The organism is Bacillus sp. T-10(2022) (assembly GCF_056502895.1).
Map to the genome: position 1 here is coordinate 1,277,216 of NZ_CP113518.1, position 115,343 is coordinate 1,392,558.

Genomic DNA, 115,343 nt, shown 5'->3' on the forward strand with positions numbered 1-115,343 from the left:
CAGTTACATATTTGGTTACTTATGGAGTTATCTGTTATTCGGCGGAGGTAACCTGGTCGAACGAAAACTAAGGTCCGGATTTATGGGCCATTTGCTGAAAATGACGCCGAGCTTTTATGAAAAAAACCGTACAGGGGATTTAATGGCAAGGGCAACCAATGATTTAAAGGCAATATCCCTCACGGCTGGTTTCGGGATATTGACCCTCGTTGACGCAGTGCTGTTCACCATAACGGTAGTAGTCATGATGGGGGCCACGATCAGCTGGCAGTTGACGATTGCGGCGGTGCTGCCGCTTCCGATCATGGCAGTGATGATGCAAATTTACGTGAAGAAAATTTACAAACGTTTTACGGATGCACAAGCAGCCTTTGGTACTTTAAATGACAAGGTCCTGGAATCCATTTCAGGTGTCCGTGTTATCCGGGCCTATGTCCAGGAACGGGAAGATGAAAAGCGGTTTGATGAAATGACCGAGGATGTATATCGCAAAAATCTAGCCGTGGCAAGAATCGATGCCCTCTTTGATCCGACGATAAGCATTATCATCGGCATCAGTTATTTAATCGGGTTGGGCTATGGCGCTTATCTTGTGTTTCAACAGGCCATAACGCTTGGCGGACTTGTTTCGTTCAATGTGTACCTAGGCATGTTAATCTGGCCGATGATCGCGGTGGGTGAACTGATCAATGTCATGCAAAGGGGAAATGCTTCACTAGATCGTGTTCAGGATACCCTTTCACATGAAGCGGATGTGAAGAATTCAGTTGGGCTGGGGAGTATTGCGAATCCGGGAAATATCCAATTCGATTCAGTGTATTTTACATACCCTTCCTCAACGGTTGTGAATCTATCCAATATTTCCGTTCAGCTTGAGCGCGGTCAAACATTGGGGATAGTGGGGAAAACAGGTAGTGGAAAAACGACATTCGTGAAGCAATTGCTGCGGGAATACCCTTTAGGAAAAGGTGAAATCGCTTTTTCAGGCATGCCGCTGGAGCAACTGACCCTTGAAGATATTCGTAAATGGATCGGCTACGTTCCACAGGACCATTTTTTATTCTCGAAGTCTGTTAGGGATAACATCTTATTCGGTAAAATGGATGCAACGGAAGATGAACTGGCTAAAGCTATCCGGCTTGCGGATTTTGAGAAGGACTTAATGATGCTGCCAAACCGTCTTGAGACACTAGTGGGTGAGAAGGGTGTCGCACTATCCGGAGGGCAAAAGCAGAGGATTTCGATTGCCAGGGCACTGATCAAAAATCCAGAAATCCTTATATTGGATGATTCCTTATCTGCTGTAGATGCAAAAACGGAGACGACGATCATCGAAAATATCCAAAATGAACGAGCAGGGAAAACGACCATCATCACAACCCATCGCTTATCAGCCGTTCAGCACGCGGACAGGATTATTGTGTTGGACAGCGGAGAGATCATCGAAGAGGGGACTCATGAGGATTTGCTGCTTAAAGATGGCTGGTATAAGGAGCAATATGAGCGACAGCAGGTTGACGAAGGGAAGGAGGTGAAGGCATGAAGGTCGTAAAGAAACTTTTTAATTATGCTGCACTTTATAAAAAATTGATCATTGGCGCACTGATCATGCTGGCACTTTCGGTAGCCGCCGATTTAACGGGTCCTTTCGTTGCCAAGAAAATCATCGATTCACATATACTTGGCATTGAATCTTCCTGGTATGAGACGGATAAAGGAAAAGATGCTGTCAAGTACGATGGAAATTGGTATAAACGGGCTGATTACTTTGCAAAAGGTGAGAAGAAAGGCAGGGAAGTCCATGTTCTGCAGGTTGGCAATCAATTTGTCTTCGTAAATGAAGCTGTCCCTATTGATGGGCGCAGAACCTTGGAGGACCAATCATTGATCATCAGGAAAGACGGGAAAGAGCAACGTTCACAAGCAGTGAAATTGACAAGTCAGGAAGTGATGGGATTTTACCAACCGGAAATCCCTCGGATCATTAAGCTTGTGGCTTTTTATTTTAGCCTTGTCATCCTTTCCTCCATTTTTCAATATGGACAGAGCTTTTATTTACAGAAAGCGGCGAACCGAATCATACAGAAGATGCGAAATGATATTTTTAAGCACATTTCCCGTCTGCCGATACGTTATTTCGATAATATGCCGGCGGGTAAAGTTGTGGCAAGGGTCACTAATGATACGGAAGCGATCCGGGAATTATATGTAACCGTGCTCGCCAACTTTTTCTCGAGTACAATTAATATCTTCGGCGTTCTAATTGCTTTGTATATTCTGGATCCACGAGTCGGTACCATTGGCACTTTACTTATTCCGATCATCGTCATCTGGACGATGGTATACCGTAAATTCGCCTCGAAATATAATCACATCATTCGGGAACGGGTCAGCGATATTAATGGGATGATCAATGAATCCATTTCTGGAATGAGCATCATCCAGGCATTTGGACGTGAAAAGGAGACGAAGCAATCTTTTGAAAACCTGAACCGGGAGCATTATTCCTATCAAAATAAAATGCTCCATTTAAATTCGTTGACGGGTGGAAACTTGATTGGCGTCATTAAGGTTTTGGCGCTAATGGCATTCGTCTGGTATTTCGGCGGGATTTCCCTTACAGCGAGTTCGGCCATTTCCTTAGGGATGATGTATGCAATTGTTGATTTGATCAGCCGCCTGCTTCATCCGCTTCATGGAATCGTCAATCAGTTCGCTAACCTTGAACAGGCGCTTGTTGCAGGGGAGCGGGCATTCAGTTTATTGGATGAGCAGGGATTGGCAGTCAGTGATGAAAACATATCCAGATACAAAGGAAACGTTCAATTCGAAAATGTTTCTTTTGGTTATAAGGATAATGAATATGTGCTAAGGGACATTTCCTTTTCCGCTAAACAAGGCGAAACGGTCGCTTTAGTTGGCCACACCGGGTCAGGAAAAAGTTCCATAATGAATTTATTGTTCCGCTTTTATGACAGCAGTGAAGGCCAAATTAAAATCGATGGCAGAAATATATTGGATATCCCCCATCAAACGCTTAGGGAGCATATGGGAATCGTCCTTCAGGATCCCTATTTATTCACTGGCACCATCGCCTCCAATATCAGTCTGAATCATAAAGGCATCACAAGGGAAATGGTTGAAAAAGCATTAAGAGATGTCGGGGGGGACAAAGTGCTGAAGCATCTTCCTTTAGGGCTTGACGAACCCGTAATCGAAAAAGGCGGAACGCTGTCTTCCGGACAGCGGCAGCTAATCTCTTTTGCACGTGCTCTTGCATTCAATCCGGCCATATTGATTTTGGATGAAGCGACAGCAAGCATCGACACCGAAACCGAGGCAATTATCCAGGAGGGAATGGAAGTGCTGAAAAAAGGGAGAACGACCTTCATCATTGCACATAGACTTTCCACGATAAAAAATGCCGACCAAATTCTTGTACTGGATAAAGGGCGGATTGCAGAACTTGGTACACATGAGGAATTAATGGAACTAAAAGGGAAGTACTATCAAATGTATGAACTGCAGGCTGGTCCGCATAAAGGCATGGCTGGCTGACACAATTGAATAAGGGTGGTTCATCAAGATTAAACTATAAATAGGGTGCCGACTATTGGTACCCCCAAGCATAATGATTGATAATAGTAATCATTACGTTTAAGATATACCTATACTGACGATGAGGTGATAAAAGTGAAACAAGAAATTCATCCCGATTATCAACAAGTGGTATTCATGGATACCAACAGTGGGTATAAATTTTTGACAGGTTCCACTAAGACTTCCAATGAAACGATCGTTTGGGAAGACGGGCAAACGTATCCATTATTAAAAGTGGAAATCAGCTCGGATACGCACCCTTTTTTTACTGGAAAGCAGAAGTTTGCTGAAAAAGGCGGACGGGTGGATCGCTTCCTGGATAAATATAATATGAAGAAATGAGAGTCAGGCCATCGGGAAATCGATGGCCTTTTTTTATGACTGGGTAGAAAAAGAGTTAATGATGAAAGGAAAAAGGGTGCCCATAAAATATGAGGCACCCATCTTTTAATCATTTTGCAGCAATTGCTTCCCCTTTGGCAATATTGACGAGGGCCGCATCGAAGTCCTTGATTATATCGTCCGGATTTTCAAGTCCGACAGAGAGGCGGAGCAAGCTGTTCGTGATGCCTCGCTTTTCCCTTTCATCAGCAGGCATGGCAGCATGGGACATTTTGGCCGGGTAGGATAATATGGATTCGACCGCTCCCAGGCTTACCGCAAAAACAGGGAGCTCGACAGTGTTCACGAAGGAACGGAAGATTTCCTCACTTTCCAATTCAAATGACAGGACCGCACCTGCTCCAAGTGACTGGCCTTTCTGGATGGCGTGCTGTGGATGATCGGCTAGGCCGGGATAATACACTTTTTTCACCAAGGGCTGCTCCTTTAAATAGGCTGCAATCTTTTCTGCCCCTTTTTGTGAATGTTCCATTCTAACTGACAAGGTTTTCAAACCTCTCATTACAAGCCAGGCATCCTGTACACCAAGGACCGCTCCAAAGGAGTTTTGGAGCGAACCGAGTCTTGCCGCCAATTCCGGATCTTTCACGACCGCAAGCCCAGCTACCACATCACTATGTCCGGATAAAAACTTCGTCGCGCTATGAAGGACAACATCAGCGCCCAGATTCAGCGGTTTTTGCAATGCCGGCGTCAAGAATGTGTTATCAACAAAACTTAAGGCACCGGCTTTTTTTGCGATATCACATACAGCTTGAATATCGGTCACTTTAAGTAACGGATTTGAAGGCGTTTCGATGTATATGGCCTTGGTATTTGGCTGAACGGCCGCTTTGACGCTTTCAAGGTCCGTCATGTCAACGAAGGTATGCTCAATATTGAAACGGGTCAATACGCTAGTGACCATCCTGAACGTTCCGCCATACACATCTTCGGAAATGACGATATGGTCTCCGGCAGACAATAGCAGGAAGGCTGTTGAAATGGCAGCCATACCTGATGAAAAGGCAAAGCCGTGAGTGCCTTCCTCAAGATCGGCAATGATATCTTCAAGTGCTTCGCGAGTTGGGTTCCCGCTTCTGCTGTAGTCATATTTGCCGAATTGATTGATATCGGATTGATGGAAAGTCGATGCATGCTGAATGGGGACGCTCACACCGCCAGTTGCCGGATCGAATTTATGTTGATTATGAAGTAATTTCGTTTCAAAGCTAAAATCATGACCTGTCATCGTAGTGCCTCCCTTTTTACATGTGCGAATGCTTGCTGCAGGTCACCAATCAAATCATCGCTATCCTCGATGCCAACGGAGAAGCGGAGCAGGCGATTACAAACCCCATTTGCCGTTCTGACCTCAAGCGGTATATCGGCATGTGTTTGTGTGGCAGGATAGGTGATGAAGCTTTCAACCCCTCCAAGGCTTTCTGCAAAGGAAATTAATGAGAGCGATTGTAAAAATGGGTTAACAGCCGCTTCATCAATGATGCGGAAAGAAATCATGCCGCCTCTGCCGGGATACAATACATCCGTGACACAATCATGCTCCGATAAGTAATCTACAAGTATTTTGGCATTCTTTTCATGACGCTCCATCCGCAATGCCAGGGTTTTCATTCCGCGCATCAACAGCCAAGAATCAAATGGGCTCAAGACAGCTCCAGTACCATTATGATGGAAGGCAAGTGCATCACATAATTCAGCGCCGCTAGCCACGATCAGTCCGGCGAGCACATCATTATGACCACCGAGATACTTGGTTGCACTGTGAATCACAATATCCGCTCCAAGCAGGATGGGTTGTTGAATAAGAGGCGTGTAAAAAGTGTTATCAACGATTAACAATAAATTATATCGTTTGGCCAATGCGGCAACGGCGCTAATGTCCGTTTGCTGCATAAGGGGGTTAGTGGGAGTTTCGATGAAGATGGCTTTCGTGTGAGGAGTGATGGCTTTTTCGATATCCTCCAAACAACAAGTGTTTACATAGTCACACTGCAATCCCCATTTTTTAAAACCTTGTTCTAACAGACGATATGTACCGCCATAAAGATCTTCGCTGACAATCCATGCATCCCCGGATTTAAAAAGGGCGAGAATGGTTGAGATGGCGGCCATTCCTGAACTGCAGGCATAACCTTGGTCTCCTTTTTCCAGATCGGCGATGGATCGCTCCAATAGCTGGCGTGTAGGGTTACCTGTCCTTGTGTAGTCGAATCCCGTCGATTGGCCAATTCCTTCGTGACGAAAGGCTGTTGAAAAGTATACCGGCGGATTGACTGTTCCTGTCGCCGTTTCGCTGCGATTTCCTAATTGAGCAAGATATGTTTCAGTTTTATACATGGTTTTCACTGCTCCTTTGAGTTATATAAAATAAAAAAAAGTCTTCTTTAAGAAGAAGACTTTGATTAAGTAAGGATGAGTCATTCTTCTTATCTTCCAAGTTCACAAACTTGTGGAATTAGCACCTTTTCATTGGTTTGAAACAAATGAAGGTTGCTGAGGTGTCATCGGGCCATTCCCTCTACCTCTCTCGATAAGAGTTTAGATTATTCAATTTCTTTTGAATTTACTATATATACAAAATACTGTCAAGGACATTTTGGTAGTGATGATGCTTTGATGTTCATGGCCAGGTCAATCGAAGCCTAGCGGTGCCTACACTTTATGTATTAAAAAAGAATATCCGAATTTTCATATAAACATGAAGGGAACATGGATTTTTCAGAAAAAATGGAAAGGGTCAGCGGGATATTTTTGCTTTAAAATAATAAAGTTTGTACAATGTATGGAGAGAAAGAATAATCCGACATTATTCATTTCATATGCAAAAGGTCTTCAATGAATAGTGCAAACATAGGAGGAGAACACATGGAATACAGAATCGAACGAGATACGATGGGTGAAGTGAAAGTTCCTGCTGATAAATATTGGGGAGCACAAACTGAGAGAAGCCGTAACAATTTCAAAATCGGTAACGAAAAAATGCCGATTGAATTAGTTCGTGCATTTGCATACGTTAAACAAGCTGCGGCAAAGGTGAACCATGATCTTGGTGATCTTTCCGAAGTTAAAAAGAATGCCATCGTCAAGATTTGCGGCGAAATCCTTGAAGGTACACTTGAAGAACATTTCCCTCTTGTAGTTTGGCAAACTGGAAGCGGCACGCAAAGTAATATGAACGTGAATGAAGTGGTCGCTAACAAAGGGAATGAATGGTTAAAAGAAAATGGTGAATCGGAAACCCTTCACCCGAATGATGATGTAAACAAGGCTCAAAGCTCAAATGATACGTTCCCGACCGCCATGCATATTGCAGCCTTTATGGAAGTCGCTGAAAAATTGGTTCCTGCCATCAAAGCCCTTCGTGATACATTCGATACAAAAGAAAAAGAATTTTGGGATGTCGTGAAAATCGGCCGGACACATCTTCAAGATGCTACACCATTAACATTAGGACAAGAAATTTCCGGTTGGAAAGCGATGCTCGATAAAGATTTGGCAATGATTGAGGAAAGCAGCCAAAAATTATTGAACCTTGCTCTAGGCGGAACGGCTGTAGGAACCGGAATCAATACAAAGAAAGAATTCCCGGGACTTTCTGCCAAACAAATTGCCGCGGATACAGGATATCCTTTTGTCACATCTGATAATAAGTTCCATGCATTGACTAGCCATAACGAAATCGTCTACGCACACGGTGCTTTGAAAGCATTGGCGGCGGATTTAATGAAAATTGCGAACGATGTCAGATGGCTGGCAAGTGGTCCAAGAAGCGGAATCGGCGAAATAGCCATTCCGGAAAACGAGCCGGGCAGCTCCATCATGCCTGGTAAAGTCAATCCAACACAAAGTGAAGCGCTTACCATGATTGCAACACAAATCGTGGGTAACGATGCTACAATTGGCTTTGCAGCAAGCCAAGGCAACTTTGAATTGAATGTATTCAAACCAGTCATCATCTATAACTTCCTGCAAACGGTCAAGTTATTGACGGAAGGCATTCATTCATTCAACGACAATTGTGCGGTGGGCATCACTGCAAATGGAGATAAAATCAAAGAAAATGTAGAACGTTCCCTTATGTTGGTAACAGCATTGAACCCGCATATCGGTTATGAAAAAGCAGCCAAGATCGCCAAAACGGCATTCAAGGACAACTCTACTTTAAAAGAAGCGGCGTTGAAATTGGAGTTCCTGACGGAAGATGAATTCAAAGCATGGGTCGATCCTGCTAACATGGTTAATAAATAATTGCATAGAAGTGCCCTCCCACTGGTATTAGGGAGGGTGTTTCCATGTGTTAAAATAATGGAATCGACAAATACTGAAATCATAAGTATTGGGAACAGGAGGAAAAACAATGTCTATATGCCCGCTTTGCAACGGTTTGAGAAAAATTCATGTGAAATGCCCGGAATGCGGCAGTGATCTTGAGGATAAAGGGAAATTCATGGACTACGCTGATGATTATAGTGCTTATATGGATATCGACATACTTAAAGAAAACGACGGATACCCTCAATCCCTTCAAAAAGGCCAATGCCCGCATCTCATGAAATGCCCTGAATGCGGACATGATGAAGTGGTATTGGTTCAGGAATGATTCTATCGTTTTATTTGAATAAACGTAAAAAGACCCAATATGAATGGGTCTTTTTATGTTTAATTGGCAGATAACTTCATGCTTTCCTGCATCTGTTCATCTTCTTCAACTAAAATGCGATGTTCAGTTCCTTTATCAAAAAAGTGTGCTTTATTCATGTCGAGGGCAAGTTCGATCTTTTCCCCTGCCTGAATAATATTCTTGGCATCGACCCGTGCTACGAAGTCCTGCCCCTCTAATGAGGAGTAGAGCATGATCTCCGCGCCCATGAGTTCGGCTACATCAATTTGGGTCGTGAATGTTGTGTTAGGGGACTTCGTGAAGTAAGCTCCTTCATTATGGAAATCCTCAGGACGGATGCCAAGGATTACATCTTTTCCGACATATCCTTGATCACGCAGCATTTTCATTTTAAATTCAGGTATTTCAAGCGTTTGTTCGCCTATTTTAATTGTGCCTTCTTTTAATGTTCCGGTAAAGAAGTTCATGGCAGGCGATCCGATAAAGCCGCCGACGAAAACATTTATAGGTTTCTCATAAACGTCCTTTGGGGCACCGACCTGTTGGATGATACCATCTTTCATTACAACAAGACGTGTCGCCATGGTCATTGCCTCTGTTTGGTCATGCGTGACATATATCGTTGTGGTGTCGAGCCGTTTATGCAGTTTAGCGATTTCCGCACGCATTTGAACCCGCAGCTTTGCGTCGAGATTGGATAATGGCTCATCCATCAAGAAAACTTTTGCGTCCCTTACAATTGCGCGACCGAGAGCCACACGCTGGCGCTGACCACCTGAAAGCGCTTTAGGTTTCCTGTTAAGCAGCTCTTCAAGTCCGAGAATCCTTGCCGCTTCATTGACCCTTTGCTTGATTTCCGCTTTTGGCGTTTTCCTCAGCTTTAATCCGAATGCCATATTGTCAAAGACGGTCATATGAGGATATAAGGCATAGTTCTGGAAAACCATCGCAATATCACGATCTTTAGGAGGGACATCATTGACTCGCTTGCCGTCTATGTATAAATCCCCTTGGGAAATGTCCTCCAGTCCGGCAATCATCCTTAATGTCGTTGATTTGCCGCAACCGGAAGGTCCCACAAAAACGATGAATTCCTTATCGGCAACACGAAGGTTGAAGTCTTTAACAGCCGTCACCTTTTTATCATAAATCTTGAATATATGATCTAACACTAACTCTGCCATAAAAAATCCCCCTTTTAAACTCCTGATTACTTGTACCAATTAGCTATAGTCTAAGCTATCGGTTTAGAAAAAAGTATGGGCACATTGCACAAAAAAAGGATGATATTACCTCTTTGTAATGGAAATTAATCATTCAGCAGAAATATCAAGTACGCAGTAAGGGCATGACGGAAGTTTCTAATATCGAGACCAGTTCTTTCAGAGAATTTATCGATACGGTATTGTAAGCTGTTCCGATGTATATAAAGCTGTTTGGCGGCATAGGTGGCATTGGAATTACATTCGATATACGTTTTAACTGTTTTGATAAGCTCAGTATCCTGCTTGGTCTTGCCAAGAATTTCATTGATATACCACTGTGCATTCTTAAAGGATGGATCATTTATTAATGAATGAGGGATGATGTCTGCCAAATCAGTCACCTTTAGATCCGGCAGATGCACCTGTGCCAAATCAAAACTCCTTTTCTCCTGGACCCAGTGATGGTGTAGGTCTTGATTTACAGGGTGAAAGCGTCCCGTGAACATACGGGTCTTTACATAAAAATCACTTTCAAGCGTGGAAGAAATGGCGATTAGTTCTTTATTTGATAATGGTTCATCCTTGTCGGTTTCAATTAAGACTCCTGCCGTTTCATTTTCCCAGATAATAGCTGCGTCAGATGGGACGAAAGCGAGGAAGGCCTCTTCAAAATCGGAGTTGGAAAAATCAGCATGAGTCAGCTTGAAATGAAGGAATCGAACATTCTCCCAGCTCGTTAAAGGCAATGGTGCATTCGGTTCGGATAGAAAATTTTTCCATGATGAGTCTGGATGTGCATTGAGGTTATTTGGGTTTATGGAAGGAGCAAAAAGCAGTTCCAATAAACGGATTTCCTCGGCTGTGATTTCTGAACGGGGAATGCCAAGTATACTTCTGGAGTCTTCGAACCAAACATATTCAGAAATATCATCAGTATCCTTTTTATTGGTAAGAGCGTTCGGGAATTTTTGTTTAAGAATTTCAAGCATCGGTTCCACCTTCTTTCTCCCTTTCCATATCATTATAGCGAAAAAGAATAAAGTTCAAAAGATTAGGATATTGCTAGTTTTTCCGAAAGGGAAATAAAAGAAAAGTTGCAAGTATTATTAATGTTAGGAAAGGGTATTGCGTATGCTTTATGGAATATCGTTAAAAGGAGGAGATCTTATGAACATTTTAATATTGGGCGGTACACGCTTTTTAGGCAGGTATTTAGCAAAAGCTGCAATAGGGAAAGGGCATGATGTTACACTTTTTAACCGTGGAAGCGATCCTTATGTCTTTCCCGAAATAGAACAGTTAAAAGGGGACCGCGACGGGAATTTGGAAATATTGAAAGGAAGACAGTGGGATGCAGTCATTGACACATCAGGATTTATCCCTCGAACTGTATCGAAATCCTGTAGATTGCTTAATCAAGTTAAACATTATACATATATTTCAAGCATCTCAGTTTACAGTGATCCGACCGAGCCAGGAATTGATGAAAATGGAGAAGTTCATACACTAAATGAAGATAAAGCAGAAGAGATCACCCGTGGAACTGCTGGACCGATATACGGTGAATATTATGGACCGTTAAAATCATTAAGCGAAAAAGCAGCTGAAAAACAACTGCCGGGGAAAGTCCTGTCAATTCGCGCCGGGCAAATAGTGGGTCCATATGATTACACTGACAGATTGCCGTACTGGCTTAAAAGGATAGCGGAAGGGGGAGAAATTTTATCTCCTGGACGCCCTGGACGTCCAATCCAAGTTATCGATGCAAGGGACTTGGCCCAATGGATCATCCAAATGATAGAAAAAAGCATGACAGGTACGTATAATGCCGTTGGCCCAGATTACACACTGACTATGGGGCAATTACTTGAAGGCTGCAAAAAGGTAACAGGAAGTAACGCTGATTTTACATGGGTATCTGAAAAATTTTTAAATGACAATAAAGTAGAGCCGTGGGGAGAAATGCCTTTATGGATACCAGAAGAATTTCCTTTACCTGGAGGAAAGGAACCTTTGAATGGGTTCTTGGCTGTCGATAACGGTAAAGCCATCAATAATGGACTAACATTCCGTCCCTTATCAGAAACTCTCGAAGATATATGGAATTGGGAAAAGTGCCGTCCGGAATCTGCCGATAGAAAAGCAGGCATTCACAGACAACATGAAAGTGATCTCCTTGGATTATGGAAACAGACAGTAGGTTGAAACCTTCTTTTATTATTTTTAAATAAACAATGTGAAGTAAATTAAAAAACGATGGGGTAAAAACCCCATCGTTTTTTAGTCTATGGATCTGCTTGCATGTTTTGCGAGGATTTCAAGGTTTTCCATGGCGGCTGCCACTTTTTCCTTGTTGATATCAGGGAAAAGAAGATGGATGTCTTCACCTTCTTTGACAGAGTGGGCTGCAATTTGTTGAAGTTCCGCCTTATGTTCAAACGTCAGGCCAATATCAAGCAATGTCATCGGCAGTTTAAGCACCTGGTAGATTGGCAGCAATTGTTTGATTTCCGAGAATTTCCCTTCTAACACAAGCTGGACTAAAATGCCATATGCCACTTTTTCCCCGTGAAGTAAATGATGCGCTTCCGTGATGGTAGTCATGCCATTATGAATGGAGTGGGCACCGGCAACGCGCAGGTACTGGCCGCCAAAGCCGCCAACTAGACCGCTGGTGATGATATTCGTTTCAATTACACGCTGCAGCGCATCTGTCCATTTACCCTTTTCCAAATCAGCTAGGGCTTCCTCGCCATATGTCAATAAAACTTCCTGGCATTGCCTTGCGGCTATATGGGCCATTTCAATACAAACGGACTTCGTGGCAAGCTTTTCGACGAGTGCATTGCCCTCGTACCATTTCGCCAATGTATCGCCGATTCCCGCACGTAAATAGTTAATCGGCGAATTAAGGAGAATTCCCGGTTCAATAAATAACATCCAAGCGCTTTTTTCATGAATATCATAGCGAACATATGAACCATTATCATCATAAATGACACTCAACGGTGTCCAGGCAGCGCAGGTGGAAGCCAAGGTTGGAATGAGGATGATTTCCTTTTGAAGCAAGTTTCCGGCCGATTTGACGAGGTCGAGCAACTTACCGCCGCCAATGCCGATTAATGCATCCGCACCATGTTCTAGAGCAGCCTTCTTGACGCGTTCAATTTCCGGGTCACTGCATTCCCCGCCGTATGTGAAAAAGATCTTCTCAATATTTTCTAAGGAAGGAAAAAAGGGTTCAGCAACTTTCCATGATTTTCTTCCATGAATAACGAGCACTTTACGAATGTTGCCATTACTCAGTTTTGCTTCCAGGTTTTCAAGGACATTAGCTTTACAGGCATAATAAGCGGGGCCGCTGCGGACCTCCAGTAAGGTATTCATATTCGTTCTCCTTAATGAAAGGCCTGTTCCCGGTAAAGGGGAAGCAGGCCTCGATTATTTGATCAATTCATCCAGTCTGGTTTTCCGAAACCGGCAAATTTGTCATCGATCACTTTTTCAAACTGGTCGGATTCCACTACTGATTTAATATCCTTGGCAAATTGAGCGTCTACATCTTTTGTATTCACTGCAACAACGTTTCGATACATATCCGGCATTTTTTCTAAAACAAGGGCATCCTGGAGCTCCATTTTCGCTGCAAGAGCGAAGTTTCCAGGGACCGCCGATAGGTCAACACTGTCTGTTGCACGGGGCAACTGAGCGGATTCCAATGGTTTTAGTTGGATGTTTTTTGGATTTTTCGTTACATCCTTTTCAGATATTTTTAAAGGATCGACATCTGGATCGACTTCAAGCAACCCTTCATCCACAAGCACTTTTAGTGCACGTGCGAGGTTAACCGGATCATTGGGCACTGCAAGGGATGTACCGTCTTTTATTTCTTTCAATGATTTATACTTGTTCGAATATATGCCCATAGGTGCTGTTGGAACTATGATAAGGTCGGAAAGCTTTAAATCATTTTCTTTAGCGAAGTTATCCATGTACACTTTATGCTGGAAAAGGTTGGCGTCGATCGAGTTGTTGCCGAGCGACTTATTGGGCTGGATATAGTCGGTGAATTCGACGATCTCTATTTTGTATCCGAGATCTTCCAGACCTGGTTTGATGGCCTCCTTAACCATATCGGCGTACGGCCCGGTAGTAGCCCCGATCTTCAATTCTTTTTTGTCTTCAGTACTTGGGGATGCATCATCGCTCCCGCAAGCTGCCAAGCCAAGTGCAAGTGCACAGACTGATAATAACGAAGCTATTTTCTTCATTTGAAATTCCTCCTGAGTAATGAAATGTATTGAATCATTGAAAAAATGACTGATCCTATCGTTTATTAACCATGTATGAGACTTTGTCACCAACCATTTGAATGAGTTGCACAAGGCAGATCAGCACGACGATCGTCGTGATCATGACTGTGTTGTCATAACGGTAATATCCGTACCGGATGGCCAGGTCGCCAATTCCGCCTCCGCCGATTGTGCCTGCCATTGCTGAGTAACCGATAAGCGAAATGGTCGTTAATGTCAGTCCTTGAATGATTCCCGGTTTTGCCTCTGGAAGAAGTACATCCTTAATGATCATCCATGGAGTGGCACCTACGGCTATTGCAGCTTCAATCACTCCTCTGTCTATTTCACGTAATGCCGTTTCAACAATCCTTGCAAAAAAAGGTATTGCGGATACGGAAAGGGAAACAGAAGCCGCTCTTGGCCCTATCGTCGATCCCGTAAGCAGGTCCGTTAAAGGAAGGAGGGCGACCAAGAGAATGATGAACGGGATTGAACGGACAATATTGACAGCGAAACCGAGAGATCGATTCACGATGCTATTTTCAAAAAATAAATTCCTGGTTGTCGTAAACAGCAATACTCCAAGCGGTAAACCGATCAGCAGGGCTACTGCAAGAGAGACGCCGACCATATAAATCGTTTCAAGAAAGGCTTTATTAAGATCAGGTAAAATATTCACGATGGGATTAAGCAGTGACATGTTTTAACACCTCCACAGAACTGGATCGATTTTTTATATATTCCAATGCCGAATGAATTTGGGCGGCATCGCCAATTAGCTCGATGATTAAAATGCCTAAAGGAACATCCTGGATATACTCAATTTTACCGTGTAAAATATTACCCTTTACTGCATGGGATTGGAGAGTATCCGAAAGAATCGACTCACCGGCGGTTTGCCCTTCGAATTGAATTTTAATAATGGTACCTTCACTTTCTTCAATCAAGTGCGAAGGGAGTTCGAAATCCAGTACACTGCTAATGAATTGCTTCGTTAACTCCTGCTTAGGCTGTGAAAATATTTCATAAACGGGTCCTTCTTCAATTACCCGGCCATCCTGCATGACAGCGACTCGGTGGCATAGTTCTTTGACCACTTCCATTTCATGTGTAATCAACACGATGGTGATACCAAGCTCACTGCTTATCTTTTTCAATAACTGTAAAATCGCTTTTGTTGTTGTTGGATCAAGGGCTGAAGTCGCTTCATCACATAATAGTACAGTGGGGTCATTTGCTAAGGCTCGAGCTATGCCGACCCGTTGCTTCTGTCCACCGCTAAGCTGTGCCGGATAGACATCTTTCTTATCGCTGAGCCCTACGATTTCCAACAATTCCAATACACGTAACCTGATTGCGTCCTTCGATCGATGCGCCGCCTTTAAGGCGAAAGCGACATTTTCATAAACGGTTTTTGAACTGACCAGGGAAAAATGCTGGAATATCATTCCGATTTTTTGGCGTTGCTTACGAAGCTCTTTACTTGATAAAGAGGTTAAATCAATGCCGTCGATGATGATATTCCCACCTGTCGGTCGTTCAAGCAAATTCAAGCAGCGGAGTAATGAGCTTTTTCCAGCTCCGCTGTAGCCGACAATTCCATATACTTCGCCAGTTTGGATGGTCAAAGATACGTTATCCACTCCGATAACTCGGTTTTTCTTCGAGACGTATTCCTTTCGGACTGAACGGATTTCAATCATGAGCTTTCCCCCTTAAACATTAAAAAAGCTGCCTCTATCATTCAGAAAGAGGCAGCGAAATCATATCTCGTCTTATCTTTCAGAATTCAATCATTCTGCAGGAATTGGCACCGTTCCCTAAGGGCGGTTGCCGGACATCACAGGGCCTGATCCCTCCGTCACTCTTGATAAGTAATTTATTATTTTAGAATATTTCAAGTTTTATAATATAATCTATATTATTTGTAAAATCCGACAATGTCAATCGTTTCTTTGATTTTTTTTGTCGTTAAATTTGGTACAGTCCTTTAAAACGATTCATGGAAAAAGGGCTATTATGCAATAATCCAGCATTTACATCCAGGCTATTTATTCCAATATTTCCTTGTCAAAAAGGTAAAGTGGTACTACATTTATTATAGTAAAGTTAAAAAAAGGAAGGTAAAACTATTTTTGTACAATGATGGGAGGCAATTGAATGATAGAAATTAAGTCGATAAATGATGTGGTTTGTGTGCACGGGACTCCTGGCGGGAACAAGTCGGGGATGAGTGTTAATGTTTTTTTAACGGATGGACTATTGATAGATACTGGCGCACAGATTTTATTGGAAGAGCTTATTCCGTTCTATGAGTCCGCAGACTTCGACTCAGTGGCCCTGACTCACTATCATGAAGACCATACGGGGGGCGCTGCCTGGATACAGGAACATAAAAAGGTGCCGCTTTTCATTCACCCGATGTCGGTTGAGGTTTGTGCAAGGGATGCTGTATATCCTGAATATCGCAAAATTTTCTGGGGGAAGAGAGACGCCTTTAAAGCTGAGCCGCTAGGGGAGGCCATTCATTCACGCACCCAAACGTGGGAGCCGATTTTTACCCCCGGCCATGCGAAGGACCATATGGTGTATTTGAATCACAGTAATGGCATGCTCTTTTCAGGAGACCTTTTCGTAACACCAAAGACAAAGCTTGTCTTACGGGAAGAGTCTGTCCCGGTCATCATCGATTCCATAAAAAGATTACTTCAATATGACTTCGGGGAAGTGTTTTGCTGCCATGCTGGGCATGTCCCTGATGGGAAGGAAATGTTCGGGAAAAAGCTGGATTATTTGGAGAACCTCCAAGGTGAAATTTTACGCTTGCATTCTCAAGGGCTGACCGTACATGAAATCCAGCAGGTCGTTTTACCGAATCGCTATCCCCTTATCGAGATATCTGGGCATGAATGGGATTCAGAGCATATCATTACATCGATATTAAACGAAAATATTTTGAGTGCAAGGGAGAATCGAACTATTTGAATGTTAACGGTCTGACTGATATAAAGGAGAGCTCTCCATAAGAGAGCCCACATAATTCATTTATTGATATTGGGATCTGTTTCATCATAAAAATCATGTGCTTCTTCGATGTTCTGAAGGTCAGCGACTTCATACACATTTCCGCCCGCCATTCCTTCATTGATGATACGGTCGATATCAAGGTAAACGGAGTCCTTGCCATCATATTCGGTATCCTTCAAAAATGTCATTTTTTCTTTATCCAAAATAAATCCCTCCTAGCCTTTTCTTTAGTTTAGGCAAAGGAGTTTTTTTTATTCTGTTTAGGGATTTCATGAATGTAAAGGCGGTTCATTCATATACATGGAAGATCATTAAATCATGTATCATGCTTTTGAGTTTGGCTTCATCTGTTTCGGAAGGCGGATTGGCTGTCCACTCGATGGATCCATCTTTATGATACAAGGCTTGGATTGCCTGCTTGTTGAAATAAAAGGAAATTTTCCATCCTGGCAGATTCTTATGCAGTGGTGCCCATTGAAAATGAGTAATCATATGTATTACCTCCATATATACAGTTTCTCCTTTAATTATAATGGAAAACGGCAGCTGGAGGTGTTATTTAATTGTCAGGCTGGGGAAAGTTAATTCAATAAAAAGATTTTTTAAATGCAAAAGCCTGTTTGTTTCAATTTCCTCCTCATCGAATTGCATGGGCTTTGAGTTCACTTCGTATATGAAGAGCGAGCCTGATTCGTCTTCCCCTATATCCATGGAAAACTCTCCGAGAAATCCGATTTTTTTTGATAGTATCTCTCCGCTTTTTTGGGCGATTTTCGCTAATTTTCGATTCAGGCTTCTTGATTGCAGGTCTTGATAAGGAAAAATCTTACCCCCTTGGGGAGTGTGGGTGGTGATTTCCTGGGTTTGTGACATCCTTACCGCTTTGCCGGTCACTTTATAAAAACCTTTTTCATAATGGACCAGAATCCGGTAATCATAACGATGTCCAAAAAGTTTTTTTGGTATGATCGCCTGTTGAGCAAGGTAGCTCCTTTTTAATAGCTCCCTTTTTTTTGTTTCCCAGAATGACGTGAAATCGGGGAAGGACTCACTATGCTTTAAGCTATTGAACAATAGTGTATCATCATCATTTTTGATTATGGTATAAATGCCTTTACCTTGGCTTCCTTTGCAGGGTTTAAGGTATATATGCCTGTAGGTCTCCAGGAAAGTATCAAGGCAGCCGCTGTTTCGCAAGACCATGGTGGGCGGGAGGTGATTGGTGAGGGATCCTTCTTCCAACAATGCTTCGAACATCACATATTTATCTATGAAACAGGGGTTGAAAAGATTCATTGGGTATTCTTTAAAATATTTGATGAGTTGTTGGAATTCCCCTGACGCCTCATAGCTCCTCGAGGGGATTCGGTTATAGACGATGTCAGGGAAGGGCACTTTACATTCGATCCACTTGTTTGAAATGGAGGAAAAAACATACCCTCTCATCGATTCGGAATGAAGGGCATTTCCTGTGAATACATACGCCAATATTCCATGTTTCAATAAATATAGTGATAGGTCCCGAAAAAGGGTCAGGTTTCCACCCAAACCTGATTCCTTTTTGGGATTGGAAACAGTCAGTATGCCGACAGCAAGCATCCGGTTACCTGGAAATATGGTGATTGGAAATAGGGGTTGATTCGTATGTTCCTTATTATAGCTGATTACCTCTTCGGCAGAGCCGGCGAAAAGTTCCGCATTCTCTTGATTGTGGTACCAATTTTCAGTGGGGATATCGTAAAAAATGTTCATCGCGGCACACTGATTGATTTCGTAATCGTCTGTTCCGTAAGATAAATGGCGTAATCAAGGCTAAGCTTTCTGGTCAGCAATTCGAAATCCTTGAGTTTTGGATGGGAGAAGATGGAACGTCCCGGTTTGGAATTGGCTTCAAACATCCAAACCTGCCCTTTTTTATCCAATCCAAAATCAAATCCTATTTCTGCAACGATTCCGTCCAAGTTCTTTTCTATACTGTCACTTAAAATCAGTGCGGCTTCCGATAGCTTACGTTCGACTTCTTTCGCCTCATCGTCATCTCCAAACAGTTCGGCAACCGTTTTGATCACACCCCCGCTTTTAATATGGGTCGTGACGCTGCCGGCACCGGCGATTTTTGCGGCGATAGCGGTTACCTGCCATTTTCCATTACTGTCCTTGTTCGTATGGACCCGGAAATCCACTGGACGTTTTTCAGATCGAATTAATGGGATGCCCTGCTGCACGATAAGATTCTCAAGCGGCCGGTCGTGAAAAATATGTTTAACGATGGATTCCAGTGTGGAAAACTTTTGCAGTTTATTTTCTTTTGCTTCATTTGTATAGCGGCAATAGTAAACATTCTCATGCTTATCATAAAGAATTTGGTGAATCCCTAGGCCGAGGCTGCCGTGAATGGGCTTTATATAAACTTGCCGGTAATGGGAAAGAAGGGTTTCCACCACGGACATGGATTGAAATGGATACGTTTCCGGCAAATATGGCAGTGCCCGCTCATCTGCGCATAACCTTTCATTTACCTCCCATTTATTGAAAAAACCAGGATTATACCATGGAATGGTATATTCTTTTTGAAATTTCTGCTTCACTTCTTTAGGTCCATCGCGGTTTTCCGTCAACCGATTTGGGAGACGGTCATAGATGACATTAGGAAAAGGAAATTCATTAATGTGCCAGTCATCGTTATCAAACACATAACCTTTGATCGTCTCCTGATCCCAATTGATTACATTCTCCCCAAAAACAAAGGGGATACAGCCTGTGGTCCTGCTAAGCGAAAGGAGCTTTGCGAAAAATTCCGATCTCTCGCCTAATGGTTTGTTTGAAATGCCGGTGAAGCCTGATGAAAAGATTCCGACCAGCGGTCCGATATGAATGCTCTTGCCGTATATGAATAAATGAAGGGGAATATCGGTATGATCGAATATTAGAGATTCCGCTAGACTTTCCGAAAGGACGATTGATTGATTGACGGCCGGGTTTTGTTTGACGATGGCAGGACATGAATGTCGTCCGAAGTAAATTAATTCAATCTCTGCCAAATCCCCAAGATCGGAAGGGTAGTAGAGAACATTGCCGGGAATAGAGGCAATTTCGGCAGGATAAGTCTTTCTCACTTTCTATTCACCTGCTTTCTGAAGATGTTCGGCTAAATACTGGCTATATTGAAACGGTGCGCGATGAATATCATTCATGGTCTCCGGCTGTAGTGCCTGAATGATTTTCCTTCCGGGCTTCGAGTTAATGTCCATTATCCAGATTTGGCCTTTTTTATCGATGCCTATATCGATCCCCAACTCGAATAACCTTTCAAAGACAGCTTCGGCTTCTGCGGGTAGGGTGCGAAGGATATGCTGAATCTTTTGTTCGACGGCAATCGAAATCGTTTCCGGGTTTCTTTTGATGAAATTATCCAATGAAATGGCTTCCCCGCCTGTGGCAAGATTTGAGGTGATTCCGTCCTTTTGTCCCGTACGAATTCCGCGGCCACGTTCCATCCATTGATTCTTCTCGTTTTTTTGAAGTAAAATCCGTAAATCGAAAGGCTCGTTATTTTGGTTGCAAAGTTCCAAATATGGCTGGCAGAGGTAACGGTATCGATTTAATAAATGCTGCAGCCATTTGTTAAGCTGAGATTTGGAGGAGAATTGGCGGTCATATTTGGTGCCCTTTTTCGTCATGGATACCAAGGTGCCGTCTTCGTTTTTTGAAAGAAGATAGATCCCTGTACCGCCTGCACCGAATTCAGGTTTGATGATGATTTTATCCAGGCGTTCCAAATGACCGGTAATATCTTCCGGTGTCGTCACTTGTACGGTCTCTGGAAAAAATGCCTGTAGGTGTGGATGGTTTTTTAGGATTTGATACACCTCCCACTTACCAGGAAGGCCCAGCCCCAAGAAATTCGAGTTATCTTTTAACCAATCGATTTTGTGCCGCGTTTCCGTTGACTCACGGACTAATCCGTGAAAACAGCGATCATAAACAAAATCAGGTATATCAAAAGATGCGGCGATCCAAGTTTCGTTCTCGTCATCAAAACGCTCGCCGCGGACTTTTTTCAGATCCATATCAATATTTTCCGGTGAGAATTTACAAACTTTCATATTAAATGATTTTGCGGTTTTGGCTATTTCGGTGAAGTAGTTGTTTTCATGTGTATCCGACGCGGCCATTAATCCTATTAACACGTGCTAGCAACTCCTTTTATGGATGGTTTTCGCGGTTAAGGGCAAGCATGAAATCTATGATGGATTTTACTGATGGACGAAAGGTTTCATAGTTGCCTTGAAATTTTTTCGAAGGTTTTGAATTCACTTCGATGATCCATGGATGGGTATCGGTATCCAGTGCTAAATCGATCCCTAGCTCACCGAATGAATCATCATGGTTTTCGACCAAGGCCTGGGCAGTGTTTTTAGCCAGCCGTACGAGCTTTTGATATATGCGGCTGGCGTCCTGAAGGTCGAATGCTTCCTTTAGAAAATCCGGCCCATTTTTCATCAAGCCGCCTTGTGCAAGATTGGAAACGATAGTGCCAGGGTCCCCAATCCGGGCAACCATTGATGAAACTTTCCATTCAAGCAGATCGTTCCGGTGAAGAAGTATGCGGAAATCAACTTTTCTCTGCTCTGTTTCGAATAGGGAAATCCCTTTTTGAAGAATGAAGGATTGTTTTCTGGAAAACCTTTTTAAGGTTTCGTACAACTTTTCATCCGTATCAGCAAAATGCACTTCCTGGAGATTTCCGGATTGCTCGATTTTCCATTTTCCAGCTACTTGCGTTAATCTGCAAATATTCCTGCCTTGGCTGCCTGATGCGGGTTTAAAGTAGATTACCGAATGCTTTTCTATAAACCTCAAGAAAGATTCCTTTTCGTTAAAAAGTATCGTCTCCGGCAAATTTGGCAACAGCTCATCTTCTAAGATTAGCAGCTCATGTACATCATGTTTGGAGAGGAACCTTCCATTGAACATCGGTATCGACCGTTCCTCCAGTTCAGTTTTAAACAGCTTGAAAGAATGAGATTCCTCAAGTTTGCGCGAATGTATCCGGTTATAAAATACATCAGGAATGGGGAGGGACAAGGTTTGCCAGCCATCTTGCCCAGGCAGGTAGCCTTCCACAACTCCTTCTTGAAGAGACTGCAATTTTACTAAATAGAAGGGGATGCCCTGCTGATTACAATATGATTTCATTTCCTGGTAAAATTTTTCCATCTCGCCGAATGTCCCGTCTTGCAAGGGAGTCTGGTTCATGAGTGAAGCGAAGAACGGACCTATTTTAATTGACCTTCCTTCCGCATGGTATGAGACGGAGATTGGATCGGAAAAAACGGGTAAGGTTAAAGTTTGGTTCATATCATATGAAAGTTTCAATGTAGGCTGGGATGACGGGAATGGCTGGACAAGTACCGGGACCGAACGGCATCCAGCCATGATCGTTACGGGTTCTCCAAATTGAAGGCCCCATTCCTCAAATAGTTTTTCTTCGATAAACAGTAGCGCCTTCTTTCGCGTCTCTGCGGGATTTACCGTAATGAAAACTTTCTGATGGTTAAGGTTCATAATAATTCCCCGTTTGCACTAAGTTTAATATCCTTTAATAATTAAATGATGGGCAAATGTGGATAACACATTCTATGTTCTTTTAATTAGAAGGTGTCATCAAGCCTCTATTTAAAGCAATAAAAAGAGAAATTTCATGGAGTTTTGGTTAAGGGTAATGTATGTTCGTTTTGGTTGCTGTAATAGGTGGCTTCACTAAATTATTAGCTATCACAATGCTGTTCAGACTTTATAAACCAATCTATATTTTCGGGAAACAGCTGCCGTTGACACCAGGTTGATTCCGAAGCGGCAGGATGAGTTAGCCAAATTGGTGTTGATCATTTAATCACGCCAGAGAGCATTCAAAGTAAAGTCATCAGATGCCTCTATACAGAATATGAAAATTTTCGTGAAGGCAGAAGTAAAGAAAGCATTGTCCACGGAAAAAAGTACTGCTCAAATGCTTGATCAACTGGGAATGAAGAATTCTTCATTTACGTTAGAACAAAGATTACAAACATGCTTTATTGGTAAATATGAAACATGGTCGGAAGAGATACGATTAACAATTGATTAACGAAAAACGTCTGAAATGATGCCTGTCGCTTCGTTCATGAATAAGCCTGTTCTAGAATGGACTGCCAATTTCTCGGACACCATTTCCCGGCTTGAGGAAATGGTCGCTTCCATCACTAAGAAGGAATTGTCGATGATCACCTACCTTGGGGCTTTGCTTGGTGGAATCATCGGTTTATTTCAAGGTTTTGTAACTGTTTTAATAGGATGACGTGTAATTCGCAATCGGATTTGTTATAGTGGAAAAGGTGTAGGAATACAATGATTACCGGGAGGGGAAATAAATGAGTAACGTATATGATGCAGCGTATGAAATGGAAAAGGCAATTAGGGCAAGTAATGAATATGCCGATTTGCAACGCTTATATGATCTTGTCAATTCTGATGAAGCAACAAAAGGAATGTTTGAAAACTTCCGTAATCTGCAGATGTCATTGCAGCAAAAGCAAATGATGGGACAGGAGATTGCACCGGAAGAGGTTGAGCAAGCACAAAAGACGGTACAGCTTGTCCAACAAAACCCAACCATTTCACAATTGATGGAAGCTGAACAACGGATGAGCATGGTCATCGCGGACCTCAATAAAATTATCATGAAGCCGCTTGAAGATTTATATGGCTTGCCTGAACAACAGCAATAAGCAGTTAAAGACTCCCTTCCATAATGGTTGGGGGTTTTTTGTTTCCTGAAAGCACCATGCATGGGTCGTCAACCACAATTTGTTCTATTCCCGAAATTTTAGTCATAAATTTGGAAAGAGGATACTACAGATGGGGGAGATCAGCATGGTATATCGACTACTTGCGGTCAATATCGACGGGACATTGCTCCAGTCGAATGGCCGTTTAAATAAATCGACTAAAGAAGCAATAGATTATGTTCACCAAAAAGGTGTCCATGTTGCACTTGTGACGTCAAGAAATTATCACTCAGCAAAAAAAGTGGCCAAAGCCCTAAAAATAAATCCGATGATCGTCGCTCAGCAAGGAGCCTTTGTCGGAGCTTCCATAGAAAAGCCGATAATGGTAAAAAGAATATCAGAAGAACTGACTGCAGAGCTCGTGCAAATGCTTGAAAAGACCACGTGCCAAATATTGCTCATTCATGAGAAATACTCGCTGGGCAATCGGGTGAACCTCCCGGAGAATTTGCTTGGTAAATCGGTTATGTATTTGAATGATCAAAATATTTATGCTCAAAATTATGTGGATGATATCAGTGAAGAGCTCATTGATCAGCCGATAGCCCCGACGAAGATGGACATTATATTTCCAGAAAAAAGTGCTAGAAATGATATGTTGAAATTGATAAAGGAAATGTTCCCTGAGGTGGATGCAATCTTACATCCAGGACATAAGCTGACAATCGTTCCGAAGGGTGTTTCTAAATGGAGCGGTGTATTGTATTTAGCTGACCATTTAGAAGTGAAAAGAACGGAAATCGTCTCGATTGGAGATGGATTGGATGATATTGAGATGATTGCCGGTTCTGGTCTGGGAGTTGCCATGGGCAATGCGGATGAGGAAGTAAGGAAAGTGGCAAAATGGGTGACGCGCTCCAATGATCAAGATGGTGTTGCCTATATGCTGAGGGAATTCTTCCGGAAACAGCATCCAATCGATTTTTTACAAAAGATGAATATGCTTAAATGAATGGTGGGGCTCCTTTTTATAGAAGGGGCCCCATTCAGATAATGCCGCTTTTTAGGCCTGTTATATTTCATAAATAATTATAAGCTTCTTTCCATAAGCTAAAGGAAAATCAGTAATGGAAAGGAAGAATTCAATGGGTGTAATCAATGCAAAAGAAGTGCAAGTCGGTGACGAAGTGTTTGTGATTTATAATAATCCCCACGTTCCTACCGTTTCGAATATAAGGGCGGCGGAAATCGTTCCGCATCCAAAAGATCCCAATGCAGTTGCCTTGTTCCTGAACGATACATTTCATACGATTGAGGACGATGATGCTTTGTTCACTTCGGAAGCCGCAGCGGAAAAAGCATACAGTGATTATATGGATAACCAAATGACTTAAAGAGACGTTCACTTCGCATGAACAGATGAAAGCCTTCGCTTATAGAGCGGGGGCTCTTTTTGTTTAAATTCACGAGTATTTGCTGCAAACTCACGAGTAAAAGCGCCAAACTCACGAGTAAATGCTGCAAACTCACGAGTAAAAGCGCCAAACTCACGAGTATTTGCTCCGAACTCACGAGTAAAAGCGCCAAACTCACAAGTAAATGCACCAAACTCACGAGTAAAAGCGCCAAACTCACGAGTAAATGCACCAAACTCACGAGTAAAAGCGCCAAACTCACGAGTATTTGCTCCGAACTCACGAGTAAAAGCGCCAAACTCACAAGTAATAGCTCCGAATTCACGAGTGGATGCTCGAACTCACGATAAAAGCTCAAAGTTCACGAGTATTTGCTCCCAAATCACGAATAAACGCTGCAAACTCACGAGTAAACGCACCCATACTCACATGTCAGAAGCCATTAGTGATTAAAACAGCCTATTTGACTGTGAAAAATAAAAAAATGCCACTCCTATTTCAAGAAATACAGAGTGACAGTTATTTATGATCTAATCTCAGTTATTGGATTGGATTAATAGTTTCATTGCGTGAATTTGTCCAATATGATTGGCTTCATGGAGCACTACAAAATTAATGAATTCCCCCACTGTTTCCATTCCGTTGAAAGGCTGTGCTGTTTTTTCAGTCAATCGTTCCTCCGGAATTTCAAGAAGTCGATCAAGTTGTTCATGCAGTTGTTGCTTTAATACTTCAACGGTAGGTACGTCCCCAGTCCAGTCCGCTGGTTTTGAACCATATCCGAATAGTTGGCTGTAATTCGCTGGCAATTCACTATTGGAATTCAATAAAAATTTTTCGGCTGCAGTAAGGACATGTCCAAGGTGCCAATGGATTGTATTATTAAAACCTTCAGGCTGTACATCCATAAACTCTGGTTTGATTCCATCGATTTCTTTTAAAAGATTGCCGCGCATGACCGTTAGCTGATTTTTTACATAATTCATTTTACATTCCCCTTTCAATCTTGTTTTTTTCTAAACGCTATCCCATGAAATTATAGCAAGGATAATTCAATATTATCAAATTTTAGCTAAGCCATTTCACAAAGGAAAGGATTATCAATTTAAAAGGGTTTATACTGTCGGCTTATAATCGGATTAAATGCAATATAAGCGAGTATAAGCTTTTGATGAAATGGAAGGCTGCATCAACTATTTTCTGTATGGTTTGGTTGACAAGCCCAAGGGATTCAAGGGGTCAAGAACTCTTAAGCCAAAAGCTATAGTTTTTTTGTTAAGAAATCAATAAACATTCCTATTACTCTTTTGCGTGGAGAAGTATAATGAAATATATTGGATAATTAATCCAATGGGGTATGAGGAGATGACAGTAATGAAAAGGACACAGCTGCTTGTTGCACTTAGCCTATTATCAATAACGTTAGCTTCAGGCTGTACAACAAAGCAAGAACATATTTCCGTTCAAAAATATGAAGGTAAACACTACAAATTCGAAGCATATAAAGAAAAGATAGAAATGGGGAAAACAGAAAAAACAAAAGAAATAGTAAAGAATGCAGATTGGGAAGAATTCGCGTTGGCGGAAGATCATCCTGAGGCGGACTTCATCTTTTATTTTAATGATGAGAAAAACGAAGGTAGACTAACCGTATATTATGTTTGGGTCAATCCTGATGAAAATATTGTAGAAATGACGAAGGATGAACATAGTCAGTATGTACAGTTAAATAGAAAAGATTCAAAAATCATATTAAGACTGCTGCATAAATGAAATGCCTCCAGACAGAGTTATTTAAAAAGTGTAATGGTTGGAATCGAGGCATTAAAAAAAAGAACTAAACCCTTAATCTCTTCCTGTTTTATACAAATATCTATACATGTTTGACAAAAAGGCGAAAGAATCCGGACTTCCAAACAAGTCCGGGTTCTTTCATTCTGCTCAGGCTGAATCAGTCTTCTTATTCGTTGTCCTCAATAGTGGCATGGTGCAGCAACGAAAGGAGCCGCCGGACTTGATGATTTCGCTTATATCGACTTCGATGACTTCGTATCCGCGTTCACGAAGCTGACTATTTACCTGTTTATTACATGGTAGACTGAATAATTTTTTATTCCCAATCGAAAGCACGTTGGTTCCTAATGTGAATTGTTCTTCTTTAGTCACTTCGATCATGTCATAACGTGAAGCTAATAGATCCATCTCTTTTTTTGTAAAGGACTCTGGAAAAATAAGCGCCTCTGTCGGTGATATGATATTGAAAACACAATCTAAATGAAGGAATGTTTCAATGAAAGGAACCGCGATGACATCGTATTCCGGTAATAAGGTTTGAAGATGCTTGACGGATGTTTCATCCGTTCTTTCACTGATTCCAATATAGATGGTCTTCCCGTCAATAAGGACATCCCCGCCCTCAATATGATTTTTGAGGAGGTTGAAATATGAGATGCCATTCGTTTCGAGCCAGGATTTCAATATTTGTTCTTCACCCTGCCTGATACCTGTTGCCAACTCAGCCACATAAACGGTATTGCCAAGAGTGAAACCGATATCCCTCGTGAAAACTTGTTCTGGATATGTAAATTGAGGCGTAAGTTTTATGACTTCAATTCCTTCATGTTCAAGAGCCTTTGTAAATTGGGCGTGCTGCTTCAAGGCTAGTGCTTGATCGATATTTTCCTCTTGAAACTCTTTTTGTGTTTCGTTGATGATCTCCCGGATTTCCATATAACGAGGTTCGCAGACGATAACCCGTGATAGCTTTGAATATTCACTCGCGCAATAAGCTTCTAGTTCTTCGTTTATTTTGTTTACCATAAATGAGCTCCCTCTAAATATAATTGTATCTTTACTATTTCCTCTTTTTTCTAGAAAGAAACATAAAAAATATGTCATGGAACTCATCACTAAATTTAGATGGTTTAAAAAACCTTTCAGATTCCGCTCTTAATAAATGATTCCGTTATATACCGGTTAGATCTTTTTCTATTTGAGCGAGTTGGCCCTACAGTTTTTTTATGTTTGCGCTTGATTTCAGAAATCCGCTTCCTTTCCGCCGACTGCCTGCCAAGCCTTATCAAAGCAAGCGTCTGTGGGGTCTCGGCCAGCCAGTAATTCGGCAGGATTGTCGCAAATTTCTTCAATCCAATAAGGGTTTCATTAAACAATAAATAACGATAAATAGCGAGATTGCCTGCATGTTTTTATTTATAAAAATTTCAGTTGATTTCAGAAATCCGCTCCCTTTCCGAATCCCGTTTTTGTCGTCAAACTGATAGGATCTGGTTTAGCCTTTTTTTTTGAAATATCATCAGGCTAAACCCAAATTCAAAATAATCGTAAAAGGCACCTAGGGATAAAGGATTATTTTTTTTCTGGTCGAATATATAATGAGGATGCTTTTAATATAAGGGGGAGATTGTAATGATGGATACTCCATTGATCATGACTCAAATCATTGAGAGAGCTGAAAAATATTTTCCGAAGAAAGAGGTAGTTTCGCGTACGGATTGTGGAATTCACACATTTACATATGCAGAGATTGCTGAACGTACAAGAAGGCTGACCAGTAATCTTGAAAAATTCGGCATTCAAACAGGTGACCGTATTGGAACACTTGCCTGGAACCATCATCGGCATTTAGAAGCATATTTTGCGATTCCTTGTCATGGTGCTGTCCTTCATACAATCAATATGCGTCTGTCTCCTCAACATGTTTCTTATATCGTCAATAGTGCGGAGGATCGATTACTATTGATAGACCCGGATGTCATTCCCCTCTTGGAAGCAATTAAAGATGAGTTAACGACAGTGGAAGGGTATATCATTATGACGGATAAAGAGGAGCTGCCTGATACGACCCTTTCACCCATTTATCATTATGAAAGATTATTAGCCGAAGGGAATCCGAAACAGCCATTCATTCAAACCTTGGATGAAAATGCGCCTGCCGGCATATGTTATACTTCCGCCACGACCGGGAATCCGAAAGGTGTGGTTTATTCACATCGCGGAATTTTGCTGCATGCGATTGCACTGGGGCTTGCCGATTCCACAGCAATAAGCGAACGTGATGTGGCCCTTCCTGTCGTGCCCATGTTTCATGTAAACGCTTGGGGCATGCCTTTTGCCAGTGTTTGGTTTGGAACGAAGATGGTTTTGCCGGGACCCTATTTCACCCCGAAGATTTTGGCTGAGCTTATAGAAACGGAGAAGGTTACAATCGCAGCAGGGGTGCCGACGATATGGCTGGGCTTATTGAAGGAGCTGGAAGAAGGCAGCCATGATACGAGCAGCATTCGTGCTGTTCTATGCGGAGGGTCGGCTGCTCCGAAAAGCATGATTAAAACCTTTGAACAAAAGTATGGGATACCATTCCTGCATGCCTATGGAATGACTGAAACGAGCCCGCTTGTTTTTGTTTCGAAACCAAAAAGCTATCAGGAAGACCTCCCTGAAGAAGAACTTTATGAGTTGAAGGCCAAGCAGGGCCTTGTTTCGCCAATGATAGAAATTAAAGTGATCGGTCAGGACGGCGAAGTGAAACCAGATGGAAAGGAAATGGGCGAATTGCTGATCAGGGGTCCTTGGATAGCGAATGAGTATTTTAAGGATGAGCGGTCAGAGGATACGTTTAAAGATGGCTGGCTGTATACGGGGGATGTTGTCACGATTGATGAAGAAGGGTTCGTCAAAATCGTTGACCGGACGAAAGATTTGATAAAAAGCGGCGGTGAGTGGATTTCTTCCGTAGATATAGAGAATGCATTAATGGCCCATGAAGGAATCTTCGAGGCGGCGGTAATTGCAGTGCCTCACGAAAAATGGCAGGAACGGCCGATCGCCTGTGTTGTCTTGAAGGAGGCATACAAGGGGCAAGTGTCCCAGGAAGACATCATCGAATTTTTAATGCCGCAGTTTGCAAAATGGTGGCTGCCGGATGAAGTGGTCTTTTTGGATGAAATCCCGAAAACGGGTGTTGGGAAGTTCTTGAAAAGGGCATTGCGTGATCAGCTTCAGGATAAATATATCAATAAATAATGCTGGATTTGTATAATTGTAACTTTTCCCCCTATTCTGATAATGGGGAGGGATATATAATAGAGTCATAGAACGAAAGAGGAGGAAATAAATTGAGTATTGAATCGACATCACCTGCAGGCACTGTTTTAGTCACATATTCGGACAGGACGGCCACTGTTGCAATGAACCGTCCAGAGGCCATGAATGCTTTAAATCCGAAAATGCTGCATGACTTTATTCATGCCTTGAAGGAAGTAAGTGAGAATGATGATGTGGATGTCGTCATTTTAAAAGGGAATGGGAAAGCATTTTCCGCAGGTGGTGACATTAAGATGATGCTCTCGCCTGGAAAAGAAAACGCTTTCGATGAACTGATGGATGGAATCAGTGAATTGGTGACCACTCTATACTTCATGCCTAAATTGACCATCAGTGCCATTCATGGTGCAGCTGCAGGGCTTGGGTTAAGTATAGCTCTTGCAACCGATCATCTTATTGCCGATTCAGAAAGTAAGGTTGCGATGAATTTTATCGGGATTGGATTAATCCCCGATGGCGGCGGACACTTCTTCCTTGAACGTCGTCTTGGTGAAGTGGGTGCAAAAGAACTAATCTGGGAAGGTAAAGTGCTTACTGCGCTTGAAGCAAAAGAAAAGGGCCTCATTCATGAAGTGGCTGACGGAACCTTGGAACATGCGGTAGAGAAGAAAGTGCAATCATGGCTGCAAAGCCCGGTTCAGGCCATGATTAAAACGAAAAAAATCCTTAGTGAAAAAAATCGCCCGCTATTGATTAAGATCCTTGAGATTGAAAAAGCTGCCCAGATGAAAATGCGCGAAACAGCGGACCACCAAGAGGGAATTAAAGCATTCGTGGAAAAAAGGAAACCGAACTTCATCGGAAAATGAATGAAAAAGGCCGTCACGTTATCGTGACGGCCCTTTTTATATAAGGAAACTAGATCATATTTTTAGTGTTTGCGCTTCCATTTTCAATCAGCGATGAAAAAGCAATAAAGCGCCTGAAGGTGATGTGCAGCGATGTGTTTGATCTTGATAGTTTTTTTCCTTCAATAGATTTTGTCCCAATTCTTTAGCTTGTTCATCATTCTCGGCTGTAAATGATTCATCCAATAGTTTTTCCCCTGACGGTTCAAAAACGGTTAATTTGTATATTCTGCTCATTTTCAAAAACTCCCTTATCAAAAATGTTATTGTCTTAGGAACTGTTATAAAAATTTTATCATTATCTGTCAATTTTGACTATTATTATGTGAGGGAAATGTATTAAGACAGGGAATATTGATAAGTAGCTGAATATCTTGAAAAACGATGGAAAATAACTATACCGAACTAACTTCAAAACAAAACCTATTTATACTAGAGGAATTCTTTCTTTAAAATGAAAAATCATAAATGATATAATAAACCTGAGTAATAGTGCATCTAGGAAGTGTATGGATCGAAGGGGGATTTTTTGAATGACGGTAAAAATCGTTAATAATATCACTGAATTGATAGGAGATACACCTGTTGTAAGGATTAATCATTTAACGGCGGAGGGTGACGCTGAAGTATTTGTGAAACTTGAATATTTCAATCCGAGCCGCAGTGTAAAGGATCGGGCTGCATTCAACTTAATTAGGCAGGCTGAACTGGACGGCATCATTCAATCCGGGGCCACGATCATAGAACCAACATCAGGTAATACAGGTATTGGGCTTGCTATGAATGCCGCTGCAAAGGGGTATCGGGCGATTATGGTCATGCCGGATAATATGTCGAAAGAAAGAATCAACATCTTAAAGGCATACGGAGCGGAAGTTGTCCTCACCCCTGCATCAGAGCGGATGCCGGGAGCCATTCGTAAAGCTGAGGAACTAGCCGCAGAAATTCCTAATAGCTTTATTCCGCAGCAATTCGAAAACCAAGCAAATCCTGATATTCACAGAGTGACGACAGCAGTCGAGATTTTAGATCAGATGGATGGCAACCTGGATGTGTTTGTCGCTACTGCCGGAACGGGAGGAACGATAACCGGTACAGGTGAAGCTTTAAAAGAACATCTGCCGGATTTAAGGGTTGTAGTTGTCGAGCCTAAGGGTTCCCCAGTTCTTTCCGGCGGAAAGCCTGGTCCTCATAAGTTAGTGGGTACGAGCCCTGGATTTATCCCCACCATCTTAAATACAGAGGTATTTGATGAAATCGTTCAAGCGGCTGATGAAGATGCAATATCCACCATGAAGGATCTGGCTTCGAAGGAAGGGATATTGATTGGACCTTCAGGAGGTGCCTCTGTCTGGACTGCCCTGCAGGAAGCCCGTCGTCTTGGAAGTGGAAAACGAGTATTATGCATTGCACCGGATAATGGTGAACGCTATTTAAGTATGGATATTTTTGAATGATGAAAAAGACCGAATGCCGTGCATGAAACAATGTTCACGCCATTCGGTCTTTTTCCTGTTGAATTTGCCCATACTGCATGATGACGTATTAAAATAATAATGTATGGGAAAGTATGTTCTGTTCATGTTAAAATTAAATGTGAAAGTTGATAGAAATCGAGGTGACACTTATGAGCGGTGTGAGGTTCATTCATGCGGCGGATCTCCATCTGGATAGTCCCTTTTCGGGGTTGAAGGATATGCCGTCAACTATATTAAAGGAATTAAGGGAAGCTCCTTTTAAAGCTTTTCAAACTATCATTAATGAAGCAATTTCCCTTCAGGTTGACTTTATCGTGTTATCGGGGGATCTATTTGACGGGGAGAATCGGAGTCTCAGGACACAGGTCCGCTTTCGGACAGAAATGGAAAAACTCCAGCAGCATCAGATCCCTGCCTATATCATTCATGGTAACCATGATCATCTCAGCGGCTCATGGATTACTGTGGAGCTGCCGGATAATGTCCACGTATTCTCAGGGCAAACCGAAGTGAAACGGTTTGAAAAAATCGATGGGACGACTGTCCACCTTTATGGGTTCAGTTATCCGCGCCGTCACGTAAGGGAGAGAATGATCGAAACCTACATAAAAGCTGAAGGGGCCGATTATCATATAGGTCTGCTTCATGGGAATTTGGAAGGCAATTCCGAACATAGCCCATACGCCCCTTTTTCATTGAAGGAACTAGCTGCCAAAGATTTCGATTACTGGGCATTAGGCCATATTCATAAGCATCAGGTGGTTTCAGAAGATCCGCTAGTGATATACCCAGGAAATATTCAAGGCAGGAACAGAAAGGAGTCTGGCATTAAAGGGTGCCTGCTCGTCGAATTCGACGGGGACATGAAGCGTCATTCCTTTATTGAAACTTCTGAAGTGATATGGGAAAGCGATACAATTGAAATAACCGCGGATGGTGGATTTGATGCCCTGTTCAAGCAATGCAGGGAAGTAATTGAACGGAAGGGCATCGATGGGAGAAGCTTTCTTTTGGAATTGAAGCTGGATGCAGGAGATGCAGCAGGCCCTTCCGGGGAATATCTTGAAGAATTGACCCGGATCTTGCAGGAAGAGGACCAAGGGGAATCGTTTGTCTGGGTGTATAAAATCAAAGTCATCCAGTCGATGCCGATGATTAGGTCAAATGAAACATTATTGCCATTTATGGCTGAGGTATCAATGCTTGCATCTGAATTTGATGATACGGATGCTGCTCTGGCCCCGCTTTATATTCATCCGGGTGCAAGAAGGTTTCTTGATACAATAGAGCCAAAAGAGCAGAGGGAACTTGTGGATGAAGCGGAAAGATGGCTTTTGCACGTTTTTGATGCGAATAAATGAGTGTAGGGAGGAGGAACGGGTTTGATTATTAAAGACCTCCATGTTTATGGTTACGGTAAACTGGAAAATCAGCGTTTTCCTGAATTGGGACAGCTGCAGATTTTCTTTGGGGAAAATGAATCGGGCAAGTCAACCATCATGTCCTTCATTCATAGTATGCTATTTGGTTTTCCGACAAAGGTTCAAAACGAACCGCGTTACGAGCCCAAAATGCATGCCAAATATGGGGGAAGGCTCAGTCTCATAACAAAAAAAGATGGGGAAATCGTTATTGAACGTGTGAAGGGAAAAGCTACTGGCGATGTAAAATTGACCTTCGAGGATGGAAGGGTCGGCGGCGAGGAAGAATTGAATGAGATTCTCCATGGCGTTGATAAAAACTATTACCAAGCCATTTTTTCTTTCGACCTTCAAGGGCTGCAGGGATTACATACACTAAGTGAAGGTACCATGAGTAAATATCTGCTTTCAGCTGGGCTGATCGGGAATGATAAACTTCTTGAAGCCGAAACGAAATTGCAAAAAGAGCTCGATTCAAGGTTCAAGCCATCAGGCCAAAAACCTTTACTGAATGTGAGATTGAAAGAACTTAAGGAATTGCAGAAAAAGGTGAAAGCATCAGAAGAAGAACAGCAGTCGTATACGGCATTACTTCAGGAAGAAGCAAAACTTAAGGAGGAGCTCTACAAAGTCACGGAAGATATTCAAGAGATTGAAGAAAACCTTGTTGACGTGAGCACTTTTTTGCGAATTAAACCCTTGGTTGAAGAACAGGGGGAACTTGAGGCCGAAATAAGTGAAATTCCGGAAGTGAGTTTTCCTGTTGATGGCTTAAAAAGACTTGAACAGCTACAGTCAGTTGGAATGCCCATGAAAGCTCAACTTGCGGCATTGATCGAGAAAAAGGACAAACTTGAGGAAAGACTCAGGGAAATCGAAATCAATCCGTTCATCAAGGAGCATAAAGAGCAAATTGAACATGCAATCGATCAAGGAACTATGCTTGAGAAGCTCGAGCTGGATATGAGAAAAGCGGAACACGAAAGGCAGTTGGAAGAAAAGAATATCGAAAAGGTGAAGCAGGAATTATTCTTGGATGTTTCTGATGATGAAATAAGAAAACTGGATATCAGTACATTCATGAAGGAAAAGGTGAAAAGGGCCGAGAGGGAAAAGCATCAACTCCAAAATGATAAGAAGCAGCTTGATGAGAAATATGAACTGCAAAAGGGAAGTCTGGAAACGACAGAAGCCCGCTTGAAGGAGATACAGGCCCAGTTAATGCCAGATGAAAAAAGAATCGAGCTGGAGTCCTTATACAACAAGCAGAATAACATCGAATTTGAAGCAGCACAATCGCTTATTCTTGATGAACAAATACTTGAACTTGAAAAGCAATTGGCATTACAGAGGAAGAAGGAAGCGGATAATCGCAAACGTTCACATATCCTGAATGGCAGTTTATTAGTACTTCTTTGTTTAGGTGCGATCGGAAGTTATTTCAGTGAACAGATGTTGTTGGGGATGATACTTCTAGCCGTGGCTGTTCTGTTTGCGGTATCCAGGTATCTTTTTAAAGGTGATGATATATTGTCCGGGTATATCAGGCAATTGGATGAGATGAAAAGGAAAAGGGCCGCAATTGGGACTGAGACCAATAGGGGGAGTGAAGGAGAGTCGATGGGTCGGCTGCTTGAACTGGACCAACGTCTCCAAAGGCGTTTTGAAAGTGAAAGTTTCAAATATGAAGAAAGGGAGGAAGCGTTTGAATCGACCATTCAGGAATATGCCGATTGGGAAGCTAGAAGGGACCGGTTGGATAAAGAATTGAGGAGCATCTTAAGCGATTGGGGTCTGTCTTATCCCGGAATGGAAATCAATCTTGAATCTGTATTTGAACATCTAGAGAAATGGAAGGAAGCCGTTGATAGGAAATATGAAACAATCAAGAGGCATAATTTTCTGCAGGCAGAATTTGAGGGTAAATCAAAGGCTTTATTTCATTTTGCACACAGCCTTGATTTTGAACCATCCACATGGCGGGAAGCGATTGGCCTATTGAAGCGGGAATTGAATAAAGCGGTTGAATTCTCCGTTCAACTAACGCAATGGATGCAGGAACGAAGTCGTTTGACGAACGAAATTGAGCAGCTGACGATGGAAAATGGCTATCTTGATGCAGAAATGGAAATTCTTTTTAAGTTAGCGAAGGTCAAGGACGAGGAAGAATTCAGGCATGCCGCTGCATTGTTCGAAAAGAAAATCACTTTACAAAAACAGCTTGATTTGATTACCATTCAAATTGGGCAATCCAGAATGCTGCCTGATCAAATCCAAACTTACTTAAAACAGGGGATCAATACTTATACATTTGAAAATATAGAACGGAAACGGAAGGATTCTATAAAGGCGAAATCCCTTTTATTAGAGAAGCGGGCGGATGCGAAGCATAAGATAAAACAGCTTGAAGTTTCAGGGATTTATGATGATTTACTTCATCGTTTTTATGAAGAAAAAGCTGCTTTTAACGAAGAGGCGAAGGAATGGGCGAAATTGGCAATAGCCAAAAGCTTATTGAATAAAACATTGGACCGATATAAAAGGGAACGCCTACCGAAGGTGATCGCTGATGCCGAGCGGCACTTTTCCTTTTTAACGAATGGGAGCTATCGTAAAATCATCCTTGATCAGTCGGGAGAAGGAATTTGGGTACAGCGCAATGATGGTTTGAGTTTCAGGGTTGAAGAGGTCAGCCGCGGGACAGCAGAGCAAATTTATGTTTCCCTAAGGCTCGCGCTTGCTGATCATACTTTTGAAAATGATTCATTCCCTCTCATCATTGATGATAGTTTCGTCAATTTTGATGCGGAAAGGACAAAACGGATGCTCGAGTTATTGAAAAAAGTTTCGGAAAAGCGGCAAATTTTATTTTTTACTTGTCACCGATATATAATGGAGTACTTTAGCGAAAATCAAGTGATTCGTCTATCCAGCCCCTTATTGCGCCAGGATATGAATGATTTGATCATCCCTGAAATATAATGGGTTTTAAACTATAGATAAAGAGAGTGAAGTCATTGAATATGAATGAGTTTGTAAGCCACCATGATTCTTCTTTGAAGTTAATCATCGAAAAGGAGTTTCCCGGTAAACGATGTGTTGGGGGAAAATATTCTGCCAAAGGACATAGCATCACTTTATATGAGAGAGATATCGAAATTCAGTGTGAACGCTCCCTAGGCTCGCTTGCAAGGCTTGAGGAATATACATGGGTGATCCTCACGCATGAGATGGGCCACGCATCAGACCCCGATCTTGCTGTGCTTAGTGAGGAGCTACACAGTACAGGAAAATCAGAAATCCTTTATCAAATAGAGGTCAATGCATGGAATATTGCAGAAGGATTAATTCCTTTTATCGATCAGGATTTATTTACCTTCATTAGGGATGAATCCTTGGCACATTGTACAAATCGACTGCTGGTCGGTTAAAAAGCTCTCCATATGGAGGGCTTTTTTATTTTCCGCTAAATGGAGATTCCGGAGATGAAGCACGGACTGATGAATCGGGGAGCTAGGAAAATGGTATTAATGTTTCCAAAGGAAGCTTCATATCTTTAAAGGAGCGTTCACTTTAATGAATCATAACAGGAATGGGACATGAAGTTTTTGGTTTATATTCTTTTTTAAGATTGACAGTGAGAATCATTTTCATTAAACTGGTATTATTAGACTAAAAGGGGAGTATTTTAATGCGACCAGCTATTAACACACAGTCTTTATCGCTCGGTTATGGTGATAAATTAATTATAAATGATATGAATATAGAAATACCCAAAGGGGAGATCACCGTTTTCATCGGTGCTAATGGATGTGGAAAATCAACACTTCTAAGGTCTGTTGCCCGATTGTTAAAACCTCAATCCGGCTCTGTTTTGCTCGAAGGCAAAGCGATCTCGACCATGTCATCGAAGGATGTAGCAAGAAAGATGGCGATTCTTCCACAATCCCCGGTTGCTCCTGAAGGGCTTACAGTATATCAGCTTGTTAAACAAGGAAGATATCCTTATCAAAGTTGGTTGAAACAGTGGAGTTCCGTGGATGAAGAAAAAGTTCAAAAGGCGATTGAAGCAACGAACCTGACCGATTTAAAGGATCAGGCAGTCGATGAATTATCGGGAGGCCAGAAGCAACGGGCATGGATAGCCATGACGCTGGCTCAGGATACGGACATCATTTTATTGGATGAACCAACTACATATCTTGATATGACCCATCAAATCGAGATTTTGGACTTATTGTTCGACTTGAATGAGTTTGAGAACAGAACGATCGTGATGGTGCTTCATGATTTGAATTTAGCTTGCCGTTATGCGGATAATCTGGTGGCACTTAAAGATGGGTCGATACATGCTCAAGGCCGGCCAGAGGATATCATCACTCCTGAATTGGTACAGCATGTATTCAGCATGGACTGCCAAATATCCTTTGATCCAATTTTCGGCAGTCCCATGTGCGTCCCGTTTGGTAAAGGCCGCTACGCCCAAAGTCAGGTAAAAGCGCTGGCCAATGCATAACCTCACACCATCCATGGAAAAAGAGCTGCAAGGATATCGCATATCCTTCCGAGACGAAGCCAAAGTTTCCAAGACCTTCAATCATGCTGATGAACTTATTCAGTATGCACAAGCTCGGACTGGGGCGGAAACGTCAGGGATAGCCATTTCAATGTGGTTCAGACGCTATGCTTTTTTTGTCACGGCACAATTTTACATGTTAAGCAAACATCGGCTTATCTGGGAAGGCACACTTCAGGACATTGGTGTTTTGGATGACCCGAAAGATGAACATTGGCTCCCGAATTTTTTGCTGAAAACTAACAGTTGGAGCAATGTCTCGGAAAAGGAAAGCCCTTCTGCCCTTCATTCCATATTGAGCAGATTTGGTGCTGTTGCCATTCGCTCCTTTTCCGGAACTGCTAAAATATCGAAACTAGTACTCTGGGAAAATATTTGGAGCTATACGGTATGGATGTATAGTGAGTTATTGAAGCAGACTGATATAAAGACGCGAGTTGAAAAGGACATTGAAAAGCTGCTTGAAGATGAAGTATGGCTGAATATTGAAACGCGTTCCCCCTTTAAACGATTCATAGGGGAAAAAAGTGTTCCGGCGTCCATGAATCCTTATAAACGGGTGACATGCTGTTTATATTACCGAATTGAGGGCAAGGAAAAGTGCGCGTATTGTCCGAACAAAAACTGTTGAAATAGATTTGATTGGAGAGCCAGGCTTGGGGTCAAGCCTGGTTTTCTTATGGAGTGATAAGAGAGACGGTCAGCCTAGGCTTTTCCTGTCCATTGTCCATCACTTATTAACGAAAACTAAACGCATTAACGAGATTGGTATGTTATAATGTTGATATTTAATTGAACGGAGGCAGTCGCATGGGAAATGGGATCATACACTACGGAATTGGTGAAGTAGTAGATATATATATGTACATTAAAACGAGTACAAAAGCGGTGGCAAGTAATGGAAAGCCGTTTTTAACATTGATTTTGTGCGATAAAACCGGGGAGATCGAGGCAAAGCTATGGGATGTTTCCGAGGCTGATGAGAAAACATACAGTGCGGAAGCTACGGTGAAAGTTCAAGGGGAAGTCCAGAATTATCGAGGACGCAGCCAATTGAAAATCCGTAACATTAGAATTACTTCAGATACTGATGGGGTCACGAAAGCCGATTTAATTCAAACGGCGCCTTTAAGTCAGGAAGAAATGATGGAAACCATCACTCAATTCATTTTTGAAATGAGGAATCCGAATATCCAAAGGGTGACTAGGCACCTCATTAAAAAATATCAGAATGAATTCCTGACGTTTCCTGCTGCCACCAAGAACCATCATGAGTATATGTCGGGACTGGCCTATCACGTTGTATCGATGCTAGGGCTGGCTAAGGCCATTTCAACCCTATATCCTTCGCTCAATAAGGATCTTTTGTATGCAGGAGTCATTCTGCATGACCTTGGAAAGGTACATGAGCTATCCGGACCTGTTTCGACTGTATATACAGTGGAAGGGAACTTGTTGGGGCATATCACCATCATGGTGAATGAAGTCGGTAAAGCTGCAGAGGAATTGGGCATTGAAGCGGAAGAAATCATGATTCTCAAGCACCTGATACTAAGTCACCATGGTAAAGCTGAGTGGGGCAGTCCCAAGCCGCCAATGGTTAGGGAAGCTGAAGTGCTGCATTATATTGATAATATGGATGCCAAGATAAATATGATGGACCGGGCCTTGGAAAAAGTGAAACCGGGTGAATTTACGGAAAGAGTTTTCGCGCTCGATAATCGTTCATTCTATAAACCAACATTTTAATGAAATATGCTTCTTTCTCGATGGAGAAAGAAGCATATTTTTTTTGTTCGCGCATATTCTCTAGTAAATGAATAGTAGATTTTTTGGGAGGGAATGGACATGCCAATTTGGATCTGGTTCGTGTTTATTGGGATAATTGTCAGTGCAGTCATGTCAATTTGGACAGCTAGGCAGGAACGCCTCATAGATGATGCTTGGATTGAGAAGGAAGGTCAGAAGTACATTGAACGCATGGAAGAAGAGCGCGAGAGGCGTAAAAAGGATATAAATCAGGGAGCATAGCTCGAACCATAAAAAAAAGCGACAGGAAAAGTCCTGTCGCTTTTTACTATTCAATTATTTTTCAGCATTGGCTGCGTCACCGGAAGTGATGGCATCTTTTAGATCTTCGTCTTTAATCTTCACGTCCGCTTTTTTGACTTCTGAATTCAAAATGTCCTGAACTTTAGTTTGGTCAATTTGAGCGACTTTCAAATCATATTCAAGATCTTTTTTCATATCTTCGTATGATTCTTTTTCTTTTGTATCAAGAAGTTGGATGATGTGGTAGCCATAATCGGATTTAATCGGCTTGCTGATTTCATCTTTCTTCATTTTATAAGCTTGCTCTTCAAATGCAGGAACCATTTCACCTTGTCCGAACCAGCCTAGCTCCCCGCCTTTTTCAGCTGTGCCTGTGTCTGTTGAATATTCTTTTGCAAGTTTAGCGAAGTCTTCGCCTTTGTCCAATTTAGCTTTAACTTCGTTTGCTGTTTTTTGGTCTTCCACTAGAATATGTCTCGCTTTGATTTGTGGTTTATAGTCTTCATAAGCTTTTTTCACATCAGCTTCTTTAACTTTTATATCGGCAACGGCTGCTTTTTCTTGAAGCATGCCGATTTTAAGTGCACGTTTAAGATCATCTTCGCTCTTATATCCGGAAGAGGCAAGGGCCGTTTCGAAATTTTCACCCATTTGCTCTTTAAGTTCGTCCGTTTTAGCTTTAACTTCTTTATCCGTTACTGTATATTTTTCAGAAAGAACTTTTTCATAAACAAGTTCTTGAAGAACGGTTTCACCATAACGGTCTTTCATTACATTGTAAAATTCTTCTTTGGTGATATCCCCCGCTTTAGTTTCCACGACTGCTTCCTTGTCGCTGTTGCATGCTGTAAGTCCGATCAGCCCTGCAGTAACAGCAATCGATAATGCCCACTTCTTCATAAAAACAACTCCTAGTTATAAGTTTCTTGTTTGCTATTTTTTCGTATTTCCACAAAATTAACTATAACATATTCTGGTTACTTTACAAAAAATAATATATTGGTGCATGAATAAGAATTTTTTTAAAAATGGGTGTATGCCTAACCGGATATTAATCCATTACATATGATAAACCGAGGACAACAAAAGGGGGTAGCATAATGGGTAATGGATTTAACGGAGGCTTCGCTTTGTTAGTGGTGTTATTCATTTTATTAATAATTGTAGGAGCAGCCTATTGCTAATCGGCTGTAAAATTAATAATGGAAAGAGCCCACTCCTTTTGCCATGGAGTTGAATAGGATAGGGTAGCCGCTCAACAAAAAAGATTGAAGTGATTCTCAAGCTAAGAAAGGAATGGATTCCTTTTGGCGGATATAAGAGTGTGCATGAAGATACTATTACTTAAGAATGGAAAGGAGGAAGATCAATGTCTGGAGGAATAGGTGGAGGCTTTGCTCTAATTGTCGTTCTTTTCATCCTGTTAATCATCATTGGAGCTTCTTGGTTATAAACCCATAAACAAAAGGCGAAGCTGTTGCTTCGCCCTTTTTCTTTATGTGGATAATGCTCCGGGTATCACCAATGTATGTAACAAATGATGGTCATCATTTGTTGCTCATCTCTACGTATACAAAATTTCAATATAGGAGGATAATAACATAATAGTAATTAATACATTAATGGTCCTGAATACTTTAGGCTGCCGGTCTTCAGCAATTTCCTTTTGAATGCATAAAGAGTTTGTCATTCTATTAATATTATAAAGGATCAAAATAGCAAAAATAATAAACCAGAACGAGATCAAAACCTAAAATCCCTCCTTGCAAAACATCATGTATAAATACGATACCAAATTATAATGAAAAAAGATACCTAAAAATCTTATCGGGTATCTTTATGGATAAATAAGAAATCACTTTTGAATAAGTATATCGTATCCTTCGAGATGTTCCTCGATAAAAGAATGCCTTGGGGAACCAACCAGATTTTTTATATAAATAAAATCCGATACGCATAATCCGGTGTGCAGGGATAATAAAATAGTGAAATAATGGATGTAATGCGGAAATCTAAGGGCACAACCAATCAATATGACAGACATAATGAAGAAAGGCAACACAAGGGTCAAGAGATAAAGGTGCTTTCGAATCGGATCATGCACATTGACTCTGCATGTAAGCACAACGTTCCACTTCAAGGACCAAGAAGTTTTTACTTTTTTACATAATAATCGTAAAGGTAAATAGTGTAATAGTTTGTGAACAGGATATAATAAGAGCAATAGGCTAAAAAATACCATTGTTTGATCGCCATACAAAATAACATGGGTTGAAAAGACACTTAATAATGTATAGATCAGAACAAAAGACATCAATATAGTAAAAACTGAAAAAAAGAGCAGACGGCAATTCCCATATTGTTTTGCCACGTCAATTGTTTTCCACGAATTCATTTCGAAATCAGCCCTCCAAAGCTGTTGAATTTACTTACATACATTACGATGAATGGGTGGAAAAAGCAATGGAATTCTTGGATTAAATTTAAGATAAAATCACTTTAGTGTGTAAGTAGGGCTAAGGGCGATTAATGCCAGGTTTTGAACCAGGGATAAGAAGGATTACTGAGTGTGAAAAATCAAAAATTGGTTATAAGTCTTTTATGTTAAATTGAATGATCGATTGGGGATTAGTGATGTATGAAAAATATAAATGAAGAAATAGAAATTCTCCGTTTTCATCAACGGCTTTTATTAAACCTTATACGCAATCCGGAGGCCAAGTTGGACTATCTATTTGTGGAAAAAAATTTCACGAAGAAGGAAGCGGAAGAATTATTGGAAACATGTGATATCTTGAGCAAACGCTATGAAATAGAAAAAGCGGAAGGGTATATGAACTTTCGACCGCTTTTTAATCAATTTGAAAGAAAGGTTAATCCAAAAATAACCACAAAGGAATGCATTGATGCATGCCTCGCACAGGGGTTATATGTATCATTCATGAAGGAAATGGATAGAGTATGAGATTAAACTGGCTCAGTTTCTTTCTCTATCTTTTTTTTTGTGATTTTACCCTCCACATCAGTAAACTCCTGATCGATGTTATCGAAGGATCGTTCAAAGATTTGCATGAAGTCTTCACCGTATATATTTCGGATGATGGCCATCATTTCAATCATATCCGGAAACTTGCCATAAAGCTCACGCAGTGGAAGTGCACCCGAGAAAGCAGAGTTCTTACTTGGGTCATATGTCTCCATTAAATCAAGTAGGATTTTTTCACCTTCAGCAGTGATCTCTATATAGGTATTCCTTTTGTCATTTTCTTTTTTTGAAAATGTTAAGTACCCGCGTTCCTCTAATTTTTTTGAAAAGTTAAATGCCGTAGAAACATGCATGACCCCAAATTTTGCAACATCTGAAATGGAAGAGCCATTAAGATGGTAGGCAATCCAAAGGATATGGTGCTCATTGATATTTAAATCATAGGGCTTGATCCATTGCTGCCAATCTTTTTCAATCGATTTCCATAATGCTTTGCTTAATTGTGCAATTCGTTGACTAAAAATCATTGCTTCTTTCATAGAATAATTTTTATTCTGCATATTATGGGCTCACCTACTTATAAGATTCTATATATTTATTATGACAATAAAATAAAAATTAATAAAGATAAATATTTGCAAAATTTTTAGAAAATTTTAGTTTTTTTAATGAATTCTCCATTCTTCTCCAATAAATCATGTAATTTATTGGGAAAAATGGAGAATCAAGCTTGTGTGACGATGCCAGCTATTAATTTTTAGAAGTAGGTGCGGCCGCTTCCAATTCCTTCAATGAATTTTCGATTTCCTGAACGTTCTTCAATAATTCATTCTTATTGGGTTCGATTTCCCGCTTCCAGTTCTCGATGACGACCTGAACATCCGAAATGAACGTTTTTACCGTTTCTTTGCTGATTTGTGAAGCTTCCATCGTGTCATCTTTAATATTCAGCATTTTTACCTTTAACTCATCAATTGTATTCTTAATTTCGTCGGTATTCGTTTTGATGCGGGTCCGTAGATCTTTACCTGAACTTGGTGTTGAAAGTAAGGTTGCCGCACCAGCTACTACTGTTCCGGTCAAAAAGCCAATTAGTAATGATTTTGCTTTCATTAGGATCACCTCATTTTATAATATGTTTTCGCTTTCCATGGTCTGAATCCCTGCTGCATCAATTGGAAATTATGATAAATAGGGAGAGAAATACTATTGATATCAAAATACCATAATTTTCATTCTTATGGAAGAGAATCGACCATTTTATCTTTATATCACAAAAATATTTTTTTAAACTTAGAGAGTAAATATATAATATTTAAAAATAACTTGAAGCTTTATTAATAATGCTACATATAAAGGGAAGAGCAGCATATAGATAATAAAAACAAGCTGTCGGAACATGGATGGCACTGGTGGGTTAATAATGAAAATCATTTTTTTATTAGGCCTGGTATGCCTGTGCGGAATGGGGTATTTTCTAAGGCAAGCAAAAACTCCTGGCATCTATCCGCCCAAGAGGGTGCTCCAGGCTAGAGCCTTCGCTATGGGTCTCCCTGGGGTTTTACTACTTTTCATTTGGTTTATGTGGATATTGATTCATTGATCATTGGAGGATGATTGTGACTAGAATTCCAGATTCATAAGATTGGAAAAAAAGCACCGGACATTCCGGTGCTTTTTTAGGTATGATGATCCTGCTGCTTAAGCATTAATAGGTATATTTGATTTTCTTACGATGCCGTTCACAATTGGATAAATGATGACCATCGCAACTGTATTTAACAGTACGGCAGGAAGTACAACTGCGCCGAAAAGTGCAACGAAAGGCCCTGGAAGGGAAACGATATAATAAGCCGAACCAAGGAAGACAGCGCCGGAAATCATTGTTCCTACGGCAGTCAAGATACTAACGGTGACAACGGATGTTGAAAACTTCTTAAGACTGATGAATAAAAGGTAAAACAGAAAGGCTGTTGCCAATTTGTCTATGATATTTGGAATCTGTCCTCCAGGAAATGTAGTTGTCATGGCAGAGATGGCTCCAGCTGCCAGGGCGACAATGAATACATTCTTCTTCGCGGGAAACAGGGTAATCGCCAAAAACATCATCAACAGCATCATATCCGGTTTCATTCCAAGGAAGAATCCAGGTACGATAAAATGCAGGGCAGCCCCAATCCCGATTAATAGGGACAGTGACACAAGGGTTTTCGTTTTCATTTACTCATCTCTCCTATTCTCATCTCAACTAACATCTTTTCTTCAACAATGCACTATTGCCTGTTGCAAGAAGTTTAAAATAGTATATCATAAGACCTATTTTTTTAGAAGTTATATTTGTTTGAATTAAAGGGTTTGAGCTTCTTTCGCTTTATACGATTCCTGGAATTTCTTCATGAAATCAGCAAGGTCCTGGCAATGGGATAGAGGGACCGCATTATAGATGGAAGCTCTGCAGCCGCCAATGGAACGGTGACCGTTCAGTCCTACGAATCCGGCTTGCTTCACTTCTTTAAGGAATTGTACTTCAGCTTCTTCAGACGGAAGCGTGAACGTTACATTCATTAATGAACGGCTGTCCGGTAGGGCATGGCCTTTATAAAAACCATCACTGCCGTCGATGGCATCGTAAATGACTTTTGCTTTTTCTTCATTGATCTCAGCAATCTTTTCCACGCCGCCCTGTTCTTTTGCCCAATCCAACACAAGGGACAATAAGTAAATGGCCAATGTCGGAGGAGTGTTGTATAAAGATTTATTTTTTGAATGGATAGAATAGTTCATCATGGATGGGATTTTGTCATTATCCGTTATTAAATCTTTACGGATGATAACCACTGTGATTCCAGACGGACCTAGATTCTTTTGTGCACCTGCATAGATGATGCCGAATTTACTAATATCAATCTTTTTGCTGAGAATATCACTTGACATATCGGCTACTAAAGGAATGTTGCCTGTTTCCGGGAAATCCTTCCACTGTGTTCCGTAAATCGTATTATTGCTTGTGATATGAAGATATGCAGCATCATCATTCAATTTGATATCTTCAACTTTAGGGATGAACGTATATTTTTCATCTTTGGATGAAGCGACTACGGACGTTTCACCAACCTTTTTGGCTTCTTTTAATGCTTTTTCCGACCAAGAACCAGTGAGGACATAATCTGCCCTTTTTCCATCATTCAAAATGTTCATGGGAATCATGGAGAATTGCAGACTTGCTCCTCCTTGCAGCAGGAGAACTTCATAATTTTCAGGAATTTCCATAAGGTCTTTTAATGATTGGATGGCATGGTTATGAATTTTTTCGAATTCCGAACTTCTATGGCTTAATTCCATGACGGACATACCGGAATCCTCAATATTCAACCATTCGTTTTGGGCTCTTTGTAAAACTTCTAAGGGAAGGGCGGCTGGCCCAGCGTTAAAATTGCGTGCACGTTTCAATTTTTTTCCTCCTATGCGACTATGTGATAAAGTATTTGAGACTATTCATATATCCTACCAGAAAACTAAATTCAATAGGAGGAAAATTTAGAATTTTAAGTGACAATCCATTTTAATGATAGGCCAAAGTAAAAAAGGTCCTGCACTTTAAAGTGAGGACCAAATTAGGATCATTGTTTTTTCATGCAACAAGCGTGCTTAAGTTCAATTCTTTTAAAAAGATATTAAGAAAGGAGAAAGAAACCAACATGTGCCAGCGGTTCATTTTAAATGCTGTGCAATGGAGTCAGCGATTTGTTTCAGGTCATCTGGTGTATAGTCGCTGGTATTCGTTTTCCAAACTGCCCCAAACCCGTCACCTTCTCCATGCCGTGGAATTAAATGCATGTGAAAATGGAAAACGGACTGTCCTGCAGCTTCCCCGTTATTATTTAAAAGGTTCAGGCCTACAGGTTGGAACTCCTGTTTCATGGCGCGGGCAATTTCCGGTACCACTTCAATAAGATTCTTGGCAATCTCAGGTGTCAACTCATAAAGATTTTCCTTATGTACTTTAGGTATTACCAGCGTATGGCCTTTTGTTACTTGACTGATATCGAGAAAGGCCAATACATGTTCATTTTCGAAAACTTTGCTGCTTGGAATTTCCCCGTCGATTATTTTGCAAAAAATGCAATCACTCATTAAAAACGCTCCTTTAAAAGTTAATGTATTTGGTTAATCGTACCATAGCTTGAATCCTTGGGAAAAGGAAAAATCATAAAAACAGGATGCAACATTAAGTTGCACCCTGCCTGTCGAAAAAGGGGGTTTTGCTTCAAAATCGCATTAGCATAAATTCTCTGCGACAAACACCTCATCTACATTTTAGTAAAATACGGTCATTATCTGATTAGAGATTTTCCATTCAAAGCAACCATCTCCTATATCTTTAAAGTTTCATCAACTTTCAAAGCATAATTGATAATTATTGAATGATTTTTCTGCTTTTACGTGCAAGCGAACCATCTCCTTGCTCGAAACGATTTTTTTATGAAGCTTCTGGTTTAATTCAGTTATACGTCTTTAACTGACACCTCATTTACAATATGATGTGAATCATTTGTAATAAACTTATGGGTATTTCAGTGTAATACGTCTTTAACTGACACCTCATTTACAATATGATGTGAATCACACGTAATGACTAACCCCTTCTTCCTTAATTATGATGACCACCAAGGAGGGAAAATATAATTAGTTATTTATGGAAATTTAGTTCGGGGAACACTCGACTATATAAAAGCAGGAGAATTTGATAAAATGGAAATAAGAACCTCTATATAGAAAGGATCGTTTATATGTCCTTATTGGAAATAAAGCAATTAGTGGGCGGATACACGAAAACGCCCGTTTTAAAAGGAATAAGTTTTGACATTCAGCCAAATGAGCTAGTAGGGTTAATTGGGCTCAACGGGGCTGGGAAAAGTACGACAATTAAACATATCATCGGACTCATGGAGCCGAAAGGCGGAAGTGTCTCGATTCATGGTAAAACACTTGCCCAGGACCCGGATTCATATCGTAAACAATTCACTTATGTTCCAGAAACGCCAATCTTGTATGATGAGCTTACACTTGAGGAGCATTTAAAGCTTACGGCCATGGCACATGGTTTGGCGGAAGCCACATATAAAGAGAGGATGGACGTTCTGTTAAAGGAATTCCATATGGAGAAAAGGCTTAAATGGTTCCCGGCACATTTTTCAAAGGGAATGAAGCAAAAGGTCATGATCATGTGCGCCTTTTTAGTGCAGCCGTCTTTATATATCGTCGACGAACCATTCGTGGGTCTTGATCCATTAGGCATTCAGTCCCTGCTTGACTTGATGAGGAAGATGAAAGAGAGCGGTGCGGGAATTTTAATGTCTACACATATACTAGCGACAGCCGAGAGGTATTGTGATTCTTTCATCATATTGCATAATGGAGAGATTCGGGCAAAAGGCAATCTTGAGCAGCTTCGTGAACAATTTTCCATGCCAGGGGCAACCCTTGACGATTTATATATCCAATTGACGAAAGAAGAAATCGGCCATGAATAGTCAAAATCTCTGGAAGGAAAGATATTTAGGCTATATAAATGAAACGCAAAAATATCTTCGCTATATTTTTAATGGCCATCTTGTTTTTGTCATGGTATTGGTTCTTGGTGGTTTAGCTTATTATTACAGTGATTGGGTGAAGACGTTAAACAGTGATTTCCCTGCTGAATTGATCATGGCCTTAGTTTTATCGATCATTGTAACCAGAAGCCCGATAAATACTTTCTTGAAAGAACCCGATACGGTATTCCTGCTTCCGCTTGAAACGAAGTTGAGAAGCTATTTCAAGAATTCACTGATATTAAGTTGGGTCATGCAAGGCTTTATTCTTCTGGTTGTCCTGATTGCATCGATACCGATGTATTCGAAGGTTACGGGTGCAGGAGGTAAGGACCTTGGAATCATCCTGGTCGTTTTGCTTATTTTGAAGTTTTTGAATTTAACCATGCGCTGGCTGGTATTGAAATATCAGGATACATCAGTGAGCCATTGGGACTCTCTCATCCGCTTTTTACTTAATGGAGTGATTCTTTATTTCATCTGTTTAAGGGCAAATATACTGTTTGCACTTATAACCTTCTTATTGTTGTTAGGACTTTACATGTATTACCGGAGCGCAACTAAAGGTTTTGTGCTGAAGTGGGAACGGCTGGTGGAACTGGAAAACAAACGGATGAATTCTTTCTATCGAATAGCGAACATGTTTACTGATGTTCCTCATTTGAAAGGGAAGGTAGCGAGAAGGAAATGGATGGACTGGCTATTATCACTCATTCCGTATGGTGATAAATCAACTTATACCTATCTTTACGCCCGTACTCTTCTGCGATCCAATGATTATGTGGGCCTTTGTTTTCGTTTAACTATCATTGGATCCGTGATTTTAAGTGTATTCACTAACATATGGGCACATTTGATTGTAACGTTCATGTTCCTATTCATGACAGCCCTGCAACTGCTGCCGGTATGGAAGGCACATGAATGGAAAGTATGGGTCTCACTATATCCATTGCCAGCAAAAATGAGAGAATCTGCAGTCATAAAGCTAATTTCCTATTTCCTATTATTTGAGGACCTTGTCTTCAGTTTGGTCCTGCTAGTGAAAGGGGAATGGATGTCCGCTTTAGCCGCCTTGGCAATGGGGCTTGTTTTCATATTCGGTTTTAAAATTTATGCAGCAAAGAAAATAAAAAACTTTTAAGCAGAAGCTGATTTTCAAAAAATCAGCTTTTTCTTTATTAATGTTTCAGTTGATTTCAGAAATCCGCTCCCTTTCCGCCGACTGTCTACCAAGCCGCATCAAAGCAAGTGCCTGTGGGGTCTCGGCTAGCCAGTTATTCGGCAGGAGTCTCGCAAATTTCTTCAATCCAATAAGGATTACAGTAAAAAAACATCAAGGATAACCTAGTCTAAAACTTGGTTCGGAATAAACCAGCCTGCAGTTTTTATTTTAAAAAACGTTCCAGTTGATTGGAACGTAAGGTACGAGACTCCTGCGGGAAAAGCGTGGCCAAGGGAGACCCCACAGGGGCAAAGAGCGCCGAGGAGGCTCCCGGACCGCCCGCGGAAAGCGAGTGCCTGGAGTGGAAAACAACGTTTCAGTTGATTTTATGAAAAATCAGCTTTTTCTTTTAAGAAATGAAAATAGAAAATAAAAGCCTCGTAGGGGGTATATACATATTTAACGGAGGTGTTAAATGATGGATGAATATGAACAAAAAGCATTTTCGGAACTAATATCATGGAAAAAGAAAGTAGCCAAAAAATCCGGCAGGCTTGAGCGGATGTCTAAAAAGGCGCAAATCAAATTGAATAGTTATATTCCAGACCGAGTGCACAAAATGATTACTGATAGTATTAAAGGGATGATTGAGGCCGTATTATCAGGTTCTAAATATATGTCTAAAGAAAAAAATGCAGTGCTACTATCCTTGCAGCAAAAAGAAGAGTGGGTTGCGGAAACCGTAACGGCATATCGGAAAACGGCCGTTATAGAAGGTGTGGGAACCGGAGCGGCAGGGCTTTTAATTGGATTGGCTGATTTCCCATTACTGCTTAGCATCAAGATGAAATTATTATTCGAACTATCCCGTATATACGGTTTCGATCCAAATAAATATGAGGAACGATTATTCATTCTCCATATCTTCCAGATTGCATTTTCAAGCGAGGAGAAGAAATTGGAAACATTACAGGTAATAGAGGAATGGGATTCAGGGAAATGGCCGGAAATAGACTGGCAAGAGTTTCAGCAGGAATATCGCGATCACATCGATGTCATCAAAATGTTCCAGCTCGTTCCAGGTATTGGGGCAGCTGTCGGTGGATATGCCAACCATCATTTGTTGGAACATCTTGGGGAAACGGCTGTCAATTGTTACCGAATCAGACTTCTTAAAGAGTAAGGGACGGGGATAGCCCGTCCCTTTACCATTACCGCAATAAAGATTCATTCACCATTTGGGATGATTGTTTCTTATTGTGATAGGTTACCGCTGCAGTGCCTAATATTTTGGCTGCAATGAGCATCGCATTTTCATCAATGTCAAACAAAGGATGATGATGCGGAAATGTATGTTCATTTTTTGGCCTGGCTCCCGTAAAGAAGAATGTACCTTTTACATTTTGTAAATAATAAGAAAAATCTTCACCTGTCATATCCGGGTCAATTTCCTCTGTAATCAAAACTTCCTTGACTGACTCAGTGCTTTCGATGAGGAATTTAGTTTCCTCAACATGTGGAATAACAGGTGGATAACCTTGAAAGTATTGATATTCGTAGGTGCAGTCCGCAGCTAGGCAGGTTCCTTTAACAATCCGCTCCATTTCTTCGCTAATGAATGAACGGACATCTTCCTTGAATGTACGGACTGTCCCGATTATTTTAGCCTTATCTGCTATGACGTTAAAGGCATTATCTGCTACAAAGGAACCGACAGTAATGACTGCAGAATCTATTGGGTTTAGGCGGCGGCTCACTATTTGCTGCAGGGCCATGACGAGCTGAGAGCCGACTACGATTGCATCACGGGTTTTATGCGGCTGGGCTCCATGCCCGCCCTGCCCTTGAATGGTGATTTCAAAACGGTCAGCAGCGGCCATAAGGGGTCCATAAGCGTATTGGACTGTTCCGGTTGGGGCCGTTGCCCATAAATGGGTGCCGAAAATTACATCCACTCCATCAAGGCAGCCAGCCTCAATCATCGGTTTGGCACCCCCTGGAGCATATTCTTCAGCATGCTGGTGGATAAATATATATTCACCTTCGAGCTCATCCTTCAGTTCATTCAGATTTTTTGCAAGGACAAGGAGTGTCGCTGTATGGCCATCGTGTCCACACGCATGCATTACCCCGGGTACGGAAGATTTATAGGGAACTTCTTTTTCATCTTGAATGGGTAAGGCGTCGAAATCGGCGCGCAATGCTACGGTTTTACCAGGCTTACTGCCTGTGACCTTGGCAATAACCCCATTACCGCCTACATTCGTCCGGTGTTCGATTCCAAGTTTTTCATAATATCCAGCGATGAAGGCCGCAGTTTGGGTTTCTCGAAAAGAAAGCTCGGGGTGTTGATGAAGATAACGCCGGATGGAAACCATTTCTTCATATGAACCATCTAGAAGATCGTGTAATTGCTGTATCATTTTGCACCTCCCAATGATTGGATTAATTGTAAATAGTATATCATATTCTGAATAATCCAAAGTGTATTAAATACCTCGAGGAGAGATATATAATGATTAAATATTTCTGGATTGCTTTGGTTTTGCTTTGCATATTGCTATTCTTTTTTTTGATGCATGAAGTCCAAAGTGAGGAGGCTTTAGCGTTCGATACATATATTGCGGAACTTTTTTCCGTAGGTGAAAATACTTTTTCGTTCACTTTCTTCAAGACCATTACTTATCTTGGGAAATCCAAGTTCATTGGTTTTGGAAGCTTATTATGTGTTATATATTTGTGGATAATAAAGAAGGATTATTGGACCATGGCCGTCTTCTCTATCGGAATTGCTGGGGGTGATGTGTTAAACGGGTGGATAAAAAATCATGTTAAAAGAGTGCGCCCTGAAAATCATATGATGGAGACCGCTGGCTTCAGTTTTCCAAGTGGACACGCAATGGTGGGCCTTATTTTCTTCAGTATGGTTGCTTATTTAATCATGAAAGAAATTAAAGGAAACTCATTGAAATGGGCAGTGGGAGTCGGTTTCGTTTGTCTCATTCTGCTAATCGGTGTCAGCAGGATCGCTATGAAAGTTCATTTTCCAACTGATATCTTTGCAGGTTTTGCATTAGGAGCGGCATATAGTTTAACCTTGTTTAAATTGTATAAATTCCTGGGTCCTAGAGTACTTTGAAAAAAGGATTCAGATAAAATATATGTAAATATCCGTTGCATTTCCCCGGAAATAAAGAAGGAATTTGTCGGATTGTTATAGGGTTTTTATGATTTTTTAGCGTCCAAATAACGATTTGCATTACTATGAAGAGGCCCATCCTTAAGGGGATGGGCCTTTTATTGAACAAGAATGGATTATTCTTCGGAATCCTTCACCAATGTATATTGAGTGACATAAGCTTCACCGGAAAACATCTTCTGGCTGGAATTCGTAACGGGAGCTTTGGAGTCGCTGTTATGCGCCATCTTAAAGGAACCGGAATTCTTCCAGTTCAGGAAATCAGCTTGTTTCTCCCAAATCGTTAGAATTACATAAGTTTCAGAGTTGATTGGCCGCAGTACACGAAGTGCGACGAAACCTGGTTCATTTTCAATGAATCCGGCCCTGTTTTTAAAACGATGTTCGAATACCGGCCTTCCTTCTTCACTTACAGGGATATTGTTCATGACTACATACCCATGATCCTGAAGGTTTCCTTTCCCATCAACTACTTCATACTTACGTGGAGAGCTGAAGATCGTTTTACCTGTTGTTTCATGTAAAAGTACTGCAGTGTCAGGATTTTGCATAAGTAATATTTTTTCATTTGGGTGCTTATCTTTTTTGATTTTTAAAAAATCGTAAGTGCCTGATGTGATGAATACATTCATAAATTCCCCTCCAATTTCTATATAGTACCTGTATACCCATTTTACCCAATGAATAGTGCTTTTACCATTTCCAAACTAACCATTAGGCTTGTAAACCGGTAGGATACTTATAAAAACGTCGATTTTCTGACAAATATATAGGTTGGCTATACTTCTATTATAGAAAAAGCTATAGTTTAAGGAGATTCGATTTGAAATTCAACATCCTTCTGATATTCTATGTAGGTAATGAATAAAAATAGAAACGTGATTGCTTGAAAGGTGGATATTAATGTCTAAGGAAATTACGAATGATACATTCTTAAAAGCTGCGAGAGGAGAGAAAACGGATCATGTGCCTGTTTGGTATATGCGTCAGGCCGGCCGTTCACAGCCGGAATACCGTAAATTGAAAGAGAAGTACTCACTTTTTGAAATTACTCATCAGCCGGAATTATGTGCTTATGTAACTAGATTGCCAGTCGAGCAATATGATGTAGACGCTGCGATTTTATATAAAGATATAATGACACCGCTACCAGCCATTGGTGTCGATGTTGAGATTAAGTCCGGAATCGGTCCAGTCATATCCAATCCGATCCAATCGGTGTCAGATGTTGAAAAATTAGGTGAATTGAACCCAGAGAAAGACATCCCATATGTGTTGGACACAATTAAATTATTGACCACGGAGCAATTGTCCGTTCCTTTGATCGGTTTCTCCGGGGCACCGTTCACCATTGCTTCATACATGATTGAAGGCGGCCCCTCCAAAAACTACAATAAGACGAAAGCTTTCATGTATACAGAGCCAAAGGCCTGGTTTGCATTAATGGATAAGCTAGCGGATATGATCATCATCTATGTCAAGTCGCAAATCAAAGCCGGCGTCAAAGCCATCCAAATCTTTGATTCCTGGGTGGGTGCTTTGAATGTTGAAGATTACCGCGTATTCATCAAGCCGATCATGACTCGTATCTTTTCATCATTGCGTGAAGAAAATGTACCGCTAATCATGTTCGGGGTCGGCGCAAGTCACTTGGCACTTGAGTGGAATGATCTTCCTATTGATGTAGTAGGGCTCGATTGGAGACTGCCAATTACAGAAGCGAGACAAATGGGGATCCAGAAAACGGTACAAGGTAATCTTGATCCTGCCCTGCTATTATCATCATGGGATGTTATAGAAGAACGGACGAAAAGGATCCTGGATCAGGGCATGGAACAGGACGGCTACATCTTTAATCTTGGACATGGGGTTTTCCCTTCCGTAAACCCGGAAACACTGAAGAGACTGACCGCTTTCATTCATGAATATTCTTCAAAAATGAAATAAGTTGAGCGAACCATTTGCTAAAAATACTTAAATGGATGCACAATAAAAGAACGAAATCTTTAAAAGAGGTGTAACTTCATGGCAAGAAAAAAAATGGGCCTTTTAGTCATGGCTTATGGTACTCCGTACACTGAAGAGGATATTGAAAGATATTATACACATATTCGTCATGGGAGACGGCCAAGCGACGAATTGATTGCCGACCTAAAAGGCAGATATGAAGCGATCGGTGGATTATCCCCGCTTGCAAAAATAACCGCAGGGCAAGCCGAAGCGCTTGAAAAGAAATTGAATTCCGTTCAGGAGGAAGTTGAATTCAAGGCATATCTTGGATTGAAACATATTGAACCTTTTGTTGAAGACGCAGTGAAACAAATGCATGAAGATGGAATCAAAGAAGCGGTCAGTATAGTATTGGCACCGCATTTTTCAACATTCAGCGTGAAGTCTTATAATGGACGTGCCCAGGATGAAGCCGCTAAATTGGGGGACCTGACCATCACTTCCGTTGAAAGCTGGTATGATGAGCCCAAATTCATCCAATATTGGGTAGACCAAGTAAAAGAAGTAATCGGGAAAATGACCTCGGAAGAACGCGATAATTTCGCTTTGATTGTGTCGGCACATAGCCTCCCTGAAAAAATCCTGCAATCGGGAGATCCGTATCCAAATCAACTGAAAGAAACGGCAGACATGATTGCAAAAGGCGCAGGGGTCAGCAATTATGCAGTAGGCTGGCAAAGCGCTGGACAAACTCCTGAACCATGGTTGGGACCTGATGTACAGGATTTAACCAGAGATCTTCATCAAGCAAAAGGTTATAACGCTTTCATTTATATTCCTGTCGGCTTTGTTGCCGAGCACCTTGAAGTGCTTTATGATAACGATTATGAATGTAAGGTTGTGACGGAAGAGATTGGTGCAGGCTACTATAGGCCGGATATGCCCAATGTTAAACCTGAATTCATCGATGCTTTGGCCACAATCATTTTAAACAGATTACAGGAAAAGTGATCAGTCAATAGGAAAAAGTGGTTTAACCATGCTTGCAATGTGCTCTACATATTTTCATGTGAAGTTGAAAGATGTTGTAAACTGAGAAAAGCGATGCTTTCTTTTTACTTGACCTTGGTGATTTAAATGAATACTCGAAAAAGTGGCTGTCCAGTAATGAGGATGGCCATTGTTTCTATAAGAAAATGAAAATATAATTGAAAAGACTGAAAATTTTTGGTATGATATCGTTGAACATAATGACTGTTTTGTCCGTTTGGTCAGGATTGAGGTGGGAAATGTCTGTTGATCGTAAAAAATTAATTTTAGAAGCTGCGACCAAGTCGTTTTCACTTTTTGGATATAAGGCGACGACGATGGATCAAGTCGCTAAAATTGCCAATGTGGGAAAAGGGACCATTTATACCTTTTACAAAAATAAAGAAGAGCTGTTTAAAGAAATCGTTCAGCGGTTGATAGAGGAAATGAAATATGAGGCGGAACAATCTTTGGATGACCAACTCTCCTTTTTTGAAAACCTGCATCGAGCCGTTTATCGAATTCTGGAGTTCAGGCAGGAACATCAATTATCTTTGAAACTTCTTCAGGAAGAGCGCGAAATTGGTACGCCGGCCGTTCAGGATATGGTTAATGAAATGGAAGAAGCCATTGTATCCTACATTAAGGAAAAACTAAAAATAGCGATTGATAAGGGCTATATACAGCCTTGCGATCCAGAGATAACAGCTTTCCTGATGCTAAAGATGTACCTTGCCCTGATTTTTGATTGGGAAAGGAACCATGCCCCATTAGAGAAAGAGGAAATTGCTGAACTATTTAAAATATATTTATTTAAAGGATTATCCGTTACGTGATAATTCTATTTTTTTGCTCAAATGCAATGAATCCCAAATAAAAAGAAGAGATACCGTTCGGTACCTCTTCTTTTTATTTGGGGTTTTCAACTGCGAAACCGAACCATATATGAATTCATCCTGCTATTTGGGAAGCGGATGGTGAAACACAGGACAACTACTCTCCAGAAAGGCAATGATCACAGTGGTTTCCATAACATTCGTGCTGTTCTTCAATTTTTTTTCCGCATTCCGTGCATTGTTTCGGTGGCAGGTTTTTAAAGAACTCAATGCTACTTTGAATCATGAACATCATCTCCTGAATTTTTTTATTATTCGCTTTTCTATGGTTTTATTGTATTATAACAGTTTTAGAATGTCAATTAATGTTTTATAACATAAGTAAAAAAGGTGAAATAAGGGCAAGAATAGTTTATATTAATGGGGAAGTCATTGAGAGAAAAAAAGGAGTGCCTAAGCATGAAAATCACCGTAATTGGCTGCTGGGGCGGTTATCCAGCTAAAAATGAGGCAAGTTCCGGTTATTTGCTTGAATACGAAGATTTTCGCATTCTGCTTGATTGTGGCAGCGGCGTTCTATCACAGCTGCAAAACCATATGAAGCCGGAGGATCTTGGTGCAGTTGTATTATCCCACTATCATCCAGATCATGTAGCGGATATTGGTGTCCTGCAGCACGCTGCGTTCATACAGCAGATATTGGGCAGCGAAAAAAGGACCATTCCTATATATGGTCATGATTTAGACGAAGTCGAATTTGGTAAGTTAACTTATAAAGACGTGACAAAGGGGATAGCCTTCTCTGCTGATCAATCCTTCACCATTGGACCGTGTAAATTTACGTTCATGAAAACAAAACATCCAGTCCCTTGTTTTGCAATGAGGATTGAAGCTGAAAATCATTCGATAGTTTACACAGGTGACAGTTCATATATGGATGAGCTTGCAGATTTCGCTAAAGACGCAAATGTTTTATTATGTGAAAGTAACTTTTACAGTGATATGGATGGTTCAAAGGCGGGGCATATGACGGCAAGGGAAGCGGGCATGCTGGCAGCAAAGGCTGACGTCCAGCTTTTGCTGTTAACTCACCTCCCGCATTATGGGAATCTTGATCAACTGAAAAAAGAAGCATCCGAGGTATTCAAAAGGGAAATAGCTGTAGCCAGAACCAATCTTGAATTCCAACTATAAATGAAACATCGGGGATATAAAGTCTACAAGGAGGAACAACTGTGCTTTTTATTGATAATAAGGGAATTACAGATCCAAGAATTAACCTGGCCATCGAAGAATATGCGCTTAAACATTTAAATATAGATGAAACCTATCTTCTATTTTACATTAATCGTCCTTCAATCATCATAGGAAGGAATCAAAATACGATTGAAGAAATCAATTCCGATTATGTAGATGGAAATGGCATTACAGTTGTTCGCCGCCTTTCCGGGGGTGGAGCGGTTTATCATGACCTAGGGAATCTCAATTTCAGTTTCATCACGAGAGATGATGGGGATAGTTTCCATAACTTCAAGAAATTCACCCAGCCTGTCGTGGAAACGCTCGAGAAACTAGGAATACATGCTGAATTGAGCGGTCGCAACGATATTCTGGCTGAAGGAAAGAAAATCTCGGGAAACGCGATGTTCTCAACGAAGGGCAGAATGTTCAGTCATGGGACATTGCTGTTTAAATCAGAAATGGATCACATTGTATCCGCTTTAAAAGTGAAAAAAGATAAAATCGAGTCCAAAGGGATTAAATCGATAAGAAGCCGTGTCGGTAATATTGCCGATTTCCTAAAAGAACCGATGTCTGTTGACGAATTCCGTTCATTCCTTCTGCAAAATATTTTCAAAGATAGCGGAAAGGTTACAGAGTATGTTTTAACCGAGACGGATTGGGAGAAAATTCACGAAATCTCGGAAGAGCGATATCAAAACTGGGAGTGGAATTACGGAAAATCACCTAAATTCAACTTGCAGAACTCACATAGATTCCCTGTGGGATCTGTTGATATCCGCCTTGAAGTAAACAGGGGAATCATAGAAAATTGTAAAATCTACGGCGATTTCTTCGGAGTCGGAGAGGTTGCGGATATTGAACAAAAGCTTACTGGAATACGCTATGAAAAGGAAGCAATCAGCAGGGTTCTAGATGAGATTGATGTTCGTCATTATTTTGGCAATGTAACGAAGGAAGAAATATTGGCTTTAATATATTAAGCTGAAAAGCCGTCCCGATTTAATAGGACGGCTTTTGTGCCTAATAATGACAGTAATTGCTTGAATATGGATAAAATTGTTGCTGTGATCGCATTCTTTTAATATAATAAAAATGTATTTAGTTCACCATAAAAATGAATGACTATTCATTCATGCTATTTGCAGGGGAGGGAGAAAGATGAATTTATCTGAACAGCTTCATCAAATGGCTTTAAAAAAGGCGGATAAGCCAGCATATTACTTTATGGATCAATCCACTTCATATGGGGAATTGGATAAAGCCGTTACGAAATTCGCAGACGAATTACATAGGCTTGGTGTTTCAAAAGGTGATAACATTGCGCTGTTATTAGGCAACTCTCCGCATTTCATCATTTCGTTGTATGGAGCTATGCGAGCAGGGGCGACCGTAATTCCCGTCAATCCAATTTACACACCTGACGAAATTGGTTATATCCTGAATAATGGCGATGTAAAGGTTGTTGTGGCATTAGATAAGCTTTTACCCTTACTAGAGAAAATGAACCCGATCCTCTCAAGCGTAGAACAATATGTGATTTGTGAAACGGAGCCTGATAATGGGGATATTAGCAAATTTAACATCTACCCAAAAATGAAATCGTTTACAAAAATGATCGAATCGGGGGATGACGGCTTTAAAGGTCCAGAACTGGATCCTGAAGATACGGCAATCATACTCTATACTTCGGGAACAACAGGGAAACCAAAGGGGGCCATGCTCACACATACCAATATCTACTCCAATGCACATGATATTGGTGAATATTTAAGAATCACGGAAAGTGACCGTGTCATTACGACATTGCCAATGTTCCATGTTTTCAGTTTAACGGTAGTTGTGAATGCCCCATTGATAAGCGGAGGTACGCTTTTAATTGTCCCGCAATTCAGTCCAAAGGAAATATTCAGGCAAATCAAAAAATATGATGCAACCGTTTTTGCTGGAGTGCCTACGATGTATAACTTTCTTTTCCAATATCCAGATGCGAAAGAAGATGCTTTAAAGTCGTTACGCATATGCATATCGGGCGGTTCCGCCATGCCAGTGTCCCTGCTTGAATCATTCGAGCGGAAATTTAATGTCAGGGTTTCAGAAGGATATGGCTTATCCGAAGCTTCTCCTGTTACCTGCTTCAATCCTTTGGATCGTCCAAGGAAGGCGGGATCCATCGGAACCTCCATCCTTAGGGTGGAAAACAAAGTGGTCAATGAGCTTGGAGAAGAAGTGCCGATCAATGGGGTAGGAGAATTGATTGTCAGAGGTCCGAATGTAATGAAGGGGTATTATAAAATGCCTGAAGAATCAGCCGCTGTCTTGAAAGATGGCTGGTTATATACAGGCGATTTAGCCAGGATGGATGATGAAGGCTATTTTTTCATTGTAGATCGTAAAAAGGAGCTTATTATCGTCGGTGGCTATAATGTCTATCCACGTGAAGTGGAGGAGGTTCTGTATGCCCATCCTGAAGTAGTTGAGGCGGCAGCCATAGGCGTTCCCGATCCCAATCAGGGGGAAGTGGTTAAATGCTTTGTGGTAAAGAAAAACAATGCATTGACCGAGGAAGAACTGCTTTCCTATTGCATGGAACACTTGGCCAAATATAAGGTACCGGCAAAAATTGAGTTTTTGGATGAACTTCCAAAAAACGCGACAGGTAAAATTTTACGACGCTCCTTGAAAAACCATGTACTGCAAAACTGAATTTCATTGATCATAAGGGATCATTGCCTATAACCGGCAATGGTCTTTTTTTGTACAACCAAAGTGTATCAGGCTGCATAAAATATATCGGGGAATCTTAAAACCTTGATTCTTGTTTCGAAAAGAGTTATGATAGTCATTAAAAATTTCCACATAATTGTAAGGAGGGGTTTGATGAGAGATGTAAAGCTTTTGGATATTTTTGCACATCCCATTGCTCAAAAATACTTGAACCGTTCAGGTCTGGCACATGCGATTGCGGTAGCATACCATGCGTTTCACTTAGCAAACGAATATAATGTCGACCCTGATATTGCTGCTAAAGCCGGACTTTTGCATGATATGGGTCATTTCACCTGGTATCGCAATGGAAAATGGGATTATGATCTGTATAAACAAAATGATATTCACCCCATCAAAGGTGCAGAACGGGCACATAAACTGTTAATCCGCTTGGGAGAAAACCCGATAAAGGCAAAGACCATTTCCCTCGCCATTTTATTTCACACCGATTCGTTCTTACCTTCAAATGATATTATTCGTACACCGCTTCAGCAAGTCGTCAAATGGGCCGACGAAAAAGATGAAGAAGAAGGTGGAAAACACCATTATCGCAAAATTGATTTCCCCCGGGCAAAGGAGAGCATCATGAAACTTGATACGCTCATAGATGAGGAACAAAGAAAAAGGCTATCATCCTGAAGGCAAACGGGTTGATAGCCTTTTTACTGTCAGGAGGAACACATTTATTTAAAGTATTTTTACAGTTTAAATTTGTTATCAGGCGAATTAATGATGTAAAATACAGACCATTAGAACTATTCCGCTTCGGGAAATTATAAAAATATCGGATTAATAACAAATAATGAAAAAGAACAGGTGAAGTTATGAAGTCGATTAAGCTAATGATATATGGTGGTCAGGGAGGACTTGAGGGAATCATTGAAAAAGAAGCTGATATTAAGGTCATAGGGATCACTGGAAACGAAGTGGACCTTCTTGATTCTGATCATAGACCATCAGTCATGCCAGATGCCATTCTTATTGATGCCCGGTCATCAGGGAAGTATGGACAGGAAGTCATGCCAATTCTAAAGGAAAAACACCCATTTACTCCTTTCGTCATTTTTACTGCCTATTCAGAAGATCATTATCTTATCGAAGCGATATGCCATGGTGCAGCAGGTTATGTGTTACAGGGTGGGGGAATGAAACAAGTGCTGTCGGCAATCCGTCAATGTGCCAATGGTCAAATAGTCTATCCTGCCTCAATAAAATCAATATTAATGAAGAAGCTGCAGCAGGATGTTGAAAGATTACCAGTAACTTTGGATAAGGCAATCGAAAAATTAGGAGCCTTTTCCAAGCGTGAGTATGAACTGCTTATCCTGCTAACCCAAGGGGAAACGAATCAGCAAATTTCAAAAAAGCTTTTTCTATCCATCGGCACGGTAAAAAACTATATAAGCCGGATTTACAGAAAACTGAATGTTAATAATCGACCGGAGCTTATGGCGCTTTTGTATAGCTTTCAAAATAGCGGGATGAAGGGATAACTACTCATGCCCGTCCCCCCGTTAATCGCTTACACGGATTCTTTATCGGATTCACATTCCAAAGCAATTAGGTAGCGGCAGAGAGACAAAATCGTTTAACCCTCCCAACCCTCAAGCTTTTTAAAAATGCCTCTGCATATGCAACATTCCGCTTCCTCGTATGTCCATGATCCTTTCATCGGCGTAAAGGTGTGTTCTAAAAAAGAATAAAGAATCAAGAAAATGATGGAGATTGAAAGGAATAAATAATATAGAAGGGAAATGCGGTTCTAACCTGTCCATTTTGGATTAAACTATTAAGAGGGAGATTCGTTTAAGGAGGGGCATCATGGTCAGAAAATGGGCTGGCAGAGCGATTCTATTATATATCCTTTATGCAGCAGCGATGTATTGGTATATTTTTTATGGAGCTGATACCTCCATTCCCGAAGCTTTGCGTGGAACTGCAGCAGATCCTGCAACATTCCTGAATGCAAGGGAACTAAAGCTTAGCGAAGAATATTCAGGACTGCGGAATTTCATTTTTTTCGTATCCACGCCATATGAATGGCTGCTGTATTTCTTCATTTTACTATTTGGTTTATCAAAAGCATTTGAAAAGTCGTCAATGGCAGTCTCGAGGTGGAAAGCGATCAGAACGGGCATTTACTTATTCTGGCTTTCCGTTATTTCTTACCTGGCACTGTTTCCAATCAGTTTCATTGGATATCGGATGAGCAAAAGTTACCATATAAGTACACAAAGTTTCACCTCGTGGATGAAGGATGGAGTCATCGAATTCTGGGTGAATTTTGGGATGATGTTCATCATCGTTTCCGTTTTATATTGGTTAATGAAGAAAAGTGTGAAGAAGTGGTGGCTCTATGCCTGGATGTTGTCCATTCCATTTACCTTGTTCCTGATGTTTGTTCAGCCTGTAGTGATTGATCCGCTGTACAATGAATTCTATCCGCTCAAAAATAAAGAGCTGGAAACGGAAATATTGGCACTTGCCTCACAGGCTGAAATTCCAGCTGAACACGTGTATGAAGTAAATATGGCGGAAAAGACAAATGCCTTGAATGCATACGTGACCGGCATAGGTTCCAACTCAAGAATAGTTCTTTGGGATACGACCCTGAACAAACTGAAGGAAGATGAAATCCTTTTTATCATGGCACATGAAATGGCTCATTATGTGGAAAAGCACATTTATATAGGGATTGCCGGTTATTTAGGACTGACTTTAATCGGTTTGTGGCTGACATCGAAAATCATGAATTTTATCATTAGACGCTGGGGCCATCTGTTAAAGGTTCGTTCGGTTGACAGCATATCATCCCTTCCATTATTTCTCTTGATAACGTCTGTGCTGCTCTTTGCTTCGAGTCCGCTGTCCAATTATGTTTCCAGATATCAAGAAACAAGGGCTGACCGTTACGCCATTGAAATGACCGGGGATAAAGAATCAGCAATCACGACGTTCCAGGAACTCACGAGGTCGGGTTTGAGTCAGGTCAACCCGCCATTCCTGGTTAAATGGCTGCGGTATTCCCATCCGACCATGCTCGAACGGATTTCAACGGTTGAAAATGCAGATACAAAGGGTGATTGAAAGCCAGCTGAAAACCAGCTGGCTTTTTTTCTTCGGAAAGTAAGTTTGTAGTTGTTTTCAGAAAAAACTATTATTTTTAAAAATCTTAGGTTCTCTACTATAATAAATTAAATTCCCAGTTCGTTTTAAGGAGATCGGATATGTATAATGTACTTTTCATCACTATAGGCTCAGTGCTTGTGGCAGTGGCCTACAACTTATTTTTGATACCACATTTAATTTTAAGCAGCGGACTTAGTGGACTTGCGATCATGTTCGGAATCATCACCCCAGTCAACACAGGGATATTGAATTTTCTGATGAACCTGCCATTGCTGATTCTTGGATACCTGAAATTAGGGAGACGTTTTATCACATATACGATATTATCAGTTGTCGTGATTTCCGTCAGTTTATATCTCATTCCAGTTCACGGAATATCCACTGAACCGATTTTGTCTTCTTTATTTGGCGGAATCATATCGGGATTCGGCATAGGCATCATCTTTCGTGCTTCGGGGTCTTCGGGCGGCTTTGATATCATTGCCATGCTGTTGGCTAAGAAGAGCGACTTTCCACTTGGTACATTGCTTTCGGTGATGAATGGAGTTGTGGTGGTTATCTCAGGCTTCATCTTCGGTTGGGATGCCGCATTATATACGCTGATTTCCATTTATGCAGCAGGAAAGGTGATCGATACGATCCATTCCAATCACATTAAATTAACATTGATGATCGTGACCAAAAAGAGTGACGAAATGAAAACGAAGCTCCTGACCAACCTATATCGTGGTATTACAGTCATGGATGGTGAAGGTGCATATTCAGGAGAAAAGAGTAAAGTAATGATGACAGTCATTACACGTTATCAGTTAACCGATGTAAAAACGATGATAAAAGAAGTTGATCCGAATGCTTTTGTCAATATTACCGAAACATCCGAGGTCATGGGGATGTTTCATAAAGAGTGATGATAATCAGAAAAGCCTCCCAACATTATGGGAGGCTTTTTTGATCAATAGGCTGTTTATAAATCATGCATTTTAATTTCCAAACTGTTTTAGTAAAACGTTCATTTCAGAACTTAGTTTTAAGAATAAAGGTTTGTTTTTCTTATCCAAGGCTTCATCGATCTGTTTTGCAAGGATATTCATTTTGGTAGTAAGGACGGCTTCCTGAATAATCATATCAATTAACATTTCCTGAACCACGGCATCGTTTTTCATTTCGCTCATTGATAAGGACTTCACTGACTCTGAATAAGATTTTTCATTTTTCAAAGTTACCACCCCTGACCCTTTTTATTATTATATGGATTTGAGCGGATAAAATCAACTGAAAATTTAAAAAATTTAAATATTAATGGAGAATGTGTCGTTTAGATGAAGAAAAAGCCACTATATAAAAGAATTTTTAATTTTTTGTGAACTTACTTTTTATGTTCAAGGGTTGTGCTATTATAGTCAGTAATTTAACATACATTTATTATCTCCATTCACTTTTCTTCGGCAATGGGGATTGGAAGGGTACAAGCAATTAAGGGTATAAGCTTTGGTAAAGTAAAAGCGGTGTTTAGCAATGAGGAAGAGGTGGATTAAAAATGAAGGAAAACAATCAGGGAATCATCGAGGAATATGAAATCACGCCACATACATTAATGGTTTCGCCAATCAATTACGGCAGTAAAATATATGCCCGTATCGTTGAAATGGAGGACGAGTTCATATCCCCGTTTAAACCTTTGGAAATAATAAAGAAAAGCTGTGAGTTCTTCGGGTCAAGTTATGAAGGACTAAGAGTTATGAAAGTACCAAACAAGAGCTGAAACTTAGTAAAAGTCTAAGCCCTCAATAACAACCTCGCGTTCTTTATTGTTTATATAAATTCTTTTTATAAATATGTCAACCAACTGTTTCTTTTCTAAATCGTTTAAATGACCCCAGTTTTTTCTTACACTCTTCAAAGCCTGTATAGTTTCACTATAATCAATTTCAACAATTTTAACCTCGGCTTGTTCTAACTTCACTTTACAATCTTGTTCAAGAATTCTTTCTTCATCCATTCGTTTTCTAAAATCCTCATCAGAAATCATGTCATTACTCCAAGCATATTGCCATTTCTTTTTCCTGTTATCAATTTTTTCTAGATCCTTCTTTACTAAATCAATATCTATTCGTTGTTCTGATTGCGTTATAAGCTCAAAATTATTTGATACTTTTTCATAAGCTTTAGAGAAATCATAGTGATCGATGGTATCAATAAATGCTTTTTCAAGTTTGATTTCAGATATGTTGGGTATCCCTTTACACGCGCCCGTCTTTTTACGTAAGCAGCGATAATTCTTGTATGTCTCTTTAACCCCTGAGGCTAATGTACTGTAGACTTTGTATCCTACCAATGGATGACCACAGTTAGGGCATTTTATTTTACCAGAAAAATAATAATCATTTGCAATAACATTTCCTGGAGTTGTTCTTCTCTTCTCGATAGTCTTTTGTACTTTGTCCCATGTTGTCTCGTCAATTATAGGAGGTACAGAATTTTTTATTAATAATTCGGCCCAACGTATTGTACCCATATAAATAGGGTTTTTTAACAGCTGCATAAGTGGTGTATCACTCCAAGCGTTATTATCACGTGTGGTAATCCCTCGCTCATTCAAATATTTACATATTCGATTAGCACCAAATCCCTTATTTAAGTACAGATCTATAATCAGCCTTACAATCTTAGCTTCATCATCACGTATAGATAATTCGCTTGTTTTTAAATTTAAATTGTAACCAAATGGTCGTCGATTGTGAGCGTATTTTCCTTGTCTGACTTTTTCATAAATCCCCATGCGAACTCGTTCTCCTAAATTTTCTCTTTCCCATTGAGCCAGAGCAGCAACTATTGTAATAAACATACGTCCCATTGCTGTGGTTGTGTCATATACCTCTGTGGCGCTTTTGAATTTACAATTATGTTTCTCGAAAATTTCAAGCATTTTATACAAATCAAGTACGGATCTAGTGAAACGATCTAGTCGATAAACAAGTACACATTCTATTTTTCCGTCTTTTACATCTTGAATCATTTGCTGTAGCTGTGGTCGATTCATATCTTTCGCTGAAATACCTTCGTCCACATATGTGCCAGCAATATTCCAATCTTGAGCGATGCAGAACGCTTTTAGCCTCTGTTTTTGAGCAGATATTGAATAACCTTCTTTTGCTTGCTCTTCAGTTGAAACACGGATATATATAGCGGTTTTCACTAATATCACTCCTTAAAGGAAAAGGTGAGCCGTCGCCCACCATGATAATTAAACACCTAGCTAGAAATTTAATACTCGATAAAGTTTGTTTTTAGTTTTCCAATAATCCTAATATTCGAATCTGCTTTCAAAATCATCGGTTGATATTTGGGGTTTTCCGATTGTAAGAATAAAGAACCGTTGGTTCTATATATTCTTTTTAAGTAAGCTTCATCATCTACTAGGACCGCCATGATTTCACCATTCTCGAATGTTTCTTGCTTCTTAATAAGAAGTAAGTCTCCATCTTCAATACGCGCATTAATCATGCTATCTCCCTTTGCTCTTAAGAAGAAATGTTCCTCACTGGTAATCCAACTCTCGGGTACTTCCTTATACCCTTCAATGTCTTCATAGGCAAGAATTCCTGCACCGCAACTAATGCTACCTACTATAGGTAGTTTAATTAATTCGGAAAAGTTATATCTCGCCTGGGGCTCTGCTATTAAGAAAGATTTATCGGAATTCTTTTGTGTGGCCATATCATCTAAAACATCTGTAGAAATCCCTAGGCCTTTGCAAACTTTAATTACATTATCAACTGAAGCTTTACCGATACCTCTAGATAGCATTGATTGTAAAGTTGTAGGAGGAATACCTATCTTTTCAGCAAAAGCCCTTTTGCTGTATCCAGCTTCTTCTATTAGTTTAGTAATGATTTTAGCTTTTTCCACTTTCAATTCACCTCATTTCATTTCATTTCATTTCATATCTTAATAATATATACGTTATTCCGTATATGTAATTCCATTCTACAAGACTCAACTGCGTATGTAAATAGCTAAAAATACGCAATTTAGTCGAAAAATGTATAATTTTCGTTGACAGTGAACGTAATTGCGTTTATATTGTAAATAAGTTGAATGCAGTTGCGTTCACAGTAAAGGGGGTGAATATAATGTATATGAATCTGCGTGCAGAGATGGTCAGGTCGAATATTGATATGTTTGATATTGCAAAACATCTTTGCGTTCGTTACGCAACAGTTTGCGACAAAATGAACGGGAAATATCGTTTTTACTATGACGAAGCATTAGCTATTAAAAACATGTTTTTTCCTGATCATAGCCTAGAGTACTTATTTGAAAGTCAGGAAAATAAGACAGCAAATGAAAGAGGTGCCATTTTTGAAGGAGCCATCAGAAGAAGCAAAAGTGAAAGTATATGAATTCTTCTTAAAAACATCAGTCCCCCGCATTCTTGCTGAGGACCGTTTGAAGGGAGGTGGAAAAGTTGAAAATCAAATCCAAAGATTGGTTATCCATGACTAATGTAGACCGTTACATGAAAATTTATCGGGCTTATGTAAGAAGTCAATATAAGGGAGGTGGAGCAATTGGAAAGAAGGATTAAGTCTTTTGAGGTGACTGCTGAAGCAACCCATCCTTTTATTTATAACATTGAAGTTGGTAAGGAATTCGGTGGACAAACTGTGGATGACATTATTGAACACAATGGAGTTTTCAAATTATTTAATCAGAAGGACGAGCTTATCACAGAAATTAATTTACCTGTTGTTGGTGTGAAGTATGAATATCCTTCATACTCAATCAATTAAAATAGACCCCTGTTTGCAGACAGGAGTCCTGAAAATTGTACAACGCTTATAAGTATTCTATACATTTTTAAACTAAGTATGCAACAGGAGGATTAATAAATGTATTTCGAAACGAAGAAAAATACTGTTTTTAGTCCTACTAATCCTAAATTAGAAATTCTCTATAAAATCCTGGAGAAACATGAACCTGCTTTAGGTGGAAGCCACTTTTATGATGACCTAATTGAAATATATGTATCTCTTGAAAACGAATTGAAGGAGGAAAAACAATGAATTCATTACAGCAAATTGAGCTCATGGAAGTTGAAGAAATCCATTCACAGGAAACTAATTTTGAGATTACGGACATCAACAGCCTAAATTGGGCATTCCGTAAACTTACTGCTCTTAAGTCAAAGGAGAAGGAAATCAAGCAGCTGGCTAATTTGGAACGTGACCGTATTGCTGAATGGGAAAAAAGTGAACTTTCATCGATAACCAATAGCACCAGTTTTTTCGAATCACTTGTTACTTTGTATCATGCTAAACAATTGGCTGAGGATCCAAAGGCTAAAACTATCAGCACACCTTATGGCAAATCGAAAACTCGTAAGTCTAAGGAGACCCCTGATAAGGCAAATGAGGAAGTGATCCTTCAATATGTTATTAAAAACGAAATGGATGAATTCATTAAGAACAGTGTGAAGTGGGCGGATTTGAAGAAATCATTAAAGATAGTGGAAATTAGTGGTGAAAAGGTAGTTGTGGATGAGAACGGCCAGATTGTACCTGGAGTTATTGTTAAACCTGAGTCAACTTCTTATTTTGTTGAAGTATGACTCAGAATTAAAAGTTTCAAAGGGCTAGAGGAAAGGGTCAATAGTTAAAGGTTATTTAGATTGCAATAAAGACATAAAAATTAACTTGTCAAGCCTTTGGCTATATTGAATGGTTTCCCAATGAGTAAGACCTTTGTTTAGACCACAATGTACAAGTTTTTTTCTTAGAAACTTTATTTTTAAATCTATTAATTCCGTTTGGGATTTGAAATTACAGATAGTAGTGGCTCCTTTTAAATTCTTATGTGAATAACTAAGTCTATAGTATTACGAAATATGAATATTTGAAATAGTTTTGTCAAAAAAAGTGATATCTCGACAATTATTGTAATTTGTTAGTCCTTATTCACTATTAATTAATCTGAATCAACTAGATGTAACTATAAGAAATAAGTGTAAAGAAGGTGATTACGTGTTCCAAGTTACAGAAGCTGAACGTGAAAAGGAAAAGGCAGTCGTTGGCTTCATCGGCTGCAGTGGTTCTGGTAAGACAGTAAGTGCCCTGGTTGTTGCTTACGGAATGATGAAAGAAGCATATCCGAATGCCAGTGAATCTGAAATATGGCTAAAAGTTGGTGTAGTTGATACCGAACACAGGAGATCAAAATTATATGCCAACTTGCAAATAGGTGACATTCATATCGGTAAATTCAGACACATCGATTTTACACCGCCATTCACAACTGAACGATATCAAATGGCCGTTCAAACAATAAAGGCTGCAGGTGCAGAGGTAGTTATAGTAGATTCCATTTCTCACAATTGGATGGGTGAGGGCGGCATAGTAGAAACCCATGGGCAAATGTCCGGTAACTCATTTCAAAACTGGGGAAAGCTTGCACCTGAAACAACTAAGTTAATCAAAACACTTACGCAAAATGATGTTCATATCTTGGCTACTTTTCGGACCAAAACAGAGTATGTTGTGGAACCGAACAGTGAAGGGAAAATGGCACCAAGAAAAGTCGGTACCAAGCCTGTTCAAAAAGAAGAAATGGAATATGAGTTCATGCTCAACTTTGTAATTGATATTGATCATGTTGCTGATATATCCAAGGATAATACACAAATGTTTGAAGGTAAGCCACAGAAAATAACAGTTGATGTTGGCCGCAAGCTTTTCCGATGGCTCGAGCTGGGGATAGACGTAAAAGCCGAGGAAGAAGGGCGAAGAATTGACCTTATTGAACAGGTGAAGGCCATTGCATCCAGTAATGCTGAGGCTCAAAAGAAAGTAGAAGAATTTGAATTTAAAGCGAATATTAAACTCGCTGATTTTTCTATCAAACTAGCAAGTACAGCGCTTGAAAGATTAACAGAATTTAAATAATAGGAGGAATTATAAATGTTTAAAGTAGACCATACAAAAGGTGAATCAACATTCGAACAAATCAAGCCAGGTGAGTATGAAGCAATCGTTATTAATTACGAACAAAAGGTTGCTTCCACTGGGAAAAACATGCTTGTTGTAGATTATGAAATTCGTTCTGATGTAGAGCAACCGTGCCAAGGGCAAAAAATCCTTTTTGATAACTTCATTGTTTCTGACACCACTATGTGGAGATTCCAACAGGCTTCGGTAGCTGCACAGTTCCCTAATGGTATGGAGTTCGCGAACTACAAAGAATGGGCTGATACTTTCTTGAATAAACCTGTCCGTTTAGTTGTCGGTGAAAGAGAATATAACGGTAAAAAATTCGCAGAAGTTAAGGCACTTAAAGTTTCTGAAGTAAGCGCACCAAATACAACAATTACGATTTCTGACGATGATGTTCCATTTTAATCAACAAATTAATAGATTCAATGAATAGAGGGGAGCTTGATAGGCTCCCTTTTCAAAAGGGAGTAATCAAATGACACATCAATTTCACAATATACCTGTAGAGCTTAAAAACACTCCTCATTGGATCCTATGGCGAAAAGAAGAACGTGGGGGAAAAAGCACCAAGGTTCCATATCAAATAAATGGGGAGGTGGCTCAATCAAATAATAAACGCAGCTGGTCAACCTTCCCTTCAGCTATCAAGTTTTATGAAAAGGGTGGATATGACGGGATTGGCTTTATGTTTTCTAAGGATGATCCGTTTGTAGGGATAGATATAGATCATTGTGTGAATGAAGGGGCCCTTAATGAACTGGCTGAAGATGTTATTGAAACGGTCCAGAGCTATACGGAATATTCTCCGAGTGGAGAAGGCATTCATATTATTGCGAAAGGCAAGCTCCCGTTAAAGGGCCCGGGTACTGGCCGGAAAAACCCGGGGATTGGCTTAGAGGTGTATCGTCACGGTCGTTACTTCACCTTCACAGGGAATAGCCTGGGAGAAGTCCCAATTGTGGATCGTTCGGATGAATTAAAGGTTCTCTTTGATAAGTACCTGAAGGAAAAAGAGATGCCGGCTCCAAAAGCGAGGATAGAGCAGAGGGAAAGGGAAGACTTCAGAAGCCTTTCTAATGCCGATCTGTGGGAAAGAATGTTCAACAGTAAGAGTGGCGGCAACATTAAGGATTTGTTTCAAGGCCTCCTGATCAACGGGGACCACTCTTCCACAGATATGGCTTTGTGCAATCACTTGGCCTTCTGGACGGATAAGGACGCATCGAAAATGGACTCCATGTTTCGGGAATCAAGTCTTCTTCGTGAAAAATGGGATAAGCAGCATTCAGGAGATGGCCGTACATATGGACAAATGACAATTGAAACGGCCATTCTTGCTACTCCCTCGACCATATCTGATTTTGAACCGCCAGAAGAAAAGAAATATGAAATATACATTTCTGATGAACAAAGTGAAATTGAAGATACTGAAGAGATCATTGATAAGGCACCAAATTTTCATTTAACGGAATTAGGGAATGCTGAACGGATTGTTTATTACCATGGCGACAATATCCGGTACTGTAACGAACTGGAATGGCTCATATGGAACGGAAAGCAGTGGCAGGAGGATAGCAAAAGGAACATCGAAGCTCTTGCTGCTAAAACGCTTAGAGGGCTCTACCAGGAGTCAAAAACTGAGGAAGATCGATATCGTGCAAAGCAGCTTAATGATTGGGCAAAGAAGTGTGAAAAGCGTGCCATTCGAATAAATAGCATTTTGGATGTAAGGCCAATGGTCTCAATCAAAAAGAAAGACCTGGATGCTCATAAATTTCTTTTTAATTGTGATAACGGAGTCATTGACCTGAAAACTGGAGAATTGAGCCCTCATGATAGGGACCTGCTCTTTACTAAGATTTCTCCAATCGAATATAAGATAGATGCAAAATGTCCGAACTGGATTGGATTCTTAGAAAGTATTTTTTTAACTCCTGAAGGAAAGCCGGATCATGAGCTTATTGAATTTTTACAGAAGGCCATTGGATATTCATTTACTGGCGTTACAAAAGAGCAAATCATGTTTTTTCTTTTCGGTAATGGCCGGAATGGTAAATCAACATTTATAAATACAATCCAGGATCTACTTGGGGATTACGGTCGGCAGACAAACAGTGATACTTTCTTAAAAAAGAAAAATGACAGTGGAATCAATAATGATGTGGCCAGGCTGGACGGGGCCCGGTTTGTATCAGCCGTAGAGAGTGAGGAAGGGCAGCAACTGTCCGAATCATTGGTTAAGCAAATCACCGGTGGAGAGAAGATGTCCGCCCGTTTCCTTAGACAAGAATACTTTGAATTTACACCTGAGTTTAAAGTTTTCTTCACGACAAATCATAAGCCAATTATCAAAGGATCGGATGAAGGTATATGGAGAAGGATTAAATTAATTCCTTTCACTGTAACGATACCTAAAGACAAAATCGACTTCGATCTTCCGGATAAGTTAGCAAGGGAAATGCCCGGCATACTTCGTTGGGCTGTGGAAGGCTGCTTAAAATGGCAGGCTGATGGATTGGGTGAGCCTGATGCCGTGAGGGATGCAACAGAGGAATACAGACAAGACATGGATATCTTAGGACCCTTCATTGATGAAAATTGTTCAATTAAAGTAAATGCAAAAATTGAAGCTAAATCCTTATATGAGAATTACACAAAGTGGTGTTACCAGAATAACGAAATGGAATTAAAAAATCGTGTTTTTTATAGGCAGTTAGAAATTCGAGGATTTAAAAAGGAAAAAGGTGCAAAGAACAAAAACTTCATTCATGGAATCACCTTGAATCAATATGCAGGTGCTGGATTTTTACCAGATGATGAAGAAAGGGTTACTAAGGGGGTTACTAAACAGACACAGAAAAGTAACCCAAACAAGGTCACTCATATTACTAGAAAGAAGCTTTAAACCGTTGGTGTATAAGGGTTTAAGAGAATACTAGATTTTGGTTTTTATTGTTTGGTTACTTAGGGTTACTTATTTTCCCTGTTCACTCCCATGAAAAAATAAATAAAAAAATAATATATATATATAGGGATCTTTTACGAAAATGGGTAACACTTAGTAACCCTAGGGCTTAATCCCTTGTGGCTCTAAGGCTGAAGCGTGTTTAACTTTGTAACCCTTTTGTAACCCATGAAAAAGAGGTGTTTTATGCATCCAAAACAAATAATTGATGATTTCAAATCGTTAGGATCTCCCTTTGTTCTGGAAAATGACGAATTGTACATAGACAACCCAGAAAATATCTATCCAGAACTAGAAGACTTAGCCAAATCATATAAAGCTAGAATCGTTGCTTTCCTGCAAGGGAATTATTCTGACCAGGATCATGCAGTTAAGCAGACGATGGACAAGATTATTAAATTCTATTGTGGTATCGACCAGGATATGAACGGAAAAATAAATGATTGGTTAAATTATGATGCTGCTGGCACGGCAGCTGTTATGCAATTGCTAATCGATTTGAATAATAACGGCTGGGATAAGGTCACTGAGCCAATATGTAATTTTGAAAATGAAGTGACGGATAAACTATCCAAGGAAATTTTTAATCGTGCAATGTCGTACTTTAGGAGGCAGTAAATGTCGGCCATACATTATAGATATTCCGACAAGGAATTAGAACAGATCCTGGGAACACTTGAAATCATTGTGGATACCAGGGAGCAAAAAAACCAACATGTACTTGATTATTTTAGAAAGAAAAATGTTCCTTTCAAAATAAGGACAATGAAAACAGCCGATTACTCTGCAATGATTCCTAAAAATATTGAAATGGGAATCACCAGGGACATATACCTGGCCGCAGGTATTGAACGAAAAAATGGAGGACCGGAACCGGTTTGAAAATGAATTGATTAGGGCCTCCAAAAATCCATTCGTCATGATTGTGGAAGACCTGGAAGGCTATCAAAAAATATTGAATGGATTGTACCGGAGTAAATACGAACCTAAAGCGCTGCTGGGAAGCTTGAAGACATTTGAGGTTAGATATAACTTCTCAACTGTTTTCTTAGCTCCTGGTGCCACAGGGAACTATATTTTCCATCATTTTTACTATATGACTCGAGAATTACTGAAAAAAGGATTTATCTAAACTGTGAAAGGATGAAGACTTATGAACGGACAAATATATAAAGCTTTCTGTCCAGCTTGTAAGTTTGTTGTGTATTCAGGGAAGCGTCAACGCCTAAATAATTATAAATTTTCTTGTACGTGCGGCTGTCATTTTGTACTAGATATTAATTTTGCTAGAAAGGATTGAACTATGTACTTACGTAAAAGAGTAGAACTTGAAAAAGATTTTTATAAAAATGAACTTTTGAAAATGGGGTATTTCAAAACGCCGGAAGGATTGCAGCTATATGAGTTAACTTTGAGCGAATTGGAGGATATCTATAAAGCTGAAAAAGCGAGGGGAAGACATGATTAATAAAATTCAACCAGTTATTATCAGACGCCAAAGGAAGCATGAAGCTGAACAAGCCATCAAGGATTTATTAGTGAGGGGATTTGTGGTTATCTCTCCTCTTAAACAGAAAGTCTACAATCTGAAGTGCTTCATAATCTCACATTCGAGCAAAGGCGATTCCGAGTAGAAGATTTCTCTTCTCCTCGGTTTGCTAAGTTGATGAGAATCGTACCGTAGACACAAACTTTGCAATAAGTTAAAAAGTTGAAATAAAAAAGACCCTATTCAGGTTCCGAAGGTTGTGATCGATTTATGAATTCTCTAATTTCATCAATAGATATACCTAACTCTCGGGCATATAATATCAATTCTACCCAATCCTTATCTAAGTCTTTTTCGATAAATAAAGAATTTGACATGTTCCCTCTCATATATAAGGTATCCTAATCTTTTTATAGTCTTTATATGGTTATATTACCTTATATTTACGATACCATAATTTTAAAGGACGTTGAACAACATCTATTAGACACTTTTTTTTACCCTTCGACATTAATTGTCGAAATTAGTTAGAAACTGTTTGATACCACGACACAAAAAAGTAACTATCCTGGAAACAAGAATAGTTACACAAATCTATCAACTAAGAGTCTATTTACAAATTGCCCTTAAAATGTAGGAAGGATTTGCAAGTAGTACAAGTTACTTTTGACAGGGGTCTGAATTTAATCTGTCTTAAAGTGTTTCTTGAAAAATTATTAAACGAAAAATATTCAATGTTACATTCACATTGACTTTTATTTTTCACAATATGGATATCATTAGAATTAATTTGGATGGTTGGAAAATACAAATAATTACCTCACTTCTGAATGTTAAGAATAAGGGATAATTTTATCATCATAACGGATTAACCCACAACAGGAATATATATCCATTGTTTGAATCTTTGGAGAAGTAGTACACAGTTCGATTAAACAGGGAGGTAAGCATATATGGGTTATTCCTGAGAAGAACAAGAAACTTCATTGGTTTTTGACAACAGTACAGGCAAGTGGACCATTTACTCTACTGTGCCAAAACACATTCGAAAACTCTCTAATTTAACAGAGTTATTCGTCATAGAATCCGAGGATGATGGACCGATAGCCGTTAAGGGAACTTTAACGGAAAAACAGGTCAGTATGAAAAAAGAACGGGTCTATACAGATGAACAAAGGGAAAGAGCAGCCGAAAGACTTTCTAAGGCTAGAAACGCCCTATAAACAAAGGAAAACTTTTATTAACTCTCTATAATGGACTAGTTAGTCCACTTATACATTCAATCAAAAATAACGGTTATTAATAGGAGGAATTATCAATGGCAAAAGTACAACTTAATCAAAAGGAACAACATTACGCAGATACTCGGGAGCAAGCAGAGGAAATTGTTTCAGCTGCTAAAGAAAATGACAACCTTCAAATGCACAAAATCACAGAGAAATATAACAAGTACGGTCAGTATTTCTTAATCGATTTAACATACGCTTATCAAACTCCTAAAGAAGTAATGGAAAGCAGTCCACAAAAAGATAATGCGCCAGACGGTCAAATGAGTATTGATGATCATGAAGGCATTGAGTATTCTGTGGACGGCAATGGGACAGTGAATGTTCCAGATGATCAACTTGAATCAGAAGATGAAGCAATCAATCAGTAATTATCTGCCCTGAGCTTAGGCTTGGGGTGTTTTTAAGAAATGGGGGATACAATGAGCTTTAAATTACCTGAATTAGATCGGAATGCTACGCAGTCAGCTGTGGAGTCTCATTTGGAAATATATCGCCTATATAAATACTTAATCTTTGAAGAGCGAGAAGCATCGGTAACAGCAAGCTCAGAAGTACGTTATCATGGCCCAACTAATCAGACTAGTGATCAGACAGGTGATATTGCCATCTATAATGCGGATCAACAAAGATATCAAAAAGATTATTGTGAACGTACTGAATGGGCTGTAAGACGATTGCCTAAAATGGAGAGATTTTTAATTGAAGAACGTTACATGTCTCAGGACAGCGATTATATAAATGATTTTCAGGTGTACTGTTTTAAATTCCAGCCTGCAATTAGCCATGTCACTTATGGAAAGATTAGATGGAAAGCCTTCTATCGCTTGGCTTTAACGCTTAATCTTGCTGTAACCGTAGGGAGTTAGTTTCAAAAATGTTTCAAAAAACTTTCAAGATTATTTAGAAATATTTTCATATAACTTTCATTCATTTGGATTTAGACATGGTAAATTTATATCATCGGGAATAAAGAAAAGGGGCGGCACTCAAATTACGAGTGTCGTTTTTTGTGTGGGAAAAGAAGGAAATACAGGCCTTTTGTCGAATAATAGGGTGGAAGGAGGTTCTTGTTTTGTCAAATCATAAAATATTTAACGTCAAACATTATTTGGTTAGTATTGAGTATGAAGGTAATGTTACAAGGTTTTGGGATGTTTATATCGCTTCAAATGGAGAAGAATACTATGGGAAAGCTGAAATGGTGAATGACAAAGGTGGAATGAATTTTATACCATGGCTTCAGTTAGAAAATAAAGATGTGAACCTATTAGACGAGCTTTTACCTATTTTGAAAAAGGCATATTAAATTCTGAGAATTTCTTTGGGAGTTCTTTATTTTTTGGAGAAAGCAGGTGAGTTGATGGTATTTAGAACACCAACAGCTAGGGTTCGTCAGAATAACGAGCAGCTTGAAACCATTAATAAATGTGACCATTTATATAGAGAATTTAGAACAGAATGCATGAACGGTAATGTATATAGGGAGTTTTTCCAATGTCAGAAGTCTTGGATATATCAGTTAAAGGAATGTCATGAAATCAAGGGCACTCATTCATTGGGTGCTTTTTATTTGCGGGAAATTAACTTTTTTTGAACGTATAAGCAAAAAGAAGTGGAAGAATGAAATAATAGAACTAAACTAACTGTTTCCTATCAATTTTATAATTTAGAAAAAGCACTAACCTTTGAGTCAGTGCTTTTTTGTGTTTGTGATGGCTATTCAGTTAATGTTATCTATACCAGTATCCTGAATAAACAGTTCCATTTGCATATGAATAAGACGAATCAGTATAAAAAGTTACCTTTATTCTAGTTTTAGCATTTTTTTTCGATACATTTGTAAATGTTCTACTTGAAGGGCTGAAAAAATCTATGTAACCAGTCCGAGTTCCAATTGTTTGATAGCTTCCATTTACATATCTTTGCAAATCCATTTTCCAATATTCCTTACCATAAGACATAAATCCAGATGGTCCAATTGATCCAATTACATTGTCACCTGAATCTTTCCCACATACTTTAAAAGTTTTATTATACCCTGAACCTGAAGAAGTATCATTACAACCCGATGCTGCTGATGCACTTGGTGTAAATGTAAATAGTCCAGTAATCCCTATTACTGAGATCAACATGACAATATACATTTTTTTGATGACTTTTTTCATTTTTTAACACTCCTTGAATAATTTTCTAATACCAGAACCATAGTATCATATGTTAGAAAATATTACATGTAATTGTATGAAAATAGGTATTTTTTCCTAATTTTTATGAGGTTAGAATATACTAAAGAAGGTCTTGATGAAGCATGTAAAGTATTTGTTTTTAAAAGTGAATGATAAGGAGTGAGCAGGGATGGAGAAAGGTAAAGTAAACATTGCTGTTGATATGGATACGGATAGGCTTCAATTAAAGCTTAGAGTTGTCCCGAATGCGAGGAACGATAAAGGATAATGACTGAGTACAAGACAGAAGCACAGAAGAAGAAGTTTTATCGGTCAGGTGATTGGGAAACGTTAAGGCAGCAGGCATTGGATAGAGACAATCGAGAATGCCAACAGTGTAAGCGAGAAGGAAAGGTACATGTGGACTCAATCAAAGTAGAGGGAGAACGAAAGAGTGTGGAGCTCAACGTCCATCATAAGTATGAGATTGAACACTATCCAAAGTTAGCTTTGGTATTAGACAACCTTGAAACCTTATGTCTTCAATGTCATAACAAGATGCATGATCGTGTGTTTGGTGAACAGAAAAAGAAACGTTGGGATGATGAGATGTGGTGAAGATGTTTTATGTTTGTATGGTTTGCGAAGAAGTTTTCGAAAGTGATAGAAAGCCAGGAAAGATTGAAGAAGAATGGAGCAATCCTGCTTTGTGTCCTACTTGTAACAGTGATGAAGTTCGGGAAGCATCAACAATTGAAACGAACCGGTTTCTAAAAAAAGAATAACACCCCCCGCCAAATTTTTTTGGCTTTTTTAAATTTCCCGGGGACCGGGGAGGGGGCCCAACTGTCTAAAAATATATGAAAAATAAGTCCTTCACATTAGGGGTGATGGGGGGAGGGGGTAGTATGGAAAGAATAGACTTTGAAAAATTAAAAAATCAATTATTATCACGTATTGATACTGATGATTTGCTGGAAGTAAAGAAAGTAAATGATTTAATTCGACTGCATGAATTAGATGCAGAGTGCGATACAGTGATTGATCGTGATGGAGTAAGTATCACCATCGAAAATGGTTCGCAAAAATTTATAAAGAGCCATCCTAGTATGAATGAGAAAATGAAAATTAACGCTCAAAAAATCGCGTTGGAAAGATCAATTAAATTTAAATTAAAGGCAACTCCTGCCCCTGCATCATCATCTGTGGAAGGCAAACCAAAGCGTGGTAGTTTAATTTGATTACTTATAACTACGTAGAAGAATATATTTCGATGTGGCGTAACGGCGACATCATTTTAAACAAAGAGCGAATCATGCTTATCGAGTGGCTTGAAGCGGACATTCTGACTATGGATAACGTTTACTTCGATAGTAAGCACATTGAACAGTTTATACAATTTGCTGAAAAGTGGTATTTCGATTTAGAGCCATTTCAAACATTTATCACTTGTTTTATTTTCTTGCGTTATAAGGATACTGATGATTTAGTATTCGATGAATTTTTCATTTACATGGCACGCGGAGCCGGTAAAAACGGTTTTATTTCAGCACTTGTAAATTATCTAATTAGCGAGCTTCACGGAATCAAATTTTATAATGTGTCAATTGTGGCCAACAGTGAAAAACAAGCTAAAACTTCATTTGCAGAAGTCTACAATGCAATTGATATGAATGATGATTTGAAGTCTTATTTCAAGCATCAAAAAGCTGTTATTGAATCGGTAGATACAAAGGCTATCTTCCAATTCCATACGTCAAACGCAAGCACGAAAGATGGTTTGCGCGATGGTTGTGTTATTTATGATGAAGTACACGAATATGAAAACAATGATGTAGTAGATGTATTCTCGGGTGGTCTCGGTAAAGTGCGAGACAGTCGGGAATTTTTTATTGGTACAGATGGATTTGTACGAGATGGTTTTATTGATCGTTTAAAAGAACGTGCTATGAGTATTTTGAAGCGTGAAGTTTCGGTAAAAGAAGATTCATTATTTCCATTCATGTGTTGTATTGATGATGAAGAAGAAATGCATAATCCAGACATGTGGCAAAAGGCGAATCCACAGTTTCATCCGCCATTAAGTAACTATGCAAAAACATTATTCAAGAAAGTGTTGAAGCAATACAAGAAGCTCGAAAACGATTCATCAGGATACGAAAATTTCATTACCAAACGTATGAATCTACCAAAAGTTGATTTAGAAAAATCAGTTGCAGCATGGGAGAAAATAAAAGCTACCAATCAAGGATATGATTTATCGGAATTGAAAAAACGCGAATGTATAGGTTCTGTTGACTATGCAGCTATTCGAGACTTTGTTGCATGTGGGTTGCTTTTCTTGAAAAACGATAATTACATCATACCAAGAGAACTATCGTATTCGTTCGTTTGCAAACCTTTTGCTGATAAACATTACGGTTATAGTACGCCAAAAGCAGAAGGTAATAACAAAAAGGACCATCGCAAATTTGCGCCTATTCGCGAATGGGAAGAAGATGGTTTATTGAAAGTGCTAGATAAAGATTCAATGGATCCATACATCGTTGTTGGGTGGTTCGTTAACCGCCGTAATGAAGGCTGGAATATAAAGAAAATCATAGGAGATAGTTTCCGTATGGAAATTTTACGGCCTCTTTTTGAAGCAGAAGGATTCGAAGTTGAAACCATTCGAAATCCAGATGCGGCGAGTGCTTTGTTATCCCCAAAAATTGACCTTGCGTTTGATGAGGAGCGAGTCATTTTTGGTGAAAATCCTATTATGCGTTGGTATACAAATAATGTATTGGTTGTTATTGATAACAAGGGCAATAAGTTATATCGAAAAAAAGAGCCAGTCAAACGTAAAACGGATGGTTTTATGATGTTTTTATATGGAGTTTGGGCATCTAGAGATTTAGAGGATTACGATTTTACAGATGCTTTAGATGCTTTAGATGCACTCAATTTCTAGGGAGGGGGTGAAAATGTAAATGGGATGGTTAGGAAACGTATTAAGAAGAAATAGCGAATTAGAATCATTATTTGATTTGGATTTAATGGATGAAACCAGCCATCGAACATATTTAAAAAAGATGGCTTTGGAGATTTGCGTCAACTTCATCGGTCGTACCATAAGCCAATCTGACTTCCGGGTTATGGAGGGGGACAAGCGCCAGCATAATGATTGGCATTATCTTTTAAATGTAAGGCCGAACACAGATCAAAGTGCTGCGGACTTTTGGCAAAGCTTTATCTACAAATTGATTGATGAAAATGAAGTACTAGTTGTTTTGACGGATGACAATAATTTGCTTATAGCTGACTATTTTGTCAGGGATGAATATGCTGTGTATCCAGACAAATTTAAAGACGTAACCGTTAAGGATTATACGTTCAAACGATCATTCCAAATGGACGAGGTTATTTATCTAACTTATAACAATGAGAAACTTTCAAAATTCATGGAAGGGATGTTTGATGATTATGCTGATTTGTTCAGTCGGATGATTGAAATCAGCATGAGGAATAATCAAATTCGCGGAACAGTTGGAATTGATTCAAGTCAAGCCCTGGATGAAAAGAACACAAATAAACTGCAGAATTTCATTGATAAGTTATTTAAATCGTTTAAGGTAAATTCCATTGCTCTAGTCCCTAAGCTAAAAGGTTTTGAATACAACGAAGTATCAAAAGGCGATGTGAAGGTGCAATCCATTGAAGAATTAACCAAGTTAAAACGGTCTGTTATTGATGATGTAGCCAATGTGTTAGGTATTCCCAATGCTTTAATTCATGGTGAATTATCTGATTATGAAACATCTATTAAGGCTTATGTAAGGTTCTGTAATAACCCAATCGTCAAGAAAATACAGGATGAATTAAATGCAAAATTAGTTACCAAAGAAGATTTTTTAAAAGGGTCCCGGATAGATGTGTTTGGGTTAACAGAAAGGGATTTAATAGAAAATGCCGAGGCAGTTGATAAATTAGTGGCCTCTGGAGCGTTTACCAGAAACGAGGTGAGGGAGTTGTTTGGCAAGGAACGATCAGACAATCCAGAATTAGATGAATTTGTTATTACGAAAAACTACCAGGCTGCGGGTCCTGTTGAAGGAGGTGAGACTAAGTGACGAAAAAAATTCAAGCAATCCCTTATAAGTTTTTGAACCAAACCAATGGAGAAGAGCATGAAATGATTATTTCAGGTGTGATTGGTAAAAGTGGATGGTTTTATACGGCCACAAGTGCAGAAGATGTTCGAAATGCTTTAGCTGAAATTACTGCCTCAACTGTGCGAATTAAATTAAATAGCGGTGGCGGCGATGCTGATCAAGGGGTTGAAATTTACAATTACTTAAAAGACCTAGATAAACATATCGTTGTGGAAGTGACATCGTTGGCTGCATCTGCCGCATCAATTATCGCTATGGGTGCGGATGAAGTGATCATGCGTACAGGATCTAGAATGATGATTCATGAAGCGGCAACCTTAGCATATGGAACTAAACAAGATATCAAGAAAACTCTTAATGCTCTTGAGACTTACGACGAATCAATCATATCCATCTATCAACAGAAGACGGAAAAGAGTCGTGAGGAAATTGCAAAGCTGATCGAGGCTGAAACTTGGATGACGGCTGAACAAGCTGTTAAGGATGGTTTCGCTGACAAAGTGGAATATGAACCTAAAGATGATTCAAAAGAAGTCATTACTGACGAACAATTACAAGATATCATTAATGCAGTTACCAACAATTTAAAACAAAATAATAACCAAAACAATGAACCTTTTCCCCCTGTCCCATCTGAGCGCGAGCCAGTTAAGACAAAACGTAAAGGGTTCATTTTTTAATTAAAGGGAGGAAACCAGAATGACTATGAAATTAAAAGGTAAAATGGAGAACTTTGAAGCAAAGAAAGCAGCTTACATGAACTTGGTGAAAGCAGAAGAGCAAGATGCGGAAAAGCTTGCTTTGGCATGGGATGAAATGCAATCTGCGCTTGCTGAAGACTTGACCGAAAAAATCACTACTCAGGTACGCACGCAACAAATGGATGCTCAGATTCTTACCGCCCGCGGCCAAAACGTCCTTACATCAGAAGAAAGAAAATTCTTCAATGAGGTTATTTCTAGTGAAGGCTTTGCTGAGGAATCAATCCTTCCTGTAACGACTCAAGAAAGAATTTTTGAAGACTTGGTGCAAGAACATCCTTTATTGGATGCAATCGGCCTGCAGGACTTAGGAGCTGTCACACGCTTTATCACGTCTGACCCAACAAAAGCCTATGCGTGGGGTAAATTGTTTGGAGAAATTAAAGGACAAGTCAGTGCCGCCTTCAGTGAAGAACAAATCGGCCAACTGAAACTTACTGCCTTTGCCGTCATTCCAAAGGATATGCTTGAACTTGGACCAGAGTGGGTTGAGCGTTACGTCCGTAACCTGTTAGTGGAATCTTACTCTGTTGGCCTTGAATACGGTTTAGTAAACGGCCGAGGACCTTCTCAAAATGAACCTGTTGGCATAATGAAAGATGTTGCTGAGAATGGGGCGGTGACAACTAAAACTACTTCTGGCACTTTGACATTTGCTCCTTCTCAGTATGGAGAGATCATTGCAGGTGAATTGCATGATGTCATTAAAGCATTATCAACAAATGAGGAAGGCAAGGCGCGTAAGGTGCTCAACAAGATTGTAATGGTAGTAAATCCTATCGATGCAATTAGTGTTGAAGCTAGAAACACCATCCAGACAGCAAATGGTCAATGGGTTACAGCTTTACCTTATAACATTCAAGTTGTAGAGTCAGAAGAAATTCCGGTTGGCCAAACTTTATTCTTTGTGAAAGGTCAATATCTAGCTGCTGTTGCCGGGGGTTACAAAGCAAATAAATTTGATCAGACACTGGCAATCGAGGATGCTATGCTCTACACAATCAAGCAATTTGCGAATGGTAAACCAAAGGATAATAAAGCTGCATTGGTCTATGATCTGGATATTTCGTTTGCACCTGCACCAGCTGGCGTTTGATTGGAGTGAGGTAAATGGAGGTTGTAACATCTGACCTATTGGAAGAGTTTAAAGAGCGCATGCATATTTCCCATTCGAGTGAGGACGACAATTTAAAAAGATTGTTGTCCTTTTCTATTTCTGCGATAAAAAGCAGTTGTGGAGAGTTTGATATTAATGGTGAAAAGGATACTGATAAAAGAGCGAAGGAACTTGTATTTGAACGTACCCGTTATGCTTACAATGATGCTCTTGAGTATTTTGATGACAATTTCTTAAGTCAGATAACAAGCTTAGGGATTTCTTTGATACCGGAGAGTGATACAGATGCAACCATTTAAATATAAACCACCAAGGGTTAATACAGGGGATTTACGCACACCCATATATTTTTATAAGTATGTAGCAAATGAAGGACCTGAACCTGGTGAGTCTGAAAAAGAAATTCTCTATCAGGCATGGGCCAAGATTGATAATGTTTGGATGAAAGATTTGGAGATTGCTAAAGCAAATGGAACCCTATCTGATATCACCATTACGATACGAGATCCGCAAGCAGATTATATCCCTAATAATAAGCATTATCTTTCTATCGATGCTCTTGAATACCGCGACAAGCGGTATAACGTTAAACACGTTCAACCTGACTTACAGAACAAAGGATTTATCACGATTGTGGCAGGGATAAAAGAATGAGTGTGAAAATTTCAGGAGAAAAGAAATTGATTGCTGAAATAGAAAAACGTTACGGACAATTGAAGGTGCAGCAATTAAGCGATATGGCTCTAAAAAAAGGAGCCGAGGTTTTTGTCAGGGAACTAAAGAGTCAGTTTGAATCCTTCAAGGATACAGGTGCGACAATCGATGAAATGACTATTTCCGAACCAATGTGGGTGAATGGTTCCCGTACTATAAAGATTCATTGGAAAGGCCCTAAAGATCGATACAGGATTATCCACTTGAATGAATTTGGCACAGTGAAGAATCCCAATCCACAAGGTAAGGGAGCAATAGCCAGGGCTATGAGAAATGCCGAGAAGGAATATCGTGACACCATAAAAAGGGTGATAAAGGAGGGGATTTAATGGATGTATTAGGGATGGTATATAACCAACTAATTGCTGACCCATTTATTATGGAGAAGGCAGCAGGAAGGATTAAATTTTATGATTTTCCTGAAACCAGCAGCGTGACAATGGCTCCAAATATCATCATAGATCCATTAGATGTCCCTCTTCCTAAAGACTTCGCAGATGATACCTGGCTGACATATGACTGCCTTTATCAAATTGAAGTGTGGTCAAAGAATAGAACCGCGACAAGAGAATTATCTGAACAGATCAGTAAAGTCATGTGGGAATTTGGTTTTCATCAATGTCCAGGTGTGGATGAATGGGATGAAGATACAGGTATTTACCGTGATGCCAGAAGGTACCGAGGAAAATTATACAGAGAAGACTTAGACACTTTATAATGTGTCTTTTTTTATATCATAAAAGGAGTGATTAGGAATGGCAGTAGAAAAAAATTACAGAGCAACAACCGGGGTTGACGAATTTCATTATGCGACATTGACTGAAACAGGCATTGAGATAACTTCAATGGAACCTGAGCGAGTGAAGTTCCTTCAAGAAATAACGATTGAAATGCCACAAGAAGCAGTTAGGGCTTACGGTGATAATACAACAGCTGAAATTGCAGTATCAAACGGAAATATCAGTGTTACATCAGCCTTTCACAAAGTGCCAGTTGAGGATAAGAAAGTATTGTTTGGATTGGAATCAACTGTGGATGGTCTATATTCATACGGTCCAAACGATTTCCCTCCATATGTAGCCTGTGTATTTGCCAAAACATATCAAGATGGATCAACGGAATGGGTAGGCCTACCGAAAGGGATTTTTATGCGTCCTAACATTTCTAGTAAAACGAAAGAAGATAGCGTAGAGTTTCAAAATGAAGAAGTTACTGCAGAATTCATGGACAGGGATGTGGAAGGGTTTGAAGATCCTAAATCTGTACTTTTCGGTATGGATAAAAAAGGCGAAACTACAAGCCGTGATGCCCTCTTCCAAGCTATCTTTGGAAAAGCTTATCCTGGTACTGGCGCACCGGCGGGGGTGTAATAAATGAGTGAAAAAAAGAAATATCAAGCCACAGTTGATTTTAAAGACCTTCAGGACAAGGGTAAGATATATCGTAAAGGGGATTCATTTCCTAAACCGGGTAATAAAAAGGTTGAGGAAGAGCGATTAGAGGAATTATTGTCCTCTGATAATAAGATGGGAAAACCAGTCATCAAAGAAATCTAAGAGTGGGAAAAATGCCTGCTCTTTTTTAGTAGAAGGCTCTGTTAAGTTGTTGATTTTCTTGATGAACTAACGGGGCAGCATTCCTGTAATAACTGAAAATGAAGTTTGAACGAAAAAAGACCTCTTGATAAGATGAATGTGTCCTAAGCTGGCCAGCTAAAAAAGGACAAAACATCTATTTGGAGGTCTCACAATGAATTATAACCAAAATCATAAAATCACTCAAATTACTTCTGAAACCTTAATTGTCGGAGTAGATATAGCCAAGCACAATCATGTCGCAAGAGCACAGGATTTTAGAGGATTGGAACTGGGTAAAACGTGTTTCTTTGAAAATACGAATGCAGGATTTCATTCGTTTCTAGATTGGATTAACCAACTTGTTAAAGAGTGTAAGTTAAATCAAGTGATTGTAGGCATGGAGCCAACCGGTCACTACTGGTTAAATCTAGCTCATCTTCTAAAAGAGAATAATATTAAGTTCGTATCTGTCAATCCACTACATGTTAAACGAAGTAAAGAATTAGACGATAATTCACCTACAAAGAATGACGTGAAAGATGCAAAAGTCATCGCACAATTAGTCAAAGACGGAAGATACGCCGAACCAACAATTCCACAAGGAATTTATGCAGAACTCCGAGTGGCCAAAAAACTTCGCGATCTTCTCAACGTTGACTTACAAGTCGTTCAGGGACAAGTTCATAACTGGCTTGATCGTTACTTTCCCGAATTTTTGACAGTGTTCAAAAGTTGGGAAGGCAAGGCAGCTATTCATTTTCTAAAGCTAGAAGCCTTGCCACATGAACTTGTAAATTATACGGAAGAAGAGCTCTTACTTTCCTTAAGACAAGTGGTAAAACGCAGTATAGGCTTAAAGAAGATACGAGCACTCAAAGAAGCAGCCAATCGTTCGATTGGTATTCGTCAAGGGGCAGCTATGGCGAAATTAGAGTTGAGAGCTTTACTAGAGAAGTATGATTTTATTCAAATGAAATTCGAAGAATTAGATTATCAATTAGATCAGTTATTAGACCATATCCCAGGTGTTACTCAGATGTTAGAGGTGTCAGGAATCGGTCGAGATACAGTAGCAGGGTTTTTCGCAGAGGTCGGCGACCTCAGAGACTATCAACATCCTCGCCAAATCGTAAAATTAGCAGGTTTAAGTTTAAAAGAAAACACATCCGGAAAGCACAAAGGTCAGACCAAGATTACCAAACGGGGACGAAAGAAATTGAGGGCTCTCTTATTCCGGGCAGCCATGATACTGGTGGCAAAGAACAAGGCTTTTAAAGCTCTCCATATATATTACACAACACGTGCTCAGAATCCATTAAAAAAAATGCAATCTCTGATAGCCTTGTGTAACAAGCTTATTCGAATTCTGTTTTCAATCGGTAAAAAACAATTTACGTTTCAAGAAGACAAGATGTTAATGGATATCCCTCATATGGCAACATTTATGGTGCATCAAACAGTCGCATAGTTCATCGAATTTAAGGTTACACGGTCATTTAATTAACACTCATTTAAAAGTGAAGCACGGATTAGTCGGCAAAGCAACTAACGTGAGGGCTTAGATCCTGTGGGGCAGCATGACCGACATCCACCTCATGGAAAGGTTGAACGAAGGAATGTAGGAGCATCGACTCTGTGAGACATGGGAGGGTTGACCTCCATGAGACAAGTGGATATCCTAAAGTGCGATTATAACATTGATTAAACCAATTTTTTCCTATAATTGGCTAGTTTAGCATACACTTTTTTCGATAAATCCCTACCCTTGAGGAGTGATGCCGAGCTTACATAAATAACTGTTAATGATATGACTATGAAATTCGAAGAATTCTAGAGCAATCGTGAGATTGTGTTTAGTTTATTGAGGGAGAATAGTTCCATAAAAAAATGATGCCGCAGGAACCCTGTTATTGAAGTAAATCCCTTTTAGTTGCAAAGGAAAAAGCTACAACAATGAAAGCTATGATCTGGAAAAATAAACCACTTGATTGAAATCTGCAGAACCGTCTATTCATATCAAAATAAATTATTATTTTAATCGGTGATTTTTAACTGTTATGTTAATAATCAGTATTATGTAAAATAGGAAAGCGAAATATATTGTGTTTAATGATGTCGGTTTATGTTGTTTAATGTAGATTGAAATATAGAATAAATATGAACCCTATTTGTTGCAAAAAAGTTCACTCTATATTTTAAGTTAGATACTACCTTCGTTAATTATTAATTACTATAATTTATCTTATTTTTCTTGAGTTATTATATTATTATTTATCACTTAATATTTTTATTGTATGTTTAAACGTGGTTTTAAAGAAATAGAAGAGGGAGGATATGTAATTTTAATATCAGACAATAATTCCAGGTAAATCCTATCGGGAGATGGGAACTTCTAAAATCAGGAGAGTGAACATGTCAAATTCTTTATTTATCGAAAAAGGCTTAGATAAGGAATGGGCAGAATTGATATTATATGCCCGAGAGTTAGGTATATCTATTGATGAAATTAGAGAATTCTTAAATCGTTCGCAATCTTCGGGACCTGAATAAGGTCTTTTTTTATTCCATCCCTCTAACTTATTGCACAATTTGTGTCAACTCTAAATAAATCGTTAGTTCATTAAAAGTGCACTTAAGAAAACCACTTATAGTAGGTGGTCTTCTTTTATTTGTTCAAAAATCAACGATAATCTTTAACAAAGCCTATAAGAAAAGGAGATGTTTTAGAATGGCTAATTTAAAACGTAACATGATCGAATTGGTGAAAGAAGTAAAAGAAGGGGAAATCGTCACAGAAAAACACCTAACTCCAATATTTATCCCTTTTTCAGTAGTATATGAGGCTGTGGATCTTACACAAGAAATGGAGAAGAGTGAAAAAGAAAAAAATGCGTCATCTGAAAAGGAAATGATCGATAAACTACTGGAATTTGTAGCCAACAAGATTTATAACAAACAATTTACAAAAGAAGATCTATTTAATGGTCTGCATGCACCTGATGCTATTCAAACACTTCAAGAACAAATTATCTTTGTGGCTCAAGGACGTCAGACCGATGAAACAAAAAAGTTTTTGGCGAAGAAAGGTTAAAGGATGAGGACTTTTCTCCAGCCAAACAAAAGGAATATATGGACAAGGTCATCCTTGAAAATGTGAAAAATGGGAAGGACATCAATGAAGTGTTAAGCATGCCATTTCACTTTCTAATTGAAATCCTCAGCGAACAAAATAAGCCAAGACAGGAAAAGTCCCTAATTGCCGCATTCGGAGGATAGGGCTTTTTTTTGGCATGTGAAGGGAGGGTGATTAATGGAGAAAATTGAAGGATTGTCAATAGGGCTAGATTTAGACACTCTTAATCTAAATAGTGGTCTTACAGATTTACGTTCAAAAATGAAATTAGTTTCTTCTGAGATGAAAGCCAATCTCTCAGTGTTCGATCGTGCGGACAAATCAGTGGTAAAGTACCAAACAACACTCGATGGCTTAAATAAAAAAATTGAATTACAAAGAAGAATAACAGAAAAAGCACAAGTGGCTTATAGAAAAGCTGTAGAGGAATTTGGTGAAGGCAGTAAGGAAGCAGATAAAGCAGCGAAATCTTATAATCACCAATCAGCAGCGTTACAAAGTTTGCAACGTAATATCGAACGCACAACCGGCGAACTAAAAGATTTACAAGAAGAACAACGTATCGCAAGTAGTGGATGGACAAAGTTTGGTGATTCTGCAGAGAAAGCAGGATCAAAATTAACTAGTATTGGAAGTGGATTGAAGGACCTTGGTAAATCTATGTCTTTGTATATTACAGCACCTATTGCTGGTCTGGGAGTAGCAGCCCTTAATACAGCTAAAGAATTTGAAGCGCAAATGTCCAAAGTAGCTGCAATTTCAGGAGCAACTGCAGAGGAAGTAATAAAACTTAAAGATGCTGCGTTAGAACTAGGTGCCTCCACAAGTAAATCTGCAAGTGAAGTCGCGGCCGGTCAAGAAAGTTTGGCTGCAATGGGTTTCACTGTGGAGGAAATATTAGGTTCTATGCCTGGTGTAATTAGTGCAGCCGAAGCATCGGGTTCCGATATGGCTCAAACTGCGGATGTCATGGCTTCTTCATTAAATATATTCGGATTGGAAGCCTCAGAAGCAAGTAAGGTTGCGGATATTTTAGCACAAACCGCCAATCAATCTGCAGCTGATCTCACAGATATGCAATATGCTCTGAAGTACGCCGGTCCACCCGCGGCAGCACTGGGCATCAGTTTGGAGGAGTTATCTGGTTCTATTGGTATTCTTACCAATGCTGGTATGGAAGGCGAACAGGCAGGAACCACTTTGCGAGGTGCCTTACTTGCACTCTTAAATCCATCAGAAGCAAATAGCAAAATGATGGAAACAATGGGAATCTCAATAACGGATGCTGAGGGTAATTTTGTAGGACTATCTCAACTAGTGGAGAATCTTTCCGGTTCAATGGAAGGTCAAACAGAGACACAGAAGGCCGCAACCCTTGCAAGCCTTGTCGGTACAGAGGCAGTTTCAGGAATGCTTTCTCTTATGAAAGCTGGTCCGGATGAAATAGATAAGATGACCAAAGCACTTGAAAACAGTGGGGGAGCATCAGCAGAAGCCTCAGCTATAATGAGGGATAATTTAAAAGGGGCATTAGACGAACTCCAGGGATCTTTAGAATCCGCGGGCATAGAAATCGGGACCATTCTTACTCCTACAATTAAAAAACTATCAGAATTTACACAAGGACTAGTTCAAAAATTTCTAGATCTTACACCAGCTACTCAAAAAATGACCGTTGTTTTTGGTTTACTGTTAGCCGGTTTAGGACCATTGCTTCTTATAGGTGGGTTATTCATTGGCTTCTTAGGAAGTTTTCTAACAGGACTTAATACAATTTTCCCGGCCATCGCAAAAGCAGGAGGATTGCTTAACTGGTTAAGGTTAGGTTTGGTAGCATTGACGGGGCCAGTTGGAATAGTCATTGGGGTTTTAGCTTTGCTGGGTACATCACTTTATCTTCTGTGGACTCGTTCTGAAACTTTTCGAAATGGAGTAATTTCTGGATGGAATGCTATAAAGTCAGCAGCAGTTTCTGTCTATGGTTTTATAAAGCCGTATATCATGGAAGCACTATCTTCCATCACTTCATTTGGAGGCCAAAAACTAGCTGAATTCAAGAAGTTTTGGGATGAAAATGGCGCACAAATAGTGGATGGATTAAAGTATTATCTTTCTCTCATATGGACCAATATACAAGTCGTTTTTGGCTTAATTAAGGGTCTTTTCCAAATTTTTTGGCCAATCTTAGTTGGGATAGTGAAAATTGCATGGTCGAGCTTGAAGTTAGTGATCAATAATGGGCTTACCTTAATTTTAGGAATAATCCGTACAATTCTAGCTTTAATTCGTGGCGATTGGGACGGAGCCTGGAAGGCCATTAAGAAAACAGCCCTTGGAATCATGAAAAATATCATTGGTTTCTTTAAAGATATTGATTTAAGAAGTACCGGAAAAGCTATTATCAACGGATTAATAGATGGTATAGGTAGTATGGCCGGAGCTTTGGCGAAAAAGGTTAATAGTTTAACTGACGGAATCAACTGGGTTATGGGTAAAATAGGGATTGATTTTGAGATTCCCGATTGGAACCCAACTGGTGGTGGATCATCAAGCGGTGTAAACAAAAGAGGTGGCCCTGCAAAATACGCAAAAGGGACTCCGTTCCATCCTGGAGGTCCAGCCATTTTAGGTGATGGTTTAGGTCCAGAACTTTTCCGAACACCAGATGGTTTTGTGGGATTATCACCAGGAAGAGCCACATTAATGAACATTCCTAGAGGGACAGAGGTTTTACCTTACCAGCAAAGTAAACAGCTTTTAAAAGCAGGATTGCCTGCCTATAAAAAAGGTGTGAAAGGGGAAGGCTCAAAAGGGAATATCCTAAGCCAAACAGTTTCCAAAGTAAAAGATATAGGACTTGATGTATGGAGTTATATATCTGACCCTAAAAAGCTTATGGGAAAAGTATTTGAAAAGTTTGGTGTTTTCTTTTCTGGGTTTAGTGGTGCGTTAGGAAAACTCGGAAGTGGAACATTGGATTTTCTCAAAGATAAATCCACAGGTATTGTTAAGAATAAAATGGAGGATTTGATAGGTTCAGGTGGAAGTGCGGCACCTGTTGGCAGTGGAGTTGAAAGATGGCGTGGAACTGTCATGAAGGCTTTAGGAATGAACGGTCTTCCTGTAACTGAAGCTTATATTAACGCATGGTTAAGGCAAATCAAGTCTGAATCGGGCGGTAATGAAAAAGCTATCCAATCAACAGCTGTAAAAGATGTCAATTATTACTCTGGAAATTTGGCTCGTGGACTCGTCCAGGTAATCCCACCAACATTTAGGGCCTATGCATTCCCAGGTCACAAGAACCAAATGAACGGCTTAGACAGCTTGCTTGCAGGTATGAACTACGCTAAATCACGTTATGGCTCAAGCATGCTTAAATATGTGGGTCATGGCCATGGATATGAAACAGGCGGGTTGATTAATAATGCTGGCATGTATGAATTAGCAGAGGGTGGATGGCCAGAGTTTGTTATCCCTACTGATCCGAGTAAGCGAACAGACGCGATGAAGCTATTGGCTTTAGCAGGAAAGAAAATTGACAGTGGAAATAAGCGACCTAATCAATTGCCGAATGTACGTGGAGGTAGTAGCAACGATTCAGTCATGAGCCAATTATTAAATGCGACATTACGGCAAAATGAAATTCTTTCTAAAGAGATAGCTAATTTATTGAGGATTATTTCGGAAAAAACAGGAGACATTTATCTTGGCAAAGACCAGGTCGGACGGGTGCTTGATAATCGCAGTACGAATGTATTAAAAAGTAAATCTTTTAACATGGGGGTTAGGTGATGGGAGAGTATGACTTGATAATCGATTATGGAAACGGTGAACAGAAATTGAGTGAGTTATTACCAAAAGTAAATCTCCTATCAATTAGCCCACCTGCACCCATCGTCGAAAGGGATGTCCAGTCCATACCAGGCAAAAGTGGATTAGTCCAAACAAACCATAAAAAAGTAGTCTACAAGGAAAGGGCAATACCTGTAAAACTGCTTATAAAATCAGTAATCCCTCAACAATTTTATTTGTGGAGAAGTGAAGTTTATAGATTATTGGTAAGAGATGAACCTTATTATATTTCCAATACATTTGAGCCATATAAAAGATGGTTAGTCACATGTGATGGAAATTTTTCGATTGAAAAGGAAGAGCGATACAACCATAAGGAATTTCAAGTTGAGTTCACATGTCTTTCTGGTGTGGCGGAGTCCAAATATAATACTGAGTCTGCTTACAATTTAAGCAAGGAGCGATTTGGCATTGGAATGAACATTCCTAACGAAGATCTTGTCTATCTTTTCGAGGATAGTAATGCCCAAATCCCTTATCAATTCAGGGTTTATAACGGGGGAGATATTCGTTTATACACCACGGAACATGACTTTGAGGTGGAATTGACCCTTACAGGAAAAGATGTGAAGATCAGCAACAGAAATACTGGGGAGTATTTAATCATCAATGAGACTTTAACAAATGCGCAGGTCGTTATTTTTCGCCAATACATCACTGTGAATGGGAAAATCGCAAAGACAACAGGGCGTTTTCCTTCACTACTCCCTGGCTACAATCTCATGGAAGTATCCGGAGCTAGTCAGAAAAGCATCAAATTTAACACAAGGTTTTATTATAAGTAGGTGATGGAATGATTAAAGGGATTGATGTATCGCATTGGCAAGGTTCAATTAATTGGGGACTTGTTGCGGCAGATGGTGTGAAGTTTGCTTTTATTAAGGCAACACAGGGTACCACTTATATTGATTCAACTTTTAAAACGAATATCTCTAATGCTAAGAAAAACGGCTTAAAAGTGGGTGCCTATCACTTCGCCAATTTCAAGTCCAATTCTGAGGCATTAGCTGAAGCGAAATTCTTTTTAAATACCGTCAAAGATTTTGAAATGGATTTACCCCTGGTATTGGATATTGAAACGGATTCAGGCAATATTGGAAAATCAGCTTTGACAGCAGCTGCCAGAACTTTTCTTGAATATCTAATATCTCAAGGAAGAAAAGTGATGATATACACTTATCTTTCTTTCTACAAAAATAGTATCGATGCCAGTGGTTACCCTCTATGGATTGCAAGATACACAACAGCATCAGACCCAGATATTACTGGCTGGACCGTTTGGCAATACACACAAGAAGGAAAAGTTAATGGAATAACAGGAAATGTGGATGTGAATCGAGCGATCGATTCTTTTTTTGATAATCTGGATACTTCTACCCCTACACCTGAACCACCAATATTGGATACGCCTAATTTGGAAGTCACAGGCGATACAACATATGAGGTGGTAAAGGATGTATTCTTGAATCAAATATTTGTGGAAAACAAAACTACAGGGGAACGTGTTGAAATTGTGGACGTAGTCCCTACCATAAGTGATGGGTTGAATGGAAAAAAGGAATTGTCCTTTACCATTAGTCGAACCGAGGAAAACCAAGTGGAATATGACATGTTGGTCAATGACAACATCATCGTTATTGATGAAAAGAGGTTTAAGGCTCAGAGATATTTCATTTTAGACATAGATTCAGATAATATAGCTTTTACGAAAACCATAACTGCTTCACATACGTATGTGGCAAGGCTCGTTAACAATATGGTGAACACATCCAAAACGGGAACATTGAAACTTACGGAGGTTTTAGATATAGCTTTAAAAGGAAGTGGGTTTAGTTATGTATTGGATGCCTCTGCAAAAACCATAGAAGCAGTAGAACAGGAGAATTTTGGGGAACAAAATTCCCAAACGTTAATGGACGAAATCGTTGAAGATTATAAGATTGAATTGGATGTAGACAATACCAAAATATATGTCTATAAACAAATGGGTAAGAAAGTGAATTATTTATTAGACACTCGGTATAATGTAGCTGGATTGCAAATTTCTTCATCCACTCGAAACAGCACCACAAGGGCATGGGGATATGGAAAGCAGGATGATAAAGGGAAGTATCTATTTGATCCTGTTTTATATGTTCACCCTGAAGAGAAGAATTATCTATTGGATGGATTTCCCCGGTATGCTGATGATATTAGAGATGATAGGTTCACTAAAGAAAGTAGTATAAAAACTGCTTTAGAAAACTTGGTCAATCCCTATCCTGAAGTAACAGTAAATGTAGACTTGGCCATTTTTTATGACCCGAGACTTGAAGGGTTTGAAGAGGTTTTCTTTAAGGGAGATACCATAAGTATGATTGCTGACACTGGTGGCGGTGGGACATACCAGGATGAACTTAGTATCATTGACATAAAGTACAATCCTCTTGATCAGTACAGCAAACCAGAATTGAACTTTTCTAACTTTCGGAAAGATATCTATGATATGCAGGTGGATGACAAGATACAAATCAAAAGGCAATCGAAATACATCCGAAATACATCGAGTGGGATTAGAAACAGCTTACCCCAACAAATCATGTTGATCTTACGATTTGATGGGACGAAATGGACCATTAAATCAAGCAATCTATCATCAGCGAGTGTCTCTGTTCAAGGGGATGCTCTTTTTGTATTGACCGGTGGAGTTTCTGTTAACACCATATCCATCGTAATCAACGAAGATATATTACTTAAAGGAAATGGTTTTGATACGGGAACCGATTACGAGACAGCGGACAATGCTATAAAGATTAACCTATTAAAAGATAGGGTAATTGTAACTCCTGAAACCAATATACCAACAGGCGCGCAAATTACCGTTTCCGCCTATCTACAGTAAGGAGTGTGAGAAATGTCCTTTAATTTAATTAAAAATTATGATCCTACTAAAAATGCAAAATTACTTGCTGAATTGGATCAAAATGCTAGGTATACAGAAAGTGCCCTAAATCAATTATTAGGGGAGATTAGAACCCATGTCCTAACCAAAAAAGCGCATGATGCCCGAGACATTTTCTTTGATGATGACTCGGTATACAACCGAATCGTTAACACCAATAAACGTATCAATAATTTAATTTTGAACACGGCTGAACTAGCAGAAGTTGTGGATGGCCGTCTTGATACGGAAGGAGAGCTTCATCCATTATTAAAAGACCGTTTAGATAAGGAATACAATAAATTAAAGAACCGGATTGACCGAGTAGTAAATGTTAAAGACTTTGGTGCTGTCGGTGACGGTGTAACGGATGATTCTGAAGCCTTTAAGAGGGCATTAGGAAATGGACGGGTAAGGCTGCTTGTCCCGGCAGGTACCTATATTGTCAGAGGGTTAAAGCTGCCTTCCTGGACCTATTTAATTGGTGACGGAAAAGGGTTAACAATTCTAAAATTACACGAAGAAACACCTGCCGGCGAATGGGTCATCACAAATAATGATTACCTTAACGGAAATAGAAATATATTCATCCAAGGCCTGTCATTGGATTGGAATCCAGACAGGCAAGGTGGAGTCGGAGCTGTCGGTGGACAGAAGTCCAGCTGCTTAACCTTAGCCAAAGTAAGTTATGGATGGATTAAGGATGTAGAGGCTATTAATGCCGGATTGCATGGAATTGATATCACAGCTCCACAATACAACCATGCTGCTGATACTGCCTATACAAAGGACGGCTGCCGTTACATCTGGATTGATAATTGCTTGAGCTATGGCTATGGGGATGATGGCATAACGACCCACTATAGCGAGTTTGTTTTTATCAGCAATAGTTTCTGTCTTAATCCATCAGGGAAAGCGCATGAGGATGGGGTGTCCAATTCGAACGGTATAGAAATTGACGATGGTTCTAAACATGTATGGGTGACAAATAACTTTACTTCCGAGAATATTCGAGGGGTAGAAGTCAAAGCTCATACAGATTGGCCAGCATCCCAGGACGTCCACATTATTGGGCATATTTCTTATAAAGATTGTCGCTCTTATGATTTCCGTCATATAGGGCACCATGAAGCGAATGATCCGATTTCCACAACTGCCTTTGATGTCACAGTCACGGATTGCACAGCTTTGGAACCTGTTTTCAATGGACTATATGCAGACCTGTCACCGAGAGCCCTGGTAGTGTCTGCTTATCGAAATGTTACCATCAATGGTTTTACTGCAATCGGGGATCCTACTTATGACTACAAGAACAACCCGGTGATTGCCATTCAATATAAGACTCGGAACATTAGCCTAAATAGTATTAATATTCGTGGATTCAAAAAGGCAAGCACCGATATAGCGCTTATTGGCGGAGATCAGAAAACTGACAATATCAATATCAGTAACGTACAAATATTCAACTCAGCACCAGAAGGCATGGGTATTGGTAGTGCCATTTACACGGTGAATCTCTCCAATATTTCCATGATCAACGATGGGTCCGGAACAAATGGACTTGGATCCGTCAATTCACAGAACAGCATCATTGGTGTGTATGCGGAGGGATACGCGAATGCAGCCGTAATTGCGGGGATTGCTTACAAAACGTTTGTCCCTAACAACATATCAAAAGGAACAAGGGTGGCTTCCTCTAGTGGTCAAGTTTTAACGGAAACTTCTTTTATTGCAGCATCAACATCAGACTGCAAGGCTTCCGGTAATAAAACGGCCGTCATTGCCTCTTCCAGTTCTGAGGCTGCCGGGGAAGGAAGTACCATTATTGCTTCATCTGGCGGTTCTAAAACAGAAGGTGGCCGGGATGCTATCATCGGTTCCAATAACTCCAAGACTTCTGGAGTGGATGAAAACGGTAAAATTATCATGGCAAGTAATGCTGTTTTAAATAATAACAATTACAGTGTTCGGGGTGGTTATGGGGACAGTGCGAGTCCAACTGCAGCTAATACGAAATGGGAATTGGACTCCATGAATGGGAATATTAAAGGGGCAGGCAGTATTACAGGATCCTCTTCTTTTTCCGATTATGCGGAGTATTTCGAGTCTGTGGATGGAAAAGCAATCAAGTCCGGAACGATTGTCACGTTGGAAAATGAAAAAATCAAAGCTGCTGTTGAGGGAGATCATATGCTGGGTGTCATTTCCGAAACGGCTGGTGTGGTTCTTGGGGAAATGACCTTCCATTGGAAAAACCGATATATCCTTAATGAATTTGGTGGATTAATTTATGAGGAACGAACTATCGATATTATCAATGATGATACTGGAGAAGTAACCCAAGAAGTCCGAATGATGCCTAAAGAAAATCCTGAATGGGTAGACGGGGACTATTTATCAAGAGAAGAACGCCCTGAGTGGAATATCGTTGGGCTTTTAGGACAAGTTTATGTTCGAATAGATAACACTGTGGAAGCAGGAGATTATCTAAAACCACATGAGGGGATTGCTACACGTTCGGAAGATTTCGGTCAAGGCTGGAGAGCCATGAAAATTACGACTAAATATGACCCGGATAAGGGTTATGGAATAGCTTTATGTTTTATCCGTTAAGGGCTGGTTTTCCAGTCCTTTTCACTTTGTTTTAGAAAGGTAGGGGTATTATGGTAAATGAAATTTTTAAAAGTGGTTCCATTAATGCCAATGTAGCTGCAACACCCAGCATGTATAAGACCTCCATTAAATTCACTACACAAGACAATGGTACAGCAAAGCTTATTTTTAATATAACTAAAGATGGTGGCCCTTTGCCTTTAAGTACAGCAGCCACAGCGAAGATCTTTCTTCGCATGGCCGATGGAAGTGTATTTGAAAAAGTTGGGACAATTACGGACCGGATTAATGGACAAGTTGAACATATCTTGAAGGAAGAACTCAATCATCCAGGCAACGTAGAAGGCAACCTAAATGTGTATTTTTCTAATGGTCAGTCCATGACAATCTGCAAATTTTCTTTCTTTATTGAAAAGACATTGAAGGACCAGAATATTGTTCCCCTTGCTGAGTATTATGTGAAAGATTTTGAATCTCTAAGACAATTACTAGAAGGGAATTTGGAAGAATCTGCAGTTGAATATAATGCTAAAGTAGATACTATTATTCAAGCAGTAAAGGGGCAGCAAACAGAAGTTAATTCAATGGCAGCAGCAATAAGAGATCAAAGAAATCGTTTGGACGCTGAGACAGCTGAGAGCATTTCAGCCCAAGTAATGGAATCATCCAGACAAACAGAAACTATTGAGTATGGATTGTCCGTTCTAAAAGGAAATAATAAGGCTCCAGTTGATATTGAAATCGAAGGCCGAACGCTTGTTAACATGTCCAACAGTAATCTGACTGGTGATAAAAAATATGTATTGGCCGACAAGAAAACAAAAGTAATCGTTGATAATAATGTGATTTCAGGTGTAGGTAAATTTACTAAGAATAACACATTTACTCGAAAGGCGAACTTTGTAGGGAAAACAACCAACAACACAACAGGAAACCCGCATTTTGCGAAGAGTAATTCAACTAAAACAGATACAGTATTGGTTACCCCGAATTCTAGTTCATTGGGTGAATATGTTGCCGGTTACTCAAATATTAGCACTTTAGGAAACGGTGTGGCTACAATAACCACGACGGCCAATTTAAGTATTGCTCAAACTGTATTTTCCTTTGACCTTATAGAAGAGATAGAACGAAACATGGGTATTATCCCAGGGGCGACACGAGCAGCAAAAACCCAATGGATAAAAGATAATCTTTCTTCTTATACTCTTAATTGGCATGGGTTTGGGTCGGGCCCGAACGGAAACAAAGTGACGTTGACACGTTGGGCAGCGCAAACGAGTTCTTATTTTTCGTCAGCAACTTCAACTAATGCGTCAGTTACAAAATTGTCAACAGGTTCGGCAAACGGGAATGAAATTGACGCTGACGGTTATGTCCATTTCTTAGCCTATGCCGAACCATCAAACGGGACGATTGCGTCAGTGGTTAACACTGATTTTGTCGAATTGCAAATAGACCTTAAACCAACAGCACAACTAGATACAAGGCCGGCAATTGTAAAGGTTGCAAACTTTGAAGGTAAAGTTTCGGGTAGTACGGTGGAAAGTCCCCATGTCTCCAAATATCGTTTCAATAGTGCTTTACAAACTCCAACACAATTCGTACTTGAATTAACAAACGCATCGGGTCCGACTGATTACGGAAGAATGACACTATTAGGCGATGCCCCTACTGTTAATATTGGCGGTGGTACTAGTGGAGATATGGCACAACAATTGTTTGCATTTGATATTATTGCGGAAGTTGAACGTAAAATAGGGAGAATTCCTGCTTCAACCACAGCGCTAAAGGTTTCGTGGTTACGAGCTAACTTTAAAGAGTTGCGTTTTGCCTGGTATGGTTTTGGTACTTCCCCAACGGGAAATAAGGCGACATTAAGAATGTGGGGCAACGGGACATATTTCGTAACAAGTATGACTCATACTTCTGCAGCTCCGCAGAAACTTTCTATCTCTACTCAATTATCGATAGGGATTGCGGATGATGGATATGCTTACTTTACAGTACATGCTGAACCTTCCAGTGGTGCGATTCCATCTGCAATAATGACTGATTATGCCGAACTTGAATTAGAAATGAAACCAACTGCAGACTTCCAAGACCCAATTATCCCGTTATATGAAGTTGACGATTCCGAGTATAAAAAAATCTTGGTTGAATGGGACGAGGCGAAGGTATTAGAACGTTACCCAGCAGTACAAGGCGTCCAACATATTCAAAATCCTTATGTAATTGCAGAAGGTGACAATATTATCCCTCCATTCTATGAGTGGACGATACATTCAAATGCGAGGATCATTAGCCCATATTCATTAGAGTTGGTGGCAACAAGCCCCTATAATAATAGCTATGTCAAAGTGAATGTTATACCTGGCCAAACCTATACATTATCAGCAACAAACAGTGGGAGGTTGACCGTGCGCAGGGACTCTATGGACAACGGGGCAACATTAGTGTTTATTGACTTCCAAACTATACAACCGCAATCGAAATCGTTTGTTATTCCTTCAGACGTTAAAGAGATTTGGATTAGGTACGATAACTATGTTGGGTCAACTTTAGGAACGTACAACGTTTCCAATCCGATGTTAACACTTGGCAATGTCGAAAGGCCGTTTGTCCCACGTAACCCATCATACTTATTCGCCCAAACAAAGCTAGGACAAATTGAAACGAATAAGGATAGGTTATTCAAACAAGATGGTGCTTGGAAAGTCCAAAAACTAGTTGAAAAAGACGTTTTTATAGATGGTTCTTTAAACTTTAATAACACCACGTCCGCACAAAACCAAACGGGTTACAAAGAAGTTGGAGTTAATTACTTCCTAAATTCCAATGTTAAAGATAACAACCCTAGTATTATGTATAATTTTTTAGGTCAGAAAATGACCCAAAGTGGGACTATGATTGAAAACGCATATTATATTTGGTCTGGTAATGGTGGTTCTTTATACATCCGAACAAGTAATGTTTTGACTGGTTTCGGGCAAGCGTACTTGCCTTTGCGTGATGAGTGGAAAGCCTATTTTAACGGATGGCAAGCAAAAACCGTCGACGGAGCTGGGAAGCCTACAGCATGGCGTTCACTCGGAAATGGAACGGATGCGCCAACACAAACATTGGCCTATGTATCAGCGAATATGGCCCCAGGATTCACGCCCTATAAATTATCTTATTTGTTGGTAACTCCTAAGGTTGAAGACGTATCAGATAAGGTCGAGGGAGATATTACAGTAAGTGGATTGACACAAATAGAAGTTGGATCCGGTGTTATTGTTAGGGAGAAGGCAATTATCACAACCTATCAAACCAACAAATTTATAAACGCTGAAATTATAGGGAAATTAAATAATAGGTCAAATAAAATTATGGCGATTTATAAAAATGGCGTGAGGGATAATAAATGGTTCTTGGATATTTTGCAATCTTACCCTAATAAAGAGGTTGTGTTAGGCTCGAGATATGCCCGTATTGACGAAAAAGATTTCGATGCTACAGCCGAATATACAGTAACCTATCAAGTGCAAGACAAAAACCTGTTCACAGTGACGCCATACAACGTGAAAGCAACTTTTGCCAAGAACATCCGGAACGCTCTTGATGATACCGTACAAAGAGTTGAAGACAATACCACAAATATTAGTGGTTTAATACAATCTATGACGGAGTTCTATAAACGTTTGAAAGCCTTAGGGGGGTGATTAAATGGAGCCAATGGATGTAATGCGGGAATTCTTGATTAATAAAGGGGTTTCCCCGGAGGAATTGGATAAGGTTGTGGAACCAAAGGTTATTAAAGACTTGGGTAACTCGCTTGTATCGACTTTTCAAAGCACTGATCAGCTGGGAGTGCTGGTTATGTCTCTGTTTTTGCAAATGAACGATTTAGCGATGATGGTTATGCAACAACAAATCGAATTGGAGGCGTTGAAGAATGCTTAATTTATACCGTTATATGATTGAAAACAATATGAAAAAACTAAAAGATGTCCCTAAACCTTATCAAGGAATGCTGATTGAAGAAGGATACCTATTAGAAGAAACTACATCAGAAGTATAACCAGCCGTTCACAAACTGTGGGCGGCTTTTATTATGCAAAAACATCCTAGACATACAGAGATAGAGAGAATTTTATGTTAAAGGGGGTTGTGGACATTGGAGGAGATGGACATGCCACAACGGTTAGAGAATCATGAGCAGCGTATAGCGAAATTAGAAAGGAACTATGGCGAAGTTATTAAGGAAATAACAATCATCAAGCAGGGCCAGGATCAGATTGAAAAAACAGTATTGCAAGCGTCAAGTTCCCAAAAAGATATCTTGGTTTCACAAAATCAAACTATGCTGCAGCATTTACTTACTCTTAATCAAAAGCAAGAAGAAGTAAAAGGACAGGTTCAATTAACCAAAATCGCAGCAGAAAAGGATGTCAAAGTAGCAAAGTTATCAAAGCAAGAGAAGATTATCGTAGCTTTACTTTCTGCTCCAGGGCTATTGTTAGCTGCATTTGAATATATACCGAAAATCTTAAATTCGTTTGGAGGATAAAATAATGGATAACGAAGTCATGCAACAAGTATTAATTTTTACGACTATATTGTCACCAATCGTAGCAGCAATGGTTCAAGTGGTTAAACAGACGGTTACCTTACCAAACAACGTATTGCCAGTCTTAAGCTTGGTAATCGGGCTGGGAGTAGGCTCAGTTGCTTTTCCATTCACAGAAATGGATATTGTATTAAGGTTATGGGCCGGGGCATTTGCTGGTCTTGGTGGAACCGGACTTTATGAGTTAGTTGCCAAAAGAGAAGGAACTTCAAAATAAGCTGCCCAATGGGTGGCTTTTTATTATGAATTTAAATTAAAAGGAGACGATGAGAAATGACAGTATCATTGCAAACTTTATTAGATCGGTTAATTAAAAATATGGGTTCTGGTATTCACTCAATTGTGAAAGCCTCGGCATTAGAAATGATTAAACGTGCCTATAAAGAAGGTATTTACGCTCAAATCAGCGCTGGCCATCGCTCAATGGAAGAACAAGCTGCACTATATGGTCAAGGTCGACTATATTATAGCTACCGTGGTAAAAATTATAGCAATCTTGCCAAACCAAAGGTGACCAACGCAAAGCCAGGACAGTCTTTCCATAACTTTGGTGTAGCAATTGACTATTTCCTTGTAAGTAATGACGGAAAAACAGCATTGTGGACTATTAATACAAAATGGAGACGAGTTGCAGCTATTGGTAAAGAATTAGGTTTTACATGGGGTGGAGATTGGTCCGGCTTTAAAGATTATCCTCACTTGGAAATGACGGGGGGATTATCCTATTCACAGATGCAATCAGGTAAAAGGCCAAGTCTTTCATTGAAATTTAAAACAGAAACTGAAACCATTGTTACTGTTCCTCCAAAGACTGAGGTTGCTTCAGAGATAACTAAGGAACCATCTAAGAAAAAAGGGGACGAAACAATCAGATCCATTCAAAAAACGTTAAACAGCCGTTATGATGCAGAGATAGTTGTGGACGGAATTAATGGTCCGGAAATCCAAACTGCACTTATCAAAGCGTTACAAATGGAACTTAATAAACAATTCAACAAAAAGCTTGTTGTGGATGGGATATGGGGGGCTAAAACTAAGGCTGCCGTTGTTACTGTCCAAAAGGGTGCAAAAGGCAATCTTACTTGGATCCTACAGGCTGCACTTTATTTGGAAGGATTTAACCTTGGATCACTTGATTCAAACTTCGGAAAAGGGACAGAATCAGCAATATCTAAATTCCAAAAAGCTAAAAGGATAACTGCGGATAAGAAGGCTGGAAAAGCCACTTTCACTAAATTGTTTGCTGAATAGCAATAAGCCCTTATTCGTATTGAGTAAGGGCTATTTTTTGTTAAATGTTTATGTGCAAGGGGGAATCCAATGAATAATCTCAAATTTTTTGTCCACAATAATTACTAGATGTTTAGCCTTTAGCAAAAATGGTGTAGGAGACATGTAAAATGACACAGAAACGACAATATCAGCAAGCTATCAATGCGGCTCAACAAGCACGACAGGCTGTTCAATCAGCTCAAGGTAATGCAGATCCACAACAATTCCAACAGGCACAGCAACAGCTTGAACAAGCTCAACAGCAACTTCAACAAGTTCAACAGTCTTGGTTCCTGTAGGATGAATATTAAGAAAAAGAACGGAGAAAATAAAATTACGGTACTATCCCCACGCTGTACCTCCATCTTTCAAAGCCCTCCTCTTAGTGAGTAGGCTTTTTTTGTGTGTTGGATGAATAAAAGTTAATTAAATGAATACACTTTAAATAATCCTTTTTAAACACCATCAAAAAAACCTTTCTCTTAATTAAGAGGGTTTTTTGTTATGTAGAATGAATACAAAAGAATAATATGTATACCATAAGTTTACACCTTGTTTTTGAATGCGATAAATTGAAAAGCCCTTACTCGCTTTGAGTAGGGGCATTTTTTATTTATAGCTGTGTTTCAAGTACATTCACTTAATTAGTGCATATGATAATTTTATTAATTGTGAAGGGTTGAGAAAAATGTACTATATTCCTTATATCCATCCTTATCAATATCAAAATCCTTATTATGTTAATGTACCAATGTATAACTATGTAAGAAATCATGATTATTGGTGTGTTAATAATGCTAACCAATTGGGTTTTTTACAATCATCAAACGGAAGAAATAATATTGAGGTAAAAGATTATGGACCAAAACCATTTGTAGTGAATATCAATGAGGCTACGAAACAAAACACTACCTACCGTACCGCTTTATGGACAGGGAAACATTTGCAAGTTACATTGATGAGTCTTAAAGTTGGTGAAGATATAGGTTTAGAAATTCACCCTAACGTTGACCAATTTTTACGTGTTGAACAAGGTCAAGGGGTTGTTCAAATGGGTAATAGACAGGATAATTTAAACTTTGTAAAAAACGTCTATGATGATTATGCAATAATGATACCTGCTGGCACATGGCATAATTTAACCAATACAGGTAATGTTCCGCTAAAACTTTACTCGATATATGCACCTCCTCACCATCCATTTGGTACTGTTCATGTTACCAAGGCAGATGCATTGGCTGCGGAAGAAGGGCAGCGGTTGTGGCAATAGATCATCCCTAAAAAATACTCTTCTCCATAATCGGGGAAGGAATTTTTTTCTGACTCCAACAAGAACATTCGTTCGTGTATAATGGATGTAGAGGAGGAAACTTTCTGATGAGTACAATTCGTGATAGAGGGCTTGTTAAATGGCAAGCAGCATTGATTATGCCAGAACATAAAGCCTTAAATAAAAAAATAGGTGAGGTTGATTATTTCTTAAATAAACAGCCAGTCCTTGATGAATACCAGGTTGAAGAATTTGAAAACAACATTCATTATGCTATGGAATATCATTTACCGATAAGTTTCAGATTGCATAATAAGGGAAATCCAAAAGAATTGCATGGTTATTGTGGGTACATTCATCCTGTCACGAAAGAGTTACGCATTCAAAAGAAAGATAGTTCCTTTAAGTACATTCAATTTAGTGATATCGTTAGTGTAATCGTTAAGGATTAATAAAAGCCCTTACTCGCTTTGAGTAGGGGCTTATTTTTGTTTTATAACGGCCTCATATTTTTGGACTAACCTTCTTAACTAACTCCGTAATATCAATATCCTCATTATAAATCACCTCATGTTTATCCAGTAAGGGATTTGTGGTGGATCACTTATATTTCCGAATATTTTTTTCCCCTTTTTCTTTAGGATTCGCTGAACAAATAAAAAAAGAGACCACTCATATAATAGCCTCATTTCGTGCCCTATGGACTCACACCCGTTAGTTTACGTAGAAATCTTAATATATTAATTAACATAAATATCATTTTCCCTTTAAATTAGAAGATTATAGTGTAAACGGGTTTAGAAATTAAATTAAATGGGTAATTGTGCTTTTGGTATATATAAAAAGGGGGATTAAATTATGAAGGAGTCACTAGATACATATAAATTATTGGAATTCATCCAAGAAAATAAAGAGGATTTTGAAGGTTCATTATTAAACGAAGCATTTAATGTGAAAGACAAAATTGAAGAAATTTTAACGATTGGTAATATTGACCTGATAAATAATGCCCACAAGCTGGTTCAATACATTATTAAGGGTGAAGAAAAAGAACTTCAATCATTTGCTAAAAAAGAAGGTATAGCTTGGGCGACACACGAAATACCTTTATATTTCAAATTAGAGTGGATACAAGCCATTCGAAGAACATTGTGGAGGAACCTACAAGAATTTAACATGGTAACGAATAATATAACTGAAGAATTTTTTTCGGTAGAAAAACAAATTAATAATCAAGTAGACAAGTTTTTAAATACTTTTTTTATCACATATTCTCAATACAAAGATAAATTGATAATGGCTCAAAAAGAATTGGTTGAAAACCTTTCGGTGCCTATAATACCAATAACACCCACTATATGTATTTTACCTTTAATTGGTTCAGTTGATATATACCGAACTAATATTCTCGAGGAAAAAGTTTTAGTGGAGATTGGTAAATTACGTATTCAAACATTGATAATTGACTTATCTGGAATTATGGAAATGGAGCCTGAAGTAATTGATCATTTAATGAAGATTATTGACGGCACTTCATTAATGGGGTGTACCACTGTGATTACCGGGTTAAGAGCTGAAGTGGTTAGAAATATGGTACGCTTAGGAATTAGACTACATGATAAAGCACAAACATTAGGAACTTTACAACAAGCGTTGAATAAATATTTAACAAGTTAAACACGTAGAACTTTAGAGGAGGGTCGCTTTGCCGACTCTTTTTTCTTATTCATTCTGACCAACTGTCTAAATATTTCTTCCTTCTCAGCGATAAAAAAATATAGTTAGGTATTTAATTCAACACCAATCAATTCGTTTTCTTCTTTCACAAATCTGCCCCGTTTGTTCAATAAGAAAAAGCTGCCTTAAAGACAGCTCCGATTTTCAGCTAACGCACCTAATAGCTTAATAAGACTTTATTTAATATTTAATTTTCTTTTTAAAAGAAGTTACAGATAGACGTTCTGTCACATTTGTTTCTCCTGTAATTGAGAAACCATTTTTTTCATAGAAATTTATTGCTGGTGTATTTTTAGAACCCGTTGATACTATTATTGTTTCAATATCTTCCTCATTGTTTTCAATGAATTCTAATAACATTTTGGAAATTCCTTTTCTAAAATGTGTTGGATGAACCATTAGACGATGTATATCGATTACACCTTTTTCAACTTTTATAGAAATGACTCCACTTAACTCTTCATGTAAGTAATACCCATAGAAAGTTTCACCGGATTGTTGTAACGTGTCAACTGTATCTTTTAATGGCGGTATTTCATAAAAATGAATTAACTCTGCCTCTACCATATAAGAAGGTAATTGAATGTTTAATACTTCCTCAGCTAATTTAGGATTAGTTATATCGATTTTTTTTATCAAAGTTGTTCTCCTTTTAATTTTTTCTTAAACGAACCTGACACCATTAACAAAATAAGTATTGTAATTCATTAGTTATTCTTTAACTTCGGATATAAATCCTTCTTCAACTAACCTCCCTCAATAAACTAAACACAATCTCACGATTGCTCTAGAATTCTTCGAATTTCATAGTCATATCATTAACAGTTATTTATGTAAGCTCGGCATCACTCCTCAAGGGTAGGGATTTATCGAAAAAAGTGTATGCTAAACTAGCCAATTATAGGAAAAAATTGGTTTAATCAATGTTATAATCGCACTTTAGGATATCCACTTGTCTCATGGAGGTCAACCCTCCCATGTCTCACAGAGTCGATGCTCCTACATTCCTTCGTTCAACCTTTCCATGAGGTGGATGTCGGTCATGCTGCCCCACAGGATCTAAGCCCTCACGTTAGTTGCTTTGCCGACTAATCCGTGCTTCACTTTTAAATGAGTGTTAATTAAATGACCGTGTAACCTTAAATTCGATGAACTATGCGACTGTTTGATGCACCATAAATGTTGCCATATGAGGGATATCCATTAACATCTTGTCTTCTTGAAACGTAAATTGTTTTTTACCGATTGAAAACAGAATTCGAATAAGCTTGTTACACAAGGCTATCAGAGATTGCATTTTTTTTAATGGATTCTGAGCACGTGTTGTGTAATATATATGGAGAGCTTTAAAAGCCTTGTTCTTTGCCACCAGTATCATGGCTGCCCGGAATAAGAGAGCCCTCAATTTCTTTCGTCCCCGTTTGGTAATCTTGGTCTGACCTTTGTGCTTTCCGGATGTGTTTTCTTTTAAACTTAAACCTGCTAATTTTACGATTTGGCGAGGATGTTGATAGTCTCTGAGGTCGCCGACCTCTGCGAAAAACCCTGCTACTGTATCTCGACCGATTCCTGACACCTCTAACATCTGAGTAACACCTGGGATATGGTCTAATAACTGATCTAATTGATAATCTAATTCTTCGAATTTCATTTGAATAAAATCATACTTCTCTAGTAAAGCTCTCAACTCTAATTTCGCCATAGCTGCCCCTTGACGAATACCAATCGAACGATTGGCTGCTTCTTTGAGTGCTCGTATCTTCTTTAAGCCTATACTGCGTTTTACCACTTGTCTTAAGGAAAGTAAGAGCTCTTCTTCCGTATAATTTACAAGTTCATGTGGCAAGGCTTCTAGCTTTAGAAAATGAATAGCTGCCTTGCCTTCCCAACTTTTGAACACTGTCAAAAATTCGGGAAAGTAACGATCAAGCCAGTTATGAACTTGTCCCTGAACGACTTGTAAGTCAACGTTGAGAAGATCGCGAAGTTTTTTGGCCACTCGGAGTTCTGCATAAATTCCTTGTGGAATTGTTGGTTCGGCGTATCTTCCGTCTTTGACTAATTGTGCGATGACTTTTGCATCTTTCACGTCATTCTTTGTAGGTGAATTATCGTCTAATTCTTTACTTCGTTTAACATGTAGTGGATTGACAGATACGAACTTAATATTATTCTCTTTTAGAAGATGAGCTAGATTTAACCAGTAGTGACCGGTTGGCTCCATGCCTACAATCACTTGATTTAACTTACACTCTTTAACAAGTTGGTTAATCCAATCTAGAAACGAATGAAATCCTGCATTCGTATTTTCAAAGAAACACGTTTTACCCAGTTCCAATCCTCTAAAATCCTGTGCTCTTGCGACATGATTGTGCTTGGCTATATCTACTCCGACAATTAAGGTTTCAGAAGTAATTTGAGTGATTTTATGATTTTGGTTATAATTCATTGTGAGACCTCCAAATAGATGTTTTGTCCTTTTTTAGCTGGCCAGCTTAGGACACATTCATCTTATCAAGAGGTCTTTTTTCGTTCAAACTTCATTTTCAGTTATTACAGGAATGCTGCCCCGTTACTTTAAGTACAATTATTCACATTTATTACAACCGAAAGTGGAAAATAAATAGCAATCCGATAAATTACTTTCACTTCATTGATTTATTATCAAGTTTATAAATATCAACTTTACCATCAAATAACCAGAATTCTATGGATGTATCGCTTTTTTTATCTACATAACCGATAATATCTACTCCTTGTTCCGAGCGAAAATAATAATTATTTCCATATACTTTTATTACATCTTCCTTTTTGTCACCAATTTTTATTCCTTTTATAGTCTCTAAACTACTGTTAGTTATAATAAATCTCGTAATGTTTCCTGTTTCACTTACTGCTATTTCAATTCCTTTCTTTAACTCAAAATAATCATAATTTGTTACATTCCTACTTTGTTCTGTTTTCTTCCCATACCTTTTTGTGATTGCTTCACTATAAAAATCATCATTTAAAAATAACCCTTCAATGTTTTCTTTACTTAAATCTGTTGTTTTCGTAAATATATGATGATAAGAGCGAGAGAAAGTATGATTAAATAAAAATACCGATAATAGAAGAACAACTCCAAATGTAATGAAAATAATAATATTTCGTCTCATATAAAATACCTTTTTTGTATTTTCCATAAGTTAAGTTTACCATAACCCTCTTTCACTAACCTGCCCCCAAAAGGCTGCCGAAGCACCCCCTGTTAAAGAACTAACGCACCCGTTAGTTCATTAAGAAAAGAGATCTTTATTAAAGAATCGCTCCCTTTAATGGAATAAGACTGACTTATATTAGCTTGTATTGTGGGATATTAAATTTTTAATCCATAGCATATTATATACCTTCTATACCTGCATTTACATAAGGGCTATTATTAAGACTTAGAATTGCTAAAACAAAAAAAGTAAGATAAATTTATCCTACTCTTCTACACTAATCATGCTTCTTCTTAGAGTAATACTATGCTTAAGATAAAACAGTGGAAACGAATGCTTCCCACTTCTTAACGTTATTCAGCTGGTGTTTTCATTAATTGTTTTGAAAAGTTGACTGATTTAATTTCACTAACAAATGTAGAGCCTAATAGCAATGCCCCACCAAGCATTTGAACAATTGTCATTTGTTCTTTCAGAATAATTGCAGAAATCAATATAGCTACAAATGGATCTACATAACTTAGCATAGCTATACTCTGTCCTTTTAATTTTTCCATACCAGAGAAAAATAACCAAAACCCAATTCCTGTATTGATGATCCCTAAAATTAAAATAAAAGGAATGGAAGAACTTGATACTTCAAAGATACCAAATCCTTCAGTAAGGAAAACATATGGCATTAGAAGTAAAGTGGTTGTTCCAAGCTGAATGATGGTCAGCTCTAACCTTCCAATATCTTCAATAAATTTATTTAAAAGCAATAATGCGGCATAAAATGCAGCTGCGATTAATCCAAAGGAAAGTCCAAGTATGTCATCTGATTTGGATGCACTCACGCCTTCTCCTACAATCATTAACATACCAATGATTGCTACACCAATACACACAATTTTTTTAATGGATAATTGTTCCCGAAGTACAAAGGGAGAAAGAACCATCACAAACACAGGTGCAAAATAATAACCTAGCGTTGCATTGGCAAGTGTTGTATGATCGTAGGATTGATAAAGAAAGATCCAATTCCCTCCCAATGCAATACCTGAGAGAATCAAAAATAAAGCATTAGATTTAACTAAATTCCATGATATTTTCTTCTTACTCATGAAGAATATTAACAGTAAGAATAAGCATCCTATGAAACTGCTTAGTAAAGCTCTTTCGCTCGAAGATAGATCAATGTATCGAACAACTAAACCAATTGTACCGAAAATAATCATTGATAATATAAACTGAATTTTAGATTTCATCGTCTTCTCCTACGAATCTGCGAAACAGCTTATATTTCGTAGATTCTTAACCTTTTTTAATATAAGCGATCACAGACCTCGATAATATGCAGGGTGGCAATACTTACACCGATTTGTGCGCATGTTTCAAATAAAATATGCACTTTTCATTTTAATCACATTCTTTTTCTGCATTTCACATTTCAATCACAGTCGGAATGTGCTTTGCATAGGTTAGGAAGTTATTGACGACCAGCTTTGTTTTGACTTTCATATATCCGGTTGTAGTCCCATCGCTACATCCATACCACTCTTCCAAAAGCACATCCTTATCAAAGACAACCTGCACAAGATTTCCCTTATCCATTAAAACGCCAAATACAGTAGCAGCGCCGATTTTTACGCCCAAAATATTTTCCATCAGCTCTGCAGGAGCAAAGGATACGCGTGAAATGCCGAGTGCATTGCTGAAATCCTTTGATTTGAATAGCTTATCTGCGGTAGTGATAAATAAATAAAATTCTGTCTTTTTACTATTGCAGAGGAACAGCGTTTTTACCATTTTCACATTCAATTTTTGATTGATCTCGATACAGTCCTCCATTGAAATTGCTTCATCTGTATTCACTCGTTCAAATGCAATCTGTAACTTTGTCAATGCTTCGTAGACCATTTCTTGTAGTGGAGCCTTATAGCTGTCTGGTGCTTTTTCCATAATATCACTCACAAAAAACATCCTTAAATACCTTTTCCTTTCCCAATTTGAATTTTTATTAGTAATAACTTATCATATTCACATGTATTACAAAAACGAATGTTTTTCATGATGTCCATGACTAAACCAGATGATTGGAGGAAAGAGACATGAATATCCAAAAATATATGGCATTTATCAAAGCAGTAGAATTTGGTAGCTTTACCAAAGCTGCCGAAGCATTGGACTATACACAGTCTGGAATCAGCCGTATGATTAACGATTTAGAAACGGAATGGGGGGTTTTCCTTTTCGAAAGAGGACGTGCCGGTATCAGTTTAACCTCGGATGGCTTAAAGTTACTGCCCCAATTAAAGCGAATCTGTAATGAGCATGAAATCTTAATGACGCAGATCGAAGACTTACACGATATGCATTCTGGGATGATCCGTATTGGGACATTTTCCAGCGTAGCAACCCATTGGCTCCCTAACATTATTAGAATTTTTAAGAAGGATTACCCAAAGATTGATTTTGAACTTCTGCTTGGTGATTATACAGAAATTGAAAGCTGGATTATAAATGGACGTGTTGACTTCGGGTTTGTGCGGCTACCGTCAAAAACAGAACTTGAAACTACCTTCTTGGAGCAAGACCGTTTGCTGGTAGTGATTCCACAAAAACATCCGCTTGCTAATTGCGAAAAGTTTCCAATCAACGAATTACTAAACAGTCCTTTTATGCTATTAGAAAAGGGAGCAAAAGCAGAAATCTCTGAAATTTTTGAGAAGCACCATATTTCACCGCAAGTTAATTTTACAACATGGGATGACTACGCAATTATGTCTATGGTGGAAA

The 115,343-nt window shown here is 39.4% G+C and carries 126 protein-coding genes, 1 pseudogene and 2 riboswitches (2 of these 129 running past the window's edge); of the genes and pseudogenes, 88 read left to right on the forward strand and 39 right to left on the reverse strand.

Annotated features, from left to right (window positions below; translation table 11 throughout):
- The 3 genes from OSJ91_RS06210 to OSJ91_RS06220 all read left to right on the forward strand — a co-directional run.
- Positions 1–1,543 carry the 3' portion of an ABC transporter ATP-binding protein gene (locus OSJ91_RS06210; RefSeq protein ID WP_485891229.1) on the forward strand. The gene continues 209 nt to the left of window position 1, outside the view, so the window shows 1,543 of its 1,752 coding nt (coding positions 210–1,752); its start codon lies off the left edge, out of view; its stop codon occupies positions 1,541–1,543.
- Positions 1,540–3,558 (forward strand): ABC transporter ATP-binding protein, encoded by a 2,019-nt coding sequence (locus OSJ91_RS06215; RefSeq protein ID WP_485891230.1) that lies wholly within the window; start codon positions 1,540–1,542, stop codon positions 3,556–3,558. The genes OSJ91_RS06210 and OSJ91_RS06215 overlap by 4 nt, the downstream gene beginning before the upstream one ends.
- 135 nt (positions 3,559–3,693) lie before the next feature.
- Positions 3,694–3,942, forward strand: coding sequence for a type B 50S ribosomal protein L31 (locus OSJ91_RS06220; protein ID WP_350301655.1), 249 nt, complete (start codon positions 3,694–3,696; stop codon positions 3,940–3,942).
- A 109-nt stretch (positions 3,943–4,051) separates the two neighbouring features.
- Here OSJ91_RS06220 and metC read toward each other — a convergent pair whose 3' ends face one another.
- A complete protein-coding gene (gene metC / locus OSJ91_RS06225) occupies positions 4,052–5,233 on the reverse strand; it encodes a cystathionine beta-lyase (RefSeq protein ID WP_485891231.1) in 1,182 nt (393 codons plus the stop codon).
- The gene (locus tag OSJ91_RS06230) at positions 5,230–6,342 is read right to left on the reverse strand and encodes a methionine biosynthesis PLP-dependent protein (RefSeq protein ID WP_350301657.1); all 1,113 of its coding nucleotides are present in this window, start codon (positions 6,340–6,342) and stop codon (positions 5,230–5,232) included. The genes metC and OSJ91_RS06230 overlap by 4 nt, the downstream gene beginning before the upstream one ends.
- Before the next feature lie 86 nt (positions 6,343–6,428).
- Positions 6,429–6,542: riboswitch (SAM riboswitch) on the reverse strand.
- 328 nt (positions 6,543–6,870) lie between these two features.
- Here OSJ91_RS06230 and fumC point away from each other — a divergent pair.
- Together fumC and OSJ91_RS06240 are read left to right on the forward strand one after the other, a co-directional pair.
- Positions 6,871–8,253 carry a class II fumarate hydratase gene (fumC, locus tag OSJ91_RS06235; RefSeq protein WP_485891232.1) on the forward strand — a complete coding sequence of 461 codons (1,383 nt, stop codon included), beginning with the start codon at positions 6,871–6,873 and terminating at the stop codon, positions 8,251–8,253.
- A gap of 109 nt (positions 8,254–8,362) precedes the next feature.
- A complete protein-coding gene (locus tag OSJ91_RS06240) occupies positions 8,363–8,605 on the forward strand; it encodes a hypothetical protein (RefSeq protein ID WP_076367341.1) in 243 nt (80 codons plus the stop codon).
- Positions 8,606–8,664: 59 nt separating this feature from the next.
- Here the strand turns inward: OSJ91_RS06240 and OSJ91_RS06245 are convergent, their stop codons facing one another.
- Positions 8,665–9,810, reverse strand: a complete 1,146-nt coding sequence (locus OSJ91_RS06245) for an ABC transporter ATP-binding protein (protein WP_413016137.1) — start codon at positions 9,808–9,810, stop codon at positions 8,665–8,667.
- Positions 9,811–9,935: 125 nt separating this feature from the next.
- Complete coding sequence (locus OSJ91_RS06250) at positions 9,936–10,820, reverse strand: PucR family transcriptional regulator (RefSeq protein ID WP_485891233.1); 885 nt, start codon at positions 10,818–10,820, stop codon at positions 9,936–9,938.
- Positions 10,821–10,998: 178 nt separating this feature from the next.
- On the opposite strand from OSJ91_RS06250, the gene OSJ91_RS06255 reads away from it, so the two are divergent.
- Positions 10,999–12,036 (forward strand): NAD-dependent epimerase/dehydratase family protein, encoded by a 1,038-nt coding sequence (locus tag OSJ91_RS06255; protein WP_350301661.1) that lies wholly within the window; start codon positions 10,999–11,001, stop codon positions 12,034–12,036.
- Positions 12,037–12,111: 75 nt separating this feature from the next.
- On the opposite strand, the gene OSJ91_RS06260 is transcribed toward OSJ91_RS06255, so the two are convergent.
- The 4 genes from OSJ91_RS06260 to OSJ91_RS06275 form a co-directional block, all read right to left on the reverse strand.
- Positions 12,112–13,218: an iron-containing alcohol dehydrogenase family protein gene (locus OSJ91_RS06260; protein WP_350301662.1), complete on the reverse strand. Its 1,107-nt coding sequence runs from the start codon at positions 13,216–13,218 to the stop codon at positions 12,112–12,114.
- Positions 13,219–13,280: 62 nt separating this feature from the next.
- Entirely contained in the window at positions 13,281–14,102 is an 822-nt protein-coding gene (locus OSJ91_RS06265; RefSeq protein WP_485891234.1) for a MetQ/NlpA family ABC transporter substrate-binding protein, read from the reverse strand.
- A 55-nt stretch (positions 14,103–14,157) separates the two neighbouring features.
- Positions 14,158–14,826: a methionine ABC transporter permease gene (locus OSJ91_RS06270; RefSeq protein WP_214769537.1), complete on the reverse strand. Its 669-nt coding sequence runs from the start codon at positions 14,824–14,826 to the stop codon at positions 14,158–14,160.
- The gene (locus OSJ91_RS06275; RefSeq protein ID WP_350301664.1) at positions 14,813–15,829 is read right to left on the reverse strand and encodes a methionine ABC transporter ATP-binding protein; all 1,017 of its coding nucleotides are present in this window, start codon (positions 15,827–15,829) and stop codon (positions 14,813–14,815) included. The genes OSJ91_RS06270 and OSJ91_RS06275 overlap by 14 nt, the downstream gene beginning before the upstream one ends.
- A 69-nt stretch (positions 15,830–15,898) precedes the next feature.
- Positions 15,899–16,003: riboswitch (SAM riboswitch) on the reverse strand.
- A gap of 283 nt (positions 16,004–16,286) precedes the next feature.
- Here OSJ91_RS06275 and OSJ91_RS06280 point away from each other — a divergent pair.
- Positions 16,287–17,111: an MBL fold metallo-hydrolase gene (locus OSJ91_RS06280; protein WP_350301665.1), complete on the forward strand. Its 825-nt coding sequence runs from the start codon at positions 16,287–16,289 to the stop codon at positions 17,109–17,111.
- Positions 17,112–17,167: 56 nt separating this feature from the next.
- Here the strand turns inward: OSJ91_RS06280 and OSJ91_RS06285 are convergent, their stop codons facing one another.
- The 6 genes from OSJ91_RS06285 to OSJ91_RS06310 all read right to left on the reverse strand — a co-directional run bounded on the left by OSJ91_RS06285 (position 17,168) and on the right by OSJ91_RS06310 (position 22,721).
- Positions 17,168–17,356 (reverse strand): hypothetical protein, encoded by a 189-nt coding sequence (locus OSJ91_RS06285; protein ID WP_137017041.1) that lies wholly within the window; start codon positions 17,354–17,356, stop codon positions 17,168–17,170.
- Positions 17,357–17,441: 85 nt separating this feature from the next.
- The gene (locus OSJ91_RS06290; protein WP_350301666.1) at positions 17,442–17,645 is read right to left on the reverse strand and encodes a YheE family protein; all 204 of its coding nucleotides are present in this window, start codon (positions 17,643–17,645) and stop codon (positions 17,442–17,444) included.
- Positions 17,646–17,708: 63 nt separating this feature from the next.
- Entirely contained in the window at positions 17,709–18,905 is a 1,197-nt protein-coding gene (locus tag OSJ91_RS06295; protein WP_485891235.1) for a YheC/YheD family endospore coat-associated protein, read from the reverse strand.
- A complete protein-coding gene (locus OSJ91_RS06300) occupies positions 18,902–20,269 on the reverse strand; it encodes a YheC/YheD family endospore coat-associated protein (protein WP_485891236.1) in 1,368 nt (455 codons plus the stop codon). The genes OSJ91_RS06295 and OSJ91_RS06300 overlap by 4 nt, the downstream gene beginning before the upstream one ends.
- A gap of 3 nt (positions 20,270–20,272) precedes the next feature.
- Positions 20,273–21,343 carry a YheC/YheD family endospore coat-associated protein gene (locus OSJ91_RS06305; RefSeq protein ID WP_413016155.1) on the reverse strand — a complete coding sequence of 357 codons (1,071 nt, stop codon included), beginning with the start codon at positions 21,341–21,343 and terminating at the stop codon, positions 20,273–20,275.
- A 16-nt stretch (positions 21,344–21,359) separates the two neighbouring features.
- Positions 21,360–22,721: a YheC/YheD family endospore coat-associated protein gene (locus OSJ91_RS06310; RefSeq protein WP_485891237.1), complete on the reverse strand. Its 1,362-nt coding sequence runs from the start codon at positions 22,719–22,721 to the stop codon at positions 21,360–21,362.
- A gap of 595 nt (positions 22,722–23,316) precedes the next feature.
- Here OSJ91_RS06310 and OSJ91_RS06315 point away from each other — a divergent pair.
- The 4 genes from OSJ91_RS06315 to OSJ91_RS06330 all read left to right on the forward strand — a co-directional run bounded on the left by OSJ91_RS06315 (position 23,317) and on the right by OSJ91_RS06330 (position 25,314).
- Positions 23,317–23,490, forward strand: coding sequence for a DUF445 family protein (locus tag OSJ91_RS06315; protein ID WP_485891238.1), 174 nt, complete (start codon positions 23,317–23,319; stop codon positions 23,488–23,490).
- 73 nt (positions 23,491–23,563) lie between these two features.
- Positions 23,564–23,920 carry a YlbF/YmcA family competence regulator gene (locus tag OSJ91_RS06320; protein ID WP_034314741.1) on the forward strand — a complete coding sequence of 119 codons (357 nt, stop codon included), beginning with the start codon at positions 23,564–23,566 and terminating at the stop codon, positions 23,918–23,920.
- A gap of 145 nt (positions 23,921–24,065) precedes the next feature.
- The gene (locus OSJ91_RS06325) at positions 24,066–24,932 is read left to right on the forward strand and encodes a Cof-type HAD-IIB family hydrolase (protein ID WP_485891239.1); all 867 of its coding nucleotides are present in this window, start codon (positions 24,066–24,068) and stop codon (positions 24,930–24,932) included.
- Positions 24,933–25,047: 115 nt separating this feature from the next.
- A complete protein-coding gene (locus tag OSJ91_RS06330; protein WP_241590686.1) occupies positions 25,048–25,314 on the forward strand; it encodes a transcriptional regulator SplA domain-containing protein in 267 nt (88 codons plus the stop codon).
- A gap of 557 nt (positions 25,315–25,871) precedes the next feature.
- On the opposite strand, the gene OSJ91_RS06335 is transcribed toward OSJ91_RS06330, so the two are convergent.
- On the reverse strand, positions 25,872–26,321 hold the full coding sequence (locus tag OSJ91_RS06335; protein WP_485891240.1) for a DinB family protein: 450 nt from the start codon (positions 26,319–26,321) through the stop codon (positions 25,872–25,874).
- Between the two features lie 388 nt (positions 26,322–26,709).
- Between OSJ91_RS06335 and OSJ91_RS06340 the strand changes: the two genes are divergently transcribed.
- Positions 26,710–27,108, forward strand: coding sequence for a hypothetical protein (locus OSJ91_RS06340; protein ID WP_485891241.1), 399 nt, complete (start codon positions 26,710–26,712; stop codon positions 27,106–27,108).
- Positions 27,109–27,276: 168 nt separating this feature from the next.
- Here OSJ91_RS06340 and OSJ91_RS06345 read toward each other — a convergent pair whose 3' ends face one another.
- On the reverse strand, positions 27,277–28,155 hold the full coding sequence (locus tag OSJ91_RS06345) for a dimethylarginine dimethylaminohydrolase family protein (protein WP_485891242.1): 879 nt from the start codon (positions 28,153–28,155) through the stop codon (positions 27,277–27,279).
- Between the two features lie 606 nt (positions 28,156–28,761).
- Here OSJ91_RS06345 and OSJ91_RS06350 point away from each other — a divergent pair.
- Both OSJ91_RS06350 and OSJ91_RS06355 read left to right on the forward strand, forming a co-directional pair.
- Complete coding sequence (locus tag OSJ91_RS06350; RefSeq protein WP_485891243.1) at positions 28,762–30,378, forward strand: long-chain fatty acid--CoA ligase; 1,617 nt, start codon at positions 28,762–28,764, stop codon at positions 30,376–30,378.
- A 92-nt stretch (positions 30,379–30,470) separates the two neighbouring features.
- On the forward strand, positions 30,471–31,268 hold the full coding sequence (locus tag OSJ91_RS06355) for an enoyl-CoA hydratase (protein ID WP_350301677.1): 798 nt from the start codon (positions 30,471–30,473) through the stop codon (positions 31,266–31,268).
- An 87-nt stretch (positions 31,269–31,355) separates the two neighbouring features.
- Here the strand turns inward: OSJ91_RS06355 and OSJ91_RS06360 are convergent, their stop codons facing one another.
- Positions 31,356–31,544, reverse strand: a complete 189-nt coding sequence (locus tag OSJ91_RS06360) for a YhzD family protein (protein ID WP_048677954.1) — start codon at positions 31,542–31,544, stop codon at positions 31,356–31,358.
- A 296-nt stretch (positions 31,545–31,840) separates the two neighbouring features.
- Between OSJ91_RS06360 and cysK the strand changes: the two genes are divergently transcribed.
- From cysK to OSJ91_RS06400, 8 genes are all read left to right on the forward strand, one after another.
- Positions 31,841–32,764, forward strand: a complete 924-nt coding sequence (gene cysK, locus OSJ91_RS06365; protein WP_137017070.1) for a cysteine synthase A — start codon at positions 31,841–31,843, stop codon at positions 32,762–32,764.
- 170 nt (positions 32,765–32,934) lie between these two features.
- Entirely contained in the window at positions 32,935–34,146 is a 1,212-nt protein-coding gene (locus OSJ91_RS06370; RefSeq protein ID WP_485891244.1) for a metallophosphoesterase family protein, read from the forward strand.
- Positions 34,147–34,167: 21 nt separating this feature from the next.
- Positions 34,168–37,188, forward strand: coding sequence for an ATP-binding protein (locus OSJ91_RS06375; RefSeq protein WP_485891245.1), 3,021 nt, complete (start codon positions 34,168–34,170; stop codon positions 37,186–37,188).
- Positions 37,189–37,229: 41 nt separating this feature from the next.
- The gene (locus OSJ91_RS06380) at positions 37,230–37,637 is read left to right on the forward strand and encodes a hypothetical protein (protein ID WP_232782974.1); all 408 of its coding nucleotides are present in this window, start codon (positions 37,230–37,232) and stop codon (positions 37,635–37,637) included.
- Between the two features lie 260 nt (positions 37,638–37,897).
- Positions 37,898–38,722, forward strand: a complete 825-nt coding sequence (locus OSJ91_RS06385) for an ABC transporter ATP-binding protein (RefSeq protein WP_137017077.1) — start codon at positions 37,898–37,900, stop codon at positions 38,720–38,722.
- The gene (locus OSJ91_RS06390) at positions 38,715–39,413 is read left to right on the forward strand and encodes a (2Fe-2S)-binding protein (RefSeq protein ID WP_485891246.1); all 699 of its coding nucleotides are present in this window, start codon (positions 38,715–38,717) and stop codon (positions 39,411–39,413) included. Before OSJ91_RS06385 ends, OSJ91_RS06390 begins: the two co-directional genes overlap by 8 nt.
- A 179-nt stretch (positions 39,414–39,592) precedes the next feature.
- Entirely contained in the window at positions 39,593–40,531 is a 939-nt protein-coding gene (gene yhaM, locus OSJ91_RS06395) for a 3'-5' exoribonuclease YhaM (protein ID WP_096339870.1), read from the forward strand.
- A 99-nt stretch (positions 40,532–40,630) separates the two neighbouring features.
- Positions 40,631–40,813, forward strand: a complete 183-nt coding sequence (locus OSJ91_RS06400) for a sporulation YhaL family protein (RefSeq protein ID WP_053344914.1) — start codon at positions 40,631–40,633, stop codon at positions 40,811–40,813.
- A gap of 54 nt (positions 40,814–40,867) precedes the next feature.
- Here the strand turns inward: OSJ91_RS06400 and OSJ91_RS06405 are convergent, their stop codons facing one another.
- Positions 40,868–41,734 carry a peptidylprolyl isomerase gene (locus tag OSJ91_RS06405; protein ID WP_101224184.1) on the reverse strand — a complete coding sequence of 289 codons (867 nt, stop codon included), beginning with the start codon at positions 41,732–41,734 and terminating at the stop codon, positions 40,868–40,870.
- Between the two features lie 200 nt (positions 41,735–41,934).
- Between OSJ91_RS06405 and OSJ91_RS06410 the strand changes: the two genes are divergently transcribed.
- Positions 41,935–42,018: a YjcZ family sporulation protein gene (locus OSJ91_RS06410; protein WP_034314701.1), complete on the forward strand. Its 84-nt coding sequence runs from the start codon at positions 41,935–41,937 to the stop codon at positions 42,016–42,018.
- Positions 42,019–42,203: 185 nt separating this feature from the next.
- A complete protein-coding gene (locus tag OSJ91_RS06415; RefSeq protein ID WP_061462016.1) occupies positions 42,204–42,287 on the forward strand; it encodes a YjcZ family sporulation protein in 84 nt (27 codons plus the stop codon).
- Between the two features lie 111 nt (positions 42,288–42,398).
- Here OSJ91_RS06415 and OSJ91_RS06420 read toward each other — a convergent pair whose 3' ends face one another.
- Positions 42,399–42,581 (reverse strand): hypothetical protein, encoded by a 183-nt coding sequence (locus OSJ91_RS06420; RefSeq protein ID WP_034314696.1) that lies wholly within the window; start codon positions 42,579–42,581, stop codon positions 42,399–42,401.
- 108 nt (positions 42,582–42,689) lie between these two features.
- Complete coding sequence (locus tag OSJ91_RS06425; RefSeq protein WP_485891247.1) at positions 42,690–43,229, reverse strand: DUF3267 domain-containing protein; 540 nt, start codon at positions 43,227–43,229, stop codon at positions 42,690–42,692.
- Positions 43,230–43,472: 243 nt separating this feature from the next.
- Between OSJ91_RS06425 and OSJ91_RS06430 the strand changes: the two genes are divergently transcribed.
- Entirely contained in the window at positions 43,473–43,799 is a 327-nt protein-coding gene (locus OSJ91_RS06430) for a DUF1878 family protein (RefSeq protein ID WP_101224182.1), read from the forward strand.
- Between the two features lie 2 nt (positions 43,800–43,801).
- On the opposite strand, the gene OSJ91_RS06435 is transcribed toward OSJ91_RS06430, so the two are convergent.
- Complete coding sequence (locus OSJ91_RS06435; protein WP_034314691.1) at positions 43,802–44,380, reverse strand: HTH-type transcriptional regulator Hpr; 579 nt, start codon at positions 44,378–44,380, stop codon at positions 43,802–43,804.
- Between the two features lie 190 nt (positions 44,381–44,570).
- On the reverse strand, positions 44,571–44,933 hold the full coding sequence (locus OSJ91_RS06440; protein WP_350301684.1) for a YtxH domain-containing protein: 363 nt from the start codon (positions 44,931–44,933) through the stop codon (positions 44,571–44,573).
- Positions 44,934–45,243: 310 nt separating this feature from the next.
- On the opposite strand from OSJ91_RS06440, the gene yhzF reads away from it, so the two are divergent.
- The gene (gene yhzF / locus OSJ91_RS06445; RefSeq protein WP_483861530.1) at positions 45,244–45,423 is read left to right on the forward strand and encodes a membrane protein YhzF; all 180 of its coding nucleotides are present in this window, start codon (positions 45,244–45,246) and stop codon (positions 45,421–45,423) included.
- A 98-nt stretch (positions 45,424–45,521) separates the two neighbouring features.
- Here the strand turns inward: yhzF and OSJ91_RS06450 are convergent, their stop codons facing one another.
- From OSJ91_RS06450 to OSJ91_RS06460, 3 genes are all read right to left on the reverse strand, one after another.
- Positions 45,522–46,040 carry a tryptophan transporter gene (locus OSJ91_RS06450; protein WP_076367276.1) on the reverse strand — a complete coding sequence of 173 codons (519 nt, stop codon included), beginning with the start codon at positions 46,038–46,040 and terminating at the stop codon, positions 45,522–45,524.
- A gap of 126 nt (positions 46,041–46,166) precedes the next feature.
- Entirely contained in the window at positions 46,167–47,270 is a 1,104-nt protein-coding gene (gene serC, locus OSJ91_RS06455) for a 3-phosphoserine/phosphohydroxythreonine transaminase (protein ID WP_350301685.1), read from the reverse strand.
- A 261-nt stretch (positions 47,271–47,531) separates the two neighbouring features.
- Entirely contained in the window at positions 47,532–47,954 is a 423-nt protein-coding gene (locus OSJ91_RS06460; protein WP_485891248.1) for an HIT family protein, read from the reverse strand.
- Between the two features lie 656 nt (positions 47,955–48,610).
- On the opposite strand from OSJ91_RS06460, the gene OSJ91_RS06465 reads away from it, so the two are divergent.
- The 3 genes from OSJ91_RS06465 (at position 48,611) to OSJ91_RS06475 (ending at position 51,759) form a co-directional block, all read left to right on the forward strand.
- Positions 48,611–49,354 (forward strand): ABC transporter ATP-binding protein, encoded by a 744-nt coding sequence (locus OSJ91_RS06465; protein ID WP_350301686.1) that lies wholly within the window; start codon positions 48,611–48,613, stop codon positions 49,352–49,354.
- On the forward strand, positions 49,347–50,555 hold the full coding sequence (locus tag OSJ91_RS06470; protein WP_485891249.1) for an ABC transporter permease: 1,209 nt from the start codon (positions 49,347–49,349) through the stop codon (positions 50,553–50,555). The genes OSJ91_RS06465 and OSJ91_RS06470 overlap by 8 nt, the downstream gene beginning before the upstream one ends.
- Before the next feature lie 499 nt (positions 50,556–51,054).
- Entirely contained in the window at positions 51,055–51,759 is a 705-nt protein-coding gene (locus OSJ91_RS06475) for an EcsC family protein (protein WP_485891859.1), read from the forward strand.
- Positions 51,760–51,787: 28 nt separating this feature from the next.
- On the opposite strand, the gene OSJ91_RS06480 is transcribed toward OSJ91_RS06475, so the two are convergent.
- Positions 51,788–52,999 carry a M20 family metallopeptidase gene (locus OSJ91_RS06480; RefSeq protein ID WP_350301688.1) on the reverse strand — a complete coding sequence of 404 codons (1,212 nt, stop codon included), beginning with the start codon at positions 52,997–52,999 and terminating at the stop codon, positions 51,788–51,790.
- Between the two features lie 92 nt (positions 53,000–53,091).
- Here OSJ91_RS06480 and OSJ91_RS06485 point away from each other — a divergent pair, with 92 nt between their 5' ends.
- Positions 53,092–53,715, forward strand: a complete 624-nt coding sequence (locus OSJ91_RS06485) for a phosphatase PAP2 family protein (protein ID WP_485891250.1) — start codon at positions 53,092–53,094, stop codon at positions 53,713–53,715.
- A 176-nt stretch (positions 53,716–53,891) separates the two neighbouring features.
- Here the strand turns inward: OSJ91_RS06485 and OSJ91_RS06490 are convergent, their stop codons facing one another.
- A complete protein-coding gene (locus OSJ91_RS06490) occupies positions 53,892–54,407 on the reverse strand; it encodes an antibiotic biosynthesis monooxygenase family protein (RefSeq protein ID WP_101224173.1) in 516 nt (171 codons plus the stop codon).
- A 271-nt stretch (positions 54,408–54,678) separates the two neighbouring features.
- On the opposite strand from OSJ91_RS06490, the gene hemE reads away from it, so the two are divergent.
- The 3 genes from hemE to OSJ91_RS06505 all read left to right on the forward strand — a co-directional run bounded on the left by hemE (position 54,679) and on the right by OSJ91_RS06505 (position 57,590).
- Entirely contained in the window at positions 54,679–55,722 is a 1,044-nt protein-coding gene (hemE, locus tag OSJ91_RS06495; protein ID WP_350301690.1) for a uroporphyrinogen decarboxylase, read from the forward strand.
- A gap of 78 nt (positions 55,723–55,800) precedes the next feature.
- A complete protein-coding gene (gene hemH / locus OSJ91_RS06500; protein WP_350301691.1) occupies positions 55,801–56,736 on the forward strand; it encodes a ferrochelatase in 936 nt (311 codons plus the stop codon).
- A 278-nt stretch (positions 56,737–57,014) separates the two neighbouring features.
- Positions 57,015–57,590: a TetR/AcrR family transcriptional regulator gene (locus OSJ91_RS06505; protein ID WP_133349319.1), complete on the forward strand. Its 576-nt coding sequence runs from the start codon at positions 57,015–57,017 to the stop codon at positions 57,588–57,590.
- A gap of 157 nt (positions 57,591–57,747) precedes the next feature.
- On the opposite strand, the gene yhfH is transcribed toward OSJ91_RS06505, so the two are convergent.
- Positions 57,748–57,876: a protein YhfH gene (yhfH, locus tag OSJ91_RS06510; RefSeq protein WP_133348820.1), complete on the reverse strand. Its 129-nt coding sequence runs from the start codon at positions 57,874–57,876 to the stop codon at positions 57,748–57,750.
- Positions 57,877–58,049: 173 nt separating this feature from the next.
- Here yhfH and OSJ91_RS06515 point away from each other — a divergent pair, with 173 nt between their 5' ends.
- From OSJ91_RS06515 to OSJ91_RS06545, 7 genes are all read left to right on the forward strand, one after another.
- Complete coding sequence (locus OSJ91_RS06515; protein ID WP_413016191.1) at positions 58,050–58,784, forward strand: MBL fold metallo-hydrolase; 735 nt, start codon at positions 58,050–58,052, stop codon at positions 58,782–58,784.
- Between the two features lie 41 nt (positions 58,785–58,825).
- A complete protein-coding gene (lplA, locus tag OSJ91_RS06520) occupies positions 58,826–59,815 on the forward strand; it encodes a lipoate--protein ligase (protein ID WP_350301693.1) in 990 nt (329 codons plus the stop codon).
- A gap of 178 nt (positions 59,816–59,993) precedes the next feature.
- Positions 59,994–61,538: a fatty acid--CoA ligase family protein gene (locus tag OSJ91_RS06525; protein ID WP_350301694.1), complete on the forward strand. Its 1,545-nt coding sequence runs from the start codon at positions 59,994–59,996 to the stop codon at positions 61,536–61,538.
- A gap of 174 nt (positions 61,539–61,712) precedes the next feature.
- Positions 61,713–62,240: an HD domain-containing protein gene (locus OSJ91_RS06530; protein WP_048677997.1), complete on the forward strand. Its 528-nt coding sequence runs from the start codon at positions 61,713–61,715 to the stop codon at positions 62,238–62,240.
- Positions 62,241–62,425: 185 nt separating this feature from the next.
- Positions 62,426–63,094 (forward strand): LuxR C-terminal-related transcriptional regulator, encoded by a 669-nt coding sequence (locus OSJ91_RS06535; protein ID WP_350301695.1) that lies wholly within the window; start codon positions 62,426–62,428, stop codon positions 63,092–63,094.
- Positions 63,095–63,422: 328 nt separating this feature from the next.
- A complete protein-coding gene (locus OSJ91_RS06540) occupies positions 63,423–64,688 on the forward strand; it encodes a M48 family metallopeptidase (protein WP_350301696.1) in 1,266 nt (421 codons plus the stop codon).
- 140 nt (positions 64,689–64,828) lie between these two features.
- Positions 64,829–65,638 carry a YitT family protein gene (locus OSJ91_RS06545; RefSeq protein WP_350301697.1) on the forward strand — a complete coding sequence of 270 codons (810 nt, stop codon included), beginning with the start codon at positions 64,829–64,831 and terminating at the stop codon, positions 65,636–65,638.
- Between the two features lie 72 nt (positions 65,639–65,710).
- Here the strand turns inward: OSJ91_RS06545 and OSJ91_RS06550 are convergent, their stop codons facing one another.
- Positions 65,711–65,947: an IDEAL domain-containing protein gene (locus OSJ91_RS06550; RefSeq protein WP_485891251.1), complete on the reverse strand. Its 237-nt coding sequence runs from the start codon at positions 65,945–65,947 to the stop codon at positions 65,711–65,713.
- Between the two features lie 320 nt (positions 65,948–66,267).
- On the opposite strand from OSJ91_RS06550, the gene OSJ91_RS06555 reads away from it, so the two are divergent.
- The gene (locus OSJ91_RS06555; RefSeq protein WP_485891252.1) at positions 66,268–66,492 is read left to right on the forward strand and encodes a competence protein ComK; all 225 of its coding nucleotides are present in this window, start codon (positions 66,268–66,270) and stop codon (positions 66,490–66,492) included.
- Between the two features lie 3 nt (positions 66,493–66,495).
- Here the strand turns inward: OSJ91_RS06555 and OSJ91_RS06560 are convergent, their stop codons facing one another.
- Positions 66,496–67,926 (reverse strand): recombinase family protein, encoded by a 1,431-nt coding sequence (locus tag OSJ91_RS06560; protein WP_485891253.1) that lies wholly within the window; start codon positions 67,924–67,926, stop codon positions 66,496–66,498.
- Between the two features lie 68 nt (positions 67,927–67,994).
- Positions 67,995–68,639, reverse strand: a complete 645-nt coding sequence (lexA, locus tag OSJ91_RS06565) for a transcriptional repressor LexA (RefSeq protein WP_485891254.1) — start codon at positions 68,637–68,639, stop codon at positions 67,995–67,997.
- A 224-nt stretch (positions 68,640–68,863) separates the two neighbouring features.
- Here lexA and OSJ91_RS06570 point away from each other — a divergent pair, with 224 nt between their 5' ends.
- The 4 genes from OSJ91_RS06570 to OSJ91_RS06585 all read left to right on the forward strand — a co-directional run bounded on the left by OSJ91_RS06570 (position 68,864) and on the right by OSJ91_RS06585 (position 70,341).
- On the forward strand, positions 68,864–69,133 hold the full coding sequence (locus OSJ91_RS06570; RefSeq protein ID WP_485891255.1) for a hypothetical protein: 270 nt from the start codon (positions 68,864–68,866) through the stop codon (positions 69,131–69,133).
- Positions 69,134–69,301: 168 nt separating this feature from the next.
- Positions 69,302–69,523 (forward strand): hypothetical protein, encoded by a 222-nt coding sequence (locus OSJ91_RS06575; protein WP_485891256.1) that lies wholly within the window; start codon positions 69,302–69,304, stop codon positions 69,521–69,523.
- 99 nt (positions 69,524–69,622) lie between these two features.
- Complete coding sequence (locus OSJ91_RS06580) at positions 69,623–69,796, forward strand: hypothetical protein (RefSeq protein WP_485891257.1); 174 nt, start codon at positions 69,623–69,625, stop codon at positions 69,794–69,796.
- A complete protein-coding gene (locus tag OSJ91_RS06585) occupies positions 69,793–70,341 on the forward strand; it encodes a host-nuclease inhibitor Gam family protein (RefSeq protein ID WP_485891258.1) in 549 nt (182 codons plus the stop codon). Before OSJ91_RS06580 ends, OSJ91_RS06585 begins: the two co-directional genes overlap by 4 nt.
- Before the next feature lie 51 nt (positions 70,342–70,392).
- Here OSJ91_RS06585 and OSJ91_RS06590 read toward each other — a convergent pair whose 3' ends face one another.
- A complete protein-coding gene (locus OSJ91_RS06590; RefSeq protein WP_485891860.1) occupies positions 70,393–70,560 on the reverse strand; it encodes an aspartyl-phosphate phosphatase Spo0E family protein in 168 nt (55 codons plus the stop codon).
- Positions 70,561–70,753: 193 nt separating this feature from the next.
- Here OSJ91_RS06590 and OSJ91_RS06595 point away from each other — a divergent pair, with 193 nt between their 5' ends.
- From OSJ91_RS06595 to OSJ91_RS06620, 6 genes and pseudogenes are all read left to right on the forward strand, one after another.
- Positions 70,754–71,671 (forward strand): AAA family ATPase, encoded by a 918-nt coding sequence (locus OSJ91_RS06595; RefSeq protein WP_485891259.1) that lies wholly within the window; start codon positions 70,754–70,756, stop codon positions 71,669–71,671.
- Between the two features lie 15 nt (positions 71,672–71,686).
- Complete coding sequence (locus OSJ91_RS06600) at positions 71,687–72,124, forward strand: DUF669 domain-containing protein (protein WP_485891260.1); 438 nt, start codon at positions 71,687–71,689, stop codon at positions 72,122–72,124.
- A 70-nt stretch (positions 72,125–72,194) separates the two neighbouring features.
- The gene (locus OSJ91_RS06605; protein WP_485891261.1) at positions 72,195–74,624 is read left to right on the forward strand and encodes a phage/plasmid primase, P4 family; all 2,430 of its coding nucleotides are present in this window, start codon (positions 72,195–72,197) and stop codon (positions 74,622–74,624) included.
- A gap of 246 nt (positions 74,625–74,870) precedes the next feature.
- The gene (locus tag OSJ91_RS06610; RefSeq protein WP_350300618.1) at positions 74,871–75,302 is read left to right on the forward strand and encodes a hypothetical protein; all 432 of its coding nucleotides are present in this window, start codon (positions 74,871–74,873) and stop codon (positions 75,300–75,302) included.
- A pseudogene (locus OSJ91_RS06615) lies at positions 75,303–75,816 on the forward strand (ERCC4 domain-containing protein).
- A gap of 171 nt (positions 75,817–75,987) precedes the next feature.
- Positions 75,988–76,152: a Fur-regulated basic protein FbpA gene (locus OSJ91_RS06620; RefSeq protein WP_485891262.1), complete on the forward strand. Its 165-nt coding sequence runs from the start codon at positions 75,988–75,990 to the stop codon at positions 76,150–76,152.
- A 260-nt stretch (positions 76,153–76,412) separates the two neighbouring features.
- Here OSJ91_RS06620 and OSJ91_RS06625 read toward each other — a convergent pair whose 3' ends face one another.
- Positions 76,413–76,562 (reverse strand): anti-repressor SinI family protein, encoded by a 150-nt coding sequence (locus tag OSJ91_RS06625; RefSeq protein WP_485891263.1) that lies wholly within the window; start codon positions 76,560–76,562, stop codon positions 76,413–76,415.
- 597 nt (positions 76,563–77,159) lie between these two features.
- Between OSJ91_RS06625 and OSJ91_RS06630 the strand changes: the two genes are divergently transcribed.
- The 5 genes from OSJ91_RS06630 (at position 77,160) to OSJ91_RS06650 (ending at position 79,056) form a co-directional block, all read left to right on the forward strand.
- Positions 77,160–77,396, forward strand: coding sequence for a hypothetical protein (locus OSJ91_RS06630; protein WP_350300614.1), 237 nt, complete (start codon positions 77,160–77,162; stop codon positions 77,394–77,396).
- 95 nt (positions 77,397–77,491) lie between these two features.
- Entirely contained in the window at positions 77,492–77,830 is a 339-nt protein-coding gene (locus OSJ91_RS06635; RefSeq protein WP_485891264.1) for an organic solvent tolerance protein OstA, read from the forward strand.
- A gap of 51 nt (positions 77,831–77,881) precedes the next feature.
- Positions 77,882–78,328, forward strand: a complete 447-nt coding sequence (locus OSJ91_RS06640; RefSeq protein ID WP_350300612.1) for an ArpU family phage packaging/lysis transcriptional regulator — start codon at positions 77,882–77,884, stop codon at positions 78,326–78,328.
- 206 nt (positions 78,329–78,534) lie between these two features.
- On the forward strand, positions 78,535–78,768 hold the full coding sequence (locus OSJ91_RS06645) for a hypothetical protein (RefSeq protein WP_485891265.1): 234 nt from the start codon (positions 78,535–78,537) through the stop codon (positions 78,766–78,768).
- A gap of 33 nt (positions 78,769–78,801) precedes the next feature.
- The gene (locus OSJ91_RS06650) at positions 78,802–79,056 is read left to right on the forward strand and encodes a hypothetical protein (protein WP_485891266.1); all 255 of its coding nucleotides are present in this window, start codon (positions 78,802–78,804) and stop codon (positions 79,054–79,056) included.
- Between the two features lie 136 nt (positions 79,057–79,192).
- Here OSJ91_RS06650 and OSJ91_RS06655 read toward each other — a convergent pair whose 3' ends face one another.
- Entirely contained in the window at positions 79,193–79,627 is a 435-nt protein-coding gene (locus OSJ91_RS06655) for a hypothetical protein (RefSeq protein ID WP_485891267.1), read from the reverse strand.
- A gap of 288 nt (positions 79,628–79,915) precedes the next feature.
- On the opposite strand from OSJ91_RS06655, the gene OSJ91_RS06660 reads away from it, so the two are divergent.
- The 31 genes from OSJ91_RS06660 (at position 79,916) to OSJ91_RS06810 (ending at position 109,302) form a co-directional block, all read left to right on the forward strand.
- Positions 79,916–80,245 carry an HNH endonuclease gene (locus OSJ91_RS06660; protein ID WP_485891268.1) on the forward strand — a complete coding sequence of 110 codons (330 nt, stop codon included), beginning with the start codon at positions 79,916–79,918 and terminating at the stop codon, positions 80,243–80,245.
- Positions 80,239–80,412 (forward strand): hypothetical protein, encoded by a 174-nt coding sequence (locus OSJ91_RS06665; protein WP_485891269.1) that lies wholly within the window; start codon positions 80,239–80,241, stop codon positions 80,410–80,412. The genes OSJ91_RS06660 and OSJ91_RS06665 overlap by 7 nt, the downstream gene beginning before the upstream one ends.
- A gap of 123 nt (positions 80,413–80,535) precedes the next feature.
- A complete protein-coding gene (locus tag OSJ91_RS06670) occupies positions 80,536–80,868 on the forward strand; it encodes a hypothetical protein (RefSeq protein WP_350300606.1) in 333 nt (110 codons plus the stop codon).
- Positions 80,865–82,580 (forward strand): terminase large subunit domain-containing protein, encoded by a 1,716-nt coding sequence (locus OSJ91_RS06675; RefSeq protein ID WP_350300605.1) that lies wholly within the window; start codon positions 80,865–80,867, stop codon positions 82,578–82,580. The genes OSJ91_RS06670 and OSJ91_RS06675 overlap by 4 nt, the downstream gene beginning before the upstream one ends.
- A gap of 19 nt (positions 82,581–82,599) precedes the next feature.
- Positions 82,600–83,739, forward strand: coding sequence for a phage portal protein (locus tag OSJ91_RS06680; RefSeq protein WP_485891270.1), 1,140 nt, complete (start codon positions 82,600–82,602; stop codon positions 83,737–83,739).
- Positions 83,736–84,461, forward strand: coding sequence for a head maturation protease, ClpP-related (locus tag OSJ91_RS06685; RefSeq protein WP_350300603.1), 726 nt, complete (start codon positions 83,736–83,738; stop codon positions 84,459–84,461). Before OSJ91_RS06680 ends, OSJ91_RS06685 begins: the two co-directional genes overlap by 4 nt.
- A 19-nt stretch (positions 84,462–84,480) precedes the next feature.
- The gene (locus tag OSJ91_RS06690; RefSeq protein ID WP_350300602.1) at positions 84,481–85,638 is read left to right on the forward strand and encodes a phage major capsid protein; all 1,158 of its coding nucleotides are present in this window, start codon (positions 84,481–84,483) and stop codon (positions 85,636–85,638) included.
- 14 nt (positions 85,639–85,652) lie between these two features.
- Positions 85,653–85,958, forward strand: coding sequence for a head-tail connector protein (locus tag OSJ91_RS06695; protein WP_350300601.1), 306 nt, complete (start codon positions 85,653–85,655; stop codon positions 85,956–85,958).
- Positions 85,945–86,313, forward strand: coding sequence for a phage head completion protein (locus OSJ91_RS06700; RefSeq protein WP_350300600.1), 369 nt, complete (start codon positions 85,945–85,947; stop codon positions 86,311–86,313). The genes OSJ91_RS06695 and OSJ91_RS06700 overlap by 14 nt, the downstream gene beginning before the upstream one ends.
- A complete protein-coding gene (locus tag OSJ91_RS06705; RefSeq protein ID WP_350300599.1) occupies positions 86,310–86,702 on the forward strand; it encodes a hypothetical protein in 393 nt (130 codons plus the stop codon). The genes OSJ91_RS06700 and OSJ91_RS06705 overlap by 4 nt, the downstream gene beginning before the upstream one ends.
- Entirely contained in the window at positions 86,702–87,091 is a 390-nt protein-coding gene (locus tag OSJ91_RS06710) for a hypothetical protein (protein WP_485891271.1), read from the forward strand. The genes OSJ91_RS06705 and OSJ91_RS06710 overlap by 1 nt, the downstream gene beginning before the upstream one ends.
- A 37-nt stretch (positions 87,092–87,128) precedes the next feature.
- A complete protein-coding gene (locus OSJ91_RS06715) occupies positions 87,129–87,743 on the forward strand; it encodes a major tail protein (RefSeq protein ID WP_350300597.1) in 615 nt (204 codons plus the stop codon).
- A gap of 3 nt (positions 87,744–87,746) precedes the next feature.
- Positions 87,747–87,929 (forward strand): hypothetical protein, encoded by a 183-nt coding sequence (locus OSJ91_RS06720; RefSeq protein ID WP_350300596.1) that lies wholly within the window; start codon positions 87,747–87,749, stop codon positions 87,927–87,929.
- A 193-nt stretch (positions 87,930–88,122) separates the two neighbouring features.
- Positions 88,123–89,418 (forward strand): IS110 family RNA-guided transposase, encoded by a 1,296-nt coding sequence (locus tag OSJ91_RS06725; protein WP_485890017.1) that lies wholly within the window; start codon positions 88,123–88,125, stop codon positions 89,416–89,418.
- A gap of 944 nt (positions 89,419–90,362) precedes the next feature.
- Entirely contained in the window at positions 90,363–90,500 is a 138-nt protein-coding gene (locus tag OSJ91_RS06730; protein WP_144477654.1) for an anti-repressor SinI family protein, read from the forward strand.
- A 178-nt stretch (positions 90,501–90,678) separates the two neighbouring features.
- Positions 90,679–91,041, forward strand: a complete 363-nt coding sequence (gene gpG, locus OSJ91_RS06735; RefSeq protein ID WP_350300594.1) for a phage tail assembly chaperone G — start codon at positions 90,679–90,681, stop codon at positions 91,039–91,041.
- A gap of 38 nt (positions 91,042–91,079) precedes the next feature.
- On the forward strand, positions 91,080–91,226 hold the full coding sequence (gene gpGT / locus OSJ91_RS06740; protein ID WP_350300593.1) for a phage tail assembly chaperone GT: 147 nt from the start codon (positions 91,080–91,082) through the stop codon (positions 91,224–91,226).
- 34 nt (positions 91,227–91,260) lie between these two features.
- Positions 91,261–94,878, forward strand: a complete 3,618-nt coding sequence (locus tag OSJ91_RS06745; RefSeq protein WP_350300592.1) for a phage tail tape measure protein — start codon at positions 91,261–91,263, stop codon at positions 94,876–94,878.
- A complete protein-coding gene (locus OSJ91_RS06750; RefSeq protein ID WP_350300591.1) occupies positions 94,878–95,723 on the forward strand; it encodes a phage tail domain-containing protein in 846 nt (281 codons plus the stop codon). Before OSJ91_RS06745 ends, OSJ91_RS06750 begins: the two co-directional genes overlap by 1 nt.
- An 8-nt stretch (positions 95,724–95,731) precedes the next feature.
- A complete protein-coding gene (locus OSJ91_RS06755) occupies positions 95,732–97,819 on the forward strand; it encodes a phage tail spike protein (RefSeq protein WP_350300590.1) in 2,088 nt (695 codons plus the stop codon).
- A gap of 12 nt (positions 97,820–97,831) precedes the next feature.
- Positions 97,832–100,471, forward strand: coding sequence for a peptidase G2 autoproteolytic cleavage domain-containing protein (locus OSJ91_RS06760; protein WP_350300589.1), 2,640 nt, complete (start codon positions 97,832–97,834; stop codon positions 100,469–100,471).
- Between the two features lie 50 nt (positions 100,472–100,521).
- The gene (locus OSJ91_RS06765; RefSeq protein WP_485891272.1) at positions 100,522–104,175 is read left to right on the forward strand and encodes a BppU family phage baseplate upper protein; all 3,654 of its coding nucleotides are present in this window, start codon (positions 100,522–100,524) and stop codon (positions 104,173–104,175) included.
- A 4-nt stretch (positions 104,176–104,179) separates the two neighbouring features.
- Entirely contained in the window at positions 104,180–104,416 is a 237-nt protein-coding gene (locus tag OSJ91_RS06770) for a hypothetical protein (protein WP_350300587.1), read from the forward strand.
- A complete protein-coding gene (locus tag OSJ91_RS06775) occupies positions 104,409–104,534 on the forward strand; it encodes a hypothetical protein (RefSeq protein ID WP_350300586.1) in 126 nt (41 codons plus the stop codon). Before OSJ91_RS06770 ends, OSJ91_RS06775 begins: the two co-directional genes overlap by 8 nt.
- Before the next feature lie 96 nt (positions 104,535–104,630).
- Complete coding sequence (locus tag OSJ91_RS06780; RefSeq protein ID WP_350300585.1) at positions 104,631–105,023, forward strand: hypothetical protein; 393 nt, start codon at positions 104,631–104,633, stop codon at positions 105,021–105,023.
- A 19-nt stretch (positions 105,024–105,042) separates the two neighbouring features.
- On the forward strand, positions 105,043–105,300 hold the full coding sequence (locus OSJ91_RS06785; protein ID WP_485891861.1) for a holin: 258 nt from the start codon (positions 105,043–105,045) through the stop codon (positions 105,298–105,300).
- 56 nt (positions 105,301–105,356) lie between these two features.
- Positions 105,357–106,334 (forward strand): peptidoglycan-binding protein, encoded by a 978-nt coding sequence (locus OSJ91_RS06790; RefSeq protein WP_485891273.1) that lies wholly within the window; start codon positions 105,357–105,359, stop codon positions 106,332–106,334.
- A gap of 149 nt (positions 106,335–106,483) precedes the next feature.
- Positions 106,484–106,654 carry a hypothetical protein gene (locus OSJ91_RS06795; protein WP_350300583.1) on the forward strand — a complete coding sequence of 57 codons (171 nt, stop codon included), beginning with the start codon at positions 106,484–106,486 and terminating at the stop codon, positions 106,652–106,654.
- Between the two features lie 389 nt (positions 106,655–107,043).
- Complete coding sequence (locus OSJ91_RS06800; protein ID WP_350300582.1) at positions 107,044–107,625, forward strand: cupin domain-containing protein; 582 nt, start codon at positions 107,044–107,046, stop codon at positions 107,623–107,625.
- Between the two features lie 107 nt (positions 107,626–107,732).
- Positions 107,733–108,077 carry a YolD-like family protein gene (locus OSJ91_RS06805; RefSeq protein WP_350300581.1) on the forward strand — a complete coding sequence of 115 codons (345 nt, stop codon included), beginning with the start codon at positions 107,733–107,735 and terminating at the stop codon, positions 108,075–108,077.
- Positions 108,078–108,483: 406 nt separating this feature from the next.
- Positions 108,484–109,302: an STAS domain-containing protein gene (locus tag OSJ91_RS06810; protein ID WP_350300580.1), complete on the forward strand. Its 819-nt coding sequence runs from the start codon at positions 108,484–108,486 to the stop codon at positions 109,300–109,302.
- 240 nt (positions 109,303–109,542) lie between these two features.
- On the opposite strand, the gene OSJ91_RS06815 is transcribed toward OSJ91_RS06810, so the two are convergent.
- From OSJ91_RS06815 to OSJ91_RS06835, 5 genes are all read right to left on the reverse strand, one after another.
- Positions 109,543–110,001, reverse strand: a complete 459-nt coding sequence (locus OSJ91_RS06815; protein ID WP_141993624.1) for a GNAT family N-acetyltransferase — start codon at positions 109,999–110,001, stop codon at positions 109,543–109,545.
- Positions 110,002–110,515: 514 nt separating this feature from the next.
- Positions 110,516–111,811 carry an IS110 family RNA-guided transposase gene (locus OSJ91_RS06820; RefSeq protein ID WP_485890017.1) on the reverse strand — a complete coding sequence of 432 codons (1,296 nt, stop codon included), beginning with the start codon at positions 111,809–111,811 and terminating at the stop codon, positions 110,516–110,518.
- A gap of 196 nt (positions 111,812–112,007) precedes the next feature.
- On the reverse strand, positions 112,008–112,520 hold the full coding sequence (locus OSJ91_RS06825) for a hypothetical protein (RefSeq protein WP_485891274.1): 513 nt from the start codon (positions 112,518–112,520) through the stop codon (positions 112,008–112,010).
- A 398-nt stretch (positions 112,521–112,918) separates the two neighbouring features.
- Entirely contained in the window at positions 112,919–113,812 is an 894-nt protein-coding gene (locus OSJ91_RS06830) for a DMT family transporter (RefSeq protein WP_350300578.1), read from the reverse strand.
- Positions 113,813–113,987: 175 nt separating this feature from the next.
- Positions 113,988–114,527, reverse strand: a complete 540-nt coding sequence (locus tag OSJ91_RS06835; RefSeq protein ID WP_350300577.1) for a prolyl-tRNA synthetase associated domain-containing protein — start codon at positions 114,525–114,527, stop codon at positions 113,988–113,990.
- Positions 114,528–114,655: 128 nt separating this feature from the next.
- Here OSJ91_RS06835 and OSJ91_RS06840 point away from each other — a divergent pair, with 128 nt between their 5' ends.
- Positions 114,656–115,343, forward strand: partial view of a LysR family transcriptional regulator gene (locus tag OSJ91_RS06840; protein WP_350300576.1) — the 5' portion only. The gene runs 182 nt beyond the window's last position; only the first 688 of its 870 coding nucleotides appear in the window; it begins with the start codon at positions 114,656–114,658; its stop codon lies beyond the right edge, outside the window.

Excerpts from the sequence above, each read along its gene's own strand:
- OSJ91_RS06215 (WP_485891230.1), top strand. The coding sequence starts at position 1,540 with ATGAAGGTCGTAAAGAAACTTTTTAATTATGCTGCACTTTATAAAAAA.
- metC (WP_485891231.1), bottom strand. The coding sequence starts at position 5,233 with ATGACAGGTCATGATTTTAGCTTTGAAACGAAATTACTTCATAATCAA.
- OSJ91_RS06230 (WP_350301657.1), bottom strand. The coding sequence starts at position 6,342 with ATGTATAAAACTGAAACATATCTTGCTCAATTAGGAAATCGCAGCGAA.
- fumC (WP_485891232.1), top strand. The coding sequence starts at position 6,871 with ATGGAATACAGAATCGAACGAGATACGATGGGTGAAGTGAAAGTTCCT.
- OSJ91_RS06240 (WP_076367341.1), top strand. The coding sequence starts at position 8,363 with ATGTCTATATGCCCGCTTTGCAACGGTTTGAGAAAAATTCATGTGAAA.
- OSJ91_RS06245 (WP_413016137.1), bottom strand. The coding sequence starts at position 9,810 with ATGGCAGAGTTAGTGTTAGATCATATATTCAAGATTTATGATAAAAAG.
- OSJ91_RS06250 (WP_485891233.1), bottom strand. The coding sequence starts at position 10,820 with ATGCTTGAAATTCTTAAACAAAAATTCCCGAACGCTCTTACCAATAAA.
- OSJ91_RS06255 (WP_350301661.1), top strand. The coding sequence starts at position 10,999 with ATGAACATTTTAATATTGGGCGGTACACGCTTTTTAGGCAGGTATTTA.
- OSJ91_RS06260 (WP_350301662.1), bottom strand. The coding sequence starts at position 13,218 with ATGAATACCTTACTGGAGGTCCGCAGCGGCCCCGCTTATTATGCCTGT.
- OSJ91_RS06265 (WP_485891234.1), bottom strand. The coding sequence starts at position 14,102 with ATGAAGAAAATAGCTTCGTTATTATCAGTCTGTGCACTTGCACTTGGC.
- OSJ91_RS06270 (WP_214769537.1), bottom strand. The coding sequence starts at position 14,826 with ATGTCACTGCTTAATCCCATCGTGAATATTTTACCTGATCTTAATAAA.
- OSJ91_RS06275 (WP_350301664.1), bottom strand. The coding sequence starts at position 15,829 with ATGATTGAAATCCGTTCAGTCCGAAAGGAATACGTCTCGAAGAAAAAC.
- OSJ91_RS06280 (WP_350301665.1), top strand. The coding sequence starts at position 16,287 with ATGATAGAAATTAAGTCGATAAATGATGTGGTTTGTGTGCACGGGACT.
- OSJ91_RS06290 (WP_350301666.1), bottom strand. The coding sequence starts at position 17,645 with ATGATTACTCATTTTCAATGGGCACCACTGCATAAGAATCTGCCAGGA.
- OSJ91_RS06295 (WP_485891235.1), bottom strand. The coding sequence starts at position 18,905 with ATGAACATTTTTTACGATATCCCCACTGAAAATTGGTACCACAATCAA.
- OSJ91_RS06310 (WP_485891237.1), bottom strand. The coding sequence starts at position 22,721 with ATGAACCTTAACCATCAGAAAGTTTTCATTACGGTAAATCCCGCAGAG.
- OSJ91_RS06315 (WP_485891238.1), top strand. The coding sequence starts at position 23,317 with ATGAATAAGCCTGTTCTAGAATGGACTGCCAATTTCTCGGACACCATT.
- OSJ91_RS06320 (WP_034314741.1), top strand. The coding sequence starts at position 23,564 with ATGAGTAACGTATATGATGCAGCGTATGAAATGGAAAAGGCAATTAGG.
- OSJ91_RS06325 (WP_485891239.1), top strand. The coding sequence starts at position 24,066 with ATGGTATATCGACTACTTGCGGTCAATATCGACGGGACATTGCTCCAG.
- OSJ91_RS06330 (WP_241590686.1), top strand. The coding sequence starts at position 25,048 with ATGGAAAGGAAGAATTCAATGGGTGTAATCAATGCAAAAGAAGTGCAA.
- OSJ91_RS06335 (WP_485891240.1), bottom strand. The coding sequence starts at position 26,321 with ATGAATTATGTAAAAAATCAGCTAACGGTCATGCGCGGCAATCTTTTA.
- OSJ91_RS06340 (WP_485891241.1), top strand. The coding sequence starts at position 26,710 with ATGAAAAGGACACAGCTGCTTGTTGCACTTAGCCTATTATCAATAACG.
- OSJ91_RS06345 (WP_485891242.1), bottom strand. The coding sequence starts at position 28,155 with ATGGTAAACAAAATAAACGAAGAACTAGAAGCTTATTGCGCGAGTGAA.
- OSJ91_RS06350 (WP_485891243.1), top strand. The coding sequence starts at position 28,762 with ATGATGGATACTCCATTGATCATGACTCAAATCATTGAGAGAGCTGAA.
- OSJ91_RS06360 (WP_048677954.1), bottom strand. The coding sequence starts at position 31,544 with ATGAGCAGAATATACAAATTAACCGTTTTTGAACCGTCAGGGGAAAAA.
- cysK (WP_137017070.1), top strand. The coding sequence starts at position 31,841 with ATGACGGTAAAAATCGTTAATAATATCACTGAATTGATAGGAGATACA.
- OSJ91_RS06370 (WP_485891244.1), top strand. The coding sequence starts at position 32,935 with ATGAGCGGTGTGAGGTTCATTCATGCGGCGGATCTCCATCTGGATAGT.
- OSJ91_RS06380 (WP_232782974.1), top strand. The coding sequence starts at position 37,230 with ATGAATGAGTTTGTAAGCCACCATGATTCTTCTTTGAAGTTAATCATC.
- OSJ91_RS06385 (WP_137017077.1), top strand. The coding sequence starts at position 37,898 with ATGCGACCAGCTATTAACACACAGTCTTTATCGCTCGGTTATGGTGAT.
- OSJ91_RS06390 (WP_485891246.1), top strand. The coding sequence starts at position 38,715 with ATGCATAACCTCACACCATCCATGGAAAAAGAGCTGCAAGGATATCGC.
- yhaM (WP_096339870.1), top strand. The coding sequence starts at position 39,593 with ATGGGAAATGGGATCATACACTACGGAATTGGTGAAGTAGTAGATATA.
- OSJ91_RS06400 (WP_053344914.1), top strand. The coding sequence starts at position 40,631 with ATGCCAATTTGGATCTGGTTCGTGTTTATTGGGATAATTGTCAGTGCA.
- OSJ91_RS06405 (WP_101224184.1), bottom strand. The coding sequence starts at position 41,734 with ATGAAGAAGTGGGCATTATCGATTGCTGTTACTGCAGGGCTGATCGGA.
- OSJ91_RS06410 (WP_034314701.1), top strand. The coding sequence starts at position 41,935 with ATGGGTAATGGATTTAACGGAGGCTTCGCTTTGTTAGTGGTGTTATTC.
- OSJ91_RS06415 (WP_061462016.1), top strand. The coding sequence starts at position 42,204 with ATGTCTGGAGGAATAGGTGGAGGCTTTGCTCTAATTGTCGTTCTTTTC.
- OSJ91_RS06425 (WP_485891247.1), bottom strand. The coding sequence starts at position 43,229 with ATGAATTCGTGGAAAACAATTGACGTGGCAAAACAATATGGGAATTGC.
- OSJ91_RS06430 (WP_101224182.1), top strand. The coding sequence starts at position 43,473 with ATGAAAAATATAAATGAAGAAATAGAAATTCTCCGTTTTCATCAACGG.
- OSJ91_RS06435 (WP_034314691.1), bottom strand. The coding sequence starts at position 44,380 with ATGCAGAATAAAAATTATTCTATGAAAGAAGCAATGATTTTTAGTCAA.
- OSJ91_RS06440 (WP_350301684.1), bottom strand. The coding sequence starts at position 44,933 with ATGAAAGCAAAATCATTACTAATTGGCTTTTTGACCGGAACAGTAGTA.
- yhzF (WP_483861530.1), top strand. The coding sequence starts at position 45,244 with ATGAAAATCATTTTTTTATTAGGCCTGGTATGCCTGTGCGGAATGGGG.
- OSJ91_RS06450 (WP_076367276.1), bottom strand. The coding sequence starts at position 46,040 with ATGAAAACGAAAACCCTTGTGTCACTGTCCCTATTAATCGGGATTGGG.
- OSJ91_RS06460 (WP_485891248.1), bottom strand. The coding sequence starts at position 47,954 with ATGAGTGATTGCATTTTTTGCAAAATAATCGACGGGGAAATTCCAAGC.
- OSJ91_RS06465 (WP_350301686.1), top strand. The coding sequence starts at position 48,611 with ATGTCCTTATTGGAAATAAAGCAATTAGTGGGCGGATACACGAAAACG.
- OSJ91_RS06470 (WP_485891249.1), top strand. The coding sequence starts at position 49,347 with ATGAATAGTCAAAATCTCTGGAAGGAAAGATATTTAGGCTATATAAAT.
- OSJ91_RS06475 (WP_485891859.1), top strand. The coding sequence starts at position 51,055 with ATGGATGAATATGAACAAAAAGCATTTTCGGAACTAATATCATGGAAA.
- OSJ91_RS06480 (WP_350301688.1), bottom strand. The coding sequence starts at position 52,999 with ATGATACAGCAATTACACGATCTTCTAGATGGTTCATATGAAGAAATG.
- OSJ91_RS06485 (WP_485891250.1), top strand. The coding sequence starts at position 53,092 with ATGATTAAATATTTCTGGATTGCTTTGGTTTTGCTTTGCATATTGCTA.
- OSJ91_RS06490 (WP_101224173.1), bottom strand. The coding sequence starts at position 54,407 with ATGAATGTATTCATCACATCAGGCACTTACGATTTTTTAAAAATCAAA.
- hemE (WP_350301690.1), top strand. The coding sequence starts at position 54,679 with ATGTCTAAGGAAATTACGAATGATACATTCTTAAAAGCTGCGAGAGGA.
- hemH (WP_350301691.1), top strand. The coding sequence starts at position 55,801 with ATGGCAAGAAAAAAAATGGGCCTTTTAGTCATGGCTTATGGTACTCCG.
- OSJ91_RS06505 (WP_133349319.1), top strand. The coding sequence starts at position 57,015 with ATGTCTGTTGATCGTAAAAAATTAATTTTAGAAGCTGCGACCAAGTCG.
- yhfH (WP_133348820.1), bottom strand. The coding sequence starts at position 57,876 with ATGATTCAAAGTAGCATTGAGTTCTTTAAAAACCTGCCACCGAAACAA.
- OSJ91_RS06515 (WP_413016191.1), top strand. The coding sequence starts at position 58,050 with ATGAAAATCACCGTAATTGGCTGCTGGGGCGGTTATCCAGCTAAAAAT.
- OSJ91_RS06525 (WP_350301694.1), top strand. The coding sequence starts at position 59,994 with ATGAATTTATCTGAACAGCTTCATCAAATGGCTTTAAAAAAGGCGGAT.
- OSJ91_RS06530 (WP_048677997.1), top strand. The coding sequence starts at position 61,713 with ATGAGAGATGTAAAGCTTTTGGATATTTTTGCACATCCCATTGCTCAA.
- OSJ91_RS06535 (WP_350301695.1), top strand. The coding sequence starts at position 62,426 with ATGAAGTCGATTAAGCTAATGATATATGGTGGTCAGGGAGGACTTGAG.
- OSJ91_RS06540 (WP_350301696.1), top strand. The coding sequence starts at position 63,423 with ATGGTCAGAAAATGGGCTGGCAGAGCGATTCTATTATATATCCTTTAT.
- OSJ91_RS06545 (WP_350301697.1), top strand. The coding sequence starts at position 64,829 with ATGTATAATGTACTTTTCATCACTATAGGCTCAGTGCTTGTGGCAGTG.
- OSJ91_RS06555 (WP_485891252.1), top strand. The coding sequence starts at position 66,268 with ATGAAGGAAAACAATCAGGGAATCATCGAGGAATATGAAATCACGCCA.
- OSJ91_RS06570 (WP_485891255.1), top strand. The coding sequence starts at position 68,864 with ATGTATATGAATCTGCGTGCAGAGATGGTCAGGTCGAATATTGATATG.
- OSJ91_RS06580 (WP_485891257.1), top strand. The coding sequence starts at position 69,623 with ATGTATTTCGAAACGAAGAAAAATACTGTTTTTAGTCCTACTAATCCT.
- OSJ91_RS06585 (WP_485891258.1), top strand. The coding sequence starts at position 69,793 with ATGAATTCATTACAGCAAATTGAGCTCATGGAAGTTGAAGAAATCCAT.
- OSJ91_RS06600 (WP_485891260.1), top strand. The coding sequence starts at position 71,687 with ATGTTTAAAGTAGACCATACAAAAGGTGAATCAACATTCGAACAAATC.
- OSJ91_RS06605 (WP_485891261.1), top strand. The coding sequence starts at position 72,195 with ATGACACATCAATTTCACAATATACCTGTAGAGCTTAAAAACACTCCT.
- OSJ91_RS06610 (WP_350300618.1), top strand. The coding sequence starts at position 74,871 with ATGCATCCAAAACAAATAATTGATGATTTCAAATCGTTAGGATCTCCC.
- OSJ91_RS06620 (WP_485891262.1), top strand. The coding sequence starts at position 75,988 with ATGTACTTACGTAAAAGAGTAGAACTTGAAAAAGATTTTTATAAAAAT.
- OSJ91_RS06625 (WP_485891263.1), bottom strand. The coding sequence starts at position 76,562 with ATGAGAGGGAACATGTCAAATTCTTTATTTATCGAAAAAGACTTAGAT.
- OSJ91_RS06635 (WP_485891264.1), top strand. The coding sequence starts at position 77,492 with ATGGCAAAAGTACAACTTAATCAAAAGGAACAACATTACGCAGATACT.
- OSJ91_RS06640 (WP_350300612.1), top strand. The coding sequence starts at position 77,882 with ATGAGCTTTAAATTACCTGAATTAGATCGGAATGCTACGCAGTCAGCT.
- OSJ91_RS06655 (WP_485891267.1), bottom strand. The coding sequence starts at position 79,627 with ATGAAAAAAGTCATCAAAAAAATGTATATTGTCATGTTGATCTCAGTA.
- OSJ91_RS06660 (WP_485891268.1), top strand. The coding sequence starts at position 79,916 with ATGACTGAGTACAAGACAGAAGCACAGAAGAAGAAGTTTTATCGGTCA.
- OSJ91_RS06670 (WP_350300606.1), top strand. The coding sequence starts at position 80,536 with ATGGAAAGAATAGACTTTGAAAAATTAAAAAATCAATTATTATCACGT.
- OSJ91_RS06680 (WP_485891270.1), top strand. The coding sequence starts at position 82,600 with ATGGGATGGTTAGGAAACGTATTAAGAAGAAATAGCGAATTAGAATCA.
- OSJ91_RS06690 (WP_350300602.1), top strand. The coding sequence starts at position 84,481 with ATGACTATGAAATTAAAAGGTAAAATGGAGAACTTTGAAGCAAAGAAA.
- OSJ91_RS06695 (WP_350300601.1), top strand. The coding sequence starts at position 85,653 with ATGGAGGTTGTAACATCTGACCTATTGGAAGAGTTTAAAGAGCGCATG.
- OSJ91_RS06700 (WP_350300600.1), top strand. The coding sequence starts at position 85,945 with ATGCAACCATTTAAATATAAACCACCAAGGGTTAATACAGGGGATTTA.
- OSJ91_RS06705 (WP_350300599.1), top strand. The coding sequence starts at position 86,310 with ATGAGTGTGAAAATTTCAGGAGAAAAGAAATTGATTGCTGAAATAGAA.
- OSJ91_RS06710 (WP_485891271.1), top strand. The coding sequence starts at position 86,702 with ATGGATGTATTAGGGATGGTATATAACCAACTAATTGCTGACCCATTT.
- OSJ91_RS06715 (WP_350300597.1), top strand. The coding sequence starts at position 87,129 with ATGGCAGTAGAAAAAAATTACAGAGCAACAACCGGGGTTGACGAATTT.
- OSJ91_RS06720 (WP_350300596.1), top strand. The coding sequence starts at position 87,747 with ATGAGTGAAAAAAAGAAATATCAAGCCACAGTTGATTTTAAAGACCTT.
- OSJ91_RS06725 (WP_485890017.1), top strand. The coding sequence starts at position 88,123 with ATGAATTATAACCAAAATCATAAAATCACTCAAATTACTTCTGAAACC.
- OSJ91_RS06730 (WP_144477654.1), top strand. The coding sequence starts at position 90,363 with ATGTCAAATTCTTTATTTATCGAAAAAGGCTTAGATAAGGAATGGGCA.
- gpG (WP_350300594.1), top strand. The coding sequence starts at position 90,679 with ATGGCTAATTTAAAACGTAACATGATCGAATTGGTGAAAGAAGTAAAA.
- gpGT (WP_350300593.1), top strand. The coding sequence starts at position 91,080 with ATGGACAAGGTCATCCTTGAAAATGTGAAAAATGGGAAGGACATCAAT.
- OSJ91_RS06745 (WP_350300592.1), top strand. The coding sequence starts at position 91,261 with ATGGAGAAAATTGAAGGATTGTCAATAGGGCTAGATTTAGACACTCTT.
- OSJ91_RS06750 (WP_350300591.1), top strand. The coding sequence starts at position 94,878 with ATGGGAGAGTATGACTTGATAATCGATTATGGAAACGGTGAACAGAAA.
- OSJ91_RS06755 (WP_350300590.1), top strand. The coding sequence starts at position 95,732 with ATGATTAAAGGGATTGATGTATCGCATTGGCAAGGTTCAATTAATTGG.
- OSJ91_RS06760 (WP_350300589.1), top strand. The coding sequence starts at position 97,832 with ATGTCCTTTAATTTAATTAAAAATTATGATCCTACTAAAAATGCAAAA.
- OSJ91_RS06765 (WP_485891272.1), top strand. The coding sequence starts at position 100,522 with ATGGTAAATGAAATTTTTAAAAGTGGTTCCATTAATGCCAATGTAGCT.
- OSJ91_RS06770 (WP_350300587.1), top strand. The coding sequence starts at position 104,180 with ATGGAGCCAATGGATGTAATGCGGGAATTCTTGATTAATAAAGGGGTT.
- OSJ91_RS06775 (WP_350300586.1), top strand. The coding sequence starts at position 104,409 with ATGCTTAATTTATACCGTTATATGATTGAAAACAATATGAAAAAACTA.
- OSJ91_RS06785 (WP_485891861.1), top strand. The coding sequence starts at position 105,043 with ATGCAACAAGTATTAATTTTTACGACTATATTGTCACCAATCGTAGCA.
- OSJ91_RS06790 (WP_485891273.1), top strand. The coding sequence starts at position 105,357 with ATGACAGTATCATTGCAAACTTTATTAGATCGGTTAATTAAAAATATG.
- OSJ91_RS06795 (WP_350300583.1), top strand. The coding sequence starts at position 106,484 with ATGACACAGAAACGACAATATCAGCAAGCTATCAATGCGGCTCAACAA.
- OSJ91_RS06800 (WP_350300582.1), top strand. The coding sequence starts at position 107,044 with ATGTACTATATTCCTTATATCCATCCTTATCAATATCAAAATCCTTAT.
- OSJ91_RS06805 (WP_350300581.1), top strand. The coding sequence starts at position 107,733 with ATGAGTACAATTCGTGATAGAGGGCTTGTTAAATGGCAAGCAGCATTG.
- OSJ91_RS06810 (WP_350300580.1), top strand. The coding sequence starts at position 108,484 with ATGAAGGAGTCACTAGATACATATAAATTATTGGAATTCATCCAAGAA.
- OSJ91_RS06820 (WP_485890017.1), bottom strand. The coding sequence starts at position 111,811 with ATGAATTATAACCAAAATCATAAAATCACTCAAATTACTTCTGAAACC.
- OSJ91_RS06825 (WP_485891274.1), bottom strand. The coding sequence starts at position 112,520 with ATGAGACGAAATATTATTATTTTCATTACATTTGGAGTTGTTCTTCTA.
- OSJ91_RS06830 (WP_350300578.1), bottom strand. The coding sequence starts at position 113,812 with ATGAAATCTAAAATTCAGTTTATATTATCAATGATTATTTTCGGTACA.
- OSJ91_RS06835 (WP_350300577.1), bottom strand. The coding sequence starts at position 114,527 with ATGTTTTTTGTGAGTGATATTATGGAAAAAGCACCAGACAGCTATAAG.